Source organism: Microbacterium jepli (assembly GCF_047237905.1).
Classification (GTDB): Bacteria; Actinomycetota; Actinomycetes; order Actinomycetales; family Microbacteriaceae; genus Microbacterium.
Map to the genome: position 1 here is coordinate 1,197,717 of NZ_JBDFLW010000005.1, position 114,877 is coordinate 1,312,593.

Annotated in this window: 104 protein-coding genes, 1 tRNA gene and 1 pseudogene (2 of these 106 only partly in view); 65 read left to right on the forward strand and 41 right to left on the reverse strand. The window is 68.4% G+C overall.

Annotated elements, in window-relative coordinates:
* The 3 genes from ABC304_RS09875 to ABC304_RS09885 form a co-directional block, all read left to right on the forward strand.
* Positions 1-157, forward strand: the end of a protein-coding gene (locus tag ABC304_RS09875) for an AraC family transcriptional regulator (RefSeq protein WP_412930437.1). The gene continues 788 nt to the left of window position 1, outside the view; 157 of the gene's 945 nt are visible here — the last part of the coding sequence; its start codon lies beyond the left edge, outside the window; it ends in the stop codon at positions 155-157.
* Positions 158-278: 121 nt separating this feature from the next.
* Positions 279-608, forward strand: coding sequence for a DUF7882 family protein (locus tag ABC304_RS09880; RefSeq protein ID WP_412930438.1), 330 nt, complete (start codon positions 279-281; stop codon positions 606-608).
* Positions 609-667: 59 nt separating this feature from the next.
* Positions 668-739: transfer RNA gene (locus ABC304_RS09885), tRNA-Arg, on the forward strand.
* A 210-nt stretch (positions 740-949) separates the two neighbouring features.
* Here the strand turns inward: ABC304_RS09885 and ABC304_RS09890 are convergent.
* The 3 genes from ABC304_RS09890 to ABC304_RS09900 form a co-directional block, all read right to left on the reverse strand.
* Positions 950-2,089, reverse strand: coding sequence for a site-specific integrase (locus ABC304_RS09890; protein WP_412930439.1), 1,140 nt, complete (start codon positions 2,087-2,089; stop codon positions 950-952).
* A gap of 392 nt (positions 2,090-2,481) precedes the next feature.
* Positions 2,482-2,889, reverse strand: a complete 408-nt coding sequence (locus tag ABC304_RS09895) for a (deoxy)nucleoside triphosphate pyrophosphohydrolase (RefSeq protein ID WP_412930440.1) — start codon at positions 2,887-2,889, stop codon at positions 2,482-2,484.
* On the reverse strand, positions 2,886-5,984 hold the full coding sequence (locus tag ABC304_RS09900) for a DEAD/DEAH box helicase (protein WP_412930441.1): 3,099 nt from the start codon (positions 5,982-5,984) through the stop codon (positions 2,886-2,888). Before ABC304_RS09900 ends, ABC304_RS09895 begins: the two co-directional genes overlap by 4 nt.
* Before the next feature lie 118 nt (positions 5,985-6,102).
* Here ABC304_RS09900 and ABC304_RS09905 point away from each other — a divergent pair, with 118 nt between their 5' ends.
* Positions 6,103-6,423, forward strand: a complete 321-nt coding sequence (locus ABC304_RS09905; protein ID WP_412930442.1) for a nucleotide pyrophosphohydrolase — start codon at positions 6,103-6,105, stop codon at positions 6,421-6,423.
* A 301-nt stretch (positions 6,424-6,724) separates the two neighbouring features.
* Positions 6,725-8,200 (forward strand): annotated as a pseudogene (locus ABC304_RS09910) (DNA/RNA helicase domain-containing protein).
* A 779-nt stretch (positions 8,201-8,979) separates the two neighbouring features.
* Here ABC304_RS09910 and ABC304_RS09915 read toward each other — a convergent pair.
* From ABC304_RS09915 to ABC304_RS09930, 4 genes are all read right to left on the reverse strand, one after another.
* Complete coding sequence (locus ABC304_RS09915) at positions 8,980-9,537, reverse strand: restriction endonuclease (protein WP_412930443.1); 558 nt, start codon at positions 9,535-9,537, stop codon at positions 8,980-8,982.
* Positions 9,524-10,375, reverse strand: coding sequence for a toll/interleukin-1 receptor domain-containing protein (locus tag ABC304_RS09920; protein WP_412930444.1), 852 nt, complete (start codon positions 10,373-10,375; stop codon positions 9,524-9,526). Before ABC304_RS09920 ends, ABC304_RS09915 begins: the two co-directional genes overlap by 14 nt.
* 841 nt (positions 10,376-11,216) lie before the next feature.
* Complete coding sequence (locus ABC304_RS09925) at positions 11,217-15,182, reverse strand: helix-turn-helix domain-containing protein (RefSeq protein ID WP_412930445.1); 3,966 nt, start codon at positions 15,180-15,182, stop codon at positions 11,217-11,219.
* Positions 15,183-15,410: 228 nt separating this feature from the next.
* Positions 15,411-16,856, reverse strand: a complete 1,446-nt coding sequence (locus tag ABC304_RS09930) for a hypothetical protein (protein ID WP_412930446.1) — start codon at positions 16,854-16,856, stop codon at positions 15,411-15,413.
* Between the two features lie 535 nt (positions 16,857-17,391).
* Here ABC304_RS09930 and ABC304_RS09935 point away from each other — a divergent pair.
* Positions 17,392-18,603, forward strand: a complete 1,212-nt coding sequence (locus ABC304_RS09935) for a relaxase domain-containing protein (protein ID WP_412930447.1) — start codon at positions 17,392-17,394, stop codon at positions 18,601-18,603.
* Here ABC304_RS09935 and ABC304_RS09940 read toward each other — a convergent pair.
* Positions 18,561-19,807 (reverse strand): IS3 family transposase gene (locus ABC304_RS09940; protein ID WP_143003672.1). Its coding sequence is split into 2 segments (ribosomal slippage): positions 18,561-19,495 and positions 19,495-19,807, totalling 1,248 coding nucleotides; the frame shifts between segments, so codons are not numbered across the junction. The genes ABC304_RS09935 and ABC304_RS09940 overlap by 43 nt on opposite strands.
* 41 nt (positions 19,808-19,848) lie before the next feature.
* On the opposite strand from ABC304_RS09940, the gene ABC304_RS09945 reads away from it, so the two are divergent.
* The gene (locus tag ABC304_RS09945; protein ID WP_412930448.1) at positions 19,849-21,549 is read left to right on the forward strand and encodes an ATP-dependent DNA helicase; all 1,701 of its coding nucleotides are present in this window, start codon (positions 19,849-19,851) and stop codon (positions 21,547-21,549) included.
* Positions 21,550-22,430: 881 nt separating this feature from the next.
* A complete protein-coding gene (locus ABC304_RS09950) occupies positions 22,431-25,289 on the forward strand; it encodes a P-loop ATPase, Sll1717 family (protein WP_412930449.1) in 2,859 nt (952 codons plus the stop codon).
* A gap of 125 nt (positions 25,290-25,414) precedes the next feature.
* On the opposite strand, the gene ABC304_RS09955 is transcribed toward ABC304_RS09950, so the two are convergent.
* On the reverse strand, positions 25,415-25,645 hold the full coding sequence (locus ABC304_RS09955) for a MerR family transcriptional regulator (RefSeq protein ID WP_412930450.1): 231 nt from the start codon (positions 25,643-25,645) through the stop codon (positions 25,415-25,417).
* Positions 25,646-25,757: 112 nt separating this feature from the next.
* On the opposite strand from ABC304_RS09955, the gene ABC304_RS09960 reads away from it, so the two are divergent.
* The 3 genes from ABC304_RS09960 to ABC304_RS09970 all read left to right on the forward strand — a co-directional run bounded on the left by ABC304_RS09960 (position 25,758) and on the right by ABC304_RS09970 (position 28,898).
* A complete protein-coding gene (locus tag ABC304_RS09960) occupies positions 25,758-26,426 on the forward strand; it encodes a hypothetical protein (RefSeq protein WP_412930451.1) in 669 nt (222 codons plus the stop codon).
* A protein-coding gene (locus ABC304_RS09965; RefSeq protein WP_143003672.1) for an IS3 family transposase occupies positions 26,348-27,594 on the forward strand; the annotation gives its coding sequence in 2 pieces (ribosomal slippage) (positions 26,348-26,660 and positions 26,660-27,594; 1,248 coding nt in all). Before ABC304_RS09960 ends, ABC304_RS09965 begins: the two co-directional genes overlap by 79 nt.
* A gap of 845 nt (positions 27,595-28,439) precedes the next feature.
* Positions 28,440-28,898, forward strand: a complete 459-nt coding sequence (locus tag ABC304_RS09970) for a G5 domain-containing protein (protein WP_412932897.1) — start codon at positions 28,440-28,442, stop codon at positions 28,896-28,898.
* Between the two features lie 73 nt (positions 28,899-28,971).
* Here the strand turns inward: ABC304_RS09970 and ABC304_RS09975 are convergent, their stop codons facing one another.
* Complete coding sequence (locus ABC304_RS09975) at positions 28,972-29,997, reverse strand: LacI family DNA-binding transcriptional regulator (protein ID WP_412930452.1); 1,026 nt, start codon at positions 29,995-29,997, stop codon at positions 28,972-28,974.
* A gap of 219 nt (positions 29,998-30,216) precedes the next feature.
* On the opposite strand from ABC304_RS09975, the gene ABC304_RS09980 reads away from it, so the two are divergent.
* The 8 genes from ABC304_RS09980 (at position 30,217) to ABC304_RS10015 (ending at position 37,698) form a co-directional block, all read left to right on the forward strand.
* A complete protein-coding gene (locus ABC304_RS09980) occupies positions 30,217-31,041 on the forward strand; it encodes an ABC transporter substrate-binding protein (RefSeq protein ID WP_412930453.1) in 825 nt (274 codons plus the stop codon).
* 72 nt (positions 31,042-31,113) lie between these two features.
* Positions 31,114-31,899: an amino acid ABC transporter permease gene (locus ABC304_RS09985; RefSeq protein ID WP_412930454.1), complete on the forward strand. Its 786-nt coding sequence runs from the start codon at positions 31,114-31,116 to the stop codon at positions 31,897-31,899.
* Entirely contained in the window at positions 31,896-32,666 is a 771-nt protein-coding gene (locus ABC304_RS09990) for an amino acid ABC transporter ATP-binding protein (protein WP_412930455.1), read from the forward strand. Before ABC304_RS09985 ends, ABC304_RS09990 begins: the two co-directional genes overlap by 4 nt.
* Positions 32,663-33,664 carry a Gfo/Idh/MocA family protein gene (locus ABC304_RS09995; RefSeq protein WP_412930456.1) on the forward strand — a complete coding sequence of 334 codons (1,002 nt, stop codon included), beginning with the start codon at positions 32,663-32,665 and terminating at the stop codon, positions 33,662-33,664. The genes ABC304_RS09990 and ABC304_RS09995 overlap by 4 nt, the downstream gene beginning before the upstream one ends.
* Positions 33,665-33,692: 28 nt before the next feature.
* Positions 33,693-34,829 (forward strand): NAD(P)/FAD-dependent oxidoreductase, encoded by a 1,137-nt coding sequence (locus ABC304_RS10000; RefSeq protein WP_412930457.1) that lies wholly within the window; start codon positions 33,693-33,695, stop codon positions 34,827-34,829.
* Positions 34,826-35,704: a PfkB family carbohydrate kinase gene (locus ABC304_RS10005; RefSeq protein WP_412930458.1), complete on the forward strand. Its 879-nt coding sequence runs from the start codon at positions 34,826-34,828 to the stop codon at positions 35,702-35,704. The genes ABC304_RS10000 and ABC304_RS10005 overlap by 4 nt, the downstream gene beginning before the upstream one ends.
* Positions 35,701-36,717 (forward strand): SIS domain-containing protein, encoded by a 1,017-nt coding sequence (locus ABC304_RS10010; RefSeq protein ID WP_412930459.1) that lies wholly within the window; start codon positions 35,701-35,703, stop codon positions 36,715-36,717. Before ABC304_RS10005 ends, ABC304_RS10010 begins: the two co-directional genes overlap by 4 nt.
* 66 nt (positions 36,718-36,783) lie before the next feature.
* Positions 36,784-37,698 (forward strand): hypothetical protein, encoded by a 915-nt coding sequence (locus ABC304_RS10015; RefSeq protein WP_412930460.1) that lies wholly within the window; start codon positions 36,784-36,786, stop codon positions 37,696-37,698.
* 7 nt (positions 37,699-37,705) lie between these two features.
* Here ABC304_RS10015 and ABC304_RS10020 read toward each other — a convergent pair whose 3' ends face one another.
* Complete coding sequence (locus ABC304_RS10020; RefSeq protein WP_412930461.1) at positions 37,706-38,086, reverse strand: YciI family protein; 381 nt, start codon at positions 38,084-38,086, stop codon at positions 37,706-37,708.
* Positions 38,087-38,307: 221 nt separating this feature from the next.
* Here ABC304_RS10020 and ABC304_RS10025 point away from each other — a divergent pair, with 221 nt between their 5' ends.
* Positions 38,308-39,183, forward strand: coding sequence for an SMP-30/gluconolactonase/LRE family protein (locus tag ABC304_RS10025; protein WP_412930462.1), 876 nt, complete (start codon positions 38,308-38,310; stop codon positions 39,181-39,183).
* A gap of 24 nt (positions 39,184-39,207) precedes the next feature.
* Here ABC304_RS10025 and ABC304_RS10030 read toward each other — a convergent pair whose 3' ends face one another.
* Positions 39,208-40,068 carry a hypothetical protein gene (locus ABC304_RS10030; RefSeq protein WP_412930463.1) on the reverse strand — a complete coding sequence of 287 codons (861 nt, stop codon included), beginning with the start codon at positions 40,066-40,068 and terminating at the stop codon, positions 39,208-39,210.
* 193 nt (positions 40,069-40,261) lie between these two features.
* Between ABC304_RS10030 and ABC304_RS10035 the strand changes: the two genes are divergently transcribed.
* The gene (locus ABC304_RS10035; protein ID WP_412930464.1) at positions 40,262-40,867 is read left to right on the forward strand and encodes a hypothetical protein; all 606 of its coding nucleotides are present in this window, start codon (positions 40,262-40,264) and stop codon (positions 40,865-40,867) included.
* A 236-nt stretch (positions 40,868-41,103) separates the two neighbouring features.
* On the forward strand, positions 41,104-42,333 hold the full coding sequence (locus tag ABC304_RS10040; RefSeq protein ID WP_412930465.1) for a peptidoglycan DD-metalloendopeptidase family protein: 1,230 nt from the start codon (positions 41,104-41,106) through the stop codon (positions 42,331-42,333).
* A gap of 1 nt (position 42,334) precedes the next feature.
* On the opposite strand, the gene ABC304_RS10045 is transcribed toward ABC304_RS10040, so the two are convergent.
* From ABC304_RS10045 to ABC304_RS10055, 3 genes are all read right to left on the reverse strand, one after another.
* Positions 42,335-42,784 carry a GNAT family N-acetyltransferase gene (locus ABC304_RS10045; protein ID WP_412930466.1) on the reverse strand — a complete coding sequence of 150 codons (450 nt, stop codon included), beginning with the start codon at positions 42,782-42,784 and terminating at the stop codon, positions 42,335-42,337.
* A 92-nt stretch (positions 42,785-42,876) separates the two neighbouring features.
* Positions 42,877-43,725: a PhzF family phenazine biosynthesis protein gene (locus ABC304_RS10050; RefSeq protein ID WP_412930467.1), complete on the reverse strand. Its 849-nt coding sequence runs from the start codon at positions 43,723-43,725 to the stop codon at positions 42,877-42,879.
* Complete coding sequence (locus ABC304_RS10055; protein ID WP_412930468.1) at positions 43,722-44,048, reverse strand: hypothetical protein; 327 nt, start codon at positions 44,046-44,048, stop codon at positions 43,722-43,724. The genes ABC304_RS10050 and ABC304_RS10055 overlap by 4 nt, the downstream gene beginning before the upstream one ends.
* Before the next feature lie 107 nt (positions 44,049-44,155).
* On the opposite strand from ABC304_RS10055, the gene ABC304_RS10060 reads away from it, so the two are divergent.
* Both ABC304_RS10060 and ABC304_RS10065 read left to right on the forward strand, forming a co-directional pair.
* Positions 44,156-45,106 carry an L-lactate dehydrogenase gene (locus ABC304_RS10060; protein ID WP_412930469.1) on the forward strand — a complete coding sequence of 317 codons (951 nt, stop codon included), beginning with the start codon at positions 44,156-44,158 and terminating at the stop codon, positions 45,104-45,106.
* A gap of 108 nt (positions 45,107-45,214) precedes the next feature.
* On the forward strand, positions 45,215-45,649 hold the full coding sequence (locus ABC304_RS10065) for a hypothetical protein (RefSeq protein WP_412930470.1): 435 nt from the start codon (positions 45,215-45,217) through the stop codon (positions 45,647-45,649).
* Positions 45,650-45,768: 119 nt separating this feature from the next.
* Here the strand turns inward: ABC304_RS10065 and ABC304_RS10070 are convergent, their stop codons facing one another.
* Positions 45,769-46,479, reverse strand: coding sequence for an alpha/beta hydrolase (locus tag ABC304_RS10070; protein ID WP_412930471.1), 711 nt, complete (start codon positions 46,477-46,479; stop codon positions 45,769-45,771).
* A 129-nt stretch (positions 46,480-46,608) separates the two neighbouring features.
* Here ABC304_RS10070 and ABC304_RS10075 point away from each other — a divergent pair, with 129 nt between their 5' ends.
* Together ABC304_RS10075 and arr are read left to right on the forward strand one after the other, a co-directional pair.
* Positions 46,609-48,855: an AAA family ATPase gene (locus tag ABC304_RS10075; RefSeq protein ID WP_412930472.1), complete on the forward strand. Its 2,247-nt coding sequence runs from the start codon at positions 46,609-46,611 to the stop codon at positions 48,853-48,855.
* A 101-nt stretch (positions 48,856-48,956) separates the two neighbouring features.
* Positions 48,957-49,376 carry an NAD(+)--rifampin ADP-ribosyltransferase gene (gene arr, locus ABC304_RS10080; protein WP_412930473.1) on the forward strand — a complete coding sequence of 140 codons (420 nt, stop codon included), beginning with the start codon at positions 48,957-48,959 and terminating at the stop codon, positions 49,374-49,376.
* Here arr and ABC304_RS10085 read toward each other — a convergent pair.
* Positions 49,369-49,788, reverse strand: coding sequence for a DoxX family protein (locus tag ABC304_RS10085; protein WP_412930474.1), 420 nt, complete (start codon positions 49,786-49,788; stop codon positions 49,369-49,371). The genes arr and ABC304_RS10085 overlap by 8 nt on opposite strands.
* Before the next feature lie 169 nt (positions 49,789-49,957).
* Between ABC304_RS10085 and ABC304_RS10090 the strand changes: the two genes are divergently transcribed.
* Positions 49,958-50,887, forward strand: a complete 930-nt coding sequence (locus tag ABC304_RS10090) for a zinc-ribbon domain-containing protein (RefSeq protein ID WP_412930475.1) — start codon at positions 49,958-49,960, stop codon at positions 50,885-50,887.
* A 246-nt stretch (positions 50,888-51,133) separates the two neighbouring features.
* Positions 51,134-52,426: a M23 family metallopeptidase gene (locus ABC304_RS10095; RefSeq protein ID WP_412930476.1), complete on the forward strand. Its 1,293-nt coding sequence runs from the start codon at positions 51,134-51,136 to the stop codon at positions 52,424-52,426.
* 249 nt (positions 52,427-52,675) lie between these two features.
* Here ABC304_RS10095 and ABC304_RS10100 read toward each other — a convergent pair whose 3' ends face one another.
* From ABC304_RS10100 to ABC304_RS10115, 4 genes are all read right to left on the reverse strand, one after another.
* Positions 52,676-52,915 (reverse strand): hypothetical protein, encoded by a 240-nt coding sequence (locus tag ABC304_RS10100; RefSeq protein WP_412930477.1) that lies wholly within the window; start codon positions 52,913-52,915, stop codon positions 52,676-52,678.
* Between the two features lie 71 nt (positions 52,916-52,986).
* Positions 52,987-54,174 (reverse strand): 4-hydroxybenzoate 3-monooxygenase, encoded by a 1,188-nt coding sequence (locus ABC304_RS10105; protein WP_412930478.1) that lies wholly within the window; start codon positions 54,172-54,174, stop codon positions 52,987-52,989.
* A 90-nt stretch (positions 54,175-54,264) separates the two neighbouring features.
* Positions 54,265-55,005, reverse strand: coding sequence for an IclR family transcriptional regulator (locus ABC304_RS10110; protein ID WP_412930479.1), 741 nt, complete (start codon positions 55,003-55,005; stop codon positions 54,265-54,267).
* Positions 55,006-55,060: 55 nt separating this feature from the next.
* On the reverse strand, positions 55,061-55,996 hold the full coding sequence (locus tag ABC304_RS10115) for a LysR family transcriptional regulator (RefSeq protein ID WP_412930480.1): 936 nt from the start codon (positions 55,994-55,996) through the stop codon (positions 55,061-55,063).
* A gap of 157 nt (positions 55,997-56,153) precedes the next feature.
* Here ABC304_RS10115 and ABC304_RS10120 point away from each other — a divergent pair, with 157 nt between their 5' ends.
* From ABC304_RS10120 to ABC304_RS10155, 8 genes are all read left to right on the forward strand, one after another.
* Positions 56,154-57,359 (forward strand): LVIVD repeat-containing protein, encoded by a 1,206-nt coding sequence (locus ABC304_RS10120; RefSeq protein ID WP_412930481.1) that lies wholly within the window; start codon positions 56,154-56,156, stop codon positions 57,357-57,359.
* 86 nt (positions 57,360-57,445) lie between these two features.
* On the forward strand, positions 57,446-58,729 hold the full coding sequence (locus ABC304_RS10125; protein ID WP_412930482.1) for an ABC transporter substrate-binding protein: 1,284 nt from the start codon (positions 57,446-57,448) through the stop codon (positions 58,727-58,729).
* A gap of 124 nt (positions 58,730-58,853) precedes the next feature.
* Complete coding sequence (locus ABC304_RS10130) at positions 58,854-60,155, forward strand: C-glycoside deglycosidase beta subunit domain-containing protein (RefSeq protein ID WP_412930483.1); 1,302 nt, start codon at positions 58,854-58,856, stop codon at positions 60,153-60,155.
* 16 nt (positions 60,156-60,171) lie between these two features.
* Positions 60,172-61,647: a C-glycoside deglycosidase beta subunit domain-containing protein gene (locus ABC304_RS10135; protein WP_412930484.1), complete on the forward strand. Its 1,476-nt coding sequence runs from the start codon at positions 60,172-60,174 to the stop codon at positions 61,645-61,647.
* On the forward strand, positions 61,644-62,564 hold the full coding sequence (locus ABC304_RS10140) for an alpha/beta hydrolase (RefSeq protein ID WP_412930485.1): 921 nt from the start codon (positions 61,644-61,646) through the stop codon (positions 62,562-62,564). The genes ABC304_RS10135 and ABC304_RS10140 overlap by 4 nt, the downstream gene beginning before the upstream one ends.
* Complete coding sequence (locus tag ABC304_RS10145; protein WP_412930486.1) at positions 62,561-64,039, forward strand: family 43 glycosylhydrolase; 1,479 nt, start codon at positions 62,561-62,563, stop codon at positions 64,037-64,039. Before ABC304_RS10140 ends, ABC304_RS10145 begins: the two co-directional genes overlap by 4 nt.
* Before the next feature lie 62 nt (positions 64,040-64,101).
* Positions 64,102-65,736: a DUF5597 domain-containing protein gene (locus ABC304_RS10150; protein WP_412930487.1), complete on the forward strand. Its 1,635-nt coding sequence runs from the start codon at positions 64,102-64,104 to the stop codon at positions 65,734-65,736.
* Positions 65,729-66,724, forward strand: coding sequence for a Gfo/Idh/MocA family protein (locus ABC304_RS10155; protein ID WP_412930488.1), 996 nt, complete (start codon positions 65,729-65,731; stop codon positions 66,722-66,724). Before ABC304_RS10150 ends, ABC304_RS10155 begins: the two co-directional genes overlap by 8 nt.
* Here the strand turns inward: ABC304_RS10155 and ABC304_RS10160 are convergent.
* The 3 genes from ABC304_RS10160 to ABC304_RS10170 form a co-directional block, all read right to left on the reverse strand.
* Positions 66,714-68,879 carry a glycoside hydrolase family 3 N-terminal domain-containing protein gene (locus ABC304_RS10160; RefSeq protein WP_412930489.1) on the reverse strand — a complete coding sequence of 722 codons (2,166 nt, stop codon included), beginning with the start codon at positions 68,877-68,879 and terminating at the stop codon, positions 66,714-66,716. The genes ABC304_RS10155 and ABC304_RS10160 overlap by 11 nt on opposite strands.
* Before the next feature lie 77 nt (positions 68,880-68,956).
* Positions 68,957-70,252 (reverse strand): ABC transporter substrate-binding protein, encoded by a 1,296-nt coding sequence (locus ABC304_RS10165; RefSeq protein WP_412930490.1) that lies wholly within the window; start codon positions 70,250-70,252, stop codon positions 68,957-68,959.
* Positions 70,253-70,369: 117 nt separating this feature from the next.
* A complete protein-coding gene (locus ABC304_RS10170) occupies positions 70,370-73,618 on the reverse strand; it encodes a glycosyl hydrolase (protein WP_412930491.1) in 3,249 nt (1,082 codons plus the stop codon).
* A 173-nt stretch (positions 73,619-73,791) separates the two neighbouring features.
* Between ABC304_RS10170 and ABC304_RS10175 the strand changes: the two genes are divergently transcribed.
* Positions 73,792-74,745, forward strand: a complete 954-nt coding sequence (locus tag ABC304_RS10175) for a carbohydrate ABC transporter permease (protein ID WP_412930492.1) — start codon at positions 73,792-73,794, stop codon at positions 74,743-74,745.
* A 2-nt stretch (positions 74,746-74,747) separates the two neighbouring features.
* On the forward strand, positions 74,748-75,584 hold the full coding sequence (locus ABC304_RS10180; protein ID WP_412930493.1) for a carbohydrate ABC transporter permease: 837 nt from the start codon (positions 74,748-74,750) through the stop codon (positions 75,582-75,584).
* Here the strand turns inward: ABC304_RS10180 and ABC304_RS10185 are convergent.
* Positions 75,574-76,560, reverse strand: coding sequence for a LysR family transcriptional regulator (locus tag ABC304_RS10185; RefSeq protein WP_412930494.1), 987 nt, complete (start codon positions 76,558-76,560; stop codon positions 75,574-75,576). The genes ABC304_RS10180 and ABC304_RS10185 overlap by 11 nt on opposite strands.
* A gap of 130 nt (positions 76,561-76,690) precedes the next feature.
* On the opposite strand from ABC304_RS10185, the gene ABC304_RS10190 reads away from it, so the two are divergent.
* The 10 genes from ABC304_RS10190 to ABC304_RS10235 all read left to right on the forward strand — a co-directional run bounded on the left by ABC304_RS10190 (position 76,691) and on the right by ABC304_RS10235 (position 86,200).
* Positions 76,691-77,485 carry a TIM barrel protein gene (locus ABC304_RS10190; RefSeq protein ID WP_412930495.1) on the forward strand — a complete coding sequence of 265 codons (795 nt, stop codon included), beginning with the start codon at positions 76,691-76,693 and terminating at the stop codon, positions 77,483-77,485.
* Positions 77,482-79,011: a GMC oxidoreductase gene (locus ABC304_RS10195; RefSeq protein ID WP_412930496.1), complete on the forward strand. Its 1,530-nt coding sequence runs from the start codon at positions 77,482-77,484 to the stop codon at positions 79,009-79,011. The genes ABC304_RS10190 and ABC304_RS10195 overlap by 4 nt, the downstream gene beginning before the upstream one ends.
* Positions 79,012-79,106: 95 nt before the next feature.
* Positions 79,107-79,517, forward strand: coding sequence for a C-glycoside deglycosidase beta subunit domain-containing protein (locus ABC304_RS10200; protein ID WP_412930497.1), 411 nt, complete (start codon positions 79,107-79,109; stop codon positions 79,515-79,517).
* Entirely contained in the window at positions 79,514-80,629 is a 1,116-nt protein-coding gene (locus tag ABC304_RS10205; protein WP_412930498.1) for a sugar phosphate isomerase/epimerase family protein, read from the forward strand. Before ABC304_RS10200 ends, ABC304_RS10205 begins: the two co-directional genes overlap by 4 nt.
* An 11-nt stretch (positions 80,630-80,640) precedes the next feature.
* On the forward strand, positions 80,641-81,675 hold the full coding sequence (locus ABC304_RS10210; RefSeq protein WP_412930499.1) for a sugar phosphate isomerase/epimerase family protein: 1,035 nt from the start codon (positions 80,641-80,643) through the stop codon (positions 81,673-81,675).
* A gap of 32 nt (positions 81,676-81,707) precedes the next feature.
* The gene (locus ABC304_RS10215; RefSeq protein ID WP_412930500.1) at positions 81,708-82,124 is read left to right on the forward strand and encodes a C-glycoside deglycosidase beta subunit domain-containing protein; all 417 of its coding nucleotides are present in this window, start codon (positions 81,708-81,710) and stop codon (positions 82,122-82,124) included.
* Complete coding sequence (locus ABC304_RS10220; protein WP_412930501.1) at positions 82,121-83,314, forward strand: Gfo/Idh/MocA family protein; 1,194 nt, start codon at positions 82,121-82,123, stop codon at positions 83,312-83,314. The genes ABC304_RS10215 and ABC304_RS10220 overlap by 4 nt, the downstream gene beginning before the upstream one ends.
* 14 nt (positions 83,315-83,328) lie before the next feature.
* Positions 83,329-84,330: a sugar phosphate isomerase/epimerase family protein gene (locus ABC304_RS10225; RefSeq protein ID WP_412930502.1), complete on the forward strand. Its 1,002-nt coding sequence runs from the start codon at positions 83,329-83,331 to the stop codon at positions 84,328-84,330.
* 11 nt (positions 84,331-84,341) lie between these two features.
* On the forward strand, positions 84,342-85,214 hold the full coding sequence (locus tag ABC304_RS10230; RefSeq protein WP_412930503.1) for a ThuA domain-containing protein: 873 nt from the start codon (positions 84,342-84,344) through the stop codon (positions 85,212-85,214).
* Positions 85,211-86,200 (forward strand): Gfo/Idh/MocA family protein, encoded by a 990-nt coding sequence (locus ABC304_RS10235; protein WP_412930504.1) that lies wholly within the window; start codon positions 85,211-85,213, stop codon positions 86,198-86,200. Before ABC304_RS10230 ends, ABC304_RS10235 begins: the two co-directional genes overlap by 4 nt.
* A 272-nt stretch (positions 86,201-86,472) precedes the next feature.
* Here the strand turns inward: ABC304_RS10235 and ABC304_RS10240 are convergent, their stop codons facing one another.
* From ABC304_RS10240 to ABC304_RS10250, 3 genes are all read right to left on the reverse strand, one after another.
* Positions 86,473-87,468 carry a sugar phosphate isomerase/epimerase family protein gene (locus tag ABC304_RS10240; RefSeq protein WP_412930505.1) on the reverse strand — a complete coding sequence of 332 codons (996 nt, stop codon included), beginning with the start codon at positions 87,466-87,468 and terminating at the stop codon, positions 86,473-86,475.
* Positions 87,469-87,482: 14 nt separating this feature from the next.
* Complete coding sequence (locus ABC304_RS10245) at positions 87,483-87,896, reverse strand: C-glycoside deglycosidase beta subunit domain-containing protein (RefSeq protein ID WP_412930506.1); 414 nt, start codon at positions 87,894-87,896, stop codon at positions 87,483-87,485.
* Positions 87,897-88,021: 125 nt separating this feature from the next.
* Entirely contained in the window at positions 88,022-89,290 is a 1,269-nt protein-coding gene (locus ABC304_RS10250; RefSeq protein WP_412930507.1) for an ROK family protein, read from the reverse strand.
* A 109-nt stretch (positions 89,291-89,399) separates the two neighbouring features.
* Between ABC304_RS10250 and ABC304_RS10255 the strand changes: the two genes are divergently transcribed.
* From ABC304_RS10255 to ABC304_RS10305, 11 genes are all read left to right on the forward strand, one after another.
* Positions 89,400-90,443, forward strand: coding sequence for a Gfo/Idh/MocA family protein (locus ABC304_RS10255; protein WP_412930508.1), 1,044 nt, complete (start codon positions 89,400-89,402; stop codon positions 90,441-90,443).
* Entirely contained in the window at positions 90,440-91,198 is a 759-nt protein-coding gene (locus ABC304_RS10260) for a hypothetical protein (protein WP_412930509.1), read from the forward strand. The genes ABC304_RS10255 and ABC304_RS10260 overlap by 4 nt, the downstream gene beginning before the upstream one ends.
* 129 nt (positions 91,199-91,327) lie before the next feature.
* The gene (locus tag ABC304_RS10265; protein ID WP_412930510.1) at positions 91,328-92,344 is read left to right on the forward strand and encodes a VOC family protein; all 1,017 of its coding nucleotides are present in this window, start codon (positions 91,328-91,330) and stop codon (positions 92,342-92,344) included.
* A gap of 129 nt (positions 92,345-92,473) precedes the next feature.
* The gene (locus ABC304_RS10270) at positions 92,474-93,442 is read left to right on the forward strand and encodes a fumarylacetoacetate hydrolase family protein (RefSeq protein WP_412930511.1); all 969 of its coding nucleotides are present in this window, start codon (positions 92,474-92,476) and stop codon (positions 93,440-93,442) included.
* Positions 93,439-94,443 carry a cyclase family protein gene (locus ABC304_RS10275; protein ID WP_412930512.1) on the forward strand — a complete coding sequence of 335 codons (1,005 nt, stop codon included), beginning with the start codon at positions 93,439-93,441 and terminating at the stop codon, positions 94,441-94,443. Before ABC304_RS10270 ends, ABC304_RS10275 begins: the two co-directional genes overlap by 4 nt.
* Positions 94,444-94,486: 43 nt before the next feature.
* The gene (locus ABC304_RS10280) at positions 94,487-95,620 is read left to right on the forward strand and encodes an FAD-dependent monooxygenase (protein WP_412930513.1); all 1,134 of its coding nucleotides are present in this window, start codon (positions 94,487-94,489) and stop codon (positions 95,618-95,620) included.
* The gene (locus ABC304_RS10285) at positions 95,617-96,636 is read left to right on the forward strand and encodes an amidohydrolase family protein (protein WP_412930514.1); all 1,020 of its coding nucleotides are present in this window, start codon (positions 95,617-95,619) and stop codon (positions 96,634-96,636) included. Before ABC304_RS10280 ends, ABC304_RS10285 begins: the two co-directional genes overlap by 4 nt.
* Positions 96,633-97,598 carry a fumarylacetoacetate hydrolase family protein gene (locus tag ABC304_RS10290; RefSeq protein WP_412930515.1) on the forward strand — a complete coding sequence of 322 codons (966 nt, stop codon included), beginning with the start codon at positions 96,633-96,635 and terminating at the stop codon, positions 97,596-97,598. Before ABC304_RS10285 ends, ABC304_RS10290 begins: the two co-directional genes overlap by 4 nt.
* A gap of 145 nt (positions 97,599-97,743) precedes the next feature.
* Positions 97,744-99,234, forward strand: a complete 1,491-nt coding sequence (locus tag ABC304_RS10295) for an MDR family MFS transporter (protein ID WP_412930516.1) — start codon at positions 97,744-97,746, stop codon at positions 99,232-99,234.
* A 51-nt stretch (positions 99,235-99,285) separates the two neighbouring features.
* Positions 99,286-99,480 carry an NAD(P)-binding protein gene (locus ABC304_RS10300; protein WP_412930517.1) on the forward strand — a complete coding sequence of 65 codons (195 nt, stop codon included), beginning with the start codon at positions 99,286-99,288 and terminating at the stop codon, positions 99,478-99,480.
* 63 nt (positions 99,481-99,543) lie between these two features.
* Positions 99,544-100,854 carry a GMC oxidoreductase gene (locus tag ABC304_RS10305; RefSeq protein ID WP_412930518.1) on the forward strand — a complete coding sequence of 437 codons (1,311 nt, stop codon included), beginning with the start codon at positions 99,544-99,546 and terminating at the stop codon, positions 100,852-100,854.
* 114 nt (positions 100,855-100,968) lie between these two features.
* Here ABC304_RS10305 and ABC304_RS10310 read toward each other — a convergent pair whose 3' ends face one another.
* The 7 genes from ABC304_RS10310 to ABC304_RS10340 all read right to left on the reverse strand — a co-directional run bounded on the left by ABC304_RS10310 (position 100,969) and on the right by ABC304_RS10340 (position 106,542).
* Complete coding sequence (locus ABC304_RS10310; protein ID WP_412930519.1) at positions 100,969-101,778, reverse strand: SDR family NAD(P)-dependent oxidoreductase; 810 nt, start codon at positions 101,776-101,778, stop codon at positions 100,969-100,971.
* A gap of 50 nt (positions 101,779-101,828) precedes the next feature.
* Positions 101,829-103,298 (reverse strand): phytoene desaturase family protein, encoded by a 1,470-nt coding sequence (locus tag ABC304_RS10315; RefSeq protein WP_412930520.1) that lies wholly within the window; start codon positions 103,296-103,298, stop codon positions 101,829-101,831.
* Positions 103,295-103,789: an SRPBCC family protein gene (locus tag ABC304_RS10320; RefSeq protein WP_412930521.1), complete on the reverse strand. Its 495-nt coding sequence runs from the start codon at positions 103,787-103,789 to the stop codon at positions 103,295-103,297. The genes ABC304_RS10315 and ABC304_RS10320 overlap by 4 nt, the downstream gene beginning before the upstream one ends.
* Complete coding sequence (locus ABC304_RS10325) at positions 103,789-104,805, reverse strand: SDR family oxidoreductase (protein ID WP_412930522.1); 1,017 nt, start codon at positions 104,803-104,805, stop codon at positions 103,789-103,791. Before ABC304_RS10325 ends, ABC304_RS10320 begins: the two co-directional genes overlap by 1 nt.
* A gap of 218 nt (positions 104,806-105,023) precedes the next feature.
* Positions 105,024-105,995, reverse strand: coding sequence for an acetylxylan esterase (locus ABC304_RS10330; protein WP_412930523.1), 972 nt, complete (start codon positions 105,993-105,995; stop codon positions 105,024-105,026).
* 6 nt (positions 105,996-106,001) lie between these two features.
* A complete protein-coding gene (locus ABC304_RS10335; RefSeq protein ID WP_412930524.1) occupies positions 106,002-106,220 on the reverse strand; it encodes a hypothetical protein in 219 nt (72 codons plus the stop codon).
* Positions 106,207-106,542 carry a DUF7882 family protein gene (locus ABC304_RS10340; RefSeq protein WP_412930525.1) on the reverse strand — a complete coding sequence of 112 codons (336 nt, stop codon included), beginning with the start codon at positions 106,540-106,542 and terminating at the stop codon, positions 106,207-106,209. The genes ABC304_RS10335 and ABC304_RS10340 overlap by 14 nt, the downstream gene beginning before the upstream one ends.
* 102 nt (positions 106,543-106,644) lie before the next feature.
* Between ABC304_RS10340 and ABC304_RS10345 the strand changes: the two genes are divergently transcribed.
* Complete coding sequence (locus ABC304_RS10345; RefSeq protein ID WP_412930526.1) at positions 106,645-106,974, forward strand: hypothetical protein; 330 nt, start codon at positions 106,645-106,647, stop codon at positions 106,972-106,974.
* 24 nt (positions 106,975-106,998) lie between these two features.
* On the opposite strand, the gene ABC304_RS10350 is transcribed toward ABC304_RS10345, so the two are convergent.
* From ABC304_RS10350 to ABC304_RS10365, 4 genes are all read right to left on the reverse strand, one after another.
* The gene (locus ABC304_RS10350) at positions 106,999-108,042 is read right to left on the reverse strand and encodes a YihY/virulence factor BrkB family protein (protein WP_412930527.1); all 1,044 of its coding nucleotides are present in this window, start codon (positions 108,040-108,042) and stop codon (positions 106,999-107,001) included.
* Positions 108,043-108,125: 83 nt separating this feature from the next.
* Positions 108,126-108,701, reverse strand: coding sequence for a DUF3618 domain-containing protein (locus tag ABC304_RS10355; protein ID WP_412930528.1), 576 nt, complete (start codon positions 108,699-108,701; stop codon positions 108,126-108,128).
* Positions 108,698-109,111: a phage holin family protein gene (locus ABC304_RS10360; protein WP_412930529.1), complete on the reverse strand. Its 414-nt coding sequence runs from the start codon at positions 109,109-109,111 to the stop codon at positions 108,698-108,700. The genes ABC304_RS10355 and ABC304_RS10360 overlap by 4 nt, the downstream gene beginning before the upstream one ends.
* Positions 109,089-109,955, reverse strand: a complete 867-nt coding sequence (locus ABC304_RS10365) for a hypothetical protein (RefSeq protein WP_412930530.1) — start codon at positions 109,953-109,955, stop codon at positions 109,089-109,091. The genes ABC304_RS10360 and ABC304_RS10365 overlap by 23 nt, the downstream gene beginning before the upstream one ends.
* Before the next feature lie 197 nt (positions 109,956-110,152).
* Between ABC304_RS10365 and ABC304_RS10370 the strand changes: the two genes are divergently transcribed.
* The 3 genes from ABC304_RS10370 (at position 110,153) to ABC304_RS10380 (ending at position 112,796) form a co-directional block, all read left to right on the forward strand.
* Positions 110,153-111,907 carry a sensor histidine kinase gene (locus tag ABC304_RS10370; protein ID WP_412930531.1) on the forward strand — a complete coding sequence of 585 codons (1,755 nt, stop codon included), beginning with the start codon at positions 110,153-110,155 and terminating at the stop codon, positions 111,905-111,907.
* On the forward strand, positions 111,895-112,560 hold the full coding sequence (locus tag ABC304_RS10375) for a response regulator (RefSeq protein WP_412930532.1): 666 nt from the start codon (positions 111,895-111,897) through the stop codon (positions 112,558-112,560). The genes ABC304_RS10370 and ABC304_RS10375 overlap by 13 nt, the downstream gene beginning before the upstream one ends.
* A 71-nt stretch (positions 112,561-112,631) precedes the next feature.
* Positions 112,632-112,796, forward strand: a complete 165-nt coding sequence (locus tag ABC304_RS10380) for a hypothetical protein (protein WP_412930533.1) — start codon at positions 112,632-112,634, stop codon at positions 112,794-112,796.
* A gap of 58 nt (positions 112,797-112,854) precedes the next feature.
* Here the strand turns inward: ABC304_RS10380 and ABC304_RS10385 are convergent, their stop codons facing one another.
* A complete protein-coding gene (locus ABC304_RS10385; protein ID WP_412930534.1) occupies positions 112,855-113,202 on the reverse strand; it encodes a histone-like nucleoid-structuring protein Lsr2 in 348 nt (115 codons plus the stop codon).
* Positions 113,203-113,285: 83 nt separating this feature from the next.
* A complete protein-coding gene (locus tag ABC304_RS10390; protein ID WP_412930535.1) occupies positions 113,286-114,140 on the reverse strand; it encodes a helix-turn-helix transcriptional regulator in 855 nt (284 codons plus the stop codon).
* 136 nt (positions 114,141-114,276) lie between these two features.
* Between ABC304_RS10390 and ABC304_RS10395 the strand changes: the two genes are divergently transcribed.
* Positions 114,277-114,630, forward strand: coding sequence for a DUF485 domain-containing protein (locus ABC304_RS10395; RefSeq protein ID WP_412930536.1), 354 nt, complete (start codon positions 114,277-114,279; stop codon positions 114,628-114,630).
* Positions 114,627-114,877 carry the 5' portion of a solute symporter family protein gene (locus ABC304_RS10400; protein WP_412930537.1) on the forward strand. Its footprint extends 1,372 nt past the window's final position, so the window shows 251 of its 1,623 coding nt (coding positions 1-251); the start codon lies at positions 114,627-114,629; its stop codon lies off the right edge, out of view. Before ABC304_RS10395 ends, ABC304_RS10400 begins: the two co-directional genes overlap by 4 nt.

A 114,877-nucleotide genomic window follows, 5' to 3' on the forward strand; every position in this document is an offset into this window, starting at 1 on the left:
ACGGCTGTCGGGTGCGCACGACGAGCTGGCCGCGCGTCCGGGAGTCCCTGTGCGGGATGTCGCCCTGCGGTGGGGCTTCGCCGACGCGTCGCGCTTCGCGAAGTACTACCGCGAGGAGTATGGACGAAATCCCCAGGTCACCGCGCGCGGCGTCTGACGCGCGGGGGTGGTCGCGTTGACTACTTCGCTTTCTGCATAGTGATTGCGCTCAGCGCACCTTTCCGCGGCGCGTGGCGCAGCATCCAGGCACGCTGGTTCTTCCACCAGGAAGGACGGGCATGGGCAGGTTCGTGTACGACGGATCCACACGGGTCGAGATCGAAGACCGCACCCTCATGCACCTGCAGATCGTCATCGGCAACAAACTGCGCCGCAGCGAGCCGTTCTACTTCACCTGGGCCGACGACATCAGCACCGGGGGAGGGCGCACGACCGTCTGGGTGCACGGCGGCGCGTCGCTGCAGTTCAAGTTCCACGGCAGCCGCGTGCCGCAGATCAACCCGAGATGGGTCGAGGCGCTGCTCATGACCGCGAACTCCGCGTCGGGTCTCGTCATGGTCCGCGAACCCGCGAACGGCACAACCGCTTCCGACGCTGCCGAGAGCTGAGTTCTTCGGGCGGATGCTGCGGGCTCGGCTCTCCGGTCGCCGGTAGACTCGACGCGCCAGCCTCTGTAGCTCAATGGAAGAGCAGTTCCGTCCTAAGGAAACGGTTGGGGGTTCGAGTCCCTCCAGGGGCACAGTCGTTTTTTGCTTCTGACCATGGATTCCTTCTGTGGTCAGACCACAGAAATCGCGTTTTTGCCCGTTTTTTGCCCGCATTTCTTAAGCTTTGGACGCGCCGACACGCCACTTCAAAGCCCTTCGTTCGGCGTCCTAGAACGCCAAACTGAAGCGTTTCACACGGGATACTGCCCCGCCGAGAAGGTAAGCAATCTGCTCTCTGCTGCCTACTGCAGTCGTTGCGGCCGGGCGTACCGGGTCTGCCGACCCGACGGCAGCGCCACCAACGGCATCTGCTCATTCAGTCGCGTCGCGACTTCGTCCAGATCGTCCTCGAAGAGATCGGCGTACGTGTCCAGCGTCATCGCCGCCGATGCGTGCCCGAGCATCCGCTGCACAGCCTTCACATTTGCTCCCGAGCTGATCGCGAGGGACGCCGCGGTGTGACGGAGGTCATGCGGAGTGAGCCGCGGAATCGATGGGTCGATTTCCTGCGCCCGCCGGACCGCATTCGCGAACCATCCCTTGTCGCCCGAGTTGCGCATGTGATTGAACCCGTCGCCGAACAGCAAACCCTCGGGGCCTTTGCCGGCGCATGCCTGCTCGATCATCGGGGCGAGGCGCGCGGGGTAGGGCACCGAACGGCGTTCCTGCGTCTTGGGTGTGCCGACGTGGATCTCGTAGGCGATCATGACCGCGTTCTCCTCGATCACGAAGCGCCGCCGCAGTCGGTTCACGCTGCGCACCCGCAACCCCGTCGCCTCACCCCAGCGCAGACCGCAGTAGGCGAGTGTGAGGACGAGCGTCGGATGTGCCGAGCACGCGGCCAGCGTCGCCACCTGGTCATGTGTGAGGTAGATGCGTCGCTTGCCCGGCCCGTGCCGCGGGAGATTGCGCACATTGCGGGCCGGATTGCTTGCAAGGCGCCGATCATCGATCGCCACGTCGAGAATGCCGGCCAGAATCCCCAGCGCGCGAAGCACAACCGTCCGCGACTTCCGCGTCGCGAGATCGGACACCCAATCCTGGACTTCAGAGCGCCGGATCGACGAGATCTCTCGGTCGGCCCAGACAGGAGCGACATGGTTGTTCCAGGCCCGCTCCAGTGTCATGTAGTAGGAGGGCTTCGACATCGGCGGCTGCTTGGATCGCAACCAGCTATCTGCGAACATCCGCACCGGAACCCGGGAGGACGACGGGTCGATGTAATCACCCTTCGACTTCGACACCGTGACCATGGACAGATACAACTTCGCCTCGCGCATCGTCGTGAAGCCGCGCTTCTCCGCCTCGCTGCGATCCGGCTTGCGATAGCGCACGCGGTAGCGGCGGCCCTTCGCCGTCTCGTACGGGGTGATGTAGCCCATCTCGACCTCCCCTCGTGCCGGCTCGACGGTCAGTATTGAGACAGTGTCGGACAGTAGACCGGCGTCGTCAACGCGGTCGATGAGAGACGTGGACAAATGAAGAGGGATGTCGATAACTGGTGTTGGAGCAAGAGGCGTGCCTCCCTCCGACGACGAGAGTGTAGCGATCGAGCGCGCCTCCGTTCTCGCCGCTCACTCCTTGCAGACTCCGCGCTGGCGCGCGTCACTTAGCAGCCGTTCGACGACGCGCACTGCGCCGCGCCCGATCGCTGGGTTGGCTGATTGTCGAAGGAAGACTATTGATCGGGAGTGCGCTCGCAGTTAGTAATCTGCAGCCCAGGCCAGCGCGCTGCGGATGACGGCCACTCGGAGGCGCGTTTGACGACTTGGGGCTAGAGAGTCGCTTGTGACTCGACCGCCCTCCTCACCGCGGGTAGCGCCATCTGATCTGAAGGCAGCCATGCCACCTCCCCAAGGTCGCTAGGCAGCAACCAGCGGAGCTGGTCATGGTCTTCCCCGGCGGTAGGTTCACCCGTGACCACTGTCGCAAGAAACAGCCGCAGAATATACTTATCGCTTATACGCCATGGCGCGGCGCCGTCCACAACCTCGTCCATCACGCTGATGGTCGAGTGCAGCTCCTCCTTCAGCTCCCGCGCCAGGGCTTCTTCAAGATTCTCGCCTTCCTCGACCTTGCCACCCGGAAACTCCCACTGGCCCGCGAGTTCGACTGGTCGAGTTCGACGTGCCGCCAGCACCCGCCCATCGCGAACGATCACCGCACCGACGACCACACTCATTGCGCCGCTACCGAGGCCCTCTGAAAGAAGTCCGAAGGCATGGGTCGATCGAGCCGCCAAGTGATCGCAATTGGTCGCTCGCCAACGTGCTGAACGAACTTCGCAGTTCCCAGTAGCAGATAAGGCGCGGTTCCGAACTCGTCCTCCTTATGCTCACGAACGAACAGAAGAACGTCGCTCGATCCCGACAGGTACCGCTTGCCGGTCGGGGAAGCAATGGTGGTTCCCGACTGACTCTCCCAGTGGAAAAGGTCGTGGCTGATCGGATAGTCGCGGTACATGGTGGTGGGCGAGTACGCTGCAGCCGACTTCTTGAGCGTGACGAAGAACGCGTCGACATTCTCGGGGGCTACAAACAGGACGCCTTCTCGGAACGAGTTCGGCCGCCGTTGCATGCTGGCGTAGCGGAGCGCCGCGAGAGCCTCCTCCCGCTGGTACCGAGCGTGTACTTGGAGCGGTGTCCACGAGAGCCTGCCGCGCATCGCGGTCGGAATGTGTCGCGCGGAGTCGAATCCGATCTCAATCACCGCGTCCAGTTCCTCACGTACTGCTCGCTCTGCTTTGAGGGATCGCAGTCCGTCTTCGATGGAGGAGAATCCGCCGCCATCAGGCCAGAGCGAAAAGAAGAGCATGTCGGCGAAGAGACGGCTTCGTGCAGACAGCTCCGAGTACTCTGGCGAATCGTCCGTCAATAGATTCCGATACTCCCGCGCTCGCTCGCCATCGTCGACGTGGACCAACGCGCGAACGCGCTTTAGCAGGTCAGTTTCGCGTTCCGCCCCGCCGGAAGTTGGAAGCCCAGCATCTCTTCGAAGTTGCGTCCACGAACGGCCCCGTTGCCCTCTCTTGAGCACATCGGCGAGCTCGACTCCGGCCTCCCTCAGGAACTCCTCCAGCGTCATGTCCCCATATGAGCGCAGCTCGGTGGCGAGCTGATGCCATCGATTGGCGACCTGCCCCTTCAAGTTCTCGAGGATGAGACGTTGCGACTGTCGGTCGAGCACGATTTGTGACCCGGACGGCAGGAACGGGAAGCCGTGTTGGACCTGGCGGGCTACTGCCTGACGTGTCAGCCCGGTGAGGGCACGCAGCTTCATGTCCCAACGAAACTGCGTGCCCTGATGACCTACGAAATCGAGAGCCGTAAGCACGGCCTTGTCTGTAGTGCGGCGCAGGCCCCGACCCAGCTGCTGAAGGAAGACGGTCGCGCTCTCGGTAGGACGCAGGAAGAGCACAGTGTCCACGTAGGGCACATCAAGTCCCTCATTGAACAGCTCCGCCGAGAAGATGACGTTGACTTCCCGACTGCGGAGCCGGCGAAGTGCCTCGTCGCGCGGCGCTTGTGAGCGCCCGTCACCGCTGATCATCAAGGCAGGGATCCCGGCTTCATTGAACACTCGCGCCATGTACTCCGCGTGTGAAATATCAACGCAGAAGCCGAGTGCACGCATGCCGAGCGGGTCGATCACTTTGTCGAGGAGTTCGCTGACCACGATCCGTGCGCGGGCGTCATTTCCTGTAAAGAGCTTCGAGAGCTGCGTGGCGTCATAGCCGCCGCGCACCCACGCGATCCTCGAAAGGTCTGTGCCGTCCGCGATAGCGAAGTAGTGGAAGGGTGATAGAAGCTCCTGGCCCAGGGCATCCCACAACCGCAGCTCCGCCGCCACGCGTCCATCGAAATAGCCCAAGATGTCATTGCCGTCGGCGCGCTCCGGAGTCGCAGTAAGGCCGAGCAGCTCCTTTGGCGCGAGATGGTCGAGAAGCTTTCGGTAAGTTGCAGAGCTGGCGTGATGAAACTCGTCAATCACGACGACGTCAAAGGCGTGGGCAGGAATGTTCTCAACCCCGTAGGAGGTGAGTGACTGAACGCTCGCGAAGACATGTTTCCATCGCTCTGGCCGGCTACCTGCGACATAACTTTCGCCGAAGTTCTCGTCGCCCAGCACCTCGCGGTACGTGCGAGAGGCCTGCGTGAGAATCTCCTTCCGGTGGGCAACAAATAGCAGCGAGCGCTCCGGGCCCCCGAGCCGCTGGTAGTCGAATGCCGCCAGAACTGTCTTGCCGGTGCCCGTGGCCGCAACCACGAGATTTCGGTGGCGGTCGTGCACCTCGCGCTCTGCATCCAGCGCGTCGAGCATCTCCAACTGGTAGGGATACGGGCGAACGTCGAGGCCAGACAGTGACACCGTCATCCGGTCGTGGCGCCGCGTCCCGGACGCCTCCGCGAGCGCATCGTCGAGTCGGTCCCGATCGCGATCTGGGTCGTACACCTCGTAGCTCGCGTCGTTCCAGTAGGTCTCGAACGTGGCCTGGAACTTTTCCAGCAGCGCCGGCGTACCTACGCCGGACAGCCTGACGTTCCACTCCACTCCGTCGAGCAGCGCAGCCTTCGAGAGATTCGACGAGCCCACGTACGCGGTGTTGAACCCGCTCCGGCGCTGAAAGAGCCAAGCCTTTGCGTGCAGACGGGTCCGCATCGCGTCGTACTGCACCCGAACCTGCGCGCCGAACTCACGCGCCAGGCGATCGATAGCGGCACGCTCCGTAGCCCCCATGTAGGTCGTCGTGATGATTCGGAAGGCGGCGCCCCGGCGCCGGAGTCGTGCGAGCTCCGCCTCGAGGAGTCGAACCCCGTGCCACTTCACGAAAGCACAAAGGAGGTCTACCTGGTCTGCCGTGTCGATCTCCGATTTCAGCTCGGCGTTCAGGTTCGGCTCGCCCTGGGTGTTCGTGAGCAGCGCGGCCTCACTGAGGGGCGTAGTCGGACGGACGTTGTCGTACGTCGAGATTCCCGGACCAGCGGGCGGCGAGAGTCGCTGGAGTTGGCGCGCCGGAGCCACCACAGGGTCGGGAGACGAAGCTAGCTCTTTCAGCAGCCGGTTCACGAGATCGAGGCGTTCGCCTTCTCCTGAGATAGATGAGAGCTGCCGAACGGTCTGCTCGTAAATCAGTCGCGCGAGCACGTGAGGCTGATCTGCTTCGTCGACAGGCTCAACGGTTGGTAGAAGCCCATCCAGAGAGTGGAGGCGTCCCTGCAGGCTCGAGGTGACGAGGGTCTCATAGAGTCCAGCCTGCAATTCGGGGGATCCCGCCATCCTGCTCCTCCCACCCCCCTGCTTGTTCAAATCACACGCTAGTGGAGCAGGCTGTCTACGATGGGCGAATTGACCTTCGGGGGGAGGCCAAGTCGCGTGTCCTGATACGGTCGCAACCGTGACGACTGAACGGGTTCGGAAGGCGTTGGAGGAGTTCGTTCGAGAGCGTGACTGGGCCCAGTTCCACACTCCGGCGAACCTCGCCAAGAGCATCGCGATTGAGGCGGGGGAGCTATTGGAGTGCTTTCAGTGGAGCGACGATGCGGATGAGGCGCAGGTGCGAGCCGAGCTTGCCGACGTGGTGACTTACTGCACGCTGCTCGCTGCGCGACTCGGGATCGACCTCGACGAGATCGTGCTCGAAAAGCTCGTCGCTACGGGGGAAAAGTACCCGGCCGATCGTGCACGGGGACGGAGCGCAAAGTATGACGCCCTTTGAGATTGAGCGACTGAACCTCACGTCGGGCGCGATTTCGGGTTGGGTGGCGGGCGACGAGCGTCTCAGGAACTGGCCCGTCGTCTACGTGCTCGATGGTGCAAACCCGTCTGGAGGTGGGTCCGTCTACGTCGGTGAGACCGTCAACACCGCTGCACGAATGCGCCAGCATCTCGCGAACCCCGCCAAGAGCGCATTCCGCAGTGTGCGCGTCGTCATCGACGACACCTTCAACAAGTCGGCGTGCCTCGATCTCGAATCTCATCTCATTCGCTGGCTCGCCGGCGACGGCCAGTTCACCGTGATGAACGGCAACGAGGGCATCATCGATGCTCGGTACTACGAGCGCGATCTCTACCGGGAGAGCTTCCGCGACATCTTCGAGAAGCTGCGATCAGACGGAATCTTTCAACGCAGCATTCCCGAGATCGAGAACAGCGACCTCTTCAAGCTTTCACCGTTCAAGGTGCTCACGCCGGAACAAGCAATCGCCGTCGAGGACATTGTGGAAGGGCTGCTCGCCGACCTCGAGACTGGAGCTTCGTCCGCAAGCGTAATCGAGGGGCAGCCCGGGACGGGCAAGACCATCGTTGCGATCTTCCTGATGAAGCTCCTCGCGGACATTCGCGACCACAGCGATGAAGACGAAGTCGAACCAGACTCGATGTTCGCCGAGTTCTTCGTCCCCGAGAATCGCGCGCTGCTCGCGGGCCTTCGGATCGGGTTCGTTGTGCCTCAGCAGTCTCTCCGCGAGTCGATCAAGCGGGTGTTCAAGAAGACGCCAAAGGTGACGGAGGGGCAGATCCTGACGCCCTTCGACGTCGGAGCATCTGATCAGCCGTGGGACATCCTGATCGTCGACGAAACCCATCGACTGAACCAGCGTGCGAACCAGTCGTCAGGCGTCAACAACAAGCGATTCATCACGATCAATGAGAAGCTCTCTGGCGCTGACGACCCATCAAGGACGCAGCTGGACTGGATCCGCGCTCAGAGCCGGCATCAGATCTATCTGCTCGACGGCCAGCAGACCGTCCGACCGGCTGACCTACCTCAGAGCGTCCTCCGCTCACTCGTTGACCAGGCAAAGTCGACACATCGCCGGTACCCGCTCACCACCCAGATGCGCGTACGTGCAGGCGCCGACTATGTGCAATTCGTTCGGGATGTGCTGCTGGGAGAGCGCAACGCGACCGAGCGCCCCGACTTCGGTGACTATGACCTGAGGTTCTTCGACGACCTCGCCGCGATGCGACGCGAGATTCTCGACCGCAACGACGAGCACGGCCTCGCACGCCTGGTCGCAGGCTACGCGTGGGAGTGGAAGAGCAATCATGATAAGGAAGCGTTCGATATCGAGCTCGATGGCGTGCACCTTCGCTGAAACAGCCAAGCCAAGGACTGGATCAATAGTCCGGCATCCATCCACGAGGTCGGGTCGATTCATACCGTCCAGGGTTATGACCTCAACTACGCCGGCGTCATCATCGGCAACGACCTCCGCTACGACCCTCATTACCGACGGCTCTACATCGATCGCGCCTCGTATCGCGACGCGAAGGGAAAAGAGAACAATAAGCAACGCGGCATCGCCTACTCCGACGACGACCTGCTCGAGTTCATCCGCAACATCTACGGGGTGCTGCTGACCCGCGGGATGCGCGGTACTTACGTGTACGTGTGTGACCCAGCTCTTCGCGAGTACATAGCCGGTGTGATTGATAATGACGGCAAGGATTCATCGGCGCCAGACGGCTTCCTCCGCAAACTGACGGTCTAGGCGGCCGACCCAGCAAACCGCCACCGGCGACGAATCCGACCGCGTGCAACTGATCCATATCGGGGCCCTAGTCGCGCGCAGCACTTAGCCAGGACCGCGTCGCACGCGCTGACAACCACGTGTCGGGGGTGGCGGCAATTTGACGGGTGGCGGTTGCGGCGGTCAGTCCGCGGCCGATTGGTGCTTGACCTGTGCTCAGGCCCAATCGCTAAGCCCTTCTAAGCCACGGTCTCGACTGCCCTGCGTCGCTAGAGCGTCTCGAACTTCACCGGCCAGACCACATCGACGATCCGAGTCATCGACTCCTGATCTCAGTGCCAGATCCCGTGGTGGTCATCGGGTACCCGCTCGGACTTGACGGAGGAGACGTGGATCGCGGCCTGGGTCCAAGGATCGATCGCAAGTGAGTTCGAGTTGCCCTACGGCGATCTACCGCGCTTTCTGATCGACGCCAGGACGCGGCAGGGCATGTCAGGCTCGCCGGTCTACTTCTATCCGCGCGGACGACCTGTGAGCTTCACGGATGGATCGCGTGACTGGCTGGTTCCCGATGCCAACCAGATCCTGGGCGTCTACTCGGGGCGAGCGCACGCAGAGTCCGACCTGGGATTTGTACGGCACAAGTCCGTCGTAGACGAGATAGTGGCTGACGGAGCGACGGGCTCCCACTACGACGAGTAGAGCAACCAATGATCCTCAAGCGGGCGACTACGGCAAATTAACGATCGTCTGGTGCACTCCCGTCGAACGTGCGTCGTCCTCACCGCCCGAAACCGATGTCACGGCTCTTCGCAGGCTGAACTGACGAAGATCTCGCCGCCGAGGGTAAGCGCGAGTCGTTTCCGCTTTAGGAGCTTCACAAGATCGTCAGTGGTGGCGAGATGTTCGATCTCGCAGCGAGTTAGAACGACGATCTCTAATCCGGTGCGCAGGTAGCCAAATAGTGCATGATGAGCGGCAGTTCGAGATTCGGCATTACCGGTGACTCCGGACGCCGCAACCATAATTCCAAAGCTGCGCCCACGACTTTCGAGCTTGTCGTGAAATACCACGATCTCTTCGTACCCGACCCGGGTACTCCAGTTCTTGCACTCGACTAACACGAAAGTGTCGAATCCCCTTAGCCCGTCGTCGGGCGCATCGTTCCAGAAGGCTACGTCGATCTCGCCGACGTTGCCCGGATTTCGTGCCTTCCTCTGAGTGTCGGCGATCCCTGGGACCAACTCGAAGAGGTAGACGATAAGGTCCTCAAGCGCGTCGCCGCGCTCGGTGGTCGTCGTTGCCGCGTCGCCTCGAGCTAGCGAAGCGCTAATGACGTTCTGGTCAATCGCCACCATGATTGACTCCATGCACCCAGTTGTTCCGCAGAGATCGCACGGTTTTCGCGAAGGACTGAGCGCGGAGGCTGTCGATCAGCTCTTCCGCGGATACAAAGAGAACTGGATAACTGGGCCCGGCCGCTTGCTGTGCGCGACCTCGTGAGACGCTATCTGTTAAATAGACCACTATCGCGACAGTGGGCAAGGCCGATTTCCCGAGCTTTACCGCGACGTCCTCTAGAGTTTGCGGCTTGACCGTCTTCACCAATTCAACGAAAAGTGGGTTTGCGCCGACCGAAGCCAAATCGTCTGACCACACGGCGAGATCGAACTGATCAACTTCCCGGCCTCTAACGACGATCGCCCCTGACTCCTCGATAGCCACCGCTATTGCTTCGAGCGATTCCGCCTCGTTCCCGCTTGTCGCCCGCCCGGCGAGCTCGTCGGCCTTGGCGCCAATCGGACGCTCGCTCGGCGCGGTCCTTTGAGCGGGCTTCTTGCGTCTTGCCATGCGTATGGCCTCCCCGATGAGCGTCGGGGAATTAGAGCGGAGGACAGGCATGACCTTTAGAACCGGAGGAAGCGGCGCGTCGTCGAGTGCAAGAACGATCACCGGGATGTGCATTGCATATGCGATACCGGCATCGAACAGTTGACTGCGGGTTGAGTCCTTCGTGAGAACGAGCAAGACAGCATCAGCGGACCGCACTGCACTCAGCACCGCGCTCGAGAACTCAGCGCCAACTTCCGCTACGTCCGAAAGGATGAAAGGGTCGAGCCCGACCGAGATCAGGTCGTGGACGAGGGTCTTCTGTATCGATGACTCATCTGTCGCAACGAAGACACGGTCGCTCATGCGCTGGCACTCCCTTCGCTCGAAAGAGGACTTTCGCCCCCGCGTATCCAAGACGCCCCGTTCAAGCAGATGACTTGCCCCAAAGCACCACCAACTCATCGTCGACGATTCGTCGCACGATCACAACTGTTGGACTATCTGATCAGGCCGGTATCCCTCACTCAGCGGCGGAGAGGGGGTAGCGGCGACTAAACCGCCTACCGAGGGCACCTCACTCGAGATGAAAACCAACGCGCGCCCTTGCCATTCAGCGAGCGGAGCCTGCCCGTGACGTCTTTCCTGCGCGGGGAATCGGTGCAGCAGGATGGCTAGCCGGCTGTGCTACCAGTGATCGTGAAACTACGACAGTGGCTTCGTGCACCTCGGCGTTGTAGCCGATCTGACACCCGAACTGTACCGAGCGATCGGCGTGAACAGTGACGTAGTGGTCCGCCCCAGAGCTCGGCCTCCGGTTGGTCGTCGCCAACGTAGATATACGACTGTACTGTGAGCCTGCCACACCGTCGGCCGCGTCCCATCCCCAATCGCGCACCGCACGAAAGAGGTCGGAAGCGGGCGGTCGTCAACGTGTGCAGATGCGATCCGTAATTGCGCACTGCGCGTACGAGGGTTGATGGCGAGCCGCCGTGAGCGGTAGATCAGTGAACGCCTAGCGCATCGCCGAGGCCGTGGCGCAACGCCTGATGCCCAGGCGTGCGACGCGTCTAGACGAGTTCCTTCGCGGATGACCCCTCGCTGACCTCCGGTCCGGCAAGCGTTGCCTCGCCATCACCCCCGTGCCGCACGCTCCTCGGGTGCGGCAATCACGTCTCGCTGAGCATACGCTTACGGCGCTCTTGGGCTATGCGTCGTCCTCGTCCCACTTGGCAGAGGCATCCTCGGCCCGTGCTTGTTGCTCATAGGACTCCGCGATGCGCCGAAGTACCCGGCTCGTCCGCCGCCATTCACGGGCCTCGTCGGCGCGAAAGGTGAAGCGCTGGGCTAGTTCTCGCTCTTGGATTCCCCCTTCATACAAGCTCTTTGTCCACATGCCGCGCGCGTTGCGTGCACTGGAACCGAATCCTCGCTCAAGCTCGCGGGATGCCAGTTCCTCGATGAGGTCTCGGACGGGAATGGAGGGCCATCCCTCAGGAGCTGCTTCCGCGCCAGTCGCCAGAACTCCCCCGATGAAACTATCGCCAACGCCCGTCCGGTGCTTCTCGGCCAGAAGGTGGCGCGCGGACGCTACCCAGGCTCGCAACCTTTCCGAGTCTGGCTCCCAACTGGTGCCGTTGGTACCTGGCAGCTCTCGCCAGTCACTTAGTACTCTCCAAGCGAGCGTCGCGAGGCCAACGTCCGCTTTTGGCGGTTCCTCCTTGCCCTCGGGCTTCGTGGCAGCCTCCACAAGGGCTACGAATTCGCTGGGGTTCTCGCGGAGGAACTCGTAGAGAGCGGCAGGTCGGTGCGTGGAGTCCTCGATGAAGGCGTAGAAGGTGAACTCAAGACGCGCCATGAGTTCGACTGATGCACCCTGCGCCTGCATGATGTCCAGCGCTGACGCAATGGTGCTCGAGGCGTCACCAACCTTCTCGGCGATGTCACCTCGCGCAATATCCTCGAGAGCCGCCTGCGCATCCTGAAGATCGAACGGGGGTGGCGTGCCCTCCTGGCCGCGCGTCACAGACGATTCGAGCAAGTTGAGGGCAGAAATGGGTCGTCGGACGGCGCGGAGCCGGTCGAATGCGGCGCGCGCGTGCTCTGGGCGCACGCCCCAGTGATCCATGTGCTGCCAATATCGCGCCTCTAGTGCGGGGTCGACATCGTCAAGTACGCGCGTGGCCTCGTGCGAATCAAGTAGGAGCGCGATTGCGATCTGGCGCTCTTCGTCGGCCGAAAGCGTGCGTAAGACTCGCGCGGCCCATCGCGCGCCCTCTTCGCCCGCCATCCGACGCGACAAGTAACTGCGGCTTGCTTGAGCGCGTGACGGCTGTGAGGAGACAACCCAGTCGATCATCGTGGCGTCGTGCTCTTCAGACGCGAAGTCTGCGAGAACAATTCCGACACCGTGCGGGTTCTGCGCAAGCAGGAGCAACTCCTCAAGTGCAATCGGGCCGGCAGCCAGGATGTCACTCATGGCCTCACGCTGAAGCCGATCCCACTCAACGCGAAAGCGCTCGTCCGTATGGTAGAAACCTTCGATATGGGGTCTCCAGCCGAAGAGCGGTGCGTGCCTGGACGCCGTGCTAGGGGCCGGTAGTTCGTCGAGGATGGCTCTCAACCGCTCAATTCGGTCGGGCTTCATTGCCCAGCCCTGACTCTGATGCTGCTCATGGCGAGTGATCTCGGCCTCCAGAGCACGCCGGAACGGCCGGGCCTCACTTGGAGCATCCAAATGGCCGCGCACAGCCTGGTCCATCGCTCTGCATGCCAAGTCAAAGCCATCGGTGCTCATGTCCTTGAGGCGCGGGACGATATCGGTCCACCGGGCCAACTCCATCCCGGCGCTGGCGACCATAAGTTCGTTCAGGCGTGCAACGACTGGGATCCATTCGCTCGGCGAGGCCTCTACAACTTCGGGGCCCCAAGCGCGGAAGCGTGGCGTCGCTGGCTGCATTGAAAAGAACTGCCGGTCCGGAAGCAGGCCCGGAAGGAGACGCCAAGCGACTTCCGGCTTGCGTTGGGCTAGCCGCTCCACAAACGCGAGCTTGGCTGGCGTCCCCGCATCCGTGTACTGGAGCCACGGGTAGAGAAAGTTCTTGAGGCTCCCGATCGCCGTGTTACCCGAGCCACTGTCGAACGGCGCTCGTTCGCTCAGGTTCGCGAGTGCCATCATGGCGGCGTCGAAATGCTCCGCCGACCGCGCCAACACCTCGAGTGCCCAGAGCAGATAGACGTGCGGCGATGTTGTCGCGAAGAGATCTCGCTCATGGCTGCTGTCGTCAGGGAAGAGTTGAGCCAGGCTCGAATCCGAATTGGACAGTTCGTCATGTACTGCGTCGAGAAAGACGTCTGGAGCCGCTTCCGCCAGGAAAGGCAAAGAAGGAGCGAGCCTTGCCCAGGTTTCCCCGGCGATACTTTCGCCGTGCTCGCCGAACAAGAGGATTCGAGCGACAGCGTCAGCGCGCTCGCTCCCCGGGGCCCCCGCCACTTCATCGTCTATAAGCGCCATCAGGATGAGCCCTTGCATGGCGCCCTCAGCTAGCGCGGCGGATCGAGGGCGCTCGTCCCCGTCCATCTCAGCTATCAGGCGCTGAGTCTGGTCCATCTCGTCAAAGGGATGCGGCTTGAGCAGAACATCCTTGAGGACGTCGACCCATAGTCGGACGTCTGTAGCGGTCAGCCGCGGAAAGTGAATGAGTGAAGTCTCCACCGGGGCAGCGACTCGCCACGAGTCTCCAGCGCGGACGAACATGGGGTCGTCCGTTAGCTCCTGCCCGATGAGCAACTGCTCGAGCTTGTCCCAGTCGGTTCCGGTGAGCTTTTCAAGCATCAAACGATCAGCGTTTCCAGCTGTCCATTGCATGGCGAGTGCAAGACGGGCTGCGACACGGCTGTCTTCACTCGATGTCTCGGGCGACGCAAGCCGAGCACGCGGGTCCAACGCTATTGACCGAACGAATGCCCTGGGGCTTCTTCGGTAAAGCGCCGCCAGCCGGTCGGCGCTCGTGGATCCGACGCCGGACGCTCGGAGCGCTTGCGCTGCGTGGCTGCGACCGAGCGGTGCCAGCTCGATGATCTCGGTCCCCGACCTGACTTGCGTGCGGGGCGAGGCAACGAGGAGGACGCGGTGGCCATGCTGGAGGGCTCCACCGATGTTGGGCTCTTCGAACGTGGGAATGAGTACGAGCGGCGAGCCGTTCGAGATCAACCTCGACCAGGCGGCCGCGGCTGTCACCACCACCGCCGTTAGGGCGTCGTCGGAGCGGCTGAGGGATCGGTGAACGGTCGCAAGTACCTGGTCTGCCCAGATCCCTCGGACCGTGAGCACGCCACTCCCGGATCGTCCAGTCAGGAAGCTCGCTAACGCTTCAGCAGCCCCTGCATCCTCGAGTTCAAACAGCTCCTCAGGCAGTCGGGGGTCGGTGCTGCTCGAGAACTCGCCCCACCACCGTTGAAGCGTCCGGACGTCTCGGGGTTGACGCCCGAAAATCTCTGACAACCAGATGTGGACGTTGGTTTCAGCCTGGAGCCAACCTTCCAGATCATCTGCATCAAGCACGGTTACGCTTCGGAATTCATTCAGTTCCGCCTTCGCGGCTGCCCACGTTGCCTTATCGCCCCACCTCCGCGTCGTAACGAAGACGAAGTGAACGTTCCTCCGGTCTGCGGCGGGTAGTGACAGCCGATTAGCGAAGTCATCCTCGGCCTTCGTTGCTGGCGTGGCTGTGGTTCCGATCTCAAATCGAAGGTCGCCAATCGGCAGGTACGAACCCCCGGTTCCGTCCGAGTGAGCGACTCCGTCCCACCCCCCAAGGGCGACGCCATCACCGGCCCGGATCGAGACTCCGGAGATGCCCCAAGTTGTGCTTAATAGGCGGCGCAAGAGCTCGGGCGCGGTGTCCTGCGCTATTCGGCCCGCCCATCCGTGCAGGTCGTTCGCCGTGACAAGCTCGGGCTCGAGGGTTCTGACGCGTACGCCACTCACGGGAGAGCGAGGGCTGCGGCGTTGGGCGATATAGCGCTCCACAGCCTCACGGCGGAATAGGAGCAGACGCTCTCCCGGAACGCGAACCGCTTCTAGACGCCCCTTCCTCGCGAGCGCGCGCACAGTGTCAGGCTTTACACCTAGTAGCGTCGCGGCCGTCACGACATCGATCAGTTCGCTCATAACCCCATCCTGGACAGACGATGCGACGTCGCCGTCCTCGACCCGCTGACAGGCGTGTTCGGAATTGCCGCTTACCCTTGCCGTGGTCAGAGAGCGCGGGAAGAACTGGGACCAGCGAATCCAGGGTCGCCGCGCGCCCCGACCGCTGCTCGCCTTCGAGATTCTCTGGGCGACGCGATCTAGCCCGGCCGAGCTCGGGGCGCTCATCGTAATTGAGGGAGTACAAAGTCACACGAAGGTGGCTTCGTCAATGCCTAGGAGGCCCCACGGCTCTATCCGCTGCGATTGACTGGGCGCCGCCAGGCGGTCTGGACTCCACGCCACAAAGTAGGCGCCAGCGGGCGCTGTCATGCGGAAGTCTCGCGGATCGTCGCCCCCTCCGGCGGCCGGCTCGTGGTCGACTTTCGCGTGCTCATGCCAGAGCAAGGTGGTTGGCGTTGGAACCGTGCTGCCGCCGAATCCAATCGTCCCCTCCCTCACTCCGATCACCTTGGGTGCCTCTCCGGAAGATGACATGATCACGACAGAGCTGAGGCGCGAGTGCACTAGCCTGCCCTCCCACAGCAAGCGCGTCTGGCGGAGCCGTACCCGATCAAGATCGGTGAACCGATCGTTCGCGGGAGATAGCGGCTTGCCTGTGATCTCCTCAATGCGGACGAGGTCTTTGATTGCCTCAGCGACGACCTCATACTCTCGGGACTCTTGCTCGCTGAGTTTCGCGGGCGCGAACGCGACAACGCCGTCCGGGAACACAACCTCTACCCGCGCCGCCTGGTGCAGCCGAAGCGCTAGCCGCGTAGAAGCGAGCTTGAGTGCGTTCGTGCTGTCGAGGTAGACATCGCTCGTGAGATCACACCCGACCGCTTTGCTCCCGTCGATGGTGAACGTGAACGTAAAGATCGCGCAGCCGCCGACGAGAACGTCTCGGTGGATAGCGTCGCCTTCCCGCCGCTGTTGTATCAGCGCCGCTTCTATCTCTTGCGCTTGATCCTCTCCATCGAGCAGGCGAACCGCGACCTGCTTGTCCGCGTCTTGACGGAGCAGCTCCGTAATCGTGAACTGGTTCCAGCCCTCGGGTCGTCCGGGGCCATCGCGCAAGTCGGGGAGCGGTGTACCCGGTCTGGCAAGGAACATCCGAGCCGCCTGGCGTCGGTCCGCCTCGACGACGACCTGTTCCTCCCAAACTTCGATTGGCACAACCCCGTCGCCGCTCTCTGCGAGCCGGCGCACCAGATCCAAGGTCTCAAGCGTGACTAGTGCGATCTCACTGAATATGCGCACCGCCGCGGTATAGCGTTCCTGGAACTCGTGCCGCAGTGCATCAGCTTTTGGCCCGAACGGGTCGGCATGCACCAGGTCGATGTAGAGCCATCCCGCTGCAAGGACGGTATCGGAAGTCGGCGGGTGAACGGTTCCGTCTGCATCCTGAAGTTGAATCATGTAGCCCTGCACCCGAGTGCCCTGAATCTCGGCCACGCCCCAGGCGGTCCGAAGCCGCGCCAGCTCCGGCCGCAATGCTTGAGCGGCATCATCTGCCGATGCGGAAAGGGCCGTCTCGATCTCTGCCAGGACCTTCGCGTAGTGAATAGGTTCCTTCTGGACGGTCAAGGGGCGAAGACGAGCCACGAGGGATTCGAAGTTCTCCTCTTCAGGAAGTTCCTGCTCGATGGTCATCGCACCCGTCAGGTCGATCCGCCCACGTATGGCACTGCGAGCCCAGCCGCGAAGCCGATCGCGGTCCTGCGTCAGCGAGTGTGCAGCTACACGCCTAGCACGTAGAACGAACCGCTCCAGGATGGACTGGTCGGTTGGCACACTCTCATTCTGTGGGATGCTGCCGACAAGCTTTCCAACGCGCCGCGCAATGCAAGTCGCAGAGTCAGGCAAGCGGCGCAAAGTTCCTCGCGCTGCCTGACCCTATAGTCGCCCTGTCAGCGCCGGCGGCTAATCCTTGGCATCGCCGCTCGGAAGCCGGTCCTTCATCGACGTGAGCTCCGCGACAGATGTAGGCCGCGTAATCGAACTGTGACAGATTGCAGATACCCCGGCCGCGAAAGCACCCGCTCAGCGCCCGGCAAACGCAATGGGAGTGGCCACCACAACGCCGGGCAAGAACACCGCAGATAGAAACGCGAACGACAGGAATAAACGACAGCAATGCACGCAGGCACCACCGGTGACCAGCAACATTTGAGACTCATTCGCGACATTGACCCACATCGCCGTAAAATGCCTGGATAACCCTGAAAAACGTTCCTACACTGGCGGCATGCGCGGGGGCCTCGAACGATGGAAGCGCGGAGTCGAATCTCGCGGTATTCGGCAAGCAATCTCGTACGCACTCGAGGGCACCTGCGACGCCCATGTGCGGCGCGCGACCGGAGTCGAAGCGCTCGAGGGATACAGTGCACCATCCGATTCGGCTATCACCCGATTCATTGTCGCGAGCGGCAGAATCGGTGAGGACGAGCTCACCGCCGGTGGCCTGCGTGTCTGGCTCACCGGGCACGACCCGGTCACGGGTGAGGAGAGAGGACATCAGCGGCTGAGCCCCGACGCCGACCTGCTGCTCGACGGGACTCTCAACCACCCCAAGTCCTATAGCATCGCCGCGCTGCTGCATCCAGATCTCGCTGCCGAGTTCGAAGAGCTGCAAGACCGGCTGCGTGAGCGAATATTGCTCACCTGGCAGACCGAGCTCAACGCGCGACGCGGTCATGGTGGGCTCATTCGCGAGGACATTTCCCGTATCGAGGTCGTCGAACTGCAGCACCGCCGATCCCGGGCGCTCGACCCGCACACCCACCGCCACCTGTGGTTGAACATTAAAGTGCTCGGCGTGGACGGCAAGTGGTCCAACCTCGACTCCCGTGTCGCGATGAAGCTGCACACCGTCATTAACGCTGAGGGCGAGCTCGCCGCCCACACAGATCCCGCATGGATCGCTGCTCTTGCGCGCCATGGGTACAGACTCGACGACTCGGGCGAGATCGCCGAACTTGTCGGCGCCGTCCGCCCGCTCTCGCGTCGGTCGGCGCAGATCGAGGCCAACCGTGGGCGCCTCATCACGGAGTGGTCGGCGGCACACGGGGGATGGGCGCCGAACGTCGAGGTGCTGCAGCAGATCGATCGGCGCGCGTGGACGATTGCGCGACCGAACAAGCCGGCTGACCTCGACGAAAAGTCGTGGGAGTCGCGCGTCCGTGATGAGATCACGACGATCGATGAAGGCCTGATCACGGCGCGTGCACCGATTGCGGTCGTTGCGACAGACATGCATGCCCTCGACCTGGATTTGCTCGCTGCTGCGGCGATCGCGGATGCGGACCGACGATCCACGGGCCTTGACCCCGGATCGTGGACACGGTGTCATTTCGGTTATGCCGCTTCCGTGAGGGTAGCTGATCTCGCGGCCGCGTAGGTGTTCTCGTAGCTGTTCGGGGTGATCTGGCCGATCGCGGAGTGGCGTCGGCGCGTGTTGTATCGGTTCGTCCACCGGAACACGGCCCGGTAGGCGGTGGCTTGATCGGGGAACGCCGACGCGCCTTGGAGGAGCTCGCGTTTGAGCGCGGCGTTGAAGCTCTCGGCCAGCGAGTTGTCGGCGCTCGTGCCCACCGCGCCCATGGACTGGGTCACCTTGAGCTGCTCGCAGAGTGCTGCGTAGGCTTTCGACGCGTAGACCGAGCCGTGGTCGCTGTGGAACACTGCGCCGGCCAGCGATCCGCGGTCGCGCTGCGCGCCGCGGAGAGCGCCTTCGACGAGTTCGGTGCGCATGTGGTCGGCGACCTGCCAGCCGGCGAGCTTGCGCGACCCGAGGTCGATGCAGGTCGCCAGATACAGGTTGCTGCCGTCCGCGATGGGGAGGTAGGTGATATCGCCGACATACCTGCGGTTCGGCTCCCCGGTGCTGAAGTCCCGCCCGATCAGGTCGAGGAACTTCCGTCCGGACTGGTCCGGGATCGTGGTCTTCACCCGGCGGCGCAGTCGGATCCCCGCGAGCGCGTGTTCCCGCATCACCCGAGCGACCCGCTTATGATTCACCCGCCCGGCGGCGGGGACGCCGTCGTTGAGGTCGGCAGTGATCCTCGGTGCCCCGTAGGCGCGGTCACCACCCTGCGCGGGGTCCTGCAGCACCCGGATCCGTGCCGCCAACCGGGCGTCGTCCGCGGCTCGCGCGGCCCGTCCCGGGGCTGCGGCCAGCCACGCGTAGAACGACGACCTCGCGATCTCGATGACCTCACACAACCGCTTCACGCCGTAGGCGTCCTTGTGGTCCTCGACGAACTGGAAGCGGTTCACCAGTTCGTCTCCGCAGCGAAATACTTCGCCGCCTGACGGAGGATGTCCCGCTCCGTCTCGAGCTTGACCTGCTCCGCTCTCGAGACCGCTAACTCGGCTTCCAACCGGATGATCCTCGCCGCCTGCGACTCCGACCGCACCGACACCGGCGGCGACACCGAACCGGCCGCAGCGGTCCCGGATCCGAGCTTGTCGACCCATTCCTTCAACGCACCACGGGAGATCCCCAAATCGGCCGCGATCGCTTTCAGCGTCGCGCCCGGCGTGGACTCGTACAAATCCACCGCACGCTGCCGGAACTCGTCCGTGTAGTTCTTCCTTGCCATCCCTCAGATTCTCGCTTCCCCAGCATCGTGCTGGAATCAGCGTGTCCAAGATCAGGGGTCAAGCCCCCACATCGTGCGGCGGGCGCTTTAGCACCTTTGACATTCGCGCCGGCGCAGTACGCGCACTGTCGGGGACGGGCATCATTGCGGAGCGCAACGATCTCGACGACGTGATCGTCGAGATTACAACGCGCGCCGCGAAGGCCGTCTATCGGCTCGTTGCGGAGGTGCCGCCGGCGCACGTTAAGGCCTTCATGGCGACCGAGACAGTGCGCGCCAAGGTGCGCCTCGCCGGACGCCTTGACGTGGTTGCCCGGCCGGGTCGCTCGCTCCTGCCGAATGAGTTGTATCGGTTCGCGCGCAGCGAAGACATCTCGACACTCGATCTCTCGCAAGGCGTTGCGGCGTGCGCGATCGCCGGAACTGACGGGCTCGTGACGGTCACCGGACCCGCCGGCACAGGCAAGACGACGATGATACGTGTTGCGTTCGCGGCGCTCGGGGCGCAACGGCGGCGGATGCTCGTCGTTGCTCCGACCCGGAAAGCGGCGTCGGTGGCGTCGCGCGAGGTCGGGGCTGCGGCAGCCAGTATTCATGCACTGCTCGCCGATTACGGCTACCAGTGGGGTGCTGATCAGGCCGGCGCGAAGGTGTGGACACGACTGCGCGTGGGCGAGATCGATCCCAGCACGGGTGTCGCATACCGCGGGCCGGAGCGTTACGTGTTGCGTTCTCGCGATCGAATCGTGGTCGACGAGGCGGGCATGGTCGACCTGCGGACTGCGAACGTCCTCGCCGACCTTGCGATCGAAAAGGGGGTAGGGCTCGCGTTCGTCGGGGACACGCACCAGGCGCTTCCGGTCGGACATTCCGGTGCGATGGGTTCAGCGATCCGACACGCGAATGCAGCGGTTGAGCTCGATACGGTGCATCGGTTCCTCGATCCCGAGTACGCGGCGCTCACGCTCCGATTGCGCAACGCGAGCGACCGCGCGCATGCGCTGGCGGTCGCTGGTGAACTCGCGGAACGCGGACACATCGTGCGGGTTGATCATCACGATGCGGCGCGTGAGCGGATGATCGACGCCTACTTCGAGTGGCACGTGCGTGGTAAGCGGGTGACCTTGGTTTCCGGTACGAACGCTCAAGCTGATGCCATCAACGACGTTATCCAGCAGCGGCGAGTCGAGCAGGGCGAGCTGGATCCCAGCGCGGTCGCGTGGGGAATCGGGGACCAGCGCATCCTCGTTGGCGACACCGTCCAGACCCGCCGCAACGACCGGCGGACGGGCGTCGAGAATCGTGCGCAGTGGATCGTGCGCGGCATCCGCGAGGAGTTCGTCGATCTTGCGTCGGCCGGCGACAGCGGCGAGTTGCGGCGAGTGTCGGCTGAGTATGCACGGGAGCACCTGCAGCTCGCCTACGCCTCGACAGTGCACGGCGTGCAGGGAGACACCGCCGATGCGTCCGTGGTCGGGCCCGATGTGGACGCGGCGGGCCTGTACGTCGGCCTCACACGGGGGCGGGTGCATAACGTCGCTGTCGTGGTCGGGCGGACGGATGCCGCCGCCCGCGAATGTCTCACCGAGTCGATGCAGCGCGGTACTCCGGAGCTGACGATGCAGGATGCCGAGCGCGCGGCTGAGGCGGATATACGCCGCGCGGCACGGGCCCGGAACTTGGTGATGACGACCGCGCCGGTTGTTGGGGCGCCGAATGCGGGGCGCGGGATTGGTATCTAGCGGCATTTGTAGCGAATAACGACGACGGGCAGTCCTACACGAAGACGCTGGAAGTGTGCACCCACATGCTCGGTAAGCACCGCCGGTTCATAAACATGCGCGAGCGCCGCTGTAAGTGCAACGAGTGCGTTCTATCCCCGAGAAGCTTGAGCACCTCACCAACGCAGCAACCTATCCTGCCTACCGCGCGCATTCGACTCAACTCGTCGGAATCTTCGCGCACGAAGCGGTAGGCGCGACCAAACGAGGAGGTACTGCGCGCTAGCGCTCACACCAGTATCCGCAGCACCGCCGGGCGTCCACTCCGTCGCACTGACGAATCGACGAGCGGGCGCTTTGCCCGAGACGGCTGTCACCCATCTCGCGACGGGTGCCCGGGTGGGACCCCTAATAGTCGTGCGGGTTGAGTGGCACGAGTTCTCGCGCTGACGCTCGTGAGCGATCCGCTGCTAGCTTTGAGCAGTGCCGGGTGAGTCTCGGCCGGCCGATAAATGCATGCGATTGTGCTAAACCGACACCTACCGGCTCGGTGGAACAAGCTTCCCGCTCGCACCAACGCCATCTACGAGCGCGAGTTCAGGACGGTGCGCGTCAGCGTGGTTCTTCGATGGCCGCACCACAAGCGGCAGCGTCCAAGGTGCTCTCGGAAGAAGAGATCGGGAGGCGGCTGACGATATGAGTTGCTATGGCCCGCAATAGCGCGCCACGGCCGCTGTGGCGCCGCCGAGCGACGCACCGCCTACTCCTACTGCATCTCAGCGCACGAAGTGGCGGGATGAATGAGTTGGCTCGCCAACCGCGACCCGTCACATCATCACCTTCGCCACTAGTCTATGAAGGCCAAGTCAGGGGGGACGCCATTGGGAACGACGCTCAAGCCGTTGACCGAATATGACTTCGGGGCCGACGTCGCTGAACATGATTTGAATCTCGAGCGATACTTCTTGCGCAACCCTGCGTTTAGCGCCGTTGTGACGGACGAATCCGACCTAGTTCTCGGAGCCAAAGGCACCGGCAAGAGCGCAATTGCGCTTTACCTCGCGAACCCGGACACGGCGATTGCCGAACTGGGCGACTGCCTCTTGATCCCAGCGTTCAACCTGCGCGGCAGCACTCTGTTTCGTCGTCTGATCGACTCCAGCCACGAAGACCTGGACGAGTCGGCGTTCCGCGATGTATTTCTCGCCTACATCGGAGGTTTGGCCGCTAACACCCTGCTCGCGACCTTCGCGGACGCCGATGAGAGGGCCCCGCTCGAGGAGGCGCTGAACCGCGTGGGGCTAAACGTTCTCCCGGCCGATGCGACCGCCAAGAACGTTTGGAGGACCGTCCTCAGCCGCTTCCGGCCCCGGTTGGAGGCGGGGGTCGACCCGATGGGATCCCCGACGCTCGCGATCATTCCTGATGTCGCCGCTCCTCAACTGCCAGGTGAGGAATATGACGTGTCGTATGACGCGCTAGAGGAATTGCTCGACCGCGTCTACGCCTTTCTCGAGAACGTGGATCAGCGTTGCTGGATTCTGTTTGACCGACTAGACGAGGCATTCTCTGACTCACCCGATTTGGAAATCCCGGCGCTTCGTGGTCTGCTGCGCGCGCAGCTAGACGCCGGCAGCCTAGGCGCGCGCCTGCGAGTGAAGTCTTTCCTCCGCCTGGATGTGTTCGATCGCATCACCAAAGATCGCGGTTTCGTAAACGCGACTCACCTTCGGACGATGCGCATCGTATGGCGTAGTGAGTCGATCTTTGAGTTGATCGCCCTCCGCCTGAGCCAGGGCCTCGAGTCGGACCTGCCGTACGCCGACCTGACCGACGTCGCCAACGCGAAACGTCTCTGTCAGGCACTTCTCCCCGCCTATATGGACGGCGTACGATCTCTGGTCTGGCTTCTACTTGTCACGGTCGACGCGACGCGCGAGTACAACCCTCGAAACCTCCTCACACTTCTTCGCCGGGCTCGTCTAGAGCAGCTCGAGATTGAGCGGCGAGGTAGCAAGGGTAAACAGGCCGTTGGCCATGATCTCAGCCACCGTGCCTTGAGCGCCGGATTCAATCACCTTTCGTCGTCGCGACTCGAGGACACGGTATTTGCGGAGAGCCCCATCGCTCGCAGCTACGTCGAACGGCTGCGCGGCAGACGGACCGCCTTCACTCGTGAGGCGCTCGCCGATGCACTTGACCTTGCATCTGAGGATCTTGATGCCGCCATTCATACCCTCCGTTACGTCGGATTTCTCCGCCTCGCCGAGGGTGAATACGTGATTCCCGCATTGTTTCGTCCCGCCATGTTTGTCTCTGTGCACGGCGTCGAGTCGAAGCTCGGTACGGTTCCAGCATCTTCCGACCAAGCGACGCATGAGGAATCGAAGCGCGTGGACTTAGCTGGAACGACGATGACGCTACGAAACGAGCGCCAAGCCCAGCCGCTCACTGAGATCGTCTCGCCAGACCTGGAAGAGAAGCGCACGCGAAAGCGGAACCGCAATCGGCAGACACGTACGGGGCGAGATGAGTTTGTTCCAAGCGGCCAGCGCTCCGAAATCTCGAACGAACTCGATCATCAAGAGCGCCTGTACGAGGAGCTTGGGGATGTCGAGGAGCAGGAAGTCCAGCAAACCTCCCTTTCGAAGGATATTGGCGAGCGAAATTTCCAAGCCGTCGCGCGCGCCGCGCGCCGTCGTGCGGAGGAAGGTGACTTCCTCGCCGGTCTGCAACTTCTTGAGCCTCACATCAATGATGGGCGGGCTCGCCGACTTACAGCACGACTTGCATTCGCGTCAGGTGACTCCGCCGTGATGCTAACAACCGCCGAGAGCGTCGCTCAGTCGATGGAGTGGGCCGCAGACGACCAGGGGGCCTTGGCGGCACTGTTTTTCGGCCTCGAGGAGATCCCGACGGCGATCGAGAAGATTCGGAAGGTGAACCCTTCTGAAGCTACTCGTTTCGAACGGGCACTTATCTCCACCATCGGATTCGACTCCGTTCGTGAACTAGATTTCTGGTCTGCGACCGTCCGCGCAATAGATCTGGCGCCGTCCGGCTCTGCACGCTCGGTCGTGCAAGCAGACTGGTCGTTGATCGCAGCCTCAAGGGCGATGGCGATGTGGCGATACTTCTGGGTCAATCCAAGCGGTAACGTCATGTCGATCCGCGCAATCATCGAACGGATCTGGCCGACTGTTCCTCTCCAGCAGGCGCTTGTGGGGAGAGCTTTGAGGTATCTCAAGCGATACAGCGTCGACGGATCCAGCACACCGCCATATTTTTACGCCTACCAAACTGCCTCAGTTGTCATCACGATGGAGACCCTCGGGGCTCTACCGACTGACCTGCGAGACAGAGTGATAGTGACTGCCGCGAAAGACTTGTCCGCCCTGACCGAGCAGCATCAGCTCAAGTTTGCGGAGTGGGTGCCGTATAACGAGTTCTTTGCGGACGTAGTTTCCCGCGCGGGAACGCGACTTCCATTTACAAAGCCTAACGATCGTTTGGGTGTCGAGGACGCACTGTCGATAGGAAGAGAAGTGGCCCGCGTGATCAGCCTCCTCGGGACTGGTAGCCCTAAGCGCCTTCTTCTTTCGCGGGTAGGCGACTTCTTGGTGAGACCACCGGGAGCTCTTGACTACAGAGCCCTCGGGTATCGATCGTTCCTCGACCTGACGACGGCTGTCGCGGACCGAACCCATTTGTTCCGTGTTCATCAAGAGATTGGTGGGCATCCGTACGTGGTCGCTGCGTAGCAGGTCAAGTCAAGCAGCGCACCCATCCGAGCGCGAAGAGCAAAGTGCCGGCAGTACAGCCAAATGCTCTGCGGGATGGTGGATCTCAACGCGGTCGGCGTTAGAGGTGCTAGACGCAGACGTGATCAAGTAAATGCTCGGCGATCGCGACCTCGACGTGCGCGCCGCAACGAAGTCAGACGTCGACGCCGAATGCACGCAATAGCGGGACGCGGGGGATCATCCGGCGCTGGGCCAAGCTGGACCGTGGGAATGGTCCCGTTCTCGATGCCGAGCTTGATCGTGCGGTAGTCCACGCCGACGAGTTCCGCGGCGTCCTTCATTGTCAGTGCGAGTGAGGCGGATGAGGTGCTCATGACATTCTCCTTCGGTGGGCAACTAATGACATCACTTGCTCACGCACAGTACACCCCTGGATGACCGATGTCATTGCTTGCTCAACGTAGGACGAACTGGCACACTCGCAGCATGCCCAAACTCGCCATCGAACAGGTCGACGCGGAGATGATCGATGCCGGGGACGGCGTTCACATTCCACGCACGTGGGGCGCGGTCGTAACGGGCCTGCCCGAGATTCCGGGCGCGATCCGTGCGCGCATCGTGTACGACCAGACACTGCGGCGCGCGGTGGCTCAATCGGTTCAAGTCGACCGCAGCGGCGTGGGAGATGAGGTGACCACAACGCTGCTGCGCGATATCCGTGTGCAGGTGATGGTGAAGTGGGCCGCCATGCGCGTCGTCCGCATCGCCCGTGATGGCGGAGACCCCGAATCGTATGGCGACTACATCAGGCGCCTGCGCGCGGAGGAAGGGCGCTCCGAAGAGCAGAACCTGCACGAAGCGGTCACGCTATACCGACTCGCGTCGGTGATCAATGACGGCCCGCTCAAGCTCGTCTCCGAAGAGCTAGGTGTCAGTGTCAGCACGGCGACACGGATGATGAATCGTGCTCGGGTCGCCGGTCTTGTGGACGAGGAGACCGGTCGCGAGGGGGGCTTGACCCCTGATCTTGGACACGCTGATTCCAGCACGATGCTGGGGAAGCGAGAATCTGAGGGATGGCAAGGAAGAACTACACGGACGAGTTCCGGCAGCGTGCGGTGGATTTGTACGAGTCCACGCCGGGCGCGACGCTGAAAGCGATCGCGGCCGATTTGGGGATCTCCCGTGGTGCGTTGAAGGAATGGGTCGACAAGCTCGGATCCGGGACCGCTGCGGCCGGTTCGGTGTCGCCGCCGGTGTCGGTGCGGTCGGAGTCGCAGGCGGCGAGGATCATCCGGTTGGAAGCCGAGTTAGCGGTCTCGAGAGCGGAGCAGGTCAAGCTCGAGACGGAGCGGGACATCCTCCGTCAGGCGGCGAAGTATTTCGCTGCGGAGACGAACTGGTGAACCGCTTCCAGTTCGTCGAGGACCACAAGGACGCCTACGGCGTGAAGCGGTTGTGTGAGGTCATCGAGATCGCGAGGTCGTCGTTCTACGCGTGGCTGGCCGCAGCCCCGGGACGGGCCGCGCGAGCCGCGGACGACGCCCGGTTGGCGGCACGGATCCGGGTGCTGCAGGACCCCGCGCAGGGTGGTGACCGCGCCTACGGGGCACCGAGGATCACTGCCGACCTCAACGACGGCGTCCCCGCCGCCGGGCGGGTGAATCATAAGCGGGTCGCTCGGGTGATGCGGGAACACGCGCTCGCGGGGATCCGACTGCGCCGCCGGGTGAAGACCACGATCCCGGACCAGTCCGGACGGAAGTTCCTCGACCTGATCGGGCGGGACTTCAGCACCGGGGAGCCGAACCGCAGGTATGTCGGCGATATCACCTACCTCCCCATCGCGGACGGCAGCAACCTGTATCTGGCGACCTGCATCGACCTCGGGTCGCGCAAGCTCGCCGGCTGGCAGGTCGCCGACCACATGCGCACCGAACTCGTCGAAGGCGCTCTCCGCGGCGCGCAGCGCGACCGCGGATCGCTGGCCGGCGCAGTGTTCCACAGCGACCACGGCTCGGTCTACGCGTCGAAAGCCTACGCAGCACTCTGCGAGCAGCTCAAGGTGACCCAGTCCATGGGCGCGGTGGGCACGAGCGCCGACAACTCGCTGGCCGAGAGCTTCAACGCCGCGCTCAAACGCGAGCTCCTCCAAGGCGCGTCGGCGTTCCCCGATCAAGCCACCGCCTACCGGGCCGTGTTCCGGTGGACGAACCGATACAACACGCGCCGACGCCACTCCGCGATCGGCCAGATCACCCCGAACAGCTACGAGAACACCTACGCGGCCGCGAGATCAGCTACCCTCACGGAAGCGGCATAACCGAAATGACACCGTGTCCACGATCCGGGGTCAAGGCCCAGGTCTACATCCAAGCCCGGGAGCAGCAACTACGCGAGCAGGCCACGGGACCTGTCGTCGGCCCGGGGTCATCGGGCCCGTCGGTCGGCCGCTGAGTACCAAATTTCGCCCGCTCGTCGCGCCGTGCTGACGTCGGAGCGGACGCGCCGCAATCTCTGGTATTTTGTGCACTTCTGGCCGCTCATCGTCCTTGTGCTGGTCAATGTGCTCAGAATTTTCGGCGTTCACGGATGCGGGCAAAAACCGGTCTCCCGAATGCTCGATCTAGCCCCGGAAACACGCGGATGTTTTGCCCGCAATTTGCCGCATTCCGTCTGTAGCTCGGTGTTTTCACATGTCCGGCAATGTGGTCGGACTCTTGAAAACCCGCGTAATTCCGCGGAAGTTGCTGCTACGTGCGCCTCGATGCGGCTCGCGAAAACGCGCATTTTCGGATTCGAGTCCCTCCAGGGTTCACGTCTTCTGTGCGCTGTTCGTTGGGGCCAATCAAAAGGTTGCGAACAGTCGCGTGACTTCTGGCCCACACCGGAATAACCTCGGTGACATTGAGGACCTGGGGAGGACTCGTGGGGGAATTTCTATCTCGTGAAGGAGCGGGCGGCGTGGGGCGTTCGCTCGCCCCCGTCAGCAGTACCGAGATGAGCAGGATTCGGCATCCGCCACGTCGGAGAACTGCCGCGATCGCGGCAACGCTCTTCGTAGCCGCCGCCCTCGTGGTTGGTTGTTCTGCTGGTGCAGGCAGTGCCACCTCTGCTGAACCCGCGAAGTTCGCGGACGCGGGATCGGCGGCAACTCGCGCTGCCACCATAGAGCCCTCGGCTACGCCGACCCCGGTCACCACCACACGTGAGGAGACCGTGACGGAAGCCATCGGCTTCGCGCAGACGACTGTCGAGGACGCGAACCTGCAAAGAGGGCTGACCGCAGTTTCGGTGACTGGACAGGATGGACAACGTGCCCTCACTTACCTGGTCACCCTCGTTGACGGAATAGAAACGAATCGTGAACTGACGGCTGACGTGGTGGCAGTGGTTCCTGTCGACGAAGTCATCTCGGTGGGCGTCTACGACCCGCCACCTCCGCCACCGCCTGCGACCTCTGATTGCGACCCGAACTACGCCGATGCGTGTGTCCCAATTGCGAGTGACGTCGACTGCGCAGGGGGCAGTGGCAACGGACCCGCGTACCTCGACGGAACTGCTCGAGTGGTCGGCTCGGACATCTATGGGCTTGATCGCGACGGTGACGGTCTGGCTTGCGAGTAATCGACGTCAGCTCGACCGACCGCCGATAGCGGGGAGCTCGTCAACCCGTCGGATCCGCGAAGAGTGCTTCTCTTCAAATGACGTCGGCGACGGACCCGCGGGAGATGAACTCCGCGGCGAGCAACTCAGCATCGACTTCGCGCGCTCCCGCGAGCAGCCGCACCAGCTTCCGCCCCGCGGCCAGCCCGACGTCGTAGATCGGCTGTGAGACGACCGACAGGGGAGGGGCGACGAGTTCGGTCCAGGGGAAGTCGTCGAACATCACGAAGGACAGATCGCGGGGGAGTTCGACGCCGCGCGAGCGGAGCACCCGCAGCATGTCGAGCGCGATCACGCTGTCGGAGGCGATGATTGCGGTGGGCGGCTGGGGGAGCGCGAGCAGCTCGTCGACGATCGCGGTGACCGCCGGCATGCCGATGGCGCCGAAGCGCACCAGCAGGGATTCGTCGGCCACATCAGACGCCGCGAACGCTGCATGAATACCGGCGAGACGATCGGTCACCGACGACACGGCGAGCGGCTCCCCCGGGGTCCACGCCCCGTTCGAAGCGAGGGCGGTGACGAAGGCGATGCGACGGTGACCTGCCGCCAGCAGGGAGGCCGCAGCATCCTGAGCGGCAACGGCGATGTCGACGCCGACGGAAGGCACATCGAGGCCGTCGATGTGGCGGTCGAGAAGCACCATCGGGCGGCCCGAGGCGTGAACGTCGTGTAAATGATCTGTTTCGAAGGACGACGCCGGGGCGACGATCACACCGTCGACGCGCTTGTCGAGAAGCACGCGGACGGCATCGATCTCGGCCTCCACGTTCTCCGAGGTGTTGATGAGGATGACGTCGTATCCCGCGGCCTTCGCCGCGTCGGAGATGCCGCGCATTGCGAGGCCGAAATAGCCGTTCTCGATATCGCCCACGATGACGCCGATGGTCTTGGATTTCCCCGTATTCATGCTGCGGGCGAGTTCGTTCGGACGGTATTCCAGACGCTCGGCGGCGGCGGCCACGCGATCGCGGACAGCCTCGCTGACGGCGCCGTATCCGCCCAGCGCGCGCGCCGCCGTCGCTTTGCCCACACCGGCCTCGCGGGCCACGTCGCTCACGGTGACTTCACGCCTGCGATTCGCCAACTCGCTCATCGAGCTCCATTCCATTCGTGTGAACAGTCTCTTGACACCTTCTCGCATTGCGGGGTAGCTTCCTACCTCAAGCAGGTGAGACCGGTCTCAATCTACTGATTTGAGACCGGACCCACCACCCCCGAGCACCACTCAATCGAACGGACAGCTGTGAAGAAACGCCTCATTCCCATCGCGGCCGCCATGGCAGCGGCAGTGCTCGCCCTCTCCGCCTGCAGCGGCGGAGCCGGAGCATCGTCGTCCGCCGGCAGTGAAGACAACCCGTACGGCCTGATCACCCCCGGCCAGATCCGCGTCGCCAGCGTCGGCGACATCAAGCCCTACGCGTTCACCGACGCGAACGGCGAGTTCAGCGGCTTCGACATCGAGCTCTTCAAGGACGTCGCCGCCCGTGAGGGCATCGACGACGTCGTGTTCACCGGACAAGACTTCTCGGGCCTCCTCGCAGCCGTGGCCAACGGTCAGTACGACGTGGGCGTGGCGGCGATCGGCATCACCGACGACCGGAAGAAGACCGTCGACTTCAGCGACGGCTACCTCGCCGGCTACCTGACGATCCTCAGCACGCCCGACAGCGACGTGACCTCGAGCGATGACCTCGCCGGCAAGCGCCTCGGCGTCGTACAGGGCACGCTGCAGGAGACGTACGCCGTCAAGAACTTCCCCGACGCCGACCTCGTGCGCTTCCCCGACAACAACGCCGCGATCGCCGCGCTGAACAACGGCACGATCGCCGCGCACTTCCTCGACTACGAGTCGACCCGCGAGTACAAGGAGCAGTACGGCCTCGTCTCGGTCGAAGACATCCCGTCCTTCGACGCTCCGGCCGGCTTCGCCGTCGCCAAGGGCAACGACGCGCTCCGCGAGGCGCTCAACGATGGTCTCGCCGCCGCGATGGAAGACGGCACCTGGAAGGAGCTCTACCAGAAGTGGTTCCCGGGCTCGCCGATGCCCGACCAGTACCTGCCCTCCAGCGAGCGCACAGCCTCGCCCACCCCGTCGTCCTGACACCGTCCGGGTGAGGGCGCTGTCGCCGCGGCATCCGCCCTCACCCACCCCCACTGACCCGAGAGGCGACCCATGGACTGGCTCGACCAACTCAAGAACACCTTCCTCAACTTCGACGCGATGGTGGCGGTGTTCCCCCAGCTGCTGGGCACCGGGCTCGTCAACACCCTCGTGATCTCGGCGGCCGCCACCGTGATCGGCATCGTGCTCGGCATGATCGTCGCGGTCATGGGCATCTCGCCCTCGCGCTGGGTGCGGACGCCGGCCCGGGTGTACACCGACATCTTCCGCGGGCTCCCCGCCATCCTCACGATCCTGCTCATCGGGCAGGGCTTCGCCCGGCTGAGCCAGGACATCTTCGGCCCGTCGCCCTACCCGCTCGGCATCCTCGCGCTGAGCCTCATCGCCTCCGCGTACATCGGCGAGATCTTCCGCGCCGGCATCCAGAGCGTCGACCGCGGACAGCTCGAAGCGTGCCGCGCGCTCGGGCTCAGCTACGGCAAGGCGATGCGCCTCGTCGTCATCCCACAGGGCATCCGTCGCGTGCTGCCGGCTCTCGTGAATCAGTTCATTGCCATCGTGAAGGACTCGAGCCTCGTCTACTTCCTCGGTCTACTCGTCAGTGAACGCGAGCTGTTCCGCGTCGGACAGGACGCCGCCGTCCTGACCGGCAACCTCTCGCCGCTCGTGCTGGCCGGCCTCTTCTACCTCGTCATCACCGTCCCGCTCACGCACCTCGTGAACTACTTCGACGACCGGTTCCGCACCGGGCGCCGCAAGGCGACGCCTCCCAAGAGCGGCCTCGACGAGGTCGACGAAGTCACCCCCATCCCCGTCACCCTCGGGAGCAACACATGACCTACACCTCACCCATGCCCGTCGTCGACGGCCGCCTCTACGAGGGCTCGAGCCTCGAGCTCCGAGACCTCACCATGGCCTACGGCCCGGTGGACGTGCTCCGCGGCGTCAGCCTGACCGTCGCCCCGGGCACCACGACCTGTGTGATCGGGCCGTCGGGATCCGGCAAGTCGACCATGCTGCGCGGCATCAACCGCCTGCACGAGCCCAAGAGCGGCGACGTGCTCATCCACGGAGAGAGCGCGCTGAAGGTGAAGCCCGACGTGCTGCGCTCGCGGATCGGCCTCGTCTTCCAGCACTTCAACCTCTTCCCCGATCACACGGCGCTCGAGAACGTGGCGCTGGCCCTGCGCAACGTGAAGCGGATGTCGAAGGGCGAGTCGCGGCGCATCGCGCACCAGCGTCTCGCGGAGGTCGGGCTCGCCGAGCGCACCGACCACCGGCCCCGCGACCTGTCGGGCGGCCAGCAGCAGCGCGTCGCGATCGCCCGCGCCCTCGCGATGGAGCCCGAGGTCATGCTCTTCGACGAGGTGACCAGCGCGCTCGACCCCGAGCTCGTCAAGGGCGTGCTCAACCTGCTCGCCGGCCTCGGTCAGCGCGGCATGACGATGCTCGTCGTCACGCACGAGATGAAGTTCGCCCGGCGCGCGGCCGATCAGGTCGTGTTCATGGACGAGGGGAAGATCGTCGAGGTCGGCACGCCGGAGCAGATCTTCGACGCCCCGAAGAGCGAGCGCCTGCAGCGGTTCCTGTCGGAGGTGCTGTGAGCGTCATCCGCACGGGGCTCATCGGCTTCGGTTCGTCGGGACGGGTCTTCCACGCCCCGTTCTTGGCCGCCGATCCCGCGTACTCCCTCGACGTCATCGTGACGGCGGATGCCGGGCGGTCCGGCGAGGCCAGGGCTTTATACCCGGATGCTGCGACCGTGGCATCCGTCGATGATCTCTTCACCGGCGACCTCGACCTGGTGGTCATCGGATCCCCGCCCGCAACCCACCACGAGCTGGCGACCCGGGCGATCGAAGCCGGAATCGCCGTGGTCGTGGACAAGCCGTTCGCGCCCACGGCAGCCGAGGCGCGCGATCTTATCGATCGCGCGACAGCGGCCGGCGTTCCCCTGACGGTCTTCCAGAACCGGCGGTGGGACGGCGACTTCCTCGCCCTGCGCGGCCTCCTGGCCGACGGCGCGCTCGGCGAGGTGCGCCGCTTCGAGTCGCGCTTCGAGTGGTTCAAGCCCGTCGAGGCCAAGGCGTGGAAGATTGTCGGCCCCGGCAGCGGCATGCTGTTCGACCTCGGCACCCACCTCATCGACCAGGCGCTGCAGCTGTTCGGGCCGGTTGAGAGCCACTACGCCGAGCTGGACGTGCGACGCGACGGGGGCGGGAGTGAAGACGACGTCTTCGTCGCGCTGCGCCACGACTCGGGTGTCACCTCGCACCTGTGGATGAACGCGCTGGCTCCGCTGAACGGTCCGCGCTACCACGTGCTCGGCTCGTCCGCCGGATGGACGAGTCACGGTCTCGACCCGCAGGAGGCCTCGCTGAAGGGCGGCGCGTCGCCGGCTGACGCGGGCTTCGGCGGGGGAGCGCGCCCCGGCATCCTCGGCACGACGGGCGAGACCCGCGAAATCCCCCTGCTGCCCGGCGACTATGCCGCCTTCTACCGGCAGCTGGCCGACACCCTGCGGGGCGACGGCGAGCTGCCCGTCGACCCGCGAGACGCGCTGGCCGTGCTCGAGCTCATCGAGCGCCTCCGCGCCCACTGACCCGTTTCGTCCCATAGAAAGCACAGCCATGCCTGAAACACCCTCATCCGCACCGGCCGTCGTCGTCATCGGCGCGGGCGTGCTCGGCGTCTCCACCGCCACCCGCCTCGCCCAGGGCGGCGCGCGGGTCACACTCGTCACCGAGTCGACCGTCTCCTCCGGCGCCAGCGGCCGCTCGCTGTCGTGGCTCAACTCCGCAGGATTCCGCAGTCCCGCCTACCACGCACTGCGCGTCGCGGGCATCGACCGCTACCGCACACTGCTGGCCCGCACCCCCGAAACGGCGCGGTTCCTCCGCTTCGACGGCGGGCTCACCTGGGCCAAGCCCGGCAAGTCCCACCAGGAGCGGTTCGCGTACGAGCACAGCCTCGGGTACGACAGCGTCTGGCTCGCCCCCGACGAGATCTCCGCATGGACCCCCGGCGTCGACCCCGCATCCGTGCACGAGGAAGGCGCGATCTTCAACCCGGGTGAAGGCTGGGTCGACCTGCCGCTCCTCGTGACGGAGCTGCTGACGGCGTTCGCCGCCGCAGGCGGCACCCTGGTCGAGAACGCCGGCCACACCACGGTGGAGGTCGACGGCGGCCGCGCCGTCGGCGCGCGCACCGAGGGCGGCGAGCTCCTGCCCGCCGACCGCGTCGTGCTGGCCACCGGGCCGTGGGTGCCGCGCGACCTCGCCGGACTCGGCATCGAGCTGCCCGAGCAGACGCCGATCTCCGTGCTCGTCAGCACGAAGCCGATTGACGTCGAGCTGAAGGCCGTGCTGAACACGCCGCGCGTGGCGATCCGCCCCACGCCCTTCGGCACGCTCGTGCTCGACTCCGGCTGGTCGGAGCGCGAGGTCGTGCGCCATGACGACGGCACCTGGGAGGTGCGCGACGAGACCGTCGCCCAGCTGCTGCGCGAGGCGTCGGCCGTGCTGGCCGGTAACCCCGAACTCGAGCTCGACACCGTGGGCGCCGGCCCCAAGCCCATCCCGGGTGATGGAGAGCCCGTCATCGGCGCCGTGCACGACATCCCCGGACTGCACGTCATCTTCACCCACAGCGGCGCCACGCTCGGCCTCATCACCGGCGAGCTCGTCGCTCGGGAGATCCTCACCGGAACGCCCAGCCCGCTGCTGGCCGACTTCAACGCCGCACGCTTCGCTCCGGTGCCCGCGTGAGGCCGCTGCCCCTCGCCGACCCGCGCATCGTCGCCGTCGGCGACAACGTCGTGGACTGCTACACCGCAGACGGCGTGATGTACCCGGGCGGCAACTGCGTCAACGTGTCTGTGTACGCGGCGCGTGAGGGTGTCGAGACCTCCTACATCGGAGCCGTGGCGGAGGATACGGCGGGTGATCTGCTGCGGTCGGCCCTGCGTGCGGAGAACGTCGACACCACCCGGCTGCGCGTCGAGGACGGTTCGACGGCGTACTGCCGCATCGGACTCGTCGACGGCGACCGCGTCTTCCTGAACTCGGGGAAGGGCGTCTCGCTCTTCACCCCGTCGGAGGCCGACCTCGACTTCATCGCCGGGTACGACGCGCTGCACGTCGGCGACTCGAGCTTCCTGGATGCCCACGTGCCCGACTTCGCGCGGCGCACGAGGGTGTCGTACGACTTCTCGATCCGCACGCAGCCGGAGTTCTGGCATCCGCTCGTCTCGCACTGCTTCCTCGCGACGTTCTCGGGCGGCGACCTCGACGAGGCGCAGGTCGACGAGCTCATCGCCGGCGCGCTCGCCGGCGGAGCGACGTGGGTGCTCGTGACCCGGGGTTCGCGCGGTGCGGTGCTGACCGACGGCGCGCAGCGCGCGTCGAGCACACCGGTGCCCACCCAGGTCGTGGACACACTCGGCGCAGGGGACACCCTCACCGCCCGCGTGCTGATCGGGCTGCTGCGCGGGGAGGATCTCGGCACACTCATGGCCGCAGCATCCGCCTCCGCAGCCGTCACCTGCACGCAGTTCGGCGCCTTCGGCTACGGCGCGCCGATCGACATCACAGAGACCTCGCCGAGAACCGATGACCTACTCACAGAAGGAGAACTCCGTTGACTGACGGCACTTACCTCGGCCCCGGACCCGTTGCCGAGATCCCCGGCGACATCGTCCCCTCGATGCGCCACGCGCTCGACCAGTGGGAGGCGATCGCCGACCACATCGACGCGCTGCCCGCGATCGACCGCGTCTTCCTGGTGGGTGCCGGCGGCTCGCTGTTCGGCGTGCAGGCGGCGCAGTTCGTGCTCGACACCTCCGCGCAGACGCCGGCCGTGTCGTTCAACTCCGACGAGTTCTTCTACCGCGCACCCGCGTCGGTGAAGCCGGGCGCGCTCGTGATCGTGCTGTCGGGCACGGGGGAGACCCCCGAGACCGTGCAGGCCGGTCGGTGGGCGCAGGAGCGCGGCGCGGCGGTCGTCGGCGTGACGCTGAAGGCCGAGGGACCGCTCGCCCAGGCGCTCGACACCGCGTTCGTCGCGCAGACCGGTCAAGGCACGCAGCTGCTGCTGCAGCTGCTCGCGCTCGCGGTGCTCCGTCGCGAGGACGCCGACGTGTCGGCGCGGCTGGCGGCCCTGCGCGCGCTGCCCGAGGCGCTGCTCGCCGACGTGACGGCATTCGAGCCGCGTGCGGCGGAGCTGGCGCAGGAGATGAAGGATGCTGCGGTCACCCCGCTGCTCACCTCGGGCTCGCTGACGGGCCCGGCGCAGACGTTCACCAGCTGCTATCTCGAGGAGATGCAGTGGATGCACGCCGTGACCATCAACGCCGACGAATTCTTCCAGGGCCCCTTCGAGGTCTTCGACAAGGAGACGAAGTCGATCGTCTTCTTGCCGGAGGACACCACGCGACCCATGGGGGAGCGCGCTCTCGCGTTCCTCGAGGGCTACAGCGGACCGACGTTCGTCATCGACTCGCGCGACTTCGCGCTCGACGGCATCGCCGCTGAGCAGCGCGCGTACGTCGCGCCGCTGGTCTACGCGACACTCGTCTCGCGACTGGCGGCGCACTGGGCTGCGGCGCGCGGCTTCGCGCTCGAGGGCCGCCGGTACATGTGGCAGTTCGCGTACTGAGCTGGTGATGTGCTGCCCGGGAACGCCGTTGAAGCGGCGTTCCCGGGTGGTCGATAGTCTGCGCTGATGAGCTCGGCGCAGCATCGACCCCTTCCGATCGGCATCTGGCTGCTGATCGGGGTCGGCGGCGGCGTGGTCGGGCTCCTGCCGTGGCTCATCACCGGGGCACGGCTGCCGCTGCAGAACCTGGCTGCGGATCAGACCACGACGGAGACACCCTTCGCGCTCCTGCCGCTCAGCCAGTACTACCTGACCACCATCGTCGCGCTGCTCGTCGTCGGTGGGGCGGCGACCGGCATCGCCGTGCGCGCGCTGCATCGTCGTCGCCGACCCTTCGCAGTGATGGCGGCGGTGGGCGGACTGCTGCTGGTCCAGCTGATCGCCGCCGTGCAGGCTGCAACGGTTACGAACGACCTCCTCCGGCAGACGGCGCAGAGTCGCCTCTACCTCGCGGCGGTGCTGGCAGTGGTCGTCGTGTCGCTGCTGATGAGCCTGCTCGTCGTGCTGTTGGTCTCGCTCTCGCCGAGGCCGGGCGCGACGATCGCCCTCGCGATGGCGGCGATCGTCGCACCGAGCTGGCTGGGCGTCATGTTCGAAGAGGTACTCCTCCTCGGTCCGCCGGGCGTGGTCGACGTCATCCTGTTCGTCCTGCGCTGGCTGCCGGCGGTGCTCGTCGGGTGCGCGATCGCGTGGTGCGGCTTCCGCACGGTGGGCCGTGCGATCGCAGTCGTCGTCAGCCTCGCCGCGCTGTGGATCGGGCCGGCCTTCTTCACCGGGGTGTCGAACGCGGCAGGGATGAGAGTGATGGCGGCCTATCCCGCGGAGATGGCCGAGTTCGGCATCCAAGTCTTCTTATCGGCGCTGACCGCCCTGGAGATCGTCTTCCCCCCGATCATCGTCGCGGCGGTCATCGGGGTGGCGGGTGCGCTTCTACTCGACGCGAGAAGAAGGCGAGCCGCGGCGATCGCGGAGCCGGCGTGAGCGACGGTCAGGTGTTGGCGGCGAAGTCGGCGTCGGTCCAGACGCGGGCGACGCGGATGCCTCCGGGGACGACGGCTTCGGGGAAGCGCGCCGCGATGGCGGCGGCGCGGGCCTCGTCCGCGACATCCACCAGGTAGTAGCCCGACACGGAGTCGGCGACCGTGGGCGCTTTGGCTTCGGTGACGACGGGCTTGCCGTTGCGTCCGCGGACGACGATCTTCTGCGCGTCGGTGTCGAGCGCCTTCGAATCGACGAGCTCGCCTGAGGCGTTGAGGTCGGCCTCGACGTCCCAGTAGACCTGGAACGCCGCGGCCTTGTCCTCGTCGCTCATGCCCTCGAAGAGTTCGACGATGGCGGGACCGTTGTGGATGAGGATGACGTACTTCACGGGTGCCTCCTGGGTGGTTCGTTCGTTTCGACTCGCTGCGCTCGCTCAACGAGCGGGAGCTGCGCTCGCTCAACGAGCGGGGGCGTGCGCTCGCTCGACGAGCGAGGGGAGCTCGCTTACGGCCGAGGCGCGAGGGGTCGATGACGAATACGAAACAGGATGCTGCGGGCGAGGTGCAACCCCCGTTCGCGATCGGTGCGGGCGCGCCTACCGTCGGGCCGGTGAAGAGAGCTGCGGAAGTCATGTTGACCGGTCTCGAGGCGCCGGAGGGGCCGGTGTGCCTGGCGCCGGGCGACGTCGTGTTCGCGGAGCAGATTGCCGGGCAGGTCACGCGGTTCACCGCCGATGGCCCGGCGATCGTCGCGAGGGGCGCTGGGTCGTTCAACGCGCTGGCGCTCGGATCCGACGGCCTTCTCTACGCCGCGCAGAACGGGGGAGTCGTCGACGAGTGGCGCTCCGCGACGCCGGCCGCGCCGTCCGTGCAGCGCGTAAGCCTCGACGGGCGCGTCGAGACGCTGGCGACCGCGGCCAACGGCCTCACACTGCGCGCGCCGAACGACCTCGCCTTCGGACCCGACGGCGCGCTGTACGTCACCGACCCGGCCGAGCCGTTCGACGCCGAGAACGCGCGGGCGACCGCACGCGTGTACGCCTTCGACGCCAACGGCGGCCGCGCGGTCATCACCGCAGAGTCGACGTACACCAACGGCATCGCCTTCCTCGGCGACGGTCGGCTGTGCTGGATCGAGTCGTACGCGCGGCTCATCCGCGTGCGCGAGGAGGACGGCCACGCGCGGACGCTGGCGACGTTGCCCGAAAGACAGACCCCCGACGGCATGGCCGTGGCGGAGGACGGGCGCCTCTTCGTCGCGTCCGTGACGTCGGGCGAGATCGCCGTGCTCGGCCCCGACGGCGAGCTCTTCGAGGTCATCCCGCTCGACGACCGCGCCAATCCGACCAACCTCTGCTTCGACGGCAGCGCACTGTGGGTGACCGACATGGGTGCGGATCACACGCCCGGCGCGGGGGACGGGCGGCTCTGGCGGGTCGAGACGGATGCCACCGGGCTTGCGCTGCACCGCGGATCGCTGGCTTAGCCGACGCTTTGCTGGGTCTTGCTGCTAGCGGGCAGCGGTGACGGCGCGGGCGAGAGCCTCTACGACGTTTTTGACCACCCCGGTACCGTTGCCCATCTTCTCAAGTGCGATCGGCACCTCTTTAGTCCAAGAGAAGGGAAGTGCGCTGACGGTCCGGCGGGCCTTCGCGAGCGCAGACAAGCAAATTCCCCCGGAGATGGTGTTCCCGGCACCGTCGAGAAAGGCAGAGACTGCGGGAGCGGTAGCGCTCACCTCCCCTTTGGGGATGGCGCCGTACACGCCGATAGCGCACTTGTTGAGCGCTGTACGCCATGCGGACTTGGCAAAGAGCGCTTCAGTCGATGTGACTATGCCGAGCTCGATCGCTTGCTCCGAGATCGTCTTGGCAGCCAGGTCGATTCCGTACCAGCCGAGCGTCAATTCGGTGTCGGCTGTCCAGAGCGAAGACGCGAACCCCGTGAATACTTTCAGTTGGTCTCCAGGGCCCAAGAGGTAGTCGGGCCGGCTGAGAAGAGGGATCGTGGAGGTCAAGGCCCGAGTTTGTGCCGAGTTCGTGACCGCGGCTGTCACACGAGTGGTTCCAGCATCCACGCGCCAGACCGTCGTGGTCGGATTGACGATCACGTAGACCGGCGGTCCGTTGAGCAATGGCATGTTCAACGTGCAGACGACGAGTTCGGTCTCTATGCCGAAAGCGATGAGGTGGTCGGGGCCGTCCCACCCGGTCTCACATGTCGCCATCGACGGCCCGAGCGCCGGCGCCGGCGCCGACGCCGGCGAGGCCGCGGCCGTCGCTGGCATGGTCGAGGTGAGCGCTACGGTCACGACAATCGCGAGCACGATGCCTGACCGACCAGCCAGTATCCGCATGCCTCTGGTGCCCATAATCGTTCCCCTTTTCGCGAACCATACTCCCGTGCGTGGTAAAGACGGAAGTGGTCCAGTCTCGGCGGAACCTGCGAGGCCATCCGTGAGAACGATCCACACGCAGTAGACGAGGCCGCGTAAGGCGATCGAGGCGAGTTCGTCGGTTTCAGCGCCTCGCACCGGCGACGCCGCGCTCTGCCAGAGTGGCGACGTGAAACTGTATTCGGACTTCGCTCCGCGGCGCACCCGGCAGGTCATCGCCGACGTCGTCGCCATCGCGCTCATCCTGGCGTGGGTCTGGCTCGGCGCGACCGTGTACGGCGCGATCCGCAGCCTCGAGGCGTTCGGGCAGCAGATGCAGGACGCGGGCGCCGGATTCCGCGCAAACATGGACGATCTCGGCGACCGGCTGGGCTCGGTGCCGCTGCTGGGGTCGGGCATCCGTGCGCCGTTCGACGGCGCGTCGAGCGCCGGTTCCGCACTCGAGGCCGCGGGCGTCAGCCAGCAGCAGCTCACGCAGCAGCTCGCCACCACCGTCGGTGTGGGGGTGGCGCTGGTGCCGATCCTCGTGATCCTCGCGGCGTGGCTGATCCCGCGGCTGCGCTTCGCGATCCGCGCCGGGCGCACGCGGACGCTCGTACGCACCGGTGTCGGCCTCGACCTCCTCGCGCTGCGCGCCCTGTCGAACCAGAAGCTGCGGGCGATCTCGGCCATCAGCCCCGACGCGCTCGGCGCCTGGCAGCGGCGCGACCCCGTCGTCGTGAAGCGGCTCGCGGCGCTGGAGCTGCAGTCGTCCGGCATCCGTATCCTGGACTAGGGGCCGGGTCTTTTGCCGGAGTTCGGAGGACGGCGCGAAGGTCGGAGGCGACGGGGCCGCAGCATCCGAACTTCGCGCGATTCTCCGAACCTCGTCGGCACCTCCTCGACGGGGGCCGGTGCGAGCCCGGTGCACCAGCCGCGGCATCCACGAGTAAGCGGCGACGTCCGCGGGCGCCGCTCAATCGATGCAGAACATTTACCCACCTGTGTACCGGGCCGCCGAATACTGGGCTCATGCGATCCCGGCTCGCCACCCTCGCCCTCGTCAGCGCCACACTCCTCCTTGCCGGGTGCACCGCGTCGCCGCCTCCGGCGCCGGAGACCCCGTCCGCCTCCGCCGCGCCCGACGTGCCTGCCGAGGCGATCGACGACTCCTTCACGCCGCTCGTGGCGCAGGTGCTCAGCGAGCCGCGCGGCGTGCCGAGCACCGATGGTCGCGTGCATGTCGCCTACGAGCTGCACCTGAGCAACATGACGAGCCAATCGGCGACGATCCAGCGCATCGACGTCCGCGACCAGAACGACGACTCCGTCGAGACGCTCGACGGCGATGAGATCGACTCGTGGGTGCGCATTCTCGGGGCGTCGTCGCCCGGGCGCACTGTGGGTCCGGGGCAGGGTGCGCTCGTGTGGCTCGACGTCGTCGTCGATTCGATGGACGAGCTGCCCACGACCCTCAGCCATGACGTCACGTTCGACTTCAGCCCCGGAGCTCCGCCGATCATCCCCGAGCAGATGACGGAGCGCCTGGCCGTGACACCCGTCGATCCGGCGCCGGCGGTCGTCATCGGGCCTCCACTGAAGGGCGCCGGCTGGTTCAACGGCAACAGCTGCTGCACCGTGACGCCGCACCGCGCGGCGATCAACCCGATCAACGGATCGCTGTACGCGCCAGAGCGGTACGCGATCGACTACGTGCGACTGGACAGCTCCGGCTCCTTCCTCGACGGTCCGAACGACGAGCTGAGCAGCTACCCCTACTTCGGCTCCGAGATCATCGCGGTCGGTGACGGGCCGATCGTGTCCATGCGGTTCGACCTCCCCGAGCAGAAGCCGGGCGCCGACCCGACCGGTCTCACGCTCGACGAGTACGGCGGCAACCACATCGTGCAGTCCCTCGGCAACGGCGTCTACGCCTTCTACGCGCACCTGCAGACGGGCAACCCGACCGGCGTCGAGGTCGGTCAGCAGCTCAAGAAGGGCGAGACGATCTCGCTGCTCGGCAACACGGGCAACACCGACTCGCCGCACCTGCACTTCCACCTGATGGACTCGCCGAGCCCGCTGGGCTCGAACGGCATCCCGTTCGTCATCGAGTCGTTCGACCTCACGGGCACCGTGCCCGCGGACGAGCTCGCGACGCGGATCGCTGCCGGCGGCCCATTCACGCTCGACTCCGCCGACGCGGGGGAGCGCACCGACCAGTACCCGCTCTGGTTGACGGTCTCCGACTACCCGGAGTGAGTCAGGCTCGCGCCGCGGCGGCCGGTGCGAACCCGGTTCCCCAGCGCAGCATCCAGGAATCGGCGTCGTCGAGCTTCTGGAAGCCGAACTGCGCGTACAGGCCGTGGGCGTCTTCGGTGAAGAGGGCGGTGCGCTTGAGGCCGAGGGGCTCGAGGTCGTCGATGATGCCCTGCATGATGCGCTTGCCCACGCCGCGTCCGCGGGCGGCCGGGTCGACGAACACGTCGGCGATCCAGGCGAAGGTCGCACCGTCGGTGATGGCCCGGGCGTAGGCGAGCTGCTCGCCGGTGCCCGCGTCGAAGACGCCGTAGTTGCGGGAGCCGGACATCGCCGCCTCGTGCTTCTCCCGCGTGCGGCCGCGGGCCCAGTACGACTCCTCCGACAGCCACCGCAGCACGCGGTCGACGTCGATGCGGTCCGGATCGGCGGAGAACTCGAGCTCGTCGGTCATGCATCGATCCCAGCGCATGGGGATGCCGCGGCGCGCGGTCCGCGGCGAGGTGGGTGGCCTGGTCGGGTGATGCGGCGCGGGCAGGGCACGCGTCAGGCGATGGGGGTCGCCGTGCCCGTGACCGTGATGCCGCCGGCGGGCGGGATGTCGACGCGCAACACGCTCGGGCGCCCGACGTGCGCGCCCTGCGTGATCGTGACGCGCGCCGGGGAATCCACGAGTCCGAGCGCGCGGAGATACGCGCCGACGGATGCCGCGGCCGACCCCGTCGCCGGATCCTCCGTGATCGCGCCCACCGGGAAGAGGTTGCGGGCGTCGAACTCCGCCTCCGACACGGCGAAGAGGGTGGTGACGGTGCCCGCCCAGCCCTGCTCGTCCATCAGCGCGCGCACCGCGTCGGGGTCGAACGTGAACCCGTCGAAGACCGCGCGGCCGGCGAAGACGACGACGGGATGCCGATTGCCGGCGAACGATAGACGGGGTGGATGCCGCGGGTCGAGGTCCGCTCGCGTCTTTCCGAGGAGACCGAGCAGCCGGTCGAGCACGGTGTCGTCGAGGTCAGTGACCTCGGGCTCGACGCTCGTGAACGACGCCTCGATGCCGCGCTCGCCGTCGGCGGTGGCGATGACGACGTCGCCGACAGGCGTCTCGAACACTAACTCGCCGGTGCCGCGGCGCTCGGCCAGAGCCACCGCCGTAGCGATCGTCGCGTGACCGCAGAAGGGCACCTCGGCCAACGGAGAGAAGTACCGGATGCGCACGCGGCGAGCTGCAGCATCCGTCCCCTGCGAGGTCACGAAAGCGGTCTCGGAGTATCCGACGTCGGCCGCGATCGCCTGCATGTCGGCGTCGGTGAGGGCCGCGGCATCCAGCACCACTCCGGCGGGATTGCCTCCGCCCGGAGCAGCGGCGAACGCAGCGTAGCGCAGCGGAGCGGTCACGCCCCGCCGACCTGTCGGTAGTGGCGCACGCGCTCGTCGCGCTCGATGAGCCAGCGGTTGTCGTCGGGATAGAAGACGGCCTTCTCGGCGTCGGGTCCGGCGAAGGCGGTGATGTCGTCGAGCGATCGCCAGCGGGAGACGGTCGTGACCTCGGTACGGCCGTCGCCGAGGTCGCGCGTGAGGAGCCAGGCACCGAGGTTGCCGGGCGTCGCGCGGTACGCGGTCATGCCGGTGGTCTCGACGTAGCGGGCGTAGTCGCCGGCGTCGGCGGTGCGGACGACGCCGGTCCACATCCGCACAACGGCGGGCTGCTGATCTGACATGCCTCCAGCATGCTCCGGATGCCGCGGCCCCGCCGTCGCATTCCGGTCACGCATGCGCGGGTGACGGTCGATTGGCCCGGGCCGGACGCCTCGGTCAGACTTGGAGCATGAGCGCGATCGAGAACTCGAAGGTCACCATCGTCGGGGCGGGGAGCGTGGGCTCGAGCGCCGCATACGCGTGCCTCATCCGCGGGTCGGCCCGACACGTCGCGCTCTTCGACATCGCGACCGAGCGCGTCGAGGCGGAGGTGCTCGACCTCGCACACGGCGCGCAGTTCACCGGTGCGAGCGACATCTCGGGCGGGAGCGACGTCGACGTCGTCGCCGGCTCGCACGTCGTCGTCATCACGGCGGGCGCGAAGCAGAACCCGGGCCAGACGCGCATCGAGCTCGCCGCCGTGAACGCCCGCATCATCGCCGACATGATGCCGAAGCTGCTGGCCGTCGCTCCGAACGCGATCTACGTGGTCGTGTCGAACCCCTGCGACGTGCTGACGGTGCTCGCGCAGGAGCAGTCCGGACTGCCCGTCGAGCGCATCTTCGCGTCGGGCACGGTGCTCGACACCTCGCGCCTGCGCTGGAAGCTCGCGCAGCGGGCCGGCGTCTCGACCTCGAGCGTGCACGCCTACATCGTCGGCGAGCACGGCGACACCGAGTTTCCGCTGTGGTCGCGCGCCACGATCGGCACGGTGCCGATCCTCGACTGGGTCGCGCCCGACGGCAGCCGCTTCACCCCCGAGGATCTGGACGCGGTCGCCGTGGACGTGCGGGATGCCGCGTACAAGGTCATCCAGGGCAAGGGTGCGACGAACTACGCCATCGGTCTGTCGGTGGCGCGGATTGTCGAGGCGATCCTCCGCGACGAGCACGCCGTCATGCCGGTCAGCCCGGTGCTGCACGACTACCACGGGGTCGACGGCGTCGCGCTGTCGGTGCCGTCGCTCGTCAGCGCGCGCGGCGCGGTGCCCGTCGCGCAGACGCCGTTCTCCGAAGGCGAGCTCGCGCTGTTCCAGCGGTCGGCCGGCGCGCTGCGGGAGGTCGCCGACTCGCTGCGGTGATCTCGGGCCGCCGGCGGCGCCGCGAGCGTTCAGGGATACATCCGACGGCGGATGCGGATCATCCCCGCGCCGCATGTGCTCCGCGCCGCGGATCGCTGGACTGGAGTCATGAAGACACCGTCCCGCATCCTGATCCTGTCCGCCGTCCTCCTCGGGGGCGCGGTCGCCCTCAGCGGGTGCGCCGTCGTCGACGAACTCGTTTACAAGCAGCGCTCTGCCGACTACGCCGACACCTCCGCCCTGTCGGACGGCGGCCACTCCGTCGCGTGGGTTCCGGGCGATGCGACGCGCATCCGCATCATCGAGTCGACGCAGGGCCCCGACAAGGCTCTGCGCGTGACGAGCCCGACCGCCCTCGACACCGCCGCGTGCCGTGCCGGCGCCCGGCTGTCGGGTCCGTCGTACGCCATGGAGGGCACGCCGAACATCTACAAGGTCACCGACGCATTCATCTGCGGCGAATGGACCGTGATCGCCACCGCCGACGGCTGGTTCGGGTGGACGCCGAACAGCCCGGAGGAGCAGGCGGCCGCTGCGGGCTGAGCGCTGGCACGAGCCGGTGACCGCGCGGGCCGAGCGCGAAGGCCGCGACCGCGGGGGCTGAGCGCCGGCACGAGCCGGTGACGGCGCGGGCGACCGGATCGCCCGCGCCGCAGCATCCGTCAGCTGACCGCGGTGACCGCCTTCTCGATGACGTCCGCGACCTCGGTGGGCTTGGCGTGCATCGCGAGGTGCGGGGCGTCGATCTCGATGACATCGCGGAACTCCGCGCGGCCGTAGCCGAAGCGCTCGACGTCGGGGTTGATCGTGCGGTCGGCCGACGACACGATGCCCCACGACGGCTTCGTCTTCCAGGCGGCGACGGGTGCGGCATCCCCGAACGCCTGCGCCGACAGGGGACGCTGCGAGACGGCCAGCACCTCGGCGACCTTCGGGTCGACGCCCGCGGCGAAGACCTCGGGGAACGCCTCGATGACGACCGAGACGTCGGTGCCGGGCTCGCCGCCGGCGACCGGGTAGGGCGTGTAGACGAGGTTCGCGGCGAGGTCGGAGTCGGGGAAGCCGCCCTGCAGCTCGGCGAGGCTCTCGCCCTCGGCGAGCGCATACCCGGAGACGTACACGAGCGCGGCGACGTTGTCGGCGACGCCGGCCACGGTGATGACCGCTCCGCCGTAGGAGTGCCCGACGAGCACGACCGGTCCGTCGATGCCCTCGACGAACGCCTTGATCGAGGCGCCGTCGTCGATGAGGCTGCGGTTGTAGACCGGCGGGACGCGGACGACGTGACCGCGGTCGAGCAGCTCGCGGGTGACGGGCGCCCAGGAGGCGGAGTCGGCGAAGGCGCCGTGGACGAGGACGATGGTGGCGGCCATGAGGGTTCCTTTCGAGGCGGCCGGAAGGGCGGCCGGAGAGAGTGGATGCTGCGCCGAGCGGCGCTCGCGTCCATCACACCGCTGCGGCCGGTGACACGACCAGGAAGAAAACCGGCAAGATGAGGAACCGTGGAAGCCGGCGACCCGTGGACGCTCCTCAGCCGCCTCCTGCGGCAGCATCGCGGTGACCGCGACCTGACGATCGAGGCGCTCGCGTTCCGCTCCGGCGTGAGCGAGCGCACGATCGGCGACATCGAGCGCGGCGTCAGCACCGGCCCGCAGCGCCGCACGGTCATCGCGCTCGCCGACGGGCTCTCGCTCGACGGCGGCGCGCGCGAGGTGTTCCTGGCGGCCGCGCGTCCCGGCCGGCGTTCGGCGCCGGACCGCGACCGCGACGACGCGCACCGTCCGCACTGGCTGGAGGACTTCACCGGACGCGAGGCGGAGGTCGCGCAGCTGCTCGATCTGCTCAGACCCGACGTCGATGCCGACCGCGCCTGCGCGCCCATCGTGATCAGCGGACCGCCGGGCGCGGGCAAGACGTCGCTCGCGATCGAGGCCGTGCGGCGCCTGCGCAGCGGCCGCACCGAGCTGTTCATCGACGCCGCGGGCACGGCGCGCACACCTCTCACCCCGCTGCGCATCCTGCAGGCTCTTCTCCGGCAGCTGCGTCCGGACGGCGACGTGCCGCGGACGGTGGCTGCAGCATCCGCTCAATGGAGAGAGGTGACAACCGAGGAGCCGGTGGTCGTGATCGTCGACGATGCCGCGCTCGAATCGCAGGTGCGGCCGCTGCTCGGCTTCGACGGCCGGTCACGGCTCATCGCGACGTCTCGGCGCACGCTCGGGGGAGTGGAGGGTGCGCGTCACATCGCCGTCGGACCGATGAGCCGAGCCGACAGCGTCGCCTTCCTGGAGCGGGCGCTGGCGGCGACACAGCGGGGCGACGCAGACCTCGAAGAACTCGCGGAGCTCTGCGCCGACCTGCCCCTCGCCCTGCGCGTCGCGGTCGGACGCATCGGGGCGCACGGCGCCCGCAGCGCGGGCGACTTCATCCGGCGGCTGCGCGCCCAGGACCGTCGGCTCGACCTGCTGGTGGCGGGAGACCTCGGCGTCATCCGCGCCTTCATGGCGTCGTGCGAGTTCCTCTCGGCGCCGGCCCGGTCGCTCTTCCAGTACCTCGGTCTCGTGCACGGCTCCTCGTTCGACGCCGCGCTCGCCGCTGCGGTCGGCGGTCTGGAGGTCGACGATGCGCGCGACCTGCTCGACGGTCTCGTCGACCTCGGGCTCGTCGAGGCGCTCGAGGGCGAGCGCTTCCGCCTGCACGACCTGCTGCGACTCTTCGCGGAGCGTGAGCTGCGCGCGCACGTGTCCGAGGAGCAGATCGAGGAGCGGAGACGGATGCTGCGGGCCTGGCTGCTCGCGACGACCAGGGCGGCCGCGGTGATGCTCACGGACGAGGACACGGGTGCCGGGACTGCCGACGAGTCGAACGCCGGCGCGCGGTTCGCCGACGCCGCGGATGCGGAGCGGTGGCTGACCATGGAGGCGGACCGGTGGTACGAGGCGCTCGTCGAGACCGCTGCGGCGGGCGGGCATCACGAGGTGCTCGCGACGGCGGCCGTGCTGCCGCGTCTGGAGGAGATCTGGACGGGCTGGGGACGGTGGCGAGAGGTCTTCGCCCTGGCGGCCGCGACGGCTGACGCCGTCGGCGACCAGCACCGCCGGGCGAAGGACCTCACGTACGTCGCGTACGCCGAACTGTACGAGCGCTTCGACGCCGCACGCGCGGTCGAGGCCGCCCACGAGGCCATCGCGGTGGCTCTCGCGTCGGGTAACGACGATGCGCGGGCGTGGGCGCTCGCCTACCTCGCTCAGAGCGAACGGAACCTCGAGCGCATGGCCGACGCCGAGGCGCACGCGCGGGAGTCGGCCGAGGTGTTCGCGTCGCTGGGCGATGTGCGGGGTGGGCTGGAGGCCGGGTACACACTGGCGACGGTGCTGATGACGCACGACGCGGCAGCGGCAGCGGAAGAGTTCGCGCACCTGCGTGCGGTGGCGGAGGATCCGGACGGTGAACTCCTGTCCGCGGAGCGCGAGACCGTGCGCGAGCAGGCGCTCTCCGGCCTGGCGCGCAGTCTCATCATGCTGGGACGATTCGCCGACGCCCTCGAGATATCGTGGCTGCTCGACGCGCATGTGGGCAACAACGCCGCGGGACGGGCGCGCGCGCACCGGCACCTCGGATTCGCGCGGATCGGGCTCGGCCAGCGCGACGAGGCGCGAGCCGACCTCGAGGCGGCCCTGCGTTTCGCGGGCAGTGCGCGGCCCGATGCGTGGGCGGCGGAGATCGAGGCGGCACTGCGGGAACTGTGAAGGCGTGTCCCAAGTTGGGACGCGATGGGCCGCCGGCGGCGGCTCTGTTCCATGGTGGGACGCGTCTGGCCGGCTGCCGCCGCTCGTCCTAGAGTGTCGGCGTGACTGAGCCGCTCGATCCCGGACCCTTCTTCCACGGCACGAAGGCCCCGCTCGTCGTCGGAGATATGCTCCTCCCCGGCCAGCGGTCGAACTACCGCGCCGAGGTCGTCATGAACCACATCTACTTCACGTCGCTCATCGACGGCGCCGGGCTCGCGGCGGAGCTCGCGGTCGAGCTGGCCGGTGGCCGCGGCATCCCGCACGTGTACGAGGTCGAGCCGACCGGGGAGTTCGAGGACGATCCGAACGTGACCGACAAGAAGTTCCCGGGCAATCCGACGCGGTCGTTCCGCAGCGCGGCTCCGCTGCGGATCGTCGCCGAGCGCGACGACTGGACCCGGCTGACGCCTGAGAACCTTCAGCTCTGGCGGGAGCGGCTGGCGAAGCTCGCGGGGAGCGACGCCGAGATCCTCAACTGACGGCGGGGCGACGCCGGCGCTCGCGCCAGGCCTTCCACGCGCCCGTCGACCACAGCGCCCAGACGACCAGCAGAGGCTGGAAGATCAAGCGGATGCCGCGGGCGAGGTCGGAACTCAGACCGAATGCGTCGGTGCCCCGCACGAACTGCTCGATGTTGCCGGGGAAGATCGCGACGAAGAACGCGGCGGTGAGCCACCCGACGACCACCCGGGAGCGGACGAGGAAGATCAGCGCGAGTCCGAGGGCGATCTCGACGACGCCGGATGCCAGGACCGTCACATCCACGGGGAGGGGCAGCCACGTCGGAACCTGCGCGACGAACTCCTCGCGCAGAAAGGTGAGGTGTCCGGTGCCGGTGAAGACGAGCGCCGCCCCGAGCAGGCAACGGGCGATCGTGCGGGGGAGGCTCATCCCTCGAGCGTAGGCGAGGGTCGCGATCGGTTGCGGGGCTTGCTCTTCGCGTGTGGTTCGGGAGGAGATGTGGTGATCCCGAGGGCGGATGCTGCGGCATCCTCTTCCCGTTCGGCACATCTCCTCCCGATCGGTCGGAGTGGGGGTGGCTCCCGGTACCGTGCGGGGCATGGCGGAGCGGGTCGAGGATTGGTGGGCGCGGCGGCGCTTCTCGCGCGGGCGCGAGGTGCCGTACGAGATCGGCACGTACCGCCAGGCGTGGGCGTCGTATCCGCAGCTGATCCGGCAGTATCACCCCGACCTCAACGCCGGGATCACGCTGACGCAGATCCCGCCCGCGGCCGATGTGCTGCTGCTCTGGGAGTGCGCGGCCGGGCACCGCTTCGCTGCGACGCCGACGGAGCAGCGGATGCGTCCGGCTCGGGAGCGGCGGAAGTCAGCCTGGTGCCCGGACTGTACCGCGACCGCGCGACCGGCGCCGATGCGGTGGCCGGGTTCGGAGCTGGGTGACCCGGCGCCGGCCCCCGTGCACAGCGCAGGCAGTTCGGAGGGGGTGCCGGGCGCCGGCGCTTCGGGAGCGGCGCAAACACGGGCGCGCTCGGCGCGGGCGCCACGGCCGAAGAAGCCCGTGCCTGCGTTGTGCACGAAGACGCCGCCGCTGCCGGTCGGCGAGCCCTTCGTGTCGGTGTGCGCACCGAAGCCGGCCTCGGCCGTCGAGGGCCGACTGAGGGCGGACGTGTTCGGCGCGCTCGGGGTGACGCCGGGGTTCAACGCCGTCCGCGTCGGGCAGCCGTTCTTCCGGCATCTCGAGCTGTGGCCCGACATCCTGCTGCCCGAGCTGCGGGTCGCGCTCGAGTACGACAGCACCGGCAAGTTCGGGCTCGAGCACGTCGGCACGCGCACCGAGACCGACAGGAAGAAGGACCGGATGCTGCGCCGCGCCGGGTGGGAGGTGATCCGCCTCCGCACCGGCAAGCTCGAGAAGCTCGGGCCCTACGACCTGCAGCTCGCCAGCTGGAACCGGGCGGCGCTGGGGAAGCTGCTCGACGTGCTGCGGGAGGTGCGGGGGCCGCTGTTCGTGGATGCGTATCTGCGGTGAGGGGTGCGGGGGGTCCGCGGGAGGTGCGGGCGTTTCGACTCGCTGCGCTCGCTCAACGAGCGGGTTCGTCTGGGCGTTTCGACTCGCTGCGCTCGCTCAACGAGCGGGTGTGGCGGGAGGACGGGACGTGGGTCCATGGTGAGGCGCCGGGCGGTCGGCGACAGTGGAGTCAGGGGAACAGCGCGGCGTGCGCGAGTGCCCTAGCCATTGGCGCGTCGTCGACGGGCCCGACATCCAGGAGTCGTCATGCGCAGCATCCGCTCTCGCCGTTCTCGCATCGCATCTGCGGCGGGTGCGGCGCTCGCCGCCGCGCTGTTGCTGTCTGCGTGCACCGCACCGACGGCTCCGGTCGCGTCGTCGAGTCCGACCCCCACGTCCGCCCCGGGCGCGCCGGCGGTTGCCGACGGAGAAGACCTGACGCCCGACATCGCCTTCACGGCGCTCATCGCACAGCCGACCACCGTGCCGGCGCCGGTGCTCGCGAGCGACGGCAAGGTGCATCTCGCCTACGAGCTGCTGCTGACCAACGCGGCGCCGATCACGTACGCGGTGTCCGCGCTCGAGGTGCTCGATCCCGACTCCGGCGACACGCTGCTCACGATCGGGCCCGATGTCATCCAGCGCGCGATCACCCGCCTCGGAGCCTCCTCGGAGGGAGTCGATGCGACCGGGCCCGTCGAGATCGGATCGGCGCAGACCTGGATCGCGTGGATCGACGTCGCCGTCGACCCCGATAAGGTGCCCACACGTCTGCAGCATCGCACCGAGGGCGAGGTGGTGCGGCCGGACGGCGCCGTGCAGAGCGCTCCCTATCTCCTCACCACCGTCGCCGTGAGCGACGAGCAGGCGGCGGTGGTGGGCTCGCCTGTCGCGGCCGGCGACTGGTACATGAGCGAGGGATGCTGCAGCAACTACACCCACCACCGGAACGGCTTCCTGCCGGTGAACGGCGTCGGGCTCGCCCCGCAGCGCTTCGCGATCGACTTCTTCAAGGTCGACGAGAACGGCAAGACGTGGGAGGGGGATCCGAGCCAGCTGTCGAGCTACTTCTCGTATCGCCAGCCGATCGTGGCCGCGGCATCCGGCACCGTCGTGCGAGCCGTCGACGTATTCGAGAACACGGATGCCGCACCCGAGCCGCCGACGGTTCCGCCGATCATCGAGACGGTCGGCAACCACGTCGTGGTCGAGATCGCACCCGGGCGGTACCTGCTGTACGGCCACATGGATCCCGGATCGGTGAAGGTCAAGGTCGGCGACACCGTCGAGGCCGGGCAGGAGCTGGGGCTGATCGGCAGCAGCGGCAACTCGACCACGCCGCACCTGCACTTCCAGCTGCAGACCGAGCCGACGTTCTTCCCGACCGACAGCGTGCCCTATGTGTTCGACTCCTTCACACTGCTCGGGTCGGTGCCGGACCGGATCTGGGACGACGATTTGGGGCTGCAGCCGACCGGCCAGCTGCCGTTCGACAAGATCGACCCGAGCGACCGGAAGAACGAGCTGCCCCTGGACCGCACGGTGGTGCGGCTGGGGTGAGGGGCGGAGGAGTGGGGCGGAGCGTCGGGGGGCGCTTCGCCTCGCTTCGCCCGCTCGGCGAGCGGGAACCGGCCGAGGCAGGCGCGAACCGGCCGAGGCAGGCGGAACCGGCCGAGGCCGGCGAGAACCGGCCGCGGCGACCGGGAACCGGCCGACGCATGTAGACTGAACCCCGATAGGCGGATTTCTCATCCGTCTCGCCCCGGCCGCGTGGTAACGGTCGGGGCTTTTTCGTGCCCCGCGGGCGGGTCAGGCGCTGCTCGGTGGGCCCGCGCGGCGGTCACGACGCGCGGTCAGCTCACGTCGGAGCTGGAAGCCGCCGGCGACCACCAGCACGAGCCCGAGCGCGATGCTCACGATGCGCACCCAGAAGTCCGCATCCGGCAGGAAGATCACGGGAGCGGCGAGGACGAAGGTGGCGCCGACGAAGTACCAGACGGAGATCTGGGACTCGCTCTTCGGCGATGGCGTGGGTGGAGATGAGGTCATGGGTTTCTCCCTTCCCGTTCGACGCTACGCACACCTCATCCGCGACGCCTCCGTCGCGAGGGGGATCTCCGTCAGGAACGACCGGCGAGCGGCCAGCCTGTGTACGCCTCGGCGAGGTAGGTCTTGCCGGCCTCAGACTCCACCACGCTGCGCAGCTCGCCGATCTGGCGAAGGCGGTCGAACTCCGACGCGCCGGGCGCGACGTGGAGCATCGAGGTCATCCACCACGAGAAGTGCTGCGCCTTCCAGATGCGCTGCAGCGCGGTCTCGGGGAAGGCCTGCACGAGCCGGTCATCGCCCTCGAGAAGGAGCGCACGCAGCGCCGCCGTGAGGACGACGACGTCGGCGATCGCCAGGTTCATGCCCTTGGCGCCGGTCGGCGGCACAGTGTGCGCGGCGTCGCCGATGAGGGCGACGCGGCCCTCGAGCAGCTTGTGGGCGACGAAGCTCCGGAAGCGCAGGATGTCGCGCTGGAAGATCGTGCCCTGCTTCAGCTCCGTTCCGGGCACGCGCTTCTGCAGCTCGTCCCACAGCTGGGCCTCGCTGTAGCGCTCGGTGTTGTCGTCGAGGTCGCACTGGAAGTACATGCGCTGCACAGTGGCGCTGCGCTGGCTGATGAGCGCGAAACCCTCGTCGGAGCGGCTGTAGATGAGCTCCTCGGAGCTCGGCGGCGCCTCGCAGAGGATGCCGAACCACGCGAAGGGGTACTCGCGGAAGTAGCCGCCGGTGGAGGAGCCGGTGACGGCGGCACGGGCGACGCTGCGCGATCCGTCCGCACCGACGACGAAGTCGGCCTCGATCACGAGCTCCTCGCCGTCGGGCCCGGTCGCGATGACGCGCGGATGGTCGGACGTGGCATCCTCCACGCGCTCGGCGGTGACGCCGAGGCGGAGGTCCTGGCCGCCGGCGATGCGGGCCGCGACGAGGTCCTTGAGCACCTCGTGCTGCGGATAGAGCCAGACGGCGCGGCCGACGAGCGACGGGAAGTCGATGCGGTGGCCTTCGCCCTCGAAGCGCAGCTCGATGCCGTCGTGACGGTTGCCGACAGTAAGCACGCGGTCGGAGGCGCCCGAGTCGACGAGCAGATCCACGGTGCCCTGCTCGAGGATGCCGGCGCGGATGGTCGTCTCGATCTCCTCACGCGACCGCTGGTCGATGACGACCGACTCGATGCCGTCGGCGGCGAGGAGGTGCGAGAGGAGCAGGCCGGCGGGGCCGGCACCGATGATCGCGACGCGGGTGCGGACGTGGGTGGTCATGTCGTCTCCTTCGACGGGGCCGGGATGCTGCTCAGTCTGAAGCGTCCGCTCCAGTCGTGGCCGAGGCATCCCGTTCATCGGGAACCGAGATCACAGCGCGCGCTCGATGTCGCGGGCGGCGCGGTGAAGCTCGGCCAGCGCGGACTCGGTCGGCGCGTCGCGGGGAAGCACGACCGAGAGCGCGGCGACGACCGCTCCGGTCGCGTTGTGGACGGGCACGGCGAGGCCCGTGGAGACGTCTTCGATGTACCCCGGCGCCACGACGTGCCCCTGCAGGCGGATCTCGCCGAGCGTGCGACGCAGCGTCGCCGGATCGGTGATCGTCGCGGGGGTGAGGGGGATCAGCCGACCGCTCAGCACGCGATCGCGCACCTCGGGGTCGGCGTACGCGAGCAGCACGAGTCCGGATGACGACGCGTTGAGGGGCAGGCGGCCGGCGACGCGCGTGATGTTCGTGACGGCGTCGGGGCGGCTGAGGCGCTCGAGGAAAAGGGCCTCGTCCTGCTCGAGGATCGCGAGCTGGGTGTGCTCGCCCACCCGCGCCTGGATGCGCTCCATGAAAGGCAGCGCGACCTGGCGCAGCCGCAGCGCGCCGGATGATCGGGTCGCGAGCTCCCACAGCCGCATGCCGACCCGGATGCCGCGGCTCTCGTCGCGCTCGAGCAGCCCGGCATCGACCAGCTCGGCCACGATGCGGTGCGCCGACGAGCCGGGAAGACCCGCCCGTCGACCGATCTCGGCCGACGTCTGCACGGTGCGGGTGGGGGTGAAGGTCTCCAGCACGCGCACGAGGCGGTCGGTCATCGAGTCGCCGGAGGGGGAGTTCGCCACGGTGTCATCCTGGCACCGGATGCCGCAGCATCCCATTCATCGGCATGCGCTCTGTTCAGCGCGGGTGCAGTGGAGCGGGGGAATCGAGGTTCTCGGCACCGACGGTGGCGAAGAGCGAGCGCAGCCACTCGTGCGCAGGATCGCCGTCGTGCACAGGGTGCCACCAGAAGGCGAGCTCGTGCGCGATGGCCGGGAACGGGGCATCCAGTACCCGCACGCCGAGCGACCGGGGGATGAGTCGCGCAGCGGCGGCGGGCATGAAGGCGATGCGATCGGTGCCCGACACGAAGTACGGGAGGCTGAGGAACCCGTCGACCACGGTGTCGACGTTCGGGCGGATTCCGAGCAGATGCAGGTGGCGGGCCGGGGGGATCGCGCGATCCGGGCCGTGATGGTTCGACACCCAGGGGAGGGTGGCGAGGTCCTCGATGCGCAGTTCCGCGCCGACGACGGTGTTCGTGTCCGCGACGATGCAGACCCACTCGTCGCGCATGACGTCGATGTGGTCGCCACCGGCGAACACGCCGTGGGGCAGGATCACCCCGTCGGATGCGGCGAGCAGCTCTGCGGGCGCAGGCGCCTGCAAGGCGGCCGCGGCTTGGTGGATGAATCGGATGCTGACGCCCGGCGCCGCCCGGGAGGCCAGGTTGCGCACGCGGACGCCGACGGTCGTGGCGGAGTTGTCCGACGCGTGGATGACGAACTCGCGCACCTCGGAGGCCGGCTCGAAATCGGCGGTGCTGCGGAAGATCGCATGGAGGCGATCGAGCGTGCCCCCCGTCAGGGCCGCGAGGCGCGTGGCCAGCGCGGACAGCTCATGAGTGCGCCCGGTGCGCACGAGGAGCGGATCGTCGAAGTGCGCTCGGAGGCGGGACAGCGCCGCGCTCAGCGCCGGCTGGCTCAGACCGAGGCGCTCGGCCGCGCGCGTCACATTGCGCTCGGTGAGCAGAGCGTCGAGTGCCAGAACCAGGTTGAGGTCGAGGCGAGTCAACGTCAGGCGAATCTCCGCGCGGTCATTCCCATCAGCGTGGTGGATGCTTTCCATTCGGCACCGTGCCTTCTGCCCCGGAGTGGCGGCCAATAACGTCGGAGGAGCGCGATCCGATCGGGTGGCGCATCACGGTCAATGATGATTGCGGAGAACAGGCTTGTCGACACCTCACACCGATCTGGGCGAACTCGCAGCGGCGTCGGAGATCGAAGGCTTCACCCTTCTCGCCCATCACGACCTGGCGGGGAGCGGGGACGGATTCCAGGTCATCCGCCAGGGGAAGTGGCTCTACGTGGCCCACCTCGGCGAGAGCGACATGGCGCTCTCCGTCCTGGACATCTCGGACATCGGGAATCCCCGGCTCGTCCGCCAGATCCCGCACCCGGAGAACACCCGCTGTCACAAGGTGCAGGTGGCCGGCGACGTGCTCATCCAGAACGCCGAGCTGCCCTACTGGGCCAAGGGCAAGCCGGGATCCGCCGGCATGTTCGTCTACGACGTGAGCGATCCAGCGGACCCGCGCCGCGTGGGGTTCCACCCGTCGGGCGGAGACGGCGTCCACCGGCTGTGGTTCAGCGAGGCGCCCTACGCGCACATCGCCAACTACCTTCCCGGCGGACGATCCCAGAGCTATGAGATCGTCGACCTCTCCGACCCGGCGAACCCGCGGTCCGTGGGCTCGTGGTCGGTGCCCGGGACGTTCGAGGAGGATGCCGACCCGTGGCCCCAGCACGACCCTGCGGAGTTCTACGGCGTCCACGGCGCCATCCCCCACGGGGATCGGTCGTACGTGTCCTGCCTCGATGCCGGCATGGCCATCCTCGATATCGCCGACCCGTCGGCGCCGTCTCTGCTCGGGCACGTCAGCTGGTCGCCGCCGATGGGCGGCTTCGTGCACACCGCGCTCCCGCTCGCAGAGCGCGGTCTCGTGATCGCCAGCAGTGAGGGGCTTCCGCACAGCATGCAGGCCGGGGACAAGCGCATCTGGGTGATCGACGTGCGTGAGGAGACGCATCCCGTTCCCATCGCCACGTTCCCCGAGCCGCGCCCGCCGGCCTCCTCCGGCGCGACGCACTACCGGGACCTGCCCGGCACCTACGGGCCGCACAACCTGCACGAGAACCGCCCGGGCAGCTACATCAGCGATCAGACCATCTTCGCGACCTACTCGAATGCGGGGCTCAGGGCCTACGACATCGGGGACCCCTTCCGTCCGGAGGAGATCGCCCACTTCGTGCCGCCGGCGCCGACAGGGCGGGACTCGTCGCTGATGAACGACCTCTACGTCGACGAGGATGCCCGCGTGTATGTGACGGATCGCGCGGGTGGCGGGCTCTACATCCTGCAGTACGACGGCCGATGACCTCGGCTGAGAGCACGGCGCCGCGATCGCGGCGCATCGAGGACCGCCCCCGGCGGTCATGGTCTGGAAAGGCCGGAAAGGCACACATGTCACAGCACACCATTCGCCCTCGTCTGGTCGCCGGGGCTGCGATCGCGATAGGGGCGACGCTCGTCCTGGCGGGATGCACCGGTGGAGGGTCGCAGGCCGACGGGGAACAGCAGGTCGACTTCCGATGGACCTATTCGATCGCGGCCGAGGAGTCGACGGCCTACGAGGCGCTCGCAACGGAGTACATGGATGCCCACCCTGAGGTCACCATCGAATTCGACCCCATCCCGAACGACGCCTACGGTCAGACGCTGCGCACCCGACTGCAGGGCGGGAACGCCGCCGACCTCATCCTGGTCGCGCCGGGGTCCGGTCAGGCTCAGGGCGTCGTCGAGCTGGCGGAGGCGGGCTTCCTCGAACCCATCACCGATGAGACGTCGCTCTCGACCATCACGCCCGGCAGCGAGGAGCAGTTCTCCGCGGACGGGAAGGTCTACGCGCAGCCGCTCGAGAACACCGTGACCGCGCTGGTCGTCAGCGAGGGGGCGCTCTCCGCGGCGGGCGTCGAGTTCCCGGAGACGTTCGAGGACCTCCTGGCGGCGTGCCCCACCGTCGCCGCCGGCGGAGGCAGCATGATCTCCCTCGCCGGGGCCGTGCCGCCCAACCCGGGCTCGATGGCCATGACCGTCGCTGCCACTCAGGTGTACGCGGAAGATCCCGAGTGGAACGCCAAGCGCACGTCCGGAGATGTGACCTTCGCCTCGAGCCCCGCGTGGAAGTCGGTGATGGACTCGATCGTCGACATGAACGCCGCGGGATGCTTCCAGCAGGGCGCGGCCGGCGCCGGATTCGACGCCATCGCGTCCGCCCTGGCGTCCGACGCCGCGGTCGGCGCGTTCGTCCCCGCGCGGGTGGCGCGGGAGATGCGGGAGGCGAGCGGCGGCGGCGACTACACCGTCCGCTTCTTCCCGCCGAAGGAGGGCGGTGAGCCCTTCTCCTTCGAGACCGCGCAGTACGCGGTGTCGCTGAACGCCGCGAGCGAGCAGAAGGACGCGGTCCGCGCCTTCATGTCGTGGCTGGCCGAGCCGGCGCAGGCTCTCCAATTTGCGAACTTCAACGAGACGCTGCCCGTCGTGGGCGGCGACCCGACCAACCTGCCGGCTCAGTACGAGCCCGTCGCCGGGCTGCTCGCCGAGAACGAATACCCGCCGGTTCCCAACACCCAGTGGTCGAATGCCGCCGTGAACGACACGCTCGGGTCGGCCGTGCAGGGCCTGCTGACCGGGCAGCTGACACCGGATCAGGTGCTCCAGCGGCTGGACGACGCGTGGGGGCAGTGACCTCAGTTATGCGCTGATCAAGACTCCTTATGATGCAATACGACATAAGGGCATAGTGTGGGGGGTGCGCGACGGTGCGCCGACAGGCCACGTCGGGCACCCCCCTCTGCTCCGAAAGGCTCTGATGCTGCTCGAACGTGACCTCATCCAATCCGTCGGTTTCCGCAACGTCCGCGAGGGCGGTGAGATCACGGGATTCCAGTTCCGTGTGCGTATGCCGTCCTATCGCGGCATGGCGGCGAGCCTGATCGATGGGATCGGGGTGAGCATCCCGGGGATCGTCGACGTCGAGCCCAACGTGCCGCTGTGGACCCTCCAGGGCGAGACGCACACGCTCGCCGAGCTGTGGGAGAGCGACGACCTGCGGTGGCCGCTCGAGGACGCGGCGATCATCACCGTCCCCCTCGCGGGGGGCCTGCCCGACGGCATCCATGAGCTGTCGATCGACCTGCGCCTGCGGATGTCGTACATCCCGGTGGAGCATCAGCCCAGCCGCTACCAGGTCACCAAGAACGTCACCCTCGCACCCGAGGCATCCGGCGCACCCTTCAAGTACGGGGTGTCGCTGTACAGCTTCATGTCCGACTACGGCACCGTGCTCGACCTCGAGACGGCGATGGCCGGCATCGCCGACCTCGGCGCGACGGGGATCGAGATCCTCGGCGAAGGCCACGTGCCCAACTACCCCAACCCGTCGCAGGAGTGGGTGGACGAGTGGTTCCGGCTCCTCGACCAGTACGGCCTCGAGCCGACGAACTACGGGTCGTGGATCGACTCCCGCCTGCATTCCAGCGGTGTGAACGGCCGCGACATGACCGTCGCCGAAGGCACCGCCGCGCTGCAGCGCGACCTGCGGCTCGCGAAGCGGCTCGGGTTCCGGTTCGTGCGTCCGAAGATCGGCGTCGTGACCAGCGACCTCGTGCCGCACCCGATTTGGACCGAGGTCGTCGAAGCATCCCTGCCCCTCGCGGAGGAGCTGGATGTGATCATCTGCCCCGAGATCCATTCCCCCACCCCGATCAAGCACGAGGTCGTGGACGAGTACGTCGAGTTCATCAAGCGGACGGGCACGAAGCACTTCGGGATCCTGCTGGACACCGGCATCTTCCAGGACCGCCCCATCCCCCTGAAGCCGGGGGAGCTGCCCGGCCGTCGCCCCGCGTTCCTGGACGGCATCGGCGTGGACCCGGCCGATGTGTTCGACATCATCGAGCACGTCGTGTTCATCCAGGCCAAGTTCCACGACATCGACGACCAGCTCGAAGACCAGCAGATTCCGTGGGAACCCGTCCTCCGCGCACTGAAGGACGCCGGTTACACCGGGTACCTGTCCAGCGAGTACGAAGGCGAACGCGAGCCCTGGCGCTCCATCGAGCAGGTCCGCCGCCAGCACTCGCTCATGCGCCAGACCGCTGACAAGCTCTGAGACGGGACTCGACGTCATGCCCAACGGACTCATCCACGACGACAGCCTCCGCACGCACGCCGACGGTCTTGCGCTGCGCCTCACCATCCCCTGGTACCGCAGCCTCTGGCTGTCGTCGGTCGGCTCGCTCGAGCTCACCGTCGACGGCGAGGCGGTGGACGCCGCCGACCTGAGCTTCGAGCTGGGCGACCGCACCTACGCGCTCGACGAGCTGCCCGACCAGAGCGAGACGCTGTGGTTCCTCCAGGAGCACCCGCTGCTCGTGGTGCGCCGCGACGCTCCCGTCGCACTCGGCGAGACCCACGAGATCACCCTGATCGGCCAGCTGCGACTGCCGTACATGCAGATCGCGCCCGGCCAGGACGGCGGCCCGGGTATGTACGTGCCGAATTTCGTCCGCGACGTGAAGACGCTCACGGTGACGGATCAGGATGCTGCGGCTCCGGCCCTCGTCTCCGATGTGCCGCCGGCGCCCGAGGCGACCGAGCACGATCCGTTCAAGCTCGGACTGACCCTCTACTCGGCCAGCGCCGAGTTCCGCGCCGGGTGGTTCGACTTCGACGGCCTGCTCGACCGCGTCGCCGAACTCGGCATCGGCCCGGGCATCGAGATCGTCGCGAGCCAGGTCGTCCCCACGTATCCCGTGGTCTCCGACGACTTCGCCCGCACGTGGCGCGACGCGTTCGACCGCCACGGCTTCGACGCCAGCTCGTTCGGCGCGAACCTCGACATGGGCCGCCGGCGCGATCGTGACATGACGCCCGATGAGGAGTTCGACTTCAGCGAGCTGATGTTCCGCGGCGCCAAGAAGCTCGGCTTCCCGCTCGTGCGCATCCAGTCGGCCAAGCCGGAGCTGCTGCGCCGCCTGCTGCCGATCGCCGAGGAGCTCGAGCTCAAGCTCGCCTACGAGATCCACGCACCGATGGGCCCGAACGCCGAGGCGATCCTCAAGGTGCGCGACACGTACGCCGAGCTGGACTCACCTCTGCTCGGATTCGTCGCGGACTTCTCCTCGACGATGCACGCCATGTCGCCGACGCTGCTGCGCGCCGTGTCGCGCGCCGGCCTCGACGGTGAGGCCGTCGAGCGCCTGCAGACGATCTGGGCGACCGACGCCACGATGCAGGAGCGTCAGCAGGAGTTCATCGGGTACCTCAAGGGACGGGACTTCGACCCGGGCCGACTGGGGTCGTTCGCGCACCTGGCCTTCAACATGCACGGGCACGTCGCGCCGCAGGAGTGGGCTGACATCATGCCGCAGATCCTTCACGTGCACGCGAAGTTCTACGACATCGACGAGAACGGCCAGGAGCCGGCCATCGACTACCCGGAGCTCGTGCGCGTCTTCGTCGAGGGCGGCTATCGCGGCTACTGGTCGAGCGAGTGGGAGGGTCACGCCTTCGCCGAGCTGGGCGAGGTCGACCCGCTGCTGCTCGTGCGCAAGCAGCACGATCTCATCCGCTCCGCCATGCGTCAGACGCAGCCCGCGTGAGCGGGCCGGCGGACGCAGCGGTCGATCTCCGCGCGATGCCGCTCGCGGAGAGCCTGGCCTACCTTCGCGAGCACGGAGAGCCGGCCGACCCGCGGCCCGATGTCGACACGGCGTCGCTGCGCCGTCGCTTCCCGCACCTGGCGGGGGTGCAGACATCGGACCTGCGCCTGGACTGCCCGGACAGACGCCTGATCGAGGCCCGGCTCTACCGGGACGCGACGGCTGCGGCATCCGGTCGCGCCCTCGTCTGGGTGCACGGCGGCGCGTTCATCGGCGGTCATCTCGACATGCCGGAGTCGAACTGGGTGGCCCTCGAGCTGGCGTCACGGGGCATCCCGGTGCTGGCGCTGGACTACGTCAAGTGCCGGGGCGACGTGCACTTCCCCGAGCCCTCCGACGATGTGCTGATCGGCTGGCGGCACGCGCTGGCCCACGCCGAAGAGCTCTTCGACGTCGGTCCTGACTCCGTGGTGCTCGGCGGGGCGAGTGCGGGTGGCAACCTGACGGCGGGGATCGTCGCGCGTCTGCGCGACACCGGCGAGGACGTGCCGTCGGGACTCGTGCTGGTCTACCCGGCGCTCCACCCCGGCGAGCCCGGCCGGACGCCGGACCCCACGGCGCCCTGGATGGCGCTGGCCATGAACTACTCGGGCCGGGCGGAGGTGCTGGCCGATCCGCACGCGTGGCCCGGCATCGGCAGCGCGGCCGGCTTCCCGCCGACGCTCATCGTCGTGTGCGAGAAGGACGGACTGCGTCCCTCCGGCGAGGCATTCGCCGGGGCGCTCGCGGATGCGGGCGTCCCTGTCGCGCTCCACCTCGAACCCGACGCCGATCACGGACACATCAATGAGCCGGCCGATCCCACCGCCCGCCCCACGGTCGAGGCGATCGTCGACTGGATCCTCGAGGAACGATGACCACCTTCACCAACCCGATACTGGCCGGTGACAGGCCCGACCCCGCGATCATCAAGGTCGGCGACGAGTACTGGATGACGTACTCCTCGTTCGAGGCGGCGCCCGGACTGCTGCTCTACCGCTCCACCGACCTCGTGAACTGGACGTATGTCACTGCCGCGCTCCCGAAGCCGATCGGCAACACCTTCGCGGTCGACATCGCCGAGCACGACGGACGCTTCTTCATCTACATCCCGTTCATCCCGACGCCGTGGTCGACGCTGACCGACGCCTCGATCTTCGTGATCCACGCCGACGCCATGGCGGGGCCGTGGTCGGATCCGGTCGACCTCGGCATCCGGGGGGCCATCGACCCCGGCCACGTCGTGGGCGAGGACGGCAAGCGGTGGCTGTTCGTGAACGGCATCCGCCGCATCGGGCTCACCGATGACGGGCTGTCGACGGTCGGCGAGCTCGAGAAGGTCTACGACGGCTGGCGCTACCCCGACGAGTGGGTCACGGAGGCCTACGCCCTCGAAGGGCCCAAACTGCTCCGGCGCGGGGAGTGGTTGTACATCGTCAGCGCGGTCGGGGGGACCGCGGGGCCGGCGACGGGCCATATGGTGATCGTCGCCCGCTCGCGCTCGGTGCACGGTCCGTGGGAGAACCACCCGCGCAACCCGATCGCCCGGACGACGGATGCCGCGGAGCACTGGTGGTCGCGCGGACACGCCACCCTCGTGCCCGGTCCCGGGGCGTCGGTGGACGACGACGCGTGGTGGATGGTCTCGCACGGTTACGAGAACGGCTATCGCACACTGGGACGGCAGATCCTCCTCGAGTCGATCACCTGGACCGCGGACGGCTGGCCGGAGCCAGGTGTCATGGATATCGGGGGAGAGCTCGAGGCTCCCTCGGGCGCTGCGCCGCAGCATCCGTCTGCCGCGGTCGTCGACGACTTCTCGACGCTCGCTCTGGGGGAGCGGTGGGGCTTCCACGCGCCGTCACCCGATGAGCTCGACCGCGTGCGCCTCGATGACGGGCTGCGGCTGACGGGGAAGGGCGCGGGGATCGGCGACACATCGCCGCTCGCAATGCTGACCGGCGACCACTCCTACGAGGTGGAGGTCGACGTCGATGCGACCGCGCTCCACGGCGAGGCCGGGCTGCTGCTCTTCTTCAACAACCGGCTGTTCGTCGGCATGGGCATCGACGGGCAGGGGATGCGCAGCTACTCCGGCGGCATCCGGACGCACTGGCGACAGCCTGTGCCGACCGCTGACCGCCTGACGCTGCGGATACGCAACGACGCTCACATCGTGACCGGCTGGTTCCGTGCGGACGGCGGGGAGTGGGAGCGTCACTACGTGCGCTACGAGACATCCGGCTACCACGCCAACACGATCGGCGACCTGCTGAGCCTCCGCCCCGCGCTGTATGCGTCGGGTGAGGGCGAGGCGGTGTTCCGTGACTTCCGCTACACACCGCTGTCCTGACGCCCGACACCCCTGACCCCCACGCGCGAACCCGGACCGCCGCAGACCTGCTGAGGAGCCCCATGACCGACCAGCCCACCCCCCGCCCCTGGACGATCTCCGCCGAGGCGCCGTTCGCGCTCTCGCGCGACGGCGTCCCCGCGCTCCTCCTGGGCGGCCAGGTGCACAACTCCTCGTCCTCGTCGCCGCGCGCGGTCGCCGACTCCTTCGCGCACCTGCGGCGGATCGGGGCGAACACCGTGCTCGCCCCGGTCAGCTGGGCGCTGTGCGAGCCCGTCGAGGGCTCGTTCGACTTCGGTCTGGTCGACGCCATGATCACGGAGGCGCGCCGGGGCGGACTGCGGCTCGTGCTGCTGTGGTTCGGTGCCTACAAGAACGCCGCGTCCACCTATGCGCCCCGCTGGGTGCGGGCGGACACGTCGCGCTTCCCGCGCGCCGAGGTCGAGCAGACCCGCGCGCAGGCGTTCAGCTACGACGGGGCGATGGCGAAGCCGGTGCTGTCGGTCTTCGGCGCGGAGTTGAGGGAGGCGGACGCGACGGCGTTCGAGGCCCTCATCCGCCACATCGCGGCGGCCGATGCCGACGGCACCGTGGCCATGGTGCAGGTCGAGAACGAGTCGGGGCTTCTCGGCGACAGCCGTGACCGCAGCGCGACCGCGGAACAGGCGTGGACGTCCGCGGTTCCGCCGGAGCTCGTGGCGCATGTCCGCGACGCATCCGCGCCGACGACCCTCGCCCGCACGCTGTGGGAGACGGCCGGGCAGCGATCCGCCGGCTCCTGGCGCGAGGTATTCGGTGACAGCTCAGCGGGGCACGAGGTGTTCATGGCGTGGGGGTTCGGGAGCTACGTCGAGCACCTCGCCTCTCGCGGACGCGCGATCGCCGACATCCCGATGTACGCCAACGCGTGGCTCGGTCCGCAGCCGGGACAGGACGAGCCCGGCCAGTGGCCCAGCGGCGGCCCGTCCTCGCGCGTGCTCGACATCTGGCACGCTGCCGCGCCCTCGCTCGCCCTGCTCGGGCCGGACATCTACGTGCAGGACGCGGACGCGGCGATGGCCGCCTACGCCACCGGAGCGCAGCCGCTGTTCGTGCCCGAGTGCCGGCCGCGCGCGGGCGAACTCGTGCGCGCCGTGGGTCGGTACCGCGCGGTGGGCTGGTCGGCGTTCGGCGCGAACGACCTCAACCCCGACGGCCAGGTCGCCGCCACCCTCGGCCTCCTGGCCGCGCTGGAAGACGAGATCGCGGCCGCCCAGCAGCGAGGGAGCATCGCCGCGGTGGTGCTGGAGCCTGAGACCGACCAGGCGACGGTGCACATCGACGGCGTCGACGTCACGGTACGCGCCGGTCTCGCCCTCCTCCATCGGATGCTGCTGGATGCGGGCGTCTTCGTGCCCGACCTCGAGGTGTCGGTGCCGGATGAGTCGCTGCCGGGTGCCGAGGTGCCGCACGCCGGAGACAGCCGGCCATTCGGTCTGATCATCGGCACCGGCGACGACAGCTTCATCGTCGTCGGCCGCGAGCTCGCGCTCGACTTCTTCGTCACCGACCGCAGAGTGGAGATCGACGAGGTGGAGGAGCTCCTGCTCGAGGACGGACGACTCGTCTCCGGTCGCATCCTCAACGGCGACGAGCGGCTCCATCTCGTGCCCACCCACCACGTCGGGGCGACCCGCATCCGCCTGGTCCGTGTCTGACGCCGTCGCGCCGCAGGACGCGGCGCGACGTCCCCTGCGCTGGGGAGTCGTCGGCACGGGCGGCATCAGCCGTCAGATGGTCTCGGACTTCGCGCTCGTGCCGGATGCGGAGGTGGTCGCGGTGGCCTCGCGCGACCGAGCCCGCGCGGACGCGTTCGCCGACGAGTTCGACATCGCCTGCCGATTCACGGACCGGTCGGAGATGTTCGGCGCGGTCGACGCGGTCTACATCGCCACGCCTCACGTCACCCATTTCGATGTCGCGTCGGAGGCCATCGCGGCGGGCCGGCACGTGCTCTGCGAGAAGCCGCTGGGCATGAGTGAAGAACAGGTGCGAGAGCTGACGAGCCGCGCCGCGGATGCCGGCGTCTTCCTCATGGAGGCGATGTGGATGTCGTTCAATCCGCTGATCGCCCGCCTCGTCGCCCTCATCGGCGAGGGGGTGCTCGGCGAGGTCCGCAGCCTCCGCGCCGCGTTCGGCGCGCCGTTTCCGCAGGACGACAGCAGCCGCTGGAAGCCGGGAGGAAGCGCGCTGCTGGATCAGGGGATCTACCCGGTCACGCTGGCCCACACGCTCTTCGGCCCACCGGACTCGATCCGAGCGTCGGGAACGGTGCGAGAGGACGGCGTGGACCTCCGCGAGGAGTTCACGCTGGGCTGGGCGGACGGGCGGTTCGCGCACGGGGCGAGCTCGATGGTCGACTGGCTGGACACGTCGGCGGCCGTCGGCGGCACGGAGGCCTTCGTGACCATCCCCGGGGGCTTCTGGTGGGCGTCTCAGCTCACCGTCCATCACCACATCGGGCGCGGGCAGCACCGCGAGGAGGTCGTCGAGGTCGAGCGCGAGGGCAACGGCTACGTGCCCATGCTGCGCGCGGTGGTCGCGGCCATCCGCGGCGGTGCTCTCGAGCATCCGCTGCACACGGCGGCGACGACCGCGGCGGTCTACCGCACCCTCGACGCCATCCGCAGCGAGATCACCCGGTGACGAGCACCGTGAGCGGCGTGGCATCCGTTCCGTCGGTGATCGTGAGCACCAGCTCGCCCGGCTCGACGACGTAGCGGCTGTCGTCGTCCCAGAAGCCGAGGTCGTCCCACCCGACCTGCAGGGTCACCGTCGTCTTCTCTCCGGCCGGCACGGTGACGCGCCGGAAGCCCCGCAGGCGCTGCACCGGCTGTGCCAGCGTGGCCACGGGGTCGGCGAGGTGGAGGAGGACCACATCGTCGCCGTCGCGCTTCCCGGTGTTGTGCACGTCGACCCGCACGGTCACCAGAGCTCCCGCGCGGAGATCGGCCGCCGACACCGTCGGAGTGTCGAGCTGCGCACCGTCGAGCCGGAAGGTCGTGTACGACAATCCGTGCCCGAACGCGAACCGCGGACCGAGGTCGAGGTCGAGGTACTTCGAGCTGTAGTAGTCGTCCAGGTTGTTCGGGCCCTGCAGCCCGACGTCCCAGCGCTCCACGTCGAGCGACCCGCCGGCGCGCGCGGGCCGACCGGTGCGTTCGTGGTCGTGGTGGATGGGGATCTGCCCGATCGAGCGGGGGAACGTCATCGGCAGACGTCCGCCGGCGTCCACGGCGCCGGCGACCACGCGGGCGATCGCGTCGGGTCCGCGCGTGCCGAGGTGCCAGGTGAGCAGCACCGCGGGGGCATCGTCGATCCATTCCTCCACGACCAGCGGACGGCCGGTCGCGAGCAGGACGACGAAGGGCACGCCGGTCGCCGCGATCGCGCGGATGAGCGCGACCTGATCGCCGGGCAGATGGATGTCGCTGCGCGAGCTGGCCTCGCCGGAGATCGAGCTCGGCTCGCCGACGGCGACAAGGACGAGCTCCTGACCCGCCGCGAGCGCGACGGCCTTCTCGATCTGCGCCGCCGAAGGGGCGAGGAAGTCCGCGCCGTCGGCGACCGTCCAGGACACCTGGGGAAGTTGCGCGGCGAGGGCGTCGGCCAGCGTCCCCGCCTCGGCGCCGAAGTGCTGCACCCAGGCGCCGAGGTGATCGGTGCTGCGTGCGTACGGCCCGGTGAGGAGGATGCGACGCGGCTCGTTTGCGATCGGCAGAAGGCCGCCGTCGTTCTTGAGCAGCACGGGACAGCGCTCCGCCGCACGCAGGGCCTCGTCGAGGGTGTCGGAGGTCGGCGCGGAGCGCTCGGCCGCGGCATCCGCGTACGGGTTCTCGAACAAGCCGAGGTCGCGCTTGAGGCGGAGGATGCGCATCACGGCATCGTCGAGTCGCGCCGCGTCGACGACATCGAGGACGGGGGCGCCCTCGGTCGAGAGCTCGATCCCGCCCATCACGACGTCCAGGCCCGCGGACAGCGCCCGGCCGATCGCATCGATCTCGTCTGCGGCCACTCCGTGGACGGCCAGCTGCAGCACGCCGTCGGCGTCGCCGACCACGACACCGCCGAAGCTGTACTCGTCGCTGAGCACCTCGGTGAGCAGCCGGCGGTTCGCGTGCATGGGCGTGCCGTTGAGGGAGTTGAAGGAGGCCATGACGGTGGCCGCGCCGGCGTCGACGCCCGCGCGGAAAGGCGGCAGGTACGTCTCGCGCAGCCGCCGCCACGACATGTCGGTCGTGTTGTAGTCGCGTCCGCCTTCGGCCGCTCCGTAGGCCACGAAGTGCTTGAGGCAGGAGGCGATGCGCTCGGAGGAGCTCAGGTCGTCGCCCTGATAGCCGCGCACCTTCGCGGCGCCGAAGGCCGACGTGAGGAACGCGTCCTCGCCGAATCCCTCGACCACGCGTCCCCATCGGGGATCGCGTGTGACGTCGACCATGGGCGAGAAGGTCCAGGTGACGCCGCCCGACCGTGCCTCCGTCGCGGACACGAGGGCGTCCGCCTCGGCGACGGCGCGATCGAAGCTCGCCGCCTGGGCGAGGGGAGTGGGGAAGATCGTGAACTGGCCGTGCACGACATCGAGACCGATGAGCAGTGGGATGCCGTGGGCGCTCTCCTCGACGGCGGCGCGCTGCAGGGCGTTCGTCTTCTCCGCACTCTGCGGCCAGAACAGAGCGCCGATGCCGGCGCGGGCGAGAGCGAGCGCATCGGCCTCGTCGCGGCGCCAGAGGATCTGCAGCTGGGCGAGCTTGTCGGCCGGGCTCATCCGGGCGAGGAGGGCGTCGAGGTCGGGCGTGGTCATCGTGTCTCCGGGAGTCGAGTGGGAAAAGGGGAGCGGCCGCCCGGGGAAGCCCCGGACGGCCGCTGTGGTGCTGTGTCTTACTCGCCCCAGGCGGCATCCATGTCGCTGAGCACCTGGTCGACCGTCTTCTGACCGGTCAGCAGACCCTGGACGCCGGCGCCGAGCGCGTCGTAGACGGCTCCGTTGGGCCACGCGGCGTTGGGCAGGCCGGCGTAGTCACCGGCGCTCAGGAGGTCGGCGATCGGAGCGTACGACGGCAGCAGGGTGCTCTTGTCGATGCCCGTGATCGGCACGGATCCGGAGAGCTTGGCGTACGCGGCCGACTCCTCGGGCGAAGCGACCCAGTCGAGGAACGCCTGAGCGGAGGCCTTCACGGCGTCGTCGGACTTCGCGTTGATGGACCATCCGTAGTTCGCGCCCGTGACGGTGAACGCCTTCTCGCCCTTCTTCGGCGGGAACGCCTGCACGTTCAGCTCCTGGCCCGTCGCGTCGGCGATGGAGGCTGCCGCGCTGCCGGGGACCGCGGCGGTCAGCGACGTGCCGCCACCCAGGCCGGCCGTGATGCTGTCGAACGTTCCGCCGGCTGCGCCGTCCTGGAAGCAGCCCTTGTCGTTCATCTCGACGATGTCGTTGAGGACGTCCTTCCAGCCGCTGTCGGCGAAGGTGACCTTGCCCTCGCTGCGCTGCTCGTTCCAGTCGGGCGTCTCGGAGTAGACGCGCGTGGCCGAGATCAGCTGAGCCATCAGGCCGGTGTTGAACGGGATGCCACCGGCGAGGACCGAGAACGTCTTGCCGGCGTCGCGGGCCGTGGTGCAGGCCGTGAGGAGGTCCTCGTACGTCGTCGGGTACGTGATGTTCGCCGCGTCCGCCGCGGTCACGTTGAACACGAGTCCGACCGGGGTGAGGGCGGTCGGCTGGGCGTACGTCTTGCCGTCGATCTGGAAGAGCGACTCGCTGCCGGCGGGCAGCAGGCCCGCGGAGGTGTCATCGAGCGGGGCCAGGAAGCCGGCCTCGGCGAGGCTGATGACGGAGATCGGCTGGCCGGTGCCCGGGGAGAGGATCATCACGTCGGCCGCATTGCCGCCCTGGAGCTGCGTCGTGACCTGGGTGTTGTACGCGTCGGACGGGTAGGGGATGACCTCGATGGGGACCCCGGTCTCGTCGGAGTACTTCTTCGCGGTCTGGGCGTAGAAGTCGTCGGCGTCGTTGGCCTGGGCGACCATGATGGAGAACCCGGTCTTGGCGGGATCGCCGGAAGCGCCTCCGCCGTTGTCGGTCGAGCCGCCGGAGCAGCCGGCCAGGACCAGGACGCCGGCAACGGGGACCGCGAGAAGCGACCACCGGAGCTGCCGGCGAAGCATGTGCTGTGACATTGTTCGAACCTTTCGTGACGTCATCGTCGCCAGCGGCGCAGCTGGCTCGGCTCGGGAGCCGCAAGACCAGAGTGACAGCATTTGCATCATTCCGACATAACAACCGCTTATGTGCGCCTATCGCCCGGCTGATCCCTGTGCCGCCGGCGCCGGGTGTGGCGTGCTGAGGCGCAGGCGCACGGCACCGAGAAGCCCCGCCGGTTCTACGGCCGCCGTCGGCTCGAACACGCCGGTCATCGGTGCGAAAACCTCCCCGGACGCCTGGGCGCCCTCGGCGATGAGGCGGTTGCGCCAGGGATTCGTCACGTGGACGGCGAGCTCGTTCTCACCCGCTCGAATCGCGTTCGAGACATCGACGCGGAACGGGGCGGTCCAGGCCACGCCGCAGTCGGCGCCGTTCAGCACGATCCTGGCGATGTCGCCCACATCCGTCAGCTCGATGGCGGCGGTCCGTGAGACGGCCGCGGGATCGACGGTGAACAGGTGCTGGTAGACGGCCGTTCCTGAGAAGCCACGGCCGGCAGCGTCGGTCCAGGGCAGGGGTGCCGGCGACATGGTCGTCGGCTCCGCGCCGGGCAGCTCGAGCGCCCACTCGCCGTCGAGGTCGACCACGTCCGCATCCGGCTCCATCATCGCGACGGGCTCTTCCTGCTCCAGGACGAACACTGAGCCGAAGGGCGGAAGCGTGAGCGTGACCTCCCCGTCGTCGGCGACCGCGCACGACATCGCGCGCACCTCCACCGGATCCCACACGGCCAGCGGAGCACCGCTCTCGAGGCGCACGCGCAGGTCGAGAGCGGATGCCGCCGGGTTCGCCGCGAACAGCAGCCTCCGGCCGTCCACCACGCGCGAGATGCGCCGCACGGCGCCCCCGGTGACAACCCACTCCGGTGTCAGGCCGAGTCGCCTCAACCCGTCCGGGAGGGAGCCCGGAATCACTCGTCCCACGCCCCACAGGCGGTCGCAGAGCGCGGAGAACTCGGCCGGATCGTCGGCGAGGGACGGCGAGCGGGTGGGGCGATCGCCGATGACGGCGGCTCCGGCATCCACAAGTCTCTCGATCTCGGCGAGCGCGGCGCAGGTCATCTGCGCCGAGGAGCCGCCGAGGAACAGGACGGCGTAGTCGGCCCCGTCGGCGACGATGCGGCCGCCCTCGACGCGCAGGATGTCGCGCAGGGCGTCGGGCCCGACGTAGTCGTGGTCGAAGCCGGCGGGCACCGAGGTGTCCGCCTCCTCCCCGAACAGCCCCGTCACCGGCGCTTCTTCTCCCACGAAGACCGCGACGTCGACATCGGGCCGTCCCGCCGACAGCAGAGTACTGCAGCGAGCCAGGTAGTCGATCCATGGACCCGCGAAAGCGCTCCAGGTCTCGTTCACCGTGAAGGCCTGCCCGAGGAACGGCGCGAGCGCTATGCCCGGCGGCGGGGCGGCGATCGGCTGATGCGGCGAGGTGTGGATGCAGAACCGCGTCACGCCGAGCGTCAGCTGCAGGTCGGCGATGTGCTTGAGCGCCTTCGGCGACCACGACCACGGCCGGCCGAACGAGGTGAACGCTTCGCTGCCCGTCCCGTCCTTGCCGTAGACGTGGGAGACGGATGCTGCGCCCTTGAGGTCGGCGACATAGGTCGGCCGTGGAGAGCCGTCGGGGTCGAATGTCCACATGGCCCCCATCGGGACGTCGGCCTGTGCGCGCATCGCCAGATCGTCGCCGAGCTGCGGGCGACGGTCTTCGAGGGCTTCCGCGTAGTACCGCATCCCCCGGCGGCGAGCCTCGGAACCGAGCGTGCCGTAGTACTCCCGCGCCAGCAGCTCCGCGATGGTGCGGCGCCAGTCGAAGAGGAAGGCGTCTGACTCTTCGGGCGACGCCACGACGAAGCCCGCCAGCACGGGCAGCCACGGCCGGGCGTCGTACTGCCGGCGTGCGGCGAACTCCTCCTCGATGCGGTCGGTCCAGTTCTGGGAGCCCGACTCGATGCTGTCGCTGAGCAGGGCGTCGAAGCGGGAGGTCGCTCGTTCGTCGCCGAGGCGGGAGAGGTGCCCGCGGAGGTAATCCGCGACACGTCGTCCGTCGAGCTTGTCCACCTCGAGTCCGGTCGAGTCCGCCGGCGCAGGCCCGTTCGTCTGCCCGGTGAGGGAGGCGCCCAGGCGCACGACGCGCCAGCGACCGGCCGGCGCCGGCCAGTCGAGCACGCCGTCGCGGACGTGCGCGGTCACGTCGACGATGTCACGCGCCTCGACGATTCCGAGAGGGCTGGTCGTGTCCGTGTCGACGGCGTAGTAGTCGTCGACCACGCCGAACCCGGCCTTGACCTCTGCGTGGTGCACCCGCGTCGCCGGGAACAGAGCGAACTGCGACACGAGGAATGCGTCCGCGCGGCGCAGCACCGGCGGCATCCGCACCCCGTCCTCCAGAGGAGGAAGCGCCTCGGCCGCGCTCGCCCCGGAGAGCCGGAGGCGGAAACGGCGAGCGGTCACGGGTGCGAACGACGCGGTCCGGGCCGGCACGGTGGTCACATCGAGCCGGGCGACCTCGTGCCAGGCGTCGCCGTCGTTCGACGACTCGAGCACGGCCTCCGGCGGCGGTGCGGCGCCGAAGCCGCGCGGTCCGGGCAGGCCGACGACGACGGATCGCACGGTGACCGGCACGTCGAACGTCTGCTCCAGCCATCCCTCCGACCACGCGTCGGGGTCGCGCGGGATGCTCAGGGCGTCGGCGAACGAGCCGTCCGTGAGGACTTCCGGACGCTCGACCGGGCCGGAGGCGCGGACGGCACCGGGGGAGAGAGCGTGCAGGCCGTCGTGGTCGGGGATCGCCAGCACGACCCAGTCGACGGCGAAGCCGGGGGAGGCCGGCGCTCCCCACCGCGGCGTGTCCTGATAGAGCCCCGGCACCGACGGGAGGTCGGCGAGCCGCGTCTGCACGCGGCCGCCGCCGTCGACGACGGTCTCGCTCCAGACGACCTTCTTCATGGCGTCCTCCGGCCGCACCCACGGCCCGCCGGCGGCGCTCCAGCCCGACGAGGTCGCGACGGCGAGCTCCAGCCCGAGGTCGCCAGCCGTGCGCACGGCGGTGTCGACGGCGTCGGTCCACGCCGCAGAGCCCGGCCGCACGGCCTCGGGCACCACCAGCGGCATCCCCATTCCGCCGTCGAACATCTGGACGCCGCGGACGCCGACGCCATGCAACCAGGTCAGGTCGCGGACGATGCCCGCCGGGTCGATGTTGCCGTCCATCCAGTGCCACCAGACACGCGGACGAGCCTCGTCCGGCGGGCGCGTGAAGGCGTTCCACAGGGCACTGGTTGCGGGCGCCGACGGCGGGGCATCGGGGGAGCTGTGAGGGGTCGCGTCATCGAGAGGGGTCACAGCGAAGCATCCTGACAGGCTCCGTCGCCCGCGTCACCGCTGAGCGTCGTCGGCGACTTATACCGAGTATCGCCATGACTAATGTGTGATTCCGACGCAAGCGTGTGATAGTGGATCGCGAGCGCACCACGCCTTCCCGGAGCGCATGACGACGAGGTCAGAGAGCAGACGACGTGACGATCGAGCAGGACAGTACTCGCACCCTCACCGTGCCTCCCAAGGCTCGGCGCACTCCGCCGCCCAAGCGCCAGGGCCGCGCGCTCATCAGCTACGGGCACTGGTGGTGGGCACTCCCCGCCGTCGTGCTGGTCATCGGCGTCCACTACGCCGCGACGCTGACGGGCGGGTTCTTCGCCTTCACGAACTGGACCGGTCTCGGCAAATTCGACATCATCGGCTTCAAGAACTTCGAGCGCATCTTCGCCGACCCTCAGCTGCTCGGTGCCGTGTGGAACACCCTGTTCCTCGCCTTCGGCTCCGTCATCCTGACCAACGTCGTCGGGCTGCTGTTCGCGCTCGCCATCAATCGCACGCTCAAGTCCCGCTACATCCTGCGCACGCTGCTGTTCATGCCGGTGGTCCTCAGCCCGCTCGCCGTGGCCTACGTCTGGAAGTTCATCTTCCAGTTCGACGGCCCGCTCAACGATCTGCTCGGCGCGGTGGGGCTCACCGAGTTCCAGAAGGTGTGGCTGGCCGACCCGACCTGGTCGATCTGGGCCATCCTCCTGACCGTCGTGTGGCAGCAGACCGGTTTCACGATGGTCATCTACCTCGCGGGGCTGGCCTCGGTGCCGGTCGAGGTGGAGGAGGCAGCCGCGCTGGACGGCGCCGGACTGTGGGCCCGATTCTGGAACGTCACCGTCCCGGCGATCCGCCCCTCCATCGCCATCGCGACCACGCTCGGCATCATCCAGGGGCTGCGCATCTTCGACCAGATCCTCGCCCTCACGGGCGGCGGGCCGGCCGGCGCCACCGAGACGCTCGCGACCGAGGTCTACAAGCAGGCCTTCTCGCTCGGGCAGTTCGGCTTCGGCTCCGCCCTTGCCCTCGTGCTCACCGTCATCATCCTGGCGTTCGCCATCCTCCAGCAGTACGTGACCCGCGACCGCGACGCCGGAAAGGCCTGATCATGTTCCGTTACACGAAACTCACCGCGGTCCGCGAGGTCTTCGTCTGGATCGTCACCCTGATCGGCCTGCTGCCGTTCTACATCCTCATCGTCACGGCGTTGAAGACCGACAAGGAGACGCTCACCACGAGCGCCGTCGCCCCGCCCAGCGGACTGGACTTCAGCGCGTTCGTGCAGGTGCTCACCACCACGGGACGCAACAGCATCCCCATGAGCATCCTCAACAGCGTGATCATCACGGCCGGCGCCGTGCTCGGACTCGTGCTCCTCGGATCGATCGCGGCGTACGTCATCGCGCGCCGCACCCGCCGCTGGACGACGATCACCTTCTATCTCGTCCTCATCGCGATCATCCTGCCGGCGCAGCTGGGCACCGTCCCGCTGTACATCGGGGCACGCACCGTCGGCCTCACCGGCAACGCGGTCGGCATGATCCTCCTCTGGATCGGCATCCTGCTGCCTCTGTCGGTCTTCCTCTACGCGAGCTTCTTCCGCGGACTGTCGACCGAGTACGAGGAGGCGGCCGTCATCGACGGCGCCTCGCCCACGCAGGCGTTCTTCCGGGTGGTGCTGCCGCTCATGGCGCCGGCTACCGGCACCGTGGCGATCCTCGCCGGACTCATCGTCTGGAACGACTTCTTCAATTCGCTGATCTTCCTCGGCGGGTCGACGACGCAGACGCTGCCGGTCGCGATGTACACCTACGTCGGCGGTCTGGTGTCGGCCTGGAACAAGATCTTCGCCGTCGTGATCATCTCGATGATCCCGATCCTCGCGTTCTACATGTTCGCGCAGAAGCAGTTCATCCAGGGCTTCGCCGGCGGACTCAAAGGCTGACGGCGTGCTCCGTCTGCTCGATCGGCTCGACGAAACGCTCCCCGGCGGCGACGACGGACTGCACCTCGCGGGCGGCATCGCGGAACAGCGAACGCATCCAGGCATGTTCGGGATCGCGCTCGTGCACGGGATGCCACCACAGCGCGTTCGCCGTCGGCGTGGCGTCGAAGGGCGGCTCGAGGATGCGGATGCCGGGAAGGCGGCCGATCTCGGGCGCGAGGGCTGCCTGGACGAGTCCGAGACGCGTGGTTCCGACCACGAAGTTGGGCAGGGACAGGAAGCTCTCGACGACCACCTGCACCTCGGGCTCGATGCCCAGGAGCTGCAGCTGGCGGCCGGCCGAGGTGAAGGCGGAGCGCGAGCGGTAGGTGAACACCCACGGGCAGGCCGCGAGGATCTCCATGCTGAGGCCGTCGGCGATGAGCGGGTTGGCCTCATCGGCGACGATCACCCAGCGGTCGCGCCACAGGTCTTCGTAGGGCAGGTCGGTGAGGTAGCCGTGGGGGATGACCATCGCGTCGACCGACCGCAGGCTGTTCGCCGCGTCGTCGACGATCGAGTTGTTGTGCAGGAGGAAGCGGAAGCGCACTCCGGGAGCGGTTTCGGCGGCGGCGCGCGAGACCGCGGCGCCGATCGTGGCGAAGCCGTAGTCGGAGCCGTAGATCGAGAACTCACGCGTCGACTCGTGCGGCGTCCAGGTCGCCTGGCTCTCGAAGACCCGGCGCGCCGCGTCCAGCGCGATCGTCGTGTGCTCAGACAGGCGCAGCGCGAGCGGGGTCAGCTCATAGGCGTTGCCGCGTCGGGCCAGGATCGGGTCGTTGAAGTGGTTGCGCAGGCGGGCCAGCGACGCGCTCAGCGCCGGCTGGCTGAGGTGCAGACGCTCCGCCGCCCGCGTCACGCTCCGCTCGGTGAGCAGCGCGTCGAGAGCGACCAGCAGGTTGAGGTCGAGTCGCGACAGAAGAGGGTGATCGGCCACGGCGATGTGATCCTTCGCTCGACGTCGGGTGAAGCATCCATCTTATCGACCCTGTCTATCCGCCAGCCAGAAGGCATCGGCGCGGCCGATGACCTCTCGCATCCATAGAACGTTCAGAGAAAGACGACACATGTACCAGCTCGCACCCAACATCGAACTCCTCTTCACCGAGGCGGGGGACTACCACGACCGCGTGCGCGCCGCCGCGGCCGCCGGCTTCGACGCCGTCGAGATGTGGGGTCCGACCGGCGTGGACGCGCCCGCGACGCCGAAGGACCTTCCCGCGCTGAAGGCCGCCCTGGATGAGACCGGCGTGCAGCTGACCGCCCAGCTCTCCGAGCCGCGCACGCAGTTCATGATCCCGCCGTGGGACCACTCCGAATTCTTCCGCAAGCTCGACGAGGGCGTGCAGATCGCCCAGGACCTCGGATGCCCGCGCATCGTCGTGGGCAGCGGCACCGGCTTCGGCGGGTGGAAACGTCAGGTGCAGCTCGACAAGCTCGTCGAGATCTACCAGAAGGCCACGGCGCAGATCGCGGGCTCCGGCATCACGCTCGTCCTCGAGCCCGTCAACGTCCGTGTCGACCACCCGGGCTCCCTGCTGGACCGCACGGCGGAGGGCGTCTGCGTCGCCCGCGGCGTCGACTCGCCCTTCTTCGGCGTGCTCTACGACATCTACCACTCGGCCGTGGAGGGCGAGGACATCGAGACCGAGCTGACGAACGCCGGCTCCCTCATCAAATACGTGCAGCTCGCCGATGCCCCTGGCCGCGGGGAGCCCGGCACCGGCGACCTCGACTGGCCGGCCACCCTCGCTCTGCTCCGCCGCTCGGGCTACGACGGGCCGATCGGCCTGGAGTACTACCCCCAGACCGCCACCGAGGAGTCGGTGCGCTACATCCGCGACGTGGCGGCCCAGGCATGACCGGCCGCTACCCCGCGTCCGTCGACGTCGCCATCGTCGGAAGTGGTCCGGCCGGTGCCGCCTATGCCCGCATCCTGAGCGAGCGGGCGCCGGAGGCGACCATCGCGCTGTTCGAGGTCGGTCCCACGGTGACCGATCCGCCGGGTGCGCACGTGAAGAACATCGCCGACCCCGCCGAGCGCGCCGAGGCGCAGACCCGGTCGGAGGGGCCGCACGCCGTCGAGAGCGCCGACCGCACCGGCGGCATCGTCAAGACCAGCCAGCGTCGTGCCCGGCCGGGCACGTATCTCCTGGAGAGCGGCTACCAGGTCGAGGGCGAAGACGGCCTGCCCGTCGCGGCGATGTCGAGCAACGTGGGAGGCATGGCCGCCCACTGGACCGGCGCGTGCCCGCGGCCCAACGACAGCGAGCGGATAGCGATCCTCGACGCCGACGGCACGTTCGACGAGCTGCTCTCGGAAGGCGAGCGGCTCCTCGGCGTCACGACCGACGCCTTCGACAACTCCGCGTACGGCTCACTCGTGCGCGACCGCCTCGCCGCGGCCGAGGACGAGGGCCGCATCGCGGCGACCCGCGTGCAGCGGATGCCGCTCGCGGTGCACCGTCGCGACGACGGCAACCTCGTCTGGTCGGGGTCGGACGTCGTCTTCGGCGACGTCACGCGCGCGAATCCGCGGTTCACGCTCTTCGACGAGTCACTCGTCACGCGCGTGATCGTCGAGGACGGTCGCGCCGCCGGTGTGGCCGTGACCGACCGCCGCGCGGGGGAGACCTCGGAGGTGCGCGCGCGCTTCGTCGTCGTGGCCGCCGACGCGCTACGCACCCCGCAGATCCTGTGGGCGTCCGGCATCCGTCCCGACGCCCTCGGCCGCTATCTCAACGACCAGGCGCAGATCGTGTTCGCCGTGCGCATCCGCGACCTTCCCGCCCTCGAGGGGGAGGGCGCGGGCGCGACCGGCCTCAGCGAGTACAGCGGCGTCACGTGGGTGCCCTTCACCGACGACATGCCGTTCCACGGCCAGGTCATGCAGCTCGACGCCTCGCCGGTGAAGCTCGCCGACGACGACCCCGCGGCGCCCGGCTCCATCGTCGGACTCGGCCTCTTCTGCGCGAAGGACCTGCAGGAATCCGACCGGGTGGAGTTCTCCGAGACGGACGTCGACGGCTACGGGATGCCGGCACCCACGGTGCACTACACCCTGACCGACCGCGACCGCGAGGTCATCGCCCGCGGCAAGGAGGAGATCGTCCGCCTCGGCAGGGCCGTCGGCGAGCCTCTCGACGACCGGCCGTTCGTGATGCCGCTCGGCGCCTCGTTGCACTACCAGGGCACCACGCGCCTGGGTGCGGAGGACGACGGCACCAGCGTCTGCTCGCCCCAGGGCGAGGTGTGGCAGGTGCCCGGTCTCTACGTCGCCGGCAACGGCGTCATCCCGACCGCGACGGCCTGCAACCCGACCCTCACCGGAGTCGCGCTCGCCGTCAACGGCGCCCGGGCGATCGCCGACCAGCTCACTCATGACTGAGCAGCCAACATTGCTTATGTCGAATTCAATCATTAGTATGAAGAAATAATGACAAAGAAGTCCGCGGCCTCGTCCGCGCCGACGAGGAGGTTTTCGTGATCCCCGATCGCATCATCGAGCAGGGCACGCTCACGACGTCGAACGGCCGCGCGGCCGTCGAGGTCCGGCTGCCCTGGTACCGAGCCCTCCCCGGCTCCTGCATCGCCGGCGCGAAGCTCACGGTCGACGGCGTCGAGGCGCCGGCCGAGTCGCTGCGCTGGCGCATGAACGACCGGGAATTCACGTTCCCGGAGCTCGTCACGGAGACGGACGAGTGGTGGTTCCCGCTGGATTCCGCCGTGCTGTCCGGCGACCTCGATGTCGCCGCCGATGCCGAGCACGAGGTGCGCGTCGACCTGGTGCTCTACATCCCGTACATCATCATCTCGGACACCGAGACGCTCCACATCGAGGAGCACGACGTGAAGACCATGACCGCCCGTCAGCAGCAGGAGGCACACGCATGAGTGCGCAGGACGTTCAGAGCAAGGGAACCCCGATCCAGGGCGTCACGCTCTACAGCTTCACGCGCGCCTTCCACGGCCGCGAGTACGACCTCGAAGGGCTTATCCGCAAGGTCGCCGCTGAGGGCTACGGCCCCGGACTGGAGGTCATCGGCTTCTCGAGCTTCCGTGGCTTCCCCGAGGTCGAGGACTCCTTCGCCGGCTGGTTCAAAGACCTCGTCGCCGAGACCGGTCTGGTCACGACCTCTCTCGCCGTCAACGCCGACATCGGCATCCACCGCGATCGCCTGCTCAACCAGGACGAGCTGATCGCCTACATGACGCGCCAGATCAAGGCCGCCGCCGCGCTCGGGTTCCCGATCGCCCGCGTGCAGATCTCCATCGAGCCCGACTCGATGGAGGCTCTCGCGCCCATCGCCGAGGAGCACGGCGTCACGCTCGCCCTCGAGGTCCACGCCGACCAGTACGCCTCGCACCCGCGCATCCTCGCGCTGCGCGACCGCTTCGAGAAGGTCGGCTCGCCCTTCCTCGGCTTCACCGCCGACTGGGGTGCCACCGTCAGCGGCTTCGCGCCGTCGCTCATCGAGGCCTATCGTCGCCGCGGTGCGTCGGAGGAGCTCCTCGGCAAGGTCGTCGAGCTGTGGGACACCTACTACGAGCAGGGACCGCCGGCCGATCAGGCCGAGCACGGCAAGCGCTTCGGGTCCTTCATCGGACTGGCCGCGCAGAACGGTCGGCCGGATCTGGGCATCGACTTCGGCATCAACGGCACCGGACTCTTCGGCCCGGCGCGCGTGGACGACTGGCTCGAGATCGTGCCCTGGATCCGCCACGTGCACGGCAAATTCTTCGGCATCGACGAGAACGGCGAGGAGCCCTCGGTCCCGGTCCGCGACCTCATCCGTCTCCTCGTCGAGAACGGCTACTCCGGTGCGGTCTCCAGCGAGTACGAGGGATGGCACTGGAACCACTGGCAGAGCCCCTTCGAGATCATCGCCGCCGAGCAGGCGGTGCAGCGGTCGGCCGCGCAAGACGCCGGATCGCGCATGATCACGGATGCCGCGGAGGCGCGCCGCGCCCTCGACACCCACCTCGCGCACGCCGTGCGCAGCTGAAAGGAACCGGAATGAGCGACGGCATCGCCGGCACCGGCATCAAGCTCGGCACCACCCTCTACTCGATGACCAGCGAATTCGCAGCGGGTCTGTACACGCCCGAGACGCTGATCAAAGAGGTCCACGACCAGGGAATCGGCCCGGGCGTCGAGTTCAACATCGCGCAGCTGCTGCGCACCTACCCCGACGTCGACGACGCCTTCGTCAAGCTCTGGTTCGACTCCCTCGAGAAGTACGGCCTCGAGGCCAGCGCCGTCGGCACCAACCTCGACATGGGGCGCCGCAAGGACCGCGACATGACGCCCGACGAGGAGCACGACTTCCTCGCGCGTCAGCTGAAGACGGCGCACACGCTCGGCTTCAAGAAGGTCGTCATCCGCTCGCACGGCAAGGAGCTGCTGCGCAGCCTCCTGCCGCTGGCGGAGAAGTACGACCAGTACCTCGGCTACGAGATCCACGCACCGTCGGGCCCCAACAACCCGCAGGTGCTGCAGATGCGCGAGATGTACGACGAGCTGCAGTCGGAGCGCCTCGGCTTCACCGCGGACTTCAGCTCCACCATGCACTCGCTGTCGCCGACGCTCCTGCGCACGCTCGGGCAGATGGGCATGGACGAGAAGCACTTCCCGGTCATGGACGAGATCTGGCACGAGCCGACCCCCATGCACGTGCGCAACCAGAAGTTCGAGGACTACCTGAGCGGAGAAGGTGTCGACTTCCTGCGCTTCGGCCCGTTCACGCGCCTCGCCTTCAACATGCACGGCTTGGTGCCGCCGGAGGAGTGGCTCGACATCATGCCGCAGATCTTCCACGTGCACGCGAAGTTCTACGACATCGGCGCCGACGGCGAAGAGCCGGCCATGGACATCCCGCGCATCGTGAGGCAGTTCGTCGAGGGCGGCTACCAGGGGTACCTCTCCAGCGAGTGGGAGGGTCACGCCTTCTCCGACCTGGGGGAGTCCGACCCGATCGACCTCGTCAAGAAGCAGCACGCGCTCATGCGCTCGGCCATCGAAGACACCGTCGCCGCCCGCGCGGCGGTCTGATCCGGCGCACGAACGCCCACCGAGGAGACACCATGGCCACTCACAACTCGCTGTTCGCCGAGAAGGACGTCCGCCGCACCGACGACGGTCTCGCCGTCTCGCTGCAGCTTCCCTGGTATCGCAGCCTCTGGCTGTCCGCCGTCGACGGCGTCGCCGCCACGATCAACGGCACGCCGGTCCCGACCGACCACCTGCGCTTCTCGCTCGAGGGTCGCGAATACCGCATCGAGGAGCTGCCCGAGCAGTCCGAGACGCTCTGGTTCGTCGCCGACCGACCCGACGTGCTCATCCACCTCGACGAGGTGCCGGCCGCCGGCGAGACGATCACCGTCGAGGTCGTGCTCACCATGCGCCTGCTGTACATGCAGATCATGCCCGGTCAGGACGGCGGCCCCGGCCGCTACGTGACCAACCGCGTGCCGGTGCAGCGCGAGCTGGTCCTGGCATGACGCAGCTGCGCCCCCTGCGGGTGGCGATGATCGGCTATGGCTTCATGGGTGCGGCGCACTCGGTCGGCTGGCGGCAGGCGCCGCGCATGTTCGACCTGCCCGTGCCCGTGGAGATGGCCGTGGTGGTCGGGCGCAACGGCGCGGCCGTCACCGCGGCCGCGCAGAAGTGGGGCTGGGCCGAGTCGGCCACCGACTGGCGCGAGGTGATCGCGCGCGACGACGTCGACATCGTCGACATCGTCACGCCGGGCGACTCGCACGCCGAGATCGCGATCGCCGCCCTGGCCGCGGGCAAGCACGTGCTGTGCGAGAAGCCCCTGGCCAACACGGTCGCCGAAGCGCAGGAGATGGCGGATGCCGCGGCGCAGGCCGCGACCCGCGGCATCCGCTCGATGGTGGGCTTCACCTACCGGCGGGTGCCCGCGGTGACGCTGCTGCGCGACCTCATCGCCGAAGGCGTGGTCGGGCGCGTGCAGCAGGTTCGCGCTGCCTACCGTCAGGACTGGCTGGTCGACCCGGAGATGCCGCTCGCGTGGCGCCTGCAGAAGGAGCACGCCGGTTCGGGCGCTCTCGGCGACATCGGCGCGCACATCATCGACATGACGCAGTTTGTCACCCGCCAGACCGTCGACGCCGTCACCGGCGTGCTCGAGACCATCGTGACCGAGCGGCCGTTGCAGGGGGTGGGGTCGGGACTGTCCGGGACCGCCGCCGAAGGCTTCGGGCAGGTCACCGTCGACGACGCCGCGATCTTCACCGGACGCCTCTCGGGCGGCGCGCTCGCCTCATTCGAGGCGACCCGCTTCGCCACCGGCCGCAAGAACGCGCTCACCATCGAGGTGTCGGGCGACAAGGGCGCCCTGCTGTTCGACCTGGAAGACCTAAACAGCCTGCAGTACTACGACCGCACCGCGGCGGAGGACCGGCAGGGCTTCACGAAGATCCTGGTGACCGAGGCATCGCATCCCTATGTCGCCGCGTGGTGGCCGGCGGGGCACATGCTCGGCTACGAGCACGGCTTCACGCACCAGGCGGTCGACTTCGTCACCGCCATCGCCGACGGCACCGACCCGCACCCGTCCTTCGCCGAGGGACTCTCCGTGCAGCAGGTGCTCGACGCCGTGGAGCGGTCGAACGAGAACGATTCCGCGTGGGTGCGTGTGCACGCCCGCGCCGCAGCATCCGTCTGATCCGAAGGAGAATCATGACCCGCCCGATCACGCTGTTCACCGGCCAGTGGGCCGACCTGCCATTCGAGGAGGTCGCCCGTCTCGCCGGCGAGTGGGGCTACGACGGCCTCGAGATCGCCTGCTGGGGCGACCATATCGACGTCTCCCGCTGGGATGACGCGGACTACGTCCAGTCGCGCAAAGACATCCTCGAGCGCAACGGGCTGAAGGTGTGGACCATCTCGAACCACCTCGTCGGGCAGGCCGTCGCCGATGACCCGATCGACGAGCGCCACCACGGCATCGTCCCGGACCGGGTGTGGGGCGACGGTGACGCGGAGGGGGTGCGTCAGCGCGCCGCCGAAGACCTCAAGGACACCGCCCGCTTCGCCGCCAAGCTCGGCGTGAGCACCGTGACGGGATTCACCGGCTCGTCGATCTGGAAGTACGTGGCGATGTTCCCGCCCGCCTCGCAGGAGATGATCGACGCCGGCTATCAGGACTTCGCCGACCGGTGGAACCCGATCCTCGACGTGTTCGAGGAGGTCGGGGTGCGCTTCGCGCTCGAGGTGCATCCGTCGGAGATCGCCTACGACTATTGGACGGCGAAGGCCACGCTGGACGCGATCGGGCACCGCAAGAGCTTCGGCTTCAACTTCGACCCGTCGCACTTCGTCTGGCAGCAGCTGGACTCGGTCGCGTTCGTGCTCGACTTCGCCGACCACATCTTCCACGTGCACGTGAAGGAGTCCGTCACCAACCTCGACGGCCGCAACGGCGTGCTCGGCTCGCACCTCGCCTGGGACAACCCGCGCCGTGGCTGGACGTTCGTGTCCACCGGGCACGGCGCCGTGCCGTGGGAGCCGATCTTCCGGGCGCTCAACGCGATCGGCTACGACGGACCCACCAGCGTCGAGTGGGAGGACGCCGGCATGGACCGTCTCGTCGGCGGCCCCGAGGCTCTCGCGTTCGTCCGCAAGCTCGCGACGATCACGCCCCCGCACCAGCTTTTCGACGCTGCGTTCAGCAGCAAGTGAGGAACCCCTCCATGACCGACGTCCTCGACGTGCTCATCCTGTCGGGTCACATGACCGTCGAGCACGACAACGCCCACCGCAGCTTCCGGCTGCACAATCAGTGGATCACGACGCTGCTGGAGGACACCGGCCGGTTCAAGGTGCGGGTGACCGAGGACCCGCGCGGGCTCACCTCCGAGATCATCGACAAGTACGACGTGCTGATCGTCGTGTTCGAGGGCCGGGACGGCTACCACGACATGGCGACGGGATTCGGCGCGGAGACGGATGCCGCGATCCTGAAGTTCGTCCACGACGACGGCAAGGGCATCGTGTGGTTCCACGGCTCCGCCGCTCAGGAGGACCGCTGGGGCTACCCCGAGGAGTACAACGTCATGCGCGGCGCGAAGCTCAGTGCGTGGGAGACGGGGCTGCGCCCGCGCCCGTGGGGCGAGGCGCTGCTGACGACGGCCGAGCCGCGGCATCCGATCACCGAGGGCATCAGCGCCACGTGGACGGTCACCGGCGACGACATCCTCGTCGGCGTGGAGATGTACGACGGCGCCCAGGTGCTGCTGACGACGTTCGACGATCTCGCGGCGTACGAGAAGGCCCCGGTGTGGCCGATGTCGCACTACCCGGTCGCGATCCCCGAGGAGGGGATCGCCGGCCTGCCGGGCATCGACACCGACCAGCCGCTGGCGTGGATCAACGAGTACGGCGCGGGTCGGTCGTTCACGATCACGATCGGGCACGACATCGACACGTTCCGCCGCATCGAGTTCATCCGGATGTTCCCGCGGGGTGTGGAGTGGGCGGCGACCGGCGAGGTGACGCTGATGGGTCCGGATCGCCGCGGCGACCGCCGGATCAACCCCTGGCCGTACTACAACGGCGAAGGGTGAGCCTGCTGCGCATCGGCATCCTGGGTGCCGGCGGCATCGCCGAGCGGGCGATGGTCGAACCGTCGCGCGGTGTCGAAGGCGTGGAGGTCGTGGCGATCGGCGCGCGCGAGCCGTCGCGCGCGGAGGCGTTCGCGGAGCGGCTCGGCCTGCCCATCGCGGGCGACTACGAACGGGTGCTGTCCGACCCGTCGATCGACCTGGTCTACCTCGCGCTGCCGCCTGTCGTGCACGCGCAGTGGGCGGTGCGGGCGGTCGAGGCCGGCAAGCACGTGCTCTGCGAGAAGCCGCTGTCGGCCAATGGAACGACGGCGCAGCAGATCGCGGATGCTGCGGCCGCTGCCCATCGGCGGGCGTTCGTCGGCTTCCACTACCGCCTGCACGCCTCGACCGTCCGCCTGCTCGAGGTGCTGCGCTCCGGTGTGCTCGGTGCGGTGCAGAGCGTGGAGATCGACTTCAGCATCCCGCACTTCGTCGTGAAGCCCGGCAACATCCGGCTCGACGGCGACCTCGCCGGGGGAGCGGTCATGGACGTCGGCTGCTACGCGGTCGACCTGCTGCGCGCGGCGTGGGGCGAGCCCGAGGTCCTCTCCGCCGTGGCGGAGCTCTACGACGCCGACCCGCGCATCGACCTGCAGACCGACGCGCAGCTGCGGCTGCCCGGCGGCATCCCCGCGTCGGTGCGGTCGTCGTTCATCGGCGACGACACGGGCGCGATGGTGATGCGGGTGACGGGGTCGGACGCGTCGCTCGAGGCGACGAGCGTCATCGTGCCGCAGTGGGGCGCGACGCTGCGCGTGACGGCCGGCGACGAGGTGCTGATCGACGAGAAGGCGGCCGAGGGCGAGAACAGCTACGCCCGGCAGCTAGAGCACCTGCGTGATGTGCTGGCCGACGGCTCGCCGAGCATCCTCGACGCCGACCGTGCGGTGGGCACGATGCGCGTGGTCGACGCGATCTACCGCGCGGCGGGTCTGCAGCCGCGCTGAGGCGGCGGGCGTTTCGACTCGCTGCGCTCGCTCAACGAGCGGCGCGGAGCGACCGACGAATCGGAACGCGGCTGGCACGCCGGGCGTTCACCTGACGCTGCGTGTCGGTATCGCGGCGAGACGGGACACCAGGTGTCAGGTGAGCGGTGGGCGTGGGCGTTTCGACTCGCTGCGCTCGCTCAAGGACCGGCGCGGAGGCCGCCTTGACCCCGGATAAACGCGATTCGCGCGCGCAAACGCCGCGGTGCGGCGTTTACCCGCGCGGATCGCGTTTATGCGGGGTATGTGAGGGCGGCGCGGGCAAGGGCGAGGTGACGGCGGGTGATGTCCCAGGGGTCGTCGTCGAGCCACTCGTGGCCGCCCCACTCGCTGCAGAGCGTCCCGGTGAAGCCGGTGGTGCGCAGGGCGGCGCCGAGGTCGCGGATCGGGCCGGAGACCTGGCCGTCGGTGTCGTCGAGGTCCCAGAACTTCAGGTGCACGCCCGAGAGCAGCGGCAGGACCGAGGTCAGGTCGCCGATGTTCGAGCGGCCGAAGCGGATCAGCAGGTTCATGAACAGCGTCTGCACCTGTCCCGGAACGCGGCCGCCGCGCAGCTCGTCGAGCACCGCCGCCAGGGTCGCGGGCTCGCGCCACTCCTCGCGGAGTCGCCGCACCAGGTCCGACGACACGCCGGCCGCGGCGAGGCGGTCGAGGTAGCCGTGCGGGAGCGATGGCATGAGCATGCTGATGTCGAGAAGCAGGCGCACGTGCGGGCTGTCGATGTCCGCGATGTCGCTGATCGCGGCATCCGTCTCCGGTCGTCCGGGAGCCTGCTGGCCCTGCGCCTCCTCGAACAGCACGAGGTCGAGGTCTTCGAGCACCGGCACGAGGCGGCGGAGCAGCGCCGGACCGGCCTGCCCGATCGGCAGCCGCACGCCGTCCGCGCCGATCGCGGCCGCGGCCACGAGCTGCGGACGCAGGAAGTCGAAGCGCTCGTCGTCGGTGCGGCGTCGGGTCGCGCTCGCCCAGTCGTCGATGCTCCCGCCCACAATGCTGACGCGGCCGCCCGCGCCGTCCAGCGCATCGCGGAATGCCGTCGTGTCTCGCTCGCCGGGCGCGGGGAAGCCGCGCCACAGCTGGCCGAGCTCGACCTCGACGGTGTCGGCCACGTCGCGCTCGACGAGGCTGAGGGCGAGCTGCGGCGCCGTCGTCTCGGCGCGGATGAGCTCGGGAGTGAGGTTGAAGGCGCTCGCGGAGAGCGTCCAGCCGGAGGGCAGAGGGGAGGTCATGTCGGGCTCCGGCTTCAGGCGACGGCGCGCGACACGGTCGGCACGGCGGCCGAATTGTCGAGCACGAGCGTGCGGGTGGTGGCGAAGGGCAGGGTCAGGGGCGCGTCCGGTCCGCCCGGGAGGTAGGGGATGAGCAGCCGATATGACACCGACATCTCGTGCGCACCGGGCTCGAGCCCACCGCGGACGCGCAGCACCAGCCGGTCCTGCACGAACCACTCGCCCCGCTCGAAGGCGAGGGCCGAGGGGGCGACGGTGCGTTCGCCGAGGGCGACGAGCAGATGCTCGACAGGCGAGCCGTCCACGGTCAGCTGTAGATCGGACGTTCCCGCTACGGGCAGCGAGCGGATCCAGGGAAGCGACAGGCGCACCCCGAAGCCATCGGTGGTGGTGAACAGTGCATCGTCGCGGAGCATCATCAGCGTCATCGGAACGTCCTCGAGCCGGTGGCAGCTCGACCTACGACGAGCACTTACGCACCATATCGCAGAACTTCCGCACGAATGAAGTCAAAGACGCGGATGCTGCGACCTCGGCGATCGCGAAGGGTCCGTCAGCCCGCGACCAGCTCCTCGGGATGCACGCGCTCCCGCGACGGCCGGCCGTCGGCGAACCACCTCGGGAAGGTGACGTCGAACAGCTGCTCGCGCACCATCTCCGCTCCGCCGCGGAGCGGCTCGCGCCGATCGTTGATCGACTGCACGATGCTCAGATCGCGTGTCGCCAGCGGCAGCGACAGCTCGTACACCCGCTGGCGCACCTCGGCGAGGAACACCTCTCCGGCCCCCACGACCGCGCCGCCGATGACGATGCGCTCCGGGTTGAACATGTTGACCAGCGCGGCGATCGACTCGCCGATCACGCGCGCGCACTTCTGGATGAGGGAGATCGCCAGGGCGTCGCCGGACTCGGCGGCGCGGGCGATGAACTCCGGGGTGATCGGCTCAGCGCCGCCGGCCAGCATGCCGCCGGCACCGTCCGCGACGGCGGCCTCGGCGTCGCGCACCAGCGCCCAGCCTCCGGCGACCGCCTCGAGGCAGCCGGTCTTGCCGCAGCGGCACAGCGAGGTGGAGCCGGCGACGCGCACATGGCCGATGTCGCCCGCGGCGCCGTTCGCGCCGCGGTGGATGTGACCCTGCGACAGCAGCCCGGCGCCGATCCCCGATCCGACCTTGCAGTAGATGAGGTCGAGGTGCTCGTCGCGGCGTCGGCTGCGTTCGGTGAGCGCGAGGAGGTTCACGTCGTTGTCGACCCACACCGGCGCGTCGTAGCGCTCCTCGAAGCGGCGCCGGATGTCGAAGCCGTTCCAGCCCGGCATGATCGGCGGGGCCACCGGGCGCCCGGTGGCGAAGTCGACGGGGCCGGGGATGCCCACCGAGACGCCCCACACGGGCACGTCGGGGGTCGCGGCGAGAAGCTCGTCGATCATCTCGAGCGCGGCGTCGAGCGTTTCCGCGGGTCCCCGCGCGATGTCCCACGCGCGGTGCTTCTCCTCGATGATGTCGCCCTCGAGCATCGCGACGCCGACGTGGATGTGCAGGGCGCCGAGTGCGCAGACGACGATGCGTCCGCGGTCGGCGCGGAAGCGCAGGGTCCGAGGCGCGCGGCCACCGGAGGAGGGGCCGTACTCCGCGTCCTCGATGAACCCGATCTGGATGGCCTGGTCGACGCGCTGCGTCACCACTCCGCGGCCGAGTCCGGTCACCCGTCCGATCGCGGGGCGGGTCGCGGCATCCCCCGAGCGCACCATGTTGACGATGCGCAGGAGGCTCGTCACCTCGTCGGTCTGAGCGCCGAACCGCAGTGTGGATTCTGTTGCCATGGTCGATTCTCACACAAGAGGGGTGCGAGAACGTCGATTTTGTCCCGACTATGGTCCTGAACAGCGCATTCTTAGGTACGCTTCAGGCATAACGAGCGAGGGGGCCGTGATGCCGACCGGAGTGGGGATCGTGGGCGCGGGGCCGGGGGTCAGCGCGCTGCACCTGCCGACCCTTGCGCGCGTGGGCGGCCGCTTCGACGTCGTCCACATCTCGGACGGCGGCAGCGGCCGAGCTCGTGGGCTCGCCGATCGGGTGGGCGCCCGTGCGTCGTCGGGAATCGACGAGCTGCTCGCCGACGACCGCGTCGAGGTCGTCGTGCTGTGCTCGCCACCGGCAGAGCACGCCGCGCAGATCCTCGCGGCCGTCGCCGCGGGCAAGCGCGCGGTGCTGTGCGAGAAGCCGCTCGCCACGACGGCGGAGGATGCGGCGGCCGTCATCGACGCCTGCCGTGCGGCCGGCACGGCGCTGCTCGTGGGCACGAATCACTTCTACGACCCGGCCTGGGGTCGCGCCCGCCATCACCTCACCGCCGGGGGCCGACCCGTGTGCGCGATCTCGCTGACCCTCGCGCTGCCGCCGAACGGGCGCTATCACGACGTCGTCACAGCGCTGGAGGTGTCGGCGCCCGCGCCCGGTCGCGGCGGCCCAGACCTCTCAGTGCCGCAGATCGCCTCCGCGGTCGTGCGTTCGCTCCTGGCCGGGCTCGCCGTCCACGACCTGCCGATGGTGCGCGACCTCGCGCCCGAGATCGAGCGGGTCGTTTTCGCCCGCGCCGTCGCGCCGCTCGGCTTCGCCGTCGGCTACGTCGCGTCCGGCATCCCCGTCCGGCTGGCCACCGTCATGCTGCCCGAGGGCGCCGACGCCCTGTGGCGTCTGCACATCACGACAGACGTCGACCGCGTCGAGGTGTCGTTCCCCCCGGCGTTCGTGCACGCCGGCAGCGCCACCGTGCGCGTGACCGGTCAGGACGGCACCGTCACCACCTACCCGACGGTCGCCGAGGACGGATATCTCGCCGAGTGGCGGGCGATGGCGGACCTGCTCGACGGCCACGGCGTCGTCGAGTACGACGAGCTGCTCGACGACGCGCGGTACGCCCTTCGCCTCGCCGACGACGCGGCGGGCCTCATCCTGCAGGGGGCCGGCTCGTGAGCGCTCCTCGCATCACGGTCGCGGCGCCCCTCGAGCGCTTCCGCATCGCCGCGGCCGAACTGCCCCTCCGTGCTCGTGAGGCGACCGAGCGCGACGGCATCGTCGTCGTACCGGGTGTCGGACGGTGGACGGATGCCGCGGCCACCGCTGCTGCGGACGGCGCGTCCGCGCTCGTCATCGCCGACCCGGCGATCGTCTCCTCCGACGCGCTGCGACAGCTGACAGCGGAGCTGCGCATCCCCGTCGTCGTCGAGCGGCCCCGCCTCCGGCCGGATGTTATGGCGGATGCCCGCCGCGCGCGCGGCGACAGCGCTCCCCGGATGCTGATCGCCGAGGCATCCGGTCCTGCCTCGGACCTCGACGCCGTCACGCGCGATGCCTGCGGCTGGCTGCGGGTGCTGTCCGGAGGCGGCCTGCGGGTCATCGCCGGCGACCGCACCCTCGCGCTCCTCGAGACGGCGACCGGGCTCGCCGCCACAGTCGGCGCGATCGCCGCGGCACGCACCTCCGTCGGCATGCGCGTCGAAGTGCTGGGGGAAGTGCAGACCCAGGTCGACATCGGTCTCACCGCGCGCGTCGTGACGACGTCGAGCGCCGGAGCCCTCGTCGCTCCGGCGCGCTACGAGACCACGGCGAGATTGACGCTCCGTCGTGCGCTCGAGGCGCTCGCGACGGGGGCGGTCCCCGCCGATCTGGACGAGCTGGCCGACGACATGAAGCTCCTCGAGGACCTCCGGCGCGACGCGCGACGCTGATTCTCGGTCATCGGCGAGGGAATAGATGCGGTCGATCCTCCACATCGCAGATATGGCATTCCCTGATATGTCGATCTGCGGCGAAAGTAGTCACGGGAACACCCGCTTGTCTTGTCGAAAGGATCGAAGATGATCAAGCTCCTCTCTCACCTGTCGTTCGTCGCCATCACCACGCCCGATGTGGAGGCCTCCGTCGAGTTCTACAAGACCGAGGTCGGACTCACCGAGGTCGCCCGCGAGGACGGCAAGGTCTACATGCGCTGCTGGGGCGACTACTACGCCTACTCGGTCGTCGTCGCCCCCGGTGACGAGCCCACACTCGAGACGATGGCATGGCGCACTTCCAGCGCCGAGGCCCTCGAGGAGGCCGCCAAGCGCGTCGAGGCTGCCGGCATCCAGGGCGAGTGGATCGACGGCTACAAGATCGGCCGCGCCTACCGCTTCACCGGCCCGTTCGGTCACGACATGACCCTGCACTGGGACGTCGAGCGCCACCAGGCACCCGGCCACGAGGCCTCGATCTTCCCCGACCGCCCCGAGAAGCGCTCGAAGATCGCCGGCGCCCCGCGCCAGCTCGACCACGTCACGGTCGCCACGCAGGACGTCGACGCCTTCGTGAAGTGGTACGTCGACGTGCTCGGCTTCCGCTTCATGGCGCGCACCGTGCTCGACGAGGCGCCCATCTCGGTCTTCTCCGTGCTCACCACCAACGAGAAGTCGCACGACCTCGGCGTCGTGCTCGACGGCTCGACCCGCTCCGGCCGCATCAACCACTACGCCTTCTGGGTCGACACCCGCGAGGAGCTGCTCATCGCGGCCGACACCCTCATGGAGCGCGGCATTCCGATCGAGTACGGTCCGAACATCCACGGCATCGGCGAGCAGACCTTCCTCTACTATCGCGAGCCCTCCAGCCTCCGCATCGAGCTGAACACCGGCGGCTACCGCAACTACGTCCCGGACTGGGAGGCCAACACCTGGAAGCCCTCCCAGGGTTCGAACAACATGTACCGCAACGGCACGATGCCGATGTCGATGACCGAGTCGTTCCCGCCCGCCGACGGCCCCAGTGCCACGGAGGAGGGCGTCCCCGACGAGATCAAGGACGCGCTGCTGAACCCCTACCGCAAGCAGGGCCAGGGCTGAGACGACGAGGGACCGGATGCGCCTGCATCCGGTCCCTCTCGGTCCCGCACCGCCGGACCGCACGACCAGTACGACCGCACGACCCGTTCCATCCCGTACCACCGCAATGACGCGAGGAGATCGCACCCCATGACTTCCACCGGACTCACCGCACCCTTCGCGCTGGCCCGCTACCGGGACGGCGCCGACGCGCGTCTGGGCCTCGTGGCCGGCGACCGCATCCGCCCGCTCGACGCGGACGCCCTGGGCGCCGCCGACCTCAACTCCTTCCTCGCCGCTCCCGACTGGGACCGCCTCGCCGTGCTCGCATCCTCGGAGGAGGGGGGATGGATGCCGCTGGCCGATGTCACCCTGACGGCTCCGGTGCAGCCGCGTCAGGTGCTGCAGGCCGGCGCGAACTACCGCGAGCACGTCATCGAGCTCGTCGCGGCGGGGCTGACCCAGAACAGCGACCGCACGCCCGACGAGGCGCGCGCCTTCGCCGCGAAGCTCATGGACGACCGCAAGGCCAATGGCGAGCCGTACTTCTTCATCGGCCTGCCGGCCTGCATCGTCGGAGATGACGTGCCGCTGGTCCTGCCGTCGTACAGCGAGGTGCACGACTGGGAGCTGGAGCTCGCCGTCGTGATCGGGAAGGAGGCGTTCCGCGTGTCGAAGGAGGACGCCCTCGACCACGTCGCCGGCTACACGATCGTCAACGACATCACCACCCGCGACCTCGTGTTCCGCAAGGACATGAAAGAGATCGGCACCGACTGGTACCGCGCCAAGAACGCGCCGGGCTTCCTGCCGACCGGACCCTTCCTGGTGCCGGCCTCGGCCGTCGACGGCGGCAACCTCACGGTCACGCTGGAGCTCAACGGCACGGTCATGCAGAACGGCGACACCAGCGACCTGCTCTTCGACGTGGCGGCCCTCGTGTCGGGCGCATCGCAGACCATGGCCCTGCTGCCCGGTGACCTGCTCCTCACCGGCAGCCCCGCGGGCAACGGCCAGCACTGGAAGCGATTCCTGCAGGACGGCGACGTCATGACCGGCACCATCAGCGGCCTGGGCACCCAGGTGGTCCGCTGCGTCGCGGAAGGCGCTGCACAGTGAGTGCGCCCGCGACCGCGCCGTCGGAGAGCCCAGCCGACCTCGACCGGTCGAACCCCGAGGCCGAGATCGGCGCCCGCGCCGAGGCGTACCGCAACTGGGGCCGGTGGGGCGAGGACGACGTGCTCGGCACGCTCAACCTCATCGATCCCGCGCACCGCGTCGCCGCGGCAGGGCTCGTGCGGGAGGGCCGGGTGATCTCCCTCGCGCAGTCGTTCGACACGAACGGCCCGCAGAAGGGGTGGCGCCGTCGCACCAACCCGGTGCACACCATGACCGACACGGGCACCGACGCCGAGCGAGCAAACCAGGGATTCCCGCACGGCATCGGCGGCGCGGACGACGTCATCTCGATGCCCCTCCAGTGCTCCACGCAGTGGGACGGGCTCGGCCACATCTTCGACCACGGCTTCGCCTGGAACGGCCGTCGCGCCGGTGACGTCGTGACCAGCGAGGGCGACCTCGTGACGGGCATCGAGCACGCGGCATCCGTCATCGTCTCCCGCGGTGTGCTGCTGGACGTCGGCCGTCACCTGCAGCCCGAGACGGGCGAGCTCGCCGACGGCTACGCCATCACGGCGGCCGACCTCGACGCCTGCGCCGCGGCGGAGGGCGTCACCGTCGGGCGCGGCGACATCGTGCTCGTACGCACCGGACAGCTCGCGCGCACGCGCCGCGAGGGCTGGGGCGACTACGCCGGCGGCCCCGCGCCGGGGCTCTCGCTGACCACTGCCGGCTGGCTGCACCGCACCGAGATCGCGGCGATCGCGACAGACACGTGGGGCTTCGAGGTGCGTCCGAACGAGTTCGACGCGCCCGCGTTCCAGCCCCTGCACCAGGTGGTGATCCCCAACATCGGACTCACCATCGGCGAGATGTGGGACCTCGACGAGCTCGCCGAGGCCTGTGCGTCGTCGGGCCGGTACGAGTTCCTGCTCTCGGCCGCGCCGCTGCCCATCACCGGCGCCGTCGGCTCGCCCATCAATCCGGTCGCCGTCCTCTGACGCGCGCCCTCCCCACCGTCACCGAGAACAGAGGAGTTCCGACATGACCGCAGTCACCACCGTCGCGATCGCCGGCACCGGCGTCGCCGGGCTCGCCGCCGCGATCCAGCTCGCTAGAGGAGGTGTCGCCGTCGACGTCTTCGAGGCCAAGAGCGAGCCGTCCACCCAGGGGTCGGGCATCTCGCTCCAGGGTAACGCCCTCCGCGTCTTCGACGCGCTCGGCGCGTGGGACGACATCCGCGCCGCGGGCTTCCCGTTCGAGGGTCTGAACCTGCGTGCCCCCGGCCCCGGAGCGCCGATCGTGGCCGAGCTCCCCGACGTCAAGACCGGCGGACCGGACTACCCCGCCGCCATGGGGATGCCGCGGGCCGACCTCACCCGGATCCTCCTCGACCACGCGCAGCGCGCGGGCGCCACGGTGCGCTTCGGCGCGAAGGTCACGGGCGTCGAGACCGACGACGACGGCGTGGAGGTATTCGTCAACGACGAGTCCGCCGGCCGCTACGACCTCCTCATCGGTGCCGACGGACTGAACTCGCATGTGCGCGAGCTGATCGGCATCGAGACCAAGCCCGAGCCGACCGGCATGGGCATCTGGCGCACCTTCGTGTCGCGTCCGGCCTCGGTTGAGCGCAGCGAGCTCTACTACGGCGGCCCGATGTTCATCGCGGGGTACACACCGACCGGCGAGGACAGCATGTACGCGTTCCTCGTCGAGAAGGCGGAGGACCGCTTCGGCATCAGCGACGAGGATGCCACGCGCATCATGCTCGACGAGTCGCGCGCGTACGACGGACCGTGGAACGACATCCGCGCCGACCTCGCTGAGGGCGCCCACGCCAACTACACGTGGTTCACGAAGCACATCATCGACGGGGAATGGAACCGCGGCCGCGCCATCGTCATCGGTGACGCCGCGCACAGCTGCCCCCCGACGATCGCGCAGGGTGCCGCCCAGGGCCTGGAGGACGCGGTCGTGCTGACCGAGCTCCTGCTCGCCCGCGACGCCGTCGACCAGAGCCTGTGGGACGAGTTCCACGCCCGCCGCCTGCCCCGCGCCCGCGCCGTCGTCGAGGCGTCGGTGCAGCTCGGCCAGTGGCAGCTCGACGGCGTCCGCGACGCCGACGTGCCCGGTCTCATGTTCGGCATCGCCCGCCAGATGGCGGTGCCGGCATGAGCGCGCAGCATCCCACCGTCGACGTGCACGCGCACGTCCTCCTCCCGGGCATGCACGCGGAAGTCGAGCGTCGCGCGCCCGAGGAGGTCGCCGAGGCGGCCGCCCTCGACCTCCGTCGCAATGGCGTGGAGAGCCAGAAGGTGTCCGGGCCCATGGTCGGGTCCCGCATCCCGAAGCTCACCGACGTGCGCGAGCGCCTTGCATCCATGGACGCCCAGGGCATCGACCGCCAGTGGGTCAGCGTATCGCCGAACCACTTCTACCCGTGGGCAGGCGAAGGTCTGGCGGGCTGGGTGGCGGGGGAGACGAACCGCCTCGTCGCCGAGCATGTCGCCCAGGCGCCCGATCGGCTCACCGGCCTCGGCGTCGTGCCCCTGCAGCACCCGGCGCACCTGGTGGAGTACCTCGACGACGCCGTGCTCGGGCGCGGCCTCGCCGGCGTGGAGATCTCCTCGTTCGCGGGCGACGTCGAGCTGTCGGACGAGCGCCTCGAGCCGTTCTGGGCCCGCGCGGCCGAGCTCGGCTGCGTCGTGTTCCTGCATCCCTTCGGCTGCTCGCTCGACGAGCGCCTCGACCGGTTCTACCTCGCCAACACGGTGGGTCAGCCGACGGAGAACGCCGTCGCGCTGTCGCACCTGATCTTCTCGGGCGTGCTCGACCGCCACCCGGGCCTCAAGATCGTCGCGGCGCACGGCGGCGGCTACCTGCCGTTCGCGATCGGCCGCTCCGACCACGCGTGGCGCGTGCGCGCCGACGCGCGGCGCTGCGAGCACGAGCCCTCGACCTACCTGCGCAAGCTCTGGTTCGACACGGTCGTGCACGACCCGATGGCGCTGCGCCACCTCGTCGAGGTCGCCGGCGGCTCCCGCGTGCTGCTGGGCAGCGACTTCCCGTTCGACATGGGCTCGGAGGATCCGCTCGGCTTCATCCGCAGCGCGGGCCTGCCGAGCGAGATCGTCGACCGGATCGCCGGCGCCAATGCGCTCTCCCTCGTGGAAGACCGGGTGCACGCATGAGGATCGGACGCTGGAACGGACCCGACGGCGTCGGCGAGGGGATCATCCTCGACGACCGGGTCATCGCCTTCCCCGACGGCGCCACCGTCGCCGACGTGCTGGCCCGCGGCCTCGACGAGACCCTCCGTCTCGGCCGGGGCGTCGAGCCCGAGCAGGGCACGCCCCGCGAGGCGGTGAAGCTGCTCGCACCGCTCGTACCCGCCTCCATCCGCGACTTCGTGGCCTTCGAGGAGCACGTCGAGGGCATCAGCGCCTCCGTCGACGGCGCGAGCGAGGTCGTCCCGGAGTGGTACCAGCTGCCGACGTTCTACTTCACCAACCCGCACAGCGTCCGCGCCAGCGGTGAGGTCGTCGACGTGCCGGAGACCGCCCGCCTGGACTTCGAGCTGGAGCTCGCCGTCGTCATCGGCGCCGTCGCGGGGTCCGACGGTGCGAACCTCGATGCGGAGGCCGCGGCATCCCACATCTTCGGCTACACCGTCATGAACGACTGGTCGGCGCGCGACCTCCAGGCGCGCGAGATGAAGGTGCGCCTCGGCCCCGCGAAGGGCAAGGACTTCGCCACGACCCTCGGGCCGTGGATCGTCACGGCCGACGAGTTCGCCGATCGCCTCGACGGCGAGGGCTTCCTGCCGCTGCACGCCGAGGTGAGCATCAACGGCGAGCGGGTGGGGAAGGACCGCATCTCGAACATGGGATGGCCCTTCCCGGAGCTCGTGGCCTACGCCGCGCGCAACTCGGTCGTGCGTCCGGGCGACGTGCTCGGGTCGGGGACGGTCGGCAACGGCGGATGCCTCGGCGAGCTGTGGGGACGACGCGGCGAGCTGAGCCCGCCGCCCCTGGAGCCGGGCGACGAGGTGCGGATGGTCATCGAGGGCGTCGGCGAGATCGTCAACACGGTCGGGCGGAAGGTGCCGGCACCGCCGATCCCGGCGGCCCGGAAGCGTCCGCGCAACCGGTGAGTCGCCGCGACTTTGGTTGAAAACCGACCGAAGAGGCCGTAGAATGAAGGGGACGTCGGGGCCTGCAGGGTCCGTTCGCACGGTGCTGATGCCGGAGCGGCACATACGGTCGCGTCGATCACCCGGTCGTACGGGTGCCCCTCCGATGACTCTGTCTCCTCTGCGCCTGCGGCTTCTCGTCGCCTCCCTCCTGGTGGTCTCGTTCCTCGGCGCCCTCGACCACACCGTCGTGTCCACCTCGCTCGCCACCATCGCGGGCGAGCTGGGCGCGCTCGAGCAGCTCAGCTGGATCATGGTCGGCTACACGCTGTCGGCCACCGTCATGCTGCCTGTGCTCGGCAAGCTCGGCGACGTCCTCGGCCCTCGGCGGGTGTTCGTCGCGTCGCTGATGCTCTTTGTGGCGGCGTCCCTCGCCTGCGGGTTCGCGCCCAGCATGGGCTGGCTGATCGCCGCGCGCGTCGTGCAGGGCGTCAGCTCCGCGGGCATCCAGCTGATGTCGCAGACGATCATCGCCCGGGTGACGAGCCCGCGCGAGCGGCCGCGGTACATGGCGGTCATCGGCGCCGCCTTCCCGATCGCGATCGTCGTCGGTCCCGTGCTCGGCGGCCTCATCACCGACTTCTGGGGCTGGCAGTGGGTGTTCTGGATCAACGTGCCCGTCGGCATCGTCGCCCTCACCCTCGCCCTCATCGCGGTGCCGCACCTGCCCGGCGGCGCCCACCCGCGCTTCGACATCTCCGGGTCGGTCGTCTTCACGCTCTCGCTCGTGGCCCTCGTGCTGGCCGTGACGTGGGTCGGCGAAGACTCGCTGCTGCTGACGGCGCTCGCGCTGTTCGCCGTCGCGGCGGCGGGCTTCGTGGTGTTCTTCATCATCGAGGTGCGCGCCGAGGCCCCGATCATCCCGCTGCATCTGCTGCGCAACCGGACGATCCTCGCGTGCCTGGCGCTGTCGGCCATCATCGGGGCGGGCCTGTTCGCCACCACGTCCTACCTCCCGACGTACTTCCAGATGGCCTACCGCACCAGCGCGACCGTCTCGGGTCTCGTCCCCATCGCCACGGTGCTCGGCATGCTCGTGGCCAATCTGCTCACCGGCTACCTCGTGAGCCGTACCGGACGGTACCGCCCCTATCCGATCATCGGCACGACGCTGAGCGCCGGCGGTCTGCTGGTGATGGCGCTGCTGCCGCCCGGCGCGCCGCTGTGGGTGCCGATGATCGTCATGGCCGTCGTCGGCATGGGCACGGGCGGGTTCATGAACCTCGTCTTCGCCCTCGTGCAGAGCTCCGCTCCGGCCTCCGATCTCGGCGCCGTGACGGCGACGACCAACCTCGTCCGGCAGGTCGCGTCCACACTCGGCACCGCCGTGGTCGGCGGCGTGCTGGGATTCGGCGTGGCGGCGCTGCTGCCGTCGACCCTGGATGCTGCGACCCTCACCCCGAAGGCCGTGCACGCCGCATCGCCCGAGGTGCAGGACGCGGTGGCGCTGATCTACCATGACGTGTTCTCGCCGATCTTCCTCGCCCTCGCCGTCGTCTACGCCCTCGGCATCGTCGCTGCGGTCGCCCTCCCCGGCGGACGGCTCAGCGATGAGACACCCGCACCTGTCCCGGATCCTCAGGCGCAGACCGTCTGAGCCGCGGCATCCGCTCTTCTTCCCCCGTTCCCCCCTTCTCGAGGAGTCATCATGTCGGAACCCACCGTCGTCGTCGTCGGCAGCGGACCGATCGGCGCCGCCTATGCGCGCGTGCTCGTGGAGTCGGTGCCCGGAGCGAGGGTCGTGATGTTCGAGGCCGGCCCGCAGCTGACGCCGATCCCCGGCGAGAGCGTGCGCAACATCGCCGATCCGGCGGAGAAGAAGCACGCGCGCGAGATCTCGTAGGGCCCGCAGGCCGGTTCGCTGCGCGAGTCGCTCGGGCTGCCGCCCGGCGTGGCGGTCGAGGGCATGTTCACCGCCCGGGAGGGCACGCACCTCATCGACTTCGGCGGCGAGGGATCGGGCCACGCGCCCTCCTTCCCGGCGGCGGCGGCCTCCACGAACGTCGGCGGCATGGGAGCGCATTGGACGTGCGCCACGCCGTCACCGCAGTTCAGCGAGAAGATCCCGTTCATCGACGACGCGGAGTGGGACGACCTGCTCGCGGAGGCGAAGAGGCTGCTGCACGTGTCCAGCGCGGCCTTCGCCGACTCCGCGGTCGGTGCCGGCATCCGCTCGCTCCTCGAGGACGAGTTCCGCGACGAGCTGCCCGAGGGCTACGGACCGAGCACCCTGCCCGTGGCCGGCGACCCGCAGCCCGACGGCAGCATGCGATGGGCGGGCTCGGACTTCGTGCTCGGTCCGCTCATCGATCCCGCGGCGCCGGAGAGCGCGCAATTCGAGCTGCACGACCTCAGCCTCGTCACCCGCATCGAGGTCGAGGACGGCCGGGCGACCGGCGTCACCGTTGAGGACCTCCGCACGCGCGAGAGCCGCTTCGTCCCGGCCGACCTGGTCGTCGTGGCCGCCGATGCGTTCCGCACGCCGCAGCTGCTCTGGGCCTCGGGCGTGCGCCCGACCGCCCTCGGCCACTACCTCACCGAGCATCCGGTGGTCATCTCGACGGTCAAGGTGGACGCCGACCTGATCGAGCAGTACGCGACCGAGGCCGATCTCGACGCGGAGATCGCGCGGCGCTCGATCAACCCCGTCGACCCGGTGGCCGCGGTCAACCGCATCCCGTTCTCGGAGCCCAACCACCCCTTCTCGCTGCAGGTGATGTACGCCGAGAACCCGCCGTTCCCGCTGCCCGCGGACCACCCCGATGCCGGCAACCGCTGGGGCTACGTCAACATGGGCTACGGCACGCGCAAGCGGCCGCGCTTCGAGGACGCCGTCACGTTCGACGACGACGAGCCCGACTACCGCGGCTTTCCGAACATGACGATCCAGTACGAGCTCACCGAGAACGAGGAGCGCGAGATCGCCGCGGCCACCGAGCGCCTGCGCCGGGCGGGTCGCGCCCTCGGCAGCTTCATCGCGGAGCCGCGGCTGCTGCCTCCGGGCTCGAGCCTGCACTTCATGGGGACGACCCGCATCGGCATCGCCGACGACGGCACGTCCGTCGCCGACCCGTGGTCGCGCGTGTGGGGCGTCGACGGGCTCATCGTCGGCGGCAACGGCACCATCCCGACTGCGAACACCGTCAACCCGACGCTCATGAGCGTTGCGGTCGCTGTACGCGGCGCGCGCAAGGCGGCGGAGGCGCTTGGCGGCTGACCTCGCCGGCCGGTGCCCCGGGCGTCGCACTCGCGTCCCGGCCTTGGATCCCCGGATAAACGCGATTCGCGCAGGAAAACGCCGCATCGCGGTGTTTCCCACCCGGGATCGCGTTTATCCGGGGGTCGAGGGGGTGCCGGGCGCGGGCGGCCGAGCTCCGGCGATGCGGTCGGCGATGAGCTTGGCGCCGGCGGAGGACGTGAAGCCGCCGTCCACGGGGATCTCCGCGCCGGTGATGTAGGCCGAGGCGTCTGAGAGCAGGAACAGCACCGCGCCGACGACGTCGTGCGGGTCGCCGAACCGGGGGAGCGGGGTCAGCTCGCTCTGCGCGGTGCGCATGGGCGCCGGCGCGCTCGCGGTCATCGGCGTCTCGATGAAACCGGGATGGACGATGTTCACGCGGATGCCGCGGGGTCCGAGTTCGGTCGCCGCGGTGTGGGTCAGCCCGCGCAGCCCCCACTTCGAGGCCGTGTAGGCGACCGGGTAGTGGCCCGTCAGGCCCGCGGACGACCCGATGTTCACGATCGACGAGCCGGCCGCCATGAGCGGCGCGAGCGACTGGATGGCCAGGAGCGGACCGGTCAGGTTGACCGCCATCACGCGGTCCCAGTCGGCACGGGCGACGTCGGCGAGCCGGGCGCGATGGGTGATGCCGGCGTTGTTCACGAGGCCGCGCAGCGGCGCACCCTCCAGCATCCCCTCGAGGTCGTGGGCGAGCACCGTCCACGCGGCGTCGTCCGCGACGTCGAGCCGCCGGTAGTGGATGCCGTCGACCCCCGCCACCTCGGCGTCGGCCGCATCGAGGATGTCGGTGGCGATCACCGTCATCCCGGCGTCGGCCAGCGCGAGGGCCTCCGCGGCACCCTGGCCGCGCCCGGCGCCGGTCACCACGACCGTGCCGCATGACAGACCCGTCTCGATCATCGCGCCCTCCCTGTCGTCATCCTACGGAGCCTCATCCCGCCGCGCACCGGTCACCCCCGGGGCGAGAGGTCGGGCAGTGCGCCGGAGCCGAACTCGTGGCGGAGTGCGCTCAGCGCGGCATGCCACCCGGCGAGTCCGTGCACACCGGGACCGGGTGACACCGACGCCGACGCGAGGTACACGCCGCGGATCGGCGTGCGCCACGGCTCGGCGCCCAGCGTCGGCCGCCGGATCAGCTGCCCCAGCGTGGGCGCACCCGCGGCGATGTCGCCGCCGGGGTAGTTCGGGTTGTGGCTCTCGACGTCGACGGCCGAGCGCGAGCTCACGGCGAGCACGGTGTCGCGGAAGCCCGGCGCGAAGCGCTCGATCTGACGGGTGATGGCCTCCGCGCGATCGGCGCTGCTGCCGGCGGGCACGTGCGTGTAGGTCCACAGCGTGTGCTTGCCCTCTGGCGCCCGCGACCCGTCGAAGACGGTGGGCTGCGCCGTGAGTACGTAGGGGCGGTCGGGCATGCGGCCGCGATTGACGTCGTTCTCGGCGGCGGCCATCTCCTGACGCGTGCCGCCGACGTGCACGGTGCCGGCGTGGCGCACGCCCTCGTTCGCCCACGGCACCGGCGCCGACAGGGCGAAGTCGACTTTGGCGACGCCGCCGCCGTAGCGGAACGACTCCATGGCGCGGCGGTAACGGCGCGGCATCCGCTCTCCGGCGATGCGCGTGAGCGCGCGCGGCGTCACGTCGAGGATCACGACGCGCGAGCGCGGCAACTCGTCGAGCGACGACACGTCGACGTTCGTCTCTATGGTTCCGCCGTGCGCGCGGAGATCAGCGGCCATCGCCTCGATGATGGCCTGCGTGCCGCCGAGTGGGATCGGCCAGCCCTTCGCGTGGGCGTACGTGGTGAGCGTGAGCCCGGCGCCCGCCCCCGCGAGGCTCGGCTGGGTCAGGATGCTGTGCGCGGCCACCCCGGTCAGCAGGGCGGGTGCCTCCTCGCCCGAGAAGCGCGCGTTCCACAGCGGGCCGCCCTGCTCGAGCGAGCGGAGTCCGAAGGCGGCGACGGTGAGCGGATGCCGCGGCACCCGCACGAGGGTCGATCCGGTGAACTCGGCCACCTCCGACGCACGGTCCACCAGCGGCTTCATCAGCCGCGCGTAGGCGCGTCCGTCGCGGCCGAGGCCGTCGCTCGTCCGTGCGAGGTCGAGGTGGGCCAGGGCGGCGCGGCCGCCGTCGAGGGGCTGCGCGAAGGAGACGTCGGGCGTGACGAACGGCACCCGGCTGCGCAGGCCGAACTCGCGGAAGAAGCGCGACTCGAACGCCATCGGGTGCACGGCCGCGCAGACGTCGTGCGCGAAGCCGGGAAGGGTCAGCTCACGGGTCGAGGCGCCGCCGCCGATCTGGTCGGCTCGCTCGAAGACGGCGACGGACAGGCCCGCGCGGGCGAGGGTCACCGCCGCCGCGAGGCCGTTCGGACCGGCGCCGACGACCACCGCATCCAGCTGAGCGCCCGCGCGCGTGCTCACTCCGTCGCCTCGGAGACGTCGATCTCGCGGTCGGCGGTCGACGTCCCTCCCGGTCGGTCGGCGATGCCCTCCGCCAGATAGGCCAGCCGGTGCAGGGCCTCCGTGTTGCGCCAGGTGAGCAGGACGTCCATGAGGAATCGCGGAACGAGGGCACCGGGACCGGCGACGGCCTCCTCCTGCATGCGGACGACGCAGCCGTCACCACGCGGCTTGACGTCCATGGTCACGCGCGCTTCGCCCATCGGCCACCCCTTGGCCCGGATGACGAGGTGGCGCGGCGCATCGACCTTCTCCACGACGGTGTCGTCGTCGATGAGCAGCGGCCACACCCCGAAGGAGTGGAAGAGGTGCGAGCCCTGGGCGGGCCAGTCGGCCTGCACCTCGCGCATGCGGGATGCCCCGACCACCCATCCGGGATAGAGCCAGCCGTCGCCGAGCACCCGGAAGACGTCCTCCGGACTGCACCGCAGCTCGCGCACGTTGACGGACATCAGGACCGCCCCCGCACGAGGGCGGTGCCGGCGGCCGCGGCAGCGCCGATCACCGCGGAGCCGGCCACGGCCAGAGCCCGGCGGTGGCGAATCGCCCAGGTCTGCACGCTGTCGGTGCGGGCCTTGTCGTCGAAGACGCCGTGCGCGCCCGCGTCACCGGGGACCGGCTCGTAGAGGTTGGGGGCGACGGTCGAGCGCGGCTTGTCGGGCGCGAGCTGGCCCTGGTACGCGGCCTTCGCGAGGTACCAGTCGAGGAACCGTCCGGCGAAGCGGGCGCCCAGGATCGTCTCCACCGTCGAGATGCCGACCCAGGTGCGACGACGCGGGGTGTCGGCGACGTCGGCGACGGCGCGCGCGCCCACCTCGGGCTGGAAGATCGGCGGCACGGGCTGCGGGTGCTCGGGGAACTCCGACTTCACCCATCCGAACTGCGTGGTGTTCAGGGCCGGCATGTCGACGATGGAGACGGCGACCTTGCTCTTGTCGTGCGTCAGCTCCGACACGACGGCGTCGGTGAAGCCGTGGATGGCGTGCTTGGCTCCGCAGTACGCCGCCTGCAGCGGGATGCCGCGGTGCGCGAGGGCGGAGCCGATCTGGATGATGTGCCCGCGGTCGCGCGCCACCATCCTGCCGAGTGCGGCGCGGGTGCCGTTGACGCAGCCGAGGTAGGTGACGGCCGTCGCCCTCTCGAAGTCGGCCACCGACGTGTCGAGGAACTCCGAGATCGTGCCGGCCATGGCGTTGTTGACCCACAGCGAGATGGGGCCGAGCTCGTCCTCGACGCGCTGCGCGGCAACCTCCACTCCGGCCGAATCGGCCACATCGACGGACACGCCCAACGACCGCCGCCCGATGCGCTGCACCTCGGCGACCGTGGCATCGATGCCGTCCTGGCCGCGGGCCAGCACCGCGACATCCCACCCCCGCCGTGCCAGCTCGCGGGACACCGCCCGGCCCAGTCCTGCACTTCCTCCGGTGACCACCGCGATGCCGCGGCCGTTCGTCGTCTCAGCCATGTCCCCACTATCGCCGCCGGAGCGCGGCGGCGGACGGGACTGGACGAACCCGACCGCACCGGCTAGGCCCGGCCGTCGCCCCCGCTCACCGTCCCACACGCCCGCCGCGTGGGCTGTGCCCCCCGGATAAACGCGATTCGCGCATGTAAATGCCGCGATGCGGCGTTTACGTGCAGAAACCGCGTTCATTGGGGGGCAGACGCGGGGAGGCCCGGACGTCAGGCGCCGAAGACCTCGCGGACGAACGCGAGACGCCGGAGCATATGGTGCTCGCCGCCGCCCTCGTGCCCGTTGAAGGGATACACGGCGATGTCGCGCGGGCCCGCCCACGCGTTGTAGGCGGCGAAGACGGTCGACGGCGGGCAGATGTCATCGCGCAGGGCGACCGAGAACAGCGCCGGCACGTCGGCCGACGGAGCCAGGTTGACGCCGTCGAAGTACGAGAGGGTGTCGAACGCCCGTTCCACGTCGTCGCGGTAGCGCGCGAAGAAGTCGACCAACTCGCCGTACGGCCGGGCATCGGTGATGGCGACTGCACGCTCGAAGTGGCAGAGGAACGGCACGTCCACGGCCGCGCCGACAAGCCCGTCGCTGAGAGCCGCCGCCGCGATGGCGATGCCGCCGCCCTGGCTGCCGCCGGTCACCGCCACGCGGGTCGCGTCGACCTGCGGCAGCTCGCGCACCGCGTCGACGAGCAGCGCGGCATCCGTGAACACACGACGGTAGAAGTAGTCGGCGGGATCAAGGATGCCGCGGGTCATCTGGCCGGGGATGCCGCCGATTCCCTCGCCGGCGCCGTGGTCGGCCGTGGCGCCGACGGCCCACCAGCCCTGGCCGCGCGTGTCCATGACGACGTGGACGTAGCCGGCCTCCGCGTAGGCGTGGTCCTGCCACGCGAGCTTGCGCCCGCCGCCGTAGCCGATGAACTCCACGACCGCGGGGAGCGGCTCGGAGCTGCCGGCGGGGACGTGCACCCATCCGCGCACGCGCTCGCCGCCGAAACCCGAGAACTCGAGGTCGAACGTGTCGACCAGCCGGAGCCCGGAGTCGACGCGGCGGGTCGTTGCGGCCGCGGCCGCGGCGCGGGACTCCGCCAGCGTTCCGCTCCAGAAGTCGGCGAAGTCGTCACGGCGGCGCACCGTCGGCTGGTAGTCGCGCAGCTCGTCGAGCGGAAGGTCGTACTGCGGCATCCCGCGCTACTCCTCGTCGTGTCCGGGGATGGGGATCACCGCGACGTCGACTCCGGGTATCAGCAGCAGGTGGGCTTCGCGGAGGTGGCCTTCGCCGTCGTTCACGACGAGCCACCGCGGCTTCTTCGAAGCGACGCCCTTGGCGATCTCCGCCTTCACGTCTTCGTACTCACGACCGCCGATGCTGTACATGCGGCCGCCGTAGACGATGTCAATCCGCTTCATCGATCGCGTCCTGTCTCTGGTGGGAGTCCGGTGGTTCCGGCACGACGTACAAGCCGGTGGGGGAGTTGGCCGTGTGCATCAGCGCGTCGAGCCACGAGCGGTTGAGCTGCGGACGTCGGCTTCCGTAGAACTTGAAGACCAGTGAGGCGCCGGGGTGGATCCATACGAGCGTGCGGCCGTCGCCGATGCTGTTGTCGTCCTTCCAGACGAAAGTGAACGGCTCGCCGCGGCGGAGCTTCGTGGTGATGGTCATCTGCAGGTGCGCGAGGAGTCGGTCCTCGAAATCGATCCTGATCTGTCCGTCGTAGATGAATCGGCCCATGATGGCACTCCTCGCTCGATGTGGGACCCGACTCTCTAGCGTGCGAGGTACTGAGAAGCAAGGGTCAGAACAGATCCGTCACCGGGCTTGTAGACAGAGCGGGTGAAGACTGTCATCTACGCCGGCGACGCATTCGTCACAGGAGACGCCATTGCGGACGCCGTGCTGCGGTACAGCAAGATCCTAGCCGAGGCGGGCACGGCCGACACGGTCACCATCCCCGTCCGGCGCAACGACGGAGAGCGTGTGGAGGCGACCCTCCTGCTCGGACCGGCGAGTCAGATCGTGGCCGAGTCGCAGCCTTACGACGGCCGCGAAGAGATCGAAGACGGTGATGTCGTCGACGAGCTCAACGCCCGGTCCGACACACGCGATGCGCCGGTCGGGTTGCCCGTCGACGATCCGACGCCGGGCTGGGACGACGAGCTCTGATCAGAGCCGGCCGCCCCGCCTGGTTCACTCGTCGTCGTGATCCTGGCGGATCTTCTTGCCCTGAGCCACGTCGGCCTTCTCCTTGGCCTCCTTTTTGAGGATCTGGCGGTCGTCGCGCGGAGGCAGCTGGATGTCCTCCTCGGCGGCGATGCCGGCCTCGAGCTGACGGCCACGCTCGAGTTCCGCGTCGAACTCGGCGCCGAAGAGCAGCGCGAGGTTGGCGATCCACAGCCAGAGCAGGAAGACGATCACGCCCGCCAGTGAGCCGTACGTGCGGTCGTAGTTCGAGAAGTTGGCGACGTACAGGCCGAATCCGAGGGTCGCGATACCCAGCACCACCATGGCCAGGATCGCGCCGAGGCTGATCCAGCGGAACTTCGGCTGCTTCGCATTCGGCGTCGCGTAGTACAGGATCGCGACGAGCAGGATCACGACGATGAGCAGCAGCGGCCACTTCGCGATGCTCCACGCGAGCTTCACTGCCTCGGACGCGCCGATGGCGGAGCCGACGGCATCCACGACGTCACCCGAGAGCACGAGGATGATGCCGACGACGGCGAGCGAGACGACCGTGATGACCGTCACGATGAGCTGCATGGGGCGGAGCTTCCAGAACGGCCGCCCCTCCTCGATCTCGTAGATGCGGTTCATGGCCCGGCTGAAGGCCCCGACGTATCCGGAGGCGGACCAGAGGGCGATCAGGATGCCGGTCACGAGGGCGAACCCGGCGCCGGACGACTGCGAGAGCTGCTCGACGGGGCCGCGCAGCCCCTCGGCGGCGTCGGGGGCGACGTCGGACACGATCCCGAGGACGGTGTCGGCGGCCGCGCCGTTCTGTCCGAAGACGCCCAGCAGGGAGAAGATCGCGACGAGGGCCGGGAAGATCGACAGGACGCCGTAGTAGGTGAGGCCGGCGGCGGCGTCCATGCACTGATCGGACATGAACTCGCGCAGCGTCTTCTTGAAGACGTAGCCCCAGGAGCGTTTGTCGAGGTCGGTGGGGGAGTCGGGCTTGTCGTCGCGTTCGGCGTCGGGGGCTGCCGTGGAGGAGGAGGTGGAGGGGGACATCGGGAATCCTTCTTTCAACGGGAGAGGGGCGGGATCGCTCCCGCCCCTCGGTGCATCGGCCGGTGCACGACCGACGCGGTGGATCAGCTGCCGCTGACGTTCTCGCGCGCCTCCTGGGCGCGGTCGGTGACGTCCCCGGCGGCGCTGCCTGCTTCGGCCTTCACGTTCTGAGCGGCGTCCTTCGCAGTGTCGGTGACCGAGGCGACGGCATCCTGCACCGGCTGCTTCAGGTCGCCGGCGACCTCTTTGGCCACCCCGCTCGCCTGCTCGACGAGCGGCTGCGCCTTGTCCTTGACCGTTGCGGCCAGCTCCTGCTCCTTCTGCGAGGCAGGGAACAGCGAGGCCACGAGCAGGCCGGCGCCCAGGGCGATGAGGCCGACGGCGAGCGGGTTGCCCTCCGCCTTCGCCTTGACGCCGTGCGCGGCATCCGACACGGACGAGCCCGCGTCCGACAACGCTCCGGAGGTGGCGGAGACGCCGTCGTGCGCCACGCCCATGACGCGATCGCGGATGCCGGACAGTCCGGCGCGCATCTTGTCGGTCTGGCGAGCGGCGATCTTCGAGGGCGTCACCTTGTCGGCCAGGGCATCGACGTCCTGACCGAGGTTCAGGCGGGTGCGCTCGATCTCGGCGCGGATCTCTTCGGGTGAGTCACTCATCGGTTCTCCTCATTTCTCTTGAACGTGGGCGGGATCTCCTGCAGGGTCTCCACGGTCTGCGGAGCGCCCTTGACCTTCTTCAGCTGCGAACGTCCGACGACGAACAGGATCAGCGCGATCACGGCCCACACGAGCGCCACCACCACACCCGCCCAGCCGCCGCCCATCAGCGTCGAGAGCGCCGCCCACAGCGCGATCGACAGGAAGAGCACGGTCATGGATGCCGCGTACCCGGCGCCGCCGAGCATCCCCGCGCCCTTGGCGGAGGTCGTGGCGGTCTCGCGCAGCTCGGCCTTCGCGAGCGTCAGCTCCTGGCGCATGAGCGTCGAGAGGTCGCGGGTGACCTCGCCGAGCAGCTCGCCGAGGGATGCGGTGGCCGCGCGCTGCTCAGAAGGAGTCGCGTCGCTCATCGATGCCCTCCTCGCGGTCGTCGGTGTACCGCGACGCGGCCTCGGTGTAGACCGGCGAGTCCAGCGGGTCGACGTCGGCGGCGTACACGTCGGTGGTGACCGGTGCGGTGCCGATGACCGTCGCCGGCGCGACGAAGCCGCCATCGACGACGGGGCTCTGCACGCCGGTGCCGGTGCCGGTGGTCGGGGTGGCAGCGGCTCCGGTGCTGTCCGGTGCCCCGGCCGCGAGGGCGCGGGTCAGGCGCCCGGCGACGACGCCCGCGACGACTGCTCCGGCGATGAAGATGCCCGGGCGACGGCGCGCGAAGGCCTTCACGTCGGCGAGGACGCCGGCGGGGTCGCGCGACGACAGCCAGGAGGCGGCCGAGTCCACGCGCGACGATGCACGCTGCACGAGGTCGGCTGCGACACCGGACGAGTCCGACCCGCGGGCCATCCCGCCGAGCTCCTCGGCCACCGAGCTGAGGCCCGCCGCGAGGCGCTCCTGCTGCTTGCCGGCCTGGTCGCTGAGCTGGGTGCGGGCCTGGTGGTACAGGTCGGAGGCGTTGACGCGCGCCTCGTGCGCGACGTTCTTCGCCTCGTCCGCCGCCGTGTGGGCCACGTTCTTCGCCGCGTCCACTGCGGTGTCCTTCACCTCTCCGGCCTCGGCCTTCGCGGTCTGCGCGGTGGATCCGGCACTCGAGGAGTCCGAACCGCCGGCCGAGTCGAAGCCGCCGGTCGTGCCGAAGCCGCCGGTCGTGCCGGCTGCGCCCGTCGAGGAGCCGCCGTATCCGACAGCTGCGGTGTCGCCGCCCGGGAGGTCGGTCGACCCTCCGAAAGCGGTGTTGTCGTTCTGGTCTGACATGCTCGTTCCTTCCGTCCACGACCCCAGCGGGTCGGTCCGACCACTGTGGGACCGCGGAACCGAAGTCGCTGATGGGGTTGCGGACGGGTGAGCACTGTGGGATAGGTGCCGCTCGCAGGAACGCATGGGCCTAGGTCCCTGGTGGCTGCGGCGGCGAGCGCGGGACAGTGGGATCATCGATCCCGAGGAGGAGCGTCGTGATCGCACGGACACCTGCCGGCACCGCGCCCATCCCGATCCGCCTCCGCGGCGGGCGGTCCGGGTCGCTGCGGCTCGCGCTCGGAATCCTCGCGTTCTGTTCCCTCCTCCTCGGCGTGCTTCAGGTCGCCGTGGCGTCCGCGACGGCGGAGCAGCTAATGGCCTCGCTCCTGTTCGCCGGTGTCGCCGTCATCTGGGCGACCGCGGGGATCGTCGCCTGGTGGCGGCGTCCGGGCAACGCCATGGGCGCGCTGATCTACATCGGGGCGCTCTCCCTCTTCCTCAACAACATGGGCAACCTGCCCTTCGAGTTCCTGCAGATCGTGGGAGCGGTGTCGGCGACGCTGCCGCTGGCCGTCGTGGTCCATCTGCTGCACGCCTTCCCCTCGGGTCGCCTGCAGGGGCGGCTGTCCATCGCGACCGTGGCGCTCGGGTACGTGATCTCCGTGCTGCTGCAGGCCGCCCGCGTCGTCTTCGTGACGGTCGGACAAGGGCAGCTCGACAGGATCACCGCGGCGGCGCAGTCCGTCATCGGCATCGGCATCATGGTGGTGACGTCGGTGATCCTCACGCGACGCCTGCTTCGGGCGGACAACGTCTACCGGCGCGTGCTGCTGCCGCTGTTCCTCTACGGGATCCTCGCGGTGCTGGCCATCGTCGCCGCGCCGAATGTCGGCCGCCTCCTCGGCGCGGATCCGGTGATCGGAAGCATCATCCAGCTGGGCATCCTGAGCGGCATCCCCATCGCCTTCCTCATCGGCGTCCTGATCGGCGGATTCACCCGCACCGGCGATCTGGAGGCGCTCAGCGCCTGGCTCGGCATCGGCGGCGTCACCCGGCCGGCCGTCGGCCGCGCGTTGGCGGGGACGATGGGCGATGAGACGCTGAGGATCGTCTACTGGTCGCCCGATCGCGCGTCCTTCGTGGACGAGTTCGGAGCGGACGCCGAGCCGGCTCTGCACGAGCCGCATCGCGGTTGGGTCGAGGTCCGCGTGGGAGAACGGCTGGTCGGAGCGATCAACTACGACACCCGCATGATCGGGGACCCGTACCCGGTGCTCCGTGCGGCCGAGGTGCTCTCCATCGCCATCGACCGGGAGCGCCTCACGGCAGAGCTCATCGCGAGCAACGAGGAACTGTCGGAGTCGCGGGTCCGCATCGTCGAGACGGCCGATCGCGAGCGGTACCGGATCGCGCAGGACCTGCACGACGGCCTCCAAATGCAGCTCGTCCTCCTCGCCCTCGACGCGCAGGGCATCGCCACCCGGCCGGACGCGGACGCCGGGTCCGCTGCCGCGGCGGCGGAGCTGCGCAGGCGCATCGACGGCGCCGCGGCCGACCTCCGACGTCTGGTGCACAACGTGCTGCCGGCGGCTCTGGTGGAGACGGGGCTGGCCGTCGCGACCGAAGACCTCGTCGACCGGCTGAGCATCCCGGCGTCGCTGCACACCGAGCTGCGCGACGCGCCCCTGCCGGCCGCCATCACCCACACGGCCTACTTCATCGTGGCCGAGGTGCTCACCAACGCCGTCAAGCACTCCGGTGCATCGTCGGTGCGGGTGAGCATCGTCCAGACGCCGACCGAGCTGCACCTCGACGTGGCCGACGACGGGGTCGGCGGGGCGACCACCGCTCGCGGCAGCGGGCTCCTCGGCGTCACCGACCGCATCGACGTACTGGGCGGACGTTTCCAAATCGACTCCCCGAAGGGTGCGGGGACCCGGGTGAAGGTGGTGCTGCCATGCGCATCGTGATCGGCGAAGACGAGGTCCTCCTGCGCGAGGGCCTGGCTCATGTGCTGGACACCGACGGATTCGACGTCGTCGCCTCGGTCGGCACGGCGGCGCAGCTGGAGCGCGAGGTCGCCCGGCACGTGCCCGACCTCGTCATCACCGACATCCGGATGCCGCCGACCTACACCGACGAGGGGCTCGTGGCGGCACTGCGCATCCGCAGGGCGCACCCGACGATGGCCGTGGTGGTGCTCTCGCAGCACGTGCAGCGGCGCTACGCGACGGATTTGCTGGAGAGCCAGACCGGGGGAGTGGGCTACCTCCTCAAGCAGCGCATCGCCGACGTGCAGACCTTCACCTCCGACGTGCATCGCGTCGCCGACGGCGGGACGGCTCTCGACCCCGAGGTGGTGGCGGTCATGGTGACGCGCGCGAGCAGACTCAGCGGCGCGGTCGGGGGACTGACGCCGCGCCAGCTCGAGGTGCTCGGACTCATGGCCGAGGGACGCAGCAACGCCGCCATCGCCGCCCAGCTCGTCCTGAGCGAGAAGGCGGTCGTGCAGCACACCTCGAACATCTACGACGCGCTGGGCCTGCCGGTCGACGCGGACGACCACCGACGCGTGCTGGCCGTCATCCGCTACCTCGCGAGCGCGGGCACCGCGACGCTCTGACCCCCTCTCACCGATCGGCAGGCGGCGTCAACCCCCGGGGGCCGCGCCGCGCGTTCGGGCATCCTTGAGGCATGCCAGCACTCGCCATCATCTTGCTCATCGTCGGAGTCGTCCTGCTGTTCACCGGCCTGTTCGTCGAGGCGGTGAAGTTCCTGCTCTGGATCGGGATCGTCATCCTCGTCATCGCGATCATCATGGGTCTGCTCCGCTACATCCGGCGCGGCACCCGCACCTGACGACACACGAGAAAGCCCCGGCGCCGACGGCACCGGGGCTTTCGTCATGCGCTGACGATCAGTGGGCGGCCTCGTAGGCCTCGATGACGGATGCCGGCACCCGGCCGCGCTCGGAGACCTGGAAGCCGTTGGACTTGGCCCACGAGCGGATCTCGGAGAAGTCCTGCGACGGTGTGCGTCGGCGGGTGCGGGAATCGCCCTGTCCGGAAGAACCTCGCGAGGACACCGAGCGCGCCGCGGCGACGTAGCGCTCGAGAGACGAACGGAGAGCCGACGCGTTCGCGTCGGAGAGATCGATCTCGTAGGCGACGCCGTCGATCGAGAAGAGGACGGTCTCGCCCTCACCTGCCTCGATCTCCGTGCCGTCGAGATCGTCGATGAGCTGATGAACGATTTTGCGAGCCATACGTGAATGGTACGACTCCGCTCACGTGCGAATAAGGGCTTTCCGCATTTCGTGAGCGATATACCGCGCGTGTGCAATCGGGGTCAGGGAAGAATTCCCGCGCGCCGCGCTTTCATCACCGCAGCATGGCGGGTCGAGGCATCCAATTTCGCCATCGCGGAAGCGAGATAGGACTTCACCGTCGCCTCTTTCAATCGGAGATCCGCGCCGATCTCGGAATTCGTCGCGCCCAATGCGGCGCATGCCAGCACATCCGTCTCGCGCGGTGTGAGATGTATATCCGACGCGACCGAGGCCTCGACGGTGTCGTCACGGGTCAGCGCCGCCAGCTTCCGCTCGAGATGTCCGAGGCGTTCGCGCAGGAGGTCGTCCTGCACCGTCGCGGCGATCGACCGGAGCTCGGCGTAGGTCTCCCTGAGCTCCTCCCGCGCCCGCGAGACGAGCCCGTCGGCGCTCGCCGGCAGGCGGGAGACCCGCCGGCTCACCTCCTCGCGCACGCGCAGCTCCGTCGCGAGCTCGGCCGCGACGCCGAGCGCGGGGCGGGCGACCACGTCGCCGACGGGCGCCTCCGACCAGGATCCGCAGTAGATCACGCCGCGCGCCTCGCCTGAAACCATCACCGGGACGGCGAACAGGGTGGCGATGCCCTCGCCGAGGATGGCCCGGTCGTAGTCGTGCGTGATGCTGCGCGCACGGCGGTAGTCCAGCGCCATGCGCGGGCGCTTCTCCACCAGCGCCCGCCCGCCGAGTCCGCGCTCGGACTGCACGACGAGGCCGTCGATGCTGCGGGTGCGCGCGCCGACGATCGAGGACACGTGGATGGCGCCGCCGTGCTGGAGGCCGCCGAACGCCACGGGGAAGCGGGTGCGCGCGACGAGGTCGGAGACCGCGCGGGAGAGGAGCTGCTCATCGCTCTCGGCTGTCGCGAGTGCCACCACGCACTACCTACTTCCGGGGGTGACGGCCACCTCGCCGCCTTTCGTAGCGTCGACGATATCACCGGGCTCGCCGGCAGCGGCGTGCGCGAACCCATCGGCGCGATGCAGCGCCGGAATCATGTGGCAAGGAGGCCCCATGTCAGACCCCGCGACGAATGCCGGTTCGTCACCGCACGGCATCGATTACATCGCCGTCGAGAAGTCGAGGGAATTCACGGAGCTGAAGCGCTCGCAGCGCAGCTTCGTCTTCCCGCTCGCGATCGCCTTCCTCGTCTGGTATTTCGTCTACGTCCTGCTCAGCTCCTTCGCGGTCGAATTCATGTCGCAGCGCGTCTGGGGCGACATCACCGTGGGGCTGCTCTTCGGCCTCGGGCAATTCGTGACCACATTCGCCATCACGATGGCCTATGTCTGGTACGCCAACCGCAATCTCGACCCGAAGGCCGAGGCGATCCGCAATCAGCTGGAGAAGCAGGAGGCGTCCGCATGAACGACGTCTTCGGCGCCGTGCACGCGGCCGTGCAGACCGTGGAGAACAACCCGGTCCTGAACATCTCGATCTTCGCCGCATTCGTGGCGGTGACGCTCTTCATCGTCATCCGCGCCAGCCGCAACAACAAGACCGCGGCGGACTACTACGCGGCCGGTCGCTCCTTCACCGGGCCGCAGAACGGGTTCGCGATCTCGGGCGACTATCTGTCCGCAGCATCCTTCCTGGGCATCACCGGCGCGATCGC

What these genes read in the sequence shown, in the direction of transcription:
- ABC304_RS09880 (WP_412930438.1), top strand. Translation starts at nt 279, where the DNA reads ATGGGCAGGTTCGTGTACGACGGATCCACACGGGTCGAGATCGAAGAC.
- ABC304_RS09890 (WP_412930439.1), bottom strand. Translation starts at nt 2,089, where the DNA reads ATGGGCTACATCACCCCGTACGAGACGGCGAAGGGCCGCCGCTACCGC.
- ABC304_RS09895 (WP_412930440.1), bottom strand. Translation starts at nt 2,889, where the DNA reads ATGAGTGTGGTCGTCGGTGCGGTGATCGTTCGCGATGGGCGGGTGCTG.
- ABC304_RS09900 (WP_412930441.1), bottom strand. Translation starts at nt 5,984, where the DNA reads ATGGCGGGATCCCCCGAATTGCAGGCTGGACTCTATGAGACCCTCGTC.
- ABC304_RS09915 (WP_412930443.1), bottom strand. Translation starts at nt 9,537, where the DNA reads ATGGTGGCGATTGACCAGAACGTCATTAGCGCTTCGCTAGCTCGAGGC.
- ABC304_RS09920 (WP_412930444.1), bottom strand. Translation starts at nt 10,375, where the DNA reads ATGAGCGACCGTGTCTTCGTTGCGACAGATGAGTCATCGATACAGAAG.
- ABC304_RS09925 (WP_412930445.1), bottom strand. Translation starts at nt 15,182, where the DNA reads ATGAGCGAACTGATCGATGTCGTGACGGCCGCGACGCTACTAGGTGTA.
- ABC304_RS09930 (WP_412930446.1), bottom strand. Translation starts at nt 16,856, where the DNA reads ATGACCATCGAGCAGGAACTTCCTGAAGAGGAGAACTTCGAATCCCTC.
- ABC304_RS09955 (WP_412930450.1), bottom strand. Translation starts at nt 25,645, where the DNA reads ATGAGCACCTCATCCGCCTCACTCGCACTGACAATGAAGGACGCCGCG.
- ABC304_RS09960 (WP_412930451.1), top strand. Translation starts at nt 25,758, where the DNA reads ATGCCCAAACTCGCCATCGAACAGGTCGACGCGGAGATGATCGATGCC.
- ABC304_RS09980 (WP_412930453.1), top strand. Translation starts at nt 30,217, where the DNA reads ATGGCAGCGGCAGTGCTCGCCCTCTCCGCCTGCAGCGGCGGAGCCGGA.
- ABC304_RS09985 (WP_412930454.1), top strand. Translation starts at nt 31,114, where the DNA reads ATGGACTGGCTCGACCAACTCAAGAACACCTTCCTCAACTTCGACGCG.
- ABC304_RS09990 (WP_412930455.1), top strand. Translation starts at nt 31,896, where the DNA reads ATGACCTACACCTCACCCATGCCCGTCGTCGACGGCCGCCTCTACGAG.
- ABC304_RS10000 (WP_412930457.1), top strand. Translation starts at nt 33,693, where the DNA reads ATGCCTGAAACACCCTCATCCGCACCGGCCGTCGTCGTCATCGGCGCG.
- ABC304_RS10015 (WP_412930460.1), top strand. Translation starts at nt 36,784, where the DNA reads ATGAGCTCGGCGCAGCATCGACCCCTTCCGATCGGCATCTGGCTGCTG.
- ABC304_RS10030 (WP_412930463.1), bottom strand. Translation starts at nt 40,068, where the DNA reads ATGGGCACCAGAGGCATGCGGATACTGGCTGGTCGGTCAGGCATCGTG.
- ABC304_RS10040 (WP_412930465.1), top strand. Translation starts at nt 41,104, where the DNA reads ATGCGATCCCGGCTCGCCACCCTCGCCCTCGTCAGCGCCACACTCCTC.
- ABC304_RS10045 (WP_412930466.1), bottom strand. Translation starts at nt 42,784, where the DNA reads ATGACCGACGAGCTCGAGTTCTCCGCCGATCCGGACCGCATCGACGTC.
- ABC304_RS10055 (WP_412930468.1), bottom strand. Translation starts at nt 44,048, where the DNA reads ATGTCAGATCAGCAGCCCGCCGTTGTGCGGATGTGGACCGGCGTCGTC.
- ABC304_RS10060 (WP_412930469.1), top strand. Translation starts at nt 44,156, where the DNA reads ATGAGCGCGATCGAGAACTCGAAGGTCACCATCGTCGGGGCGGGGAGC.
- ABC304_RS10065 (WP_412930470.1), top strand. Translation starts at nt 45,215, where the DNA reads ATGAAGACACCGTCCCGCATCCTGATCCTGTCCGCCGTCCTCCTCGGG.
- ABC304_RS10070 (WP_412930471.1), bottom strand. Translation starts at nt 46,479, where the DNA reads ATGGCCGCCACCATCGTCCTCGTCCACGGCGCCTTCGCCGACTCCGCC.
- ABC304_RS10085 (WP_412930474.1), bottom strand. Translation starts at nt 49,788, where the DNA reads ATGAGCCTCCCCCGCACGATCGCCCGTTGCCTGCTCGGGGCGGCGCTC.
- ABC304_RS10090 (WP_412930475.1), top strand. Translation starts at nt 49,958, where the DNA reads ATGGCGGAGCGGGTCGAGGATTGGTGGGCGCGGCGGCGCTTCTCGCGC.
- ABC304_RS10095 (WP_412930476.1), top strand. Translation starts at nt 51,134, where the DNA reads ATGCGCAGCATCCGCTCTCGCCGTTCTCGCATCGCATCTGCGGCGGGT.
- ABC304_RS10100 (WP_412930477.1), bottom strand. Translation starts at nt 52,915, where the DNA reads ATGACCTCATCTCCACCCACGCCATCGCCGAAGAGCGAGTCCCAGATC.
- ABC304_RS10105 (WP_412930478.1), bottom strand. Translation starts at nt 54,174, where the DNA reads ATGACCACCCACGTCCGCACCCGCGTCGCGATCATCGGTGCCGGCCCC.
- ABC304_RS10125 (WP_412930482.1), top strand. Translation starts at nt 57,446, where the DNA reads ATGTCACAGCACACCATTCGCCCTCGTCTGGTCGCCGGGGCTGCGATC.
- ABC304_RS10130 (WP_412930483.1), top strand. Translation starts at nt 58,854, where the DNA reads ATGCTGCTCGAACGTGACCTCATCCAATCCGTCGGTTTCCGCAACGTC.
- ABC304_RS10135 (WP_412930484.1), top strand. Translation starts at nt 60,172, where the DNA reads ATGCCCAACGGACTCATCCACGACGACAGCCTCCGCACGCACGCCGAC.
- ABC304_RS10145 (WP_412930486.1), top strand. Translation starts at nt 62,561, where the DNA reads ATGACCACCTTCACCAACCCGATACTGGCCGGTGACAGGCCCGACCCC.
- ABC304_RS10150 (WP_412930487.1), top strand. Translation starts at nt 64,102, where the DNA reads ATGACCGACCAGCCCACCCCCCGCCCCTGGACGATCTCCGCCGAGGCG.
- ABC304_RS10160 (WP_412930489.1), bottom strand. Translation starts at nt 68,879, where the DNA reads ATGACCACGCCCGACCTCGACGCCCTCCTCGCCCGGATGAGCCCGGCC.
- ABC304_RS10165 (WP_412930490.1), bottom strand. Translation starts at nt 70,252, where the DNA reads ATGTCACAGCACATGCTTCGCCGGCAGCTCCGGTGGTCGCTTCTCGCG.
- ABC304_RS10180 (WP_412930493.1), top strand. Translation starts at nt 74,748, where the DNA reads ATGTTCCGTTACACGAAACTCACCGCGGTCCGCGAGGTCTTCGTCTGG.
- ABC304_RS10190 (WP_412930495.1), top strand. Translation starts at nt 76,691, where the DNA reads ATGTACCAGCTCGCACCCAACATCGAACTCCTCTTCACCGAGGCGGGG.
- ABC304_RS10195 (WP_412930496.1), top strand. Translation starts at nt 77,482, where the DNA reads ATGACCGGCCGCTACCCCGCGTCCGTCGACGTCGCCATCGTCGGAAGT.
- ABC304_RS10205 (WP_412930498.1), top strand. Translation starts at nt 79,514, where the DNA reads ATGAGTGCGCAGGACGTTCAGAGCAAGGGAACCCCGATCCAGGGCGTC.
- ABC304_RS10210 (WP_412930499.1), top strand. Translation starts at nt 80,641, where the DNA reads ATGAGCGACGGCATCGCCGGCACCGGCATCAAGCTCGGCACCACCCTC.
- ABC304_RS10215 (WP_412930500.1), top strand. Translation starts at nt 81,708, where the DNA reads ATGGCCACTCACAACTCGCTGTTCGCCGAGAAGGACGTCCGCCGCACC.
- ABC304_RS10220 (WP_412930501.1), top strand. Translation starts at nt 82,121, where the DNA reads ATGACGCAGCTGCGCCCCCTGCGGGTGGCGATGATCGGCTATGGCTTC.
- ABC304_RS10225 (WP_412930502.1), top strand. Translation starts at nt 83,329, where the DNA reads ATGACCCGCCCGATCACGCTGTTCACCGGCCAGTGGGCCGACCTGCCA.
- ABC304_RS10230 (WP_412930503.1), top strand. Translation starts at nt 84,342, where the DNA reads ATGACCGACGTCCTCGACGTGCTCATCCTGTCGGGTCACATGACCGTC.
- ABC304_RS10240 (WP_412930505.1), bottom strand. Translation starts at nt 87,468, where the DNA reads ATGACCTCCCCTCTGCCCTCCGGCTGGACGCTCTCCGCGAGCGCCTTC.
- ABC304_RS10245 (WP_412930506.1), bottom strand. Translation starts at nt 87,896, where the DNA reads ATGACGCTGATGATGCTCCGCGACGATGCACTGTTCACCACCACCGAT.
- ABC304_RS10250 (WP_412930507.1), bottom strand. Translation starts at nt 89,290, where the DNA reads ATGGCAACAGAATCCACACTGCGGTTCGGCGCTCAGACCGACGAGGTG.
- ABC304_RS10255 (WP_412930508.1), top strand. Translation starts at nt 89,400, where the DNA reads ATGCCGACCGGAGTGGGGATCGTGGGCGCGGGGCCGGGGGTCAGCGCG.
- ABC304_RS10265 (WP_412930510.1), top strand. Translation starts at nt 91,328, where the DNA reads ATGATCAAGCTCCTCTCTCACCTGTCGTTCGTCGCCATCACCACGCCC.
- ABC304_RS10270 (WP_412930511.1), top strand. Translation starts at nt 92,474, where the DNA reads ATGACTTCCACCGGACTCACCGCACCCTTCGCGCTGGCCCGCTACCGG.
- ABC304_RS10280 (WP_412930513.1), top strand. Translation starts at nt 94,487, where the DNA reads ATGACCGCAGTCACCACCGTCGCGATCGCCGGCACCGGCGTCGCCGGG.
- ABC304_RS10285 (WP_412930514.1), top strand. Translation starts at nt 95,617, where the DNA reads ATGAGCGCGCAGCATCCCACCGTCGACGTGCACGCGCACGTCCTCCTC.
- ABC304_RS10290 (WP_412930515.1), top strand. Translation starts at nt 96,633, where the DNA reads ATGAGGATCGGACGCTGGAACGGACCCGACGGCGTCGGCGAGGGGATC.
- ABC304_RS10295 (WP_412930516.1), top strand. Translation starts at nt 97,744, where the DNA reads ATGACTCTGTCTCCTCTGCGCCTGCGGCTTCTCGTCGCCTCCCTCCTG.
- ABC304_RS10300 (WP_412930517.1), top strand. Translation starts at nt 99,286, where the DNA reads ATGTCGGAACCCACCGTCGTCGTCGTCGGCAGCGGACCGATCGGCGCC.
- ABC304_RS10305 (WP_412930518.1), top strand. Translation starts at nt 99,544, where the DNA reads ATGTTCACCGCCCGGGAGGGCACGCACCTCATCGACTTCGGCGGCGAG.
- ABC304_RS10310 (WP_412930519.1), bottom strand. Translation starts at nt 101,778, where the DNA reads ATGATCGAGACGGGTCTGTCATGCGGCACGGTCGTGGTGACCGGCGCC.
- ABC304_RS10320 (WP_412930521.1), bottom strand. Translation starts at nt 103,789, where the DNA reads ATGTCCGTCAACGTGCGCGAGCTGCGGTGCAGTCCGGAGGACGTCTTC.
- ABC304_RS10325 (WP_412930522.1), bottom strand. Translation starts at nt 104,805, where the DNA reads ATGGCTGAGACGACGAACGGCCGCGGCATCGCGGTGGTCACCGGAGGA.
- ABC304_RS10330 (WP_412930523.1), bottom strand. Translation starts at nt 105,995, where the DNA reads ATGCCGCAGTACGACCTTCCGCTCGACGAGCTGCGCGACTACCAGCCG.
- ABC304_RS10335 (WP_412930524.1), bottom strand. Translation starts at nt 106,220, where the DNA reads ATGAAGCGGATTGACATCGTCTACGGCGGCCGCATGTACAGCATCGGC.
- ABC304_RS10340 (WP_412930525.1), bottom strand. Translation starts at nt 106,542, where the DNA reads ATGGGCCGATTCATCTACGACGGACAGATCAGGATCGATTTCGAGGAC.
- ABC304_RS10350 (WP_412930527.1), bottom strand. Translation starts at nt 108,042, where the DNA reads ATGTCCCCCTCCACCTCCTCCTCCACGGCAGCCCCCGACGCCGAACGC.
- ABC304_RS10355 (WP_412930528.1), bottom strand. Translation starts at nt 108,701, where the DNA reads ATGAGTGACTCACCCGAAGAGATCCGCGCCGAGATCGAGCGCACCCGC.
- ABC304_RS10360 (WP_412930529.1), bottom strand. Translation starts at nt 109,111, where the DNA reads ATGAGCGACGCGACTCCTTCTGAGCAGCGCGCGGCCACCGCATCCCTC.
- ABC304_RS10365 (WP_412930530.1), bottom strand. Translation starts at nt 109,955, where the DNA reads ATGTCAGACCAGAACGACAACACCGCTTTCGGAGGGTCGACCGACCTC.
- ABC304_RS10375 (WP_412930532.1), top strand. Translation starts at nt 111,895, where the DNA reads ATGCGCATCGTGATCGGCGAAGACGAGGTCCTCCTGCGCGAGGGCCTG.
- ABC304_RS10380 (WP_412930533.1), top strand. Translation starts at nt 112,632, where the DNA reads ATGCCAGCACTCGCCATCATCTTGCTCATCGTCGGAGTCGTCCTGCTG.
- ABC304_RS10385 (WP_412930534.1), bottom strand. Translation starts at nt 113,202, where the DNA reads ATGGCTCGCAAAATCGTTCATCAGCTCATCGACGATCTCGACGGCACG.
- ABC304_RS10395 (WP_412930536.1), top strand. Translation starts at nt 114,277, where the DNA reads ATGTCAGACCCCGCGACGAATGCCGGTTCGTCACCGCACGGCATCGAT.